The organism is Rhodoblastus acidophilus, assembly GCF_025961575.1.
In the GTDB taxonomy this organism is placed as follows: Bacteria; Pseudomonadota; Alphaproteobacteria; order Rhizobiales; family Beijerinckiaceae; genus Rhodoblastus; species Rhodoblastus acidophilus_C.
Genome location: NZ_JAOQNX010000005.1, coordinates 57,672 through 171,079 on the forward strand (window position 1 = coordinate 57,672; position 113,408 = coordinate 171,079).

The following is a 113,408-nucleotide window of genomic DNA, read 5'->3' on the forward strand; positions in this document are numbered from 1 at the left end:
GCGCGAAGGCATCGGCGCTTTTCTCGACAAGCGTCCGCCGGTTTGGACGGGGACATGAGCGATTTAAAATATCCCGACGCGCTGATCGCGCGCGTCCTGCGTTCCGTCAACACCATCGCTCTGGTGGGCGCCAGCACCAACTGGAACCGGCCCGCTTATTTCGTGATGAAATATATGCAGGGCAAGGGCTACCGGGTCATCCCGGTCAATCCCGGCGCGGCCGGCCAGACCCTGCTCGGCGAAACCGTCCGCGCCAGCCTTTTGGACATTCCCGAACCCGTGGACATGGTGCAAATCTTCCGCCGCTCGGAAGCCGCGCCGCCGATCGTCGACGACGCCATCAAAATCGGCGCCAAGGTGGTGTGGATGCAATTGGGCGTCCGCCACGACGAAGCCGCCGCCAGGGCGCGCGACGCCGGCCTCACCGTGATCATGGACCGCTGCCCGAAAATCGAATTTGGCCGTCTCGGCGGCGAATTGTCCTGGTCGGGCGTCGATTCCGGCATCATTTCCGCCAAGCGCCGCGAGCCGCCCAAGCCGCCGGTCAAGCCGGCGAAGGAGCAACCCAAGCCGGATCGCGCCTTCTGCTTCGAGACCCGCTCGATCCACGCCGGCGCCGCGCCCGATCCGACCACGGGGGCGCGGATTACGCCGATCTACCAGACGGCCTCCTATGTGTTCGAGGATGCGGACCAGGCGGCGTCGCTGTTCAACATGCACACATTCGGCCATGTCTATTCGCGCCTGTCCAACCCGACCGTCGCCGTGCTGGAGGAGCGCGTCGCCAGCCTCGAAGGCGGCCGCGCCGCGGTCGCCGCGGCCAGCGGCCACGCCGCGCAATTCCTCACCTTTTTCACGCTGCTGGAGCCGGGCGACGCATTCATCGCCTCACGCAATCTCTACGGCGGTTCGCTCACCCAGTTCGGCCTGAGTTTTAGAAAGCTCGGCTGGACCTGCACGTTTGTCGATCCCACCGACCCCGAAAATTTCCGCAAGGCGCTCACCGAGCGCACCAAGGCGATCTTTGTCGAAAGCCTCGCCAATCCCGGCGGCATCGTCGTCGATCTCGAAGCGGTGGCGAAGATCGCCCAGGAGGCCGGCATCCCCTTCGTCGTCGACAACACGCTTGCGACACCGTTCCTGTGCCGCCCCTTCGATTGGGGCGCCGACATCGTCTGCCACTCCACCACCAAGTTTTTGGGCGGCCACGGCAATGCGCTCGGCGGCGTGGTGGTGGAATCCGGCAAATTCGACTGGGCGAAATCCGGAAAATTCCCGTCCATGGCGGGGCCGGAGCCGGCCTACCACGGCCTGAATTTCTACGAGACCTTTGGAGATTTCGGCTTCACCACCAAGGCGCGCGCCGTCGCCTTGCGCGATTTCGGCCCGGCGCTGTCGCCGATGAACGCCTTTCTCACCCTGAACGGCATAGAAACCCTGCCGCTGCGCATGGAGTGCCACGTCGCCAACGCGCGCGCCGTCGCCCAATTCTTGGCCGGGCATGAAAAGGTCGCCTGGGTGTCCTACGCCGGCCTGCCAACAAACCCGTTTCACGATCTGGCGCAAAAATATCTGCCGAGGGGGCCGGGCGCGGTGTTCACTTTCGGCGTCAAGGGCGGCTACGAGGCTGGTCTGGCTTTGGTCGAGCGGGTCAACCTGTTCTCGCATCTCGCCAATATCGGCGACACCCGCAGCCTGATCCTGCATCCCGCCAGCACCACGCACCGGCAGTTGACGGATGCGCAGCGCGTGGCGGCCGGGGCGGGACCGGATGTGATCCGGCTGTCGGTGGGCCTCGAAACGGTCGCGGACCTCATCGCCGATCTCGATCAGGCGCTCGGCTGACGCGCGGCGCGTCGCCCTTCCAAGCGTTGGCGAAAGGAAAAATTTACCACCACGGCAATCCCGGAGCTGGATAAAAGCCAGCTGCGACATCACGTCATGGAACGTATGGCGGGGCCATGCATTGCTTCGCCGTGGCGGACCTGCGACCATCAGCCATTGCTGATTGTCACAACGCTCGCCGCGCTGGAAGCTGGGAGAGTGCCTGATGAATGAAATTGCCTTGGAAAAATCGTCTGCGGAGCGCCAGGACTTCCCCCCGCTCACCGATCCCGTGTCGGGCCACCGCACCGACCTCAACACGCCGTCCGGACGGATCGCCCTCTACAGCGCCAGCGCTGACGTCCCCGGCGTTCCCCTGCTTCTGATCCACAGCATCAATGCAACCCCATCGGCTTACGAAGTCAAGCCCTTGTTTGATCACTATACCGGCAAGCGGCCGGTCTATGCCCTCGACCTGCCCGGTTTCGGCCAATCCGACCGCAGCGATCGCGACTACACGATCGCGATCATGACCGGCGCGATCCATGCGGCGGTCGACGAGATCCGCCGCCGCCACGCGGCGCCGGTCGACGCCCTCGCTTTGTCGCTGTCCTGCGAATTCCTCGCCCGCGCCGCCCTGGAGCGGCCGGCGAGTTTTCGCACGCTGGCCTTCATCAGCCCGACCGGTTTCGAACGCGAGGCGCGGGCCGACACCGACGGCGGCACGCGCGGAAAAGCCTGGCTGCGCGCGGCCTTCAAGTTTCCGTTGTGGAGCAAGAGCTTTTTCGAGCTGCTGACCAGCCGCGCCAGCATCAAATATTTCCTGAAGAAGACCTTCGGCTCCGCGGAATTCGACCATGGCATGTGGGATTACGCCTATCTCACCACCCATCAGCCGGGCGCGCGCCACGCGCCCTATGATTTCGTCTCCGGCTATCTGTTCAGCAATGACGCTCTGCTGCTCTACCGGGATCTGACCCATCCCGTCTGGATGGCGCATGGCGTGCGCGGCGATTTCGTCGACTATCGCCACAAGACCTATGTCGAGGGCCGGCCGAACTGGAGTTTTGAAGTGTTTCCCTCCGGCGCCTTCCCGCATTTCGAAATGCTCGGCGCCGTCACCCGCTCCTATGACGCCTTCCTCAAGCCGCATGACGAGGCGGCGGCGCCGGCGGCGCAATAGAGCGGCGCTTACGGCGCAACCGTCTCCGGTTCGGCCGGGGCGAGCGCCGTCAGCGCTTCGCTGATGCGCCACAGGCGCCGGTTCGCTTCGGGATCGCGCGCCTGGGCGGGTGCGGGAATGGTTGTGCGGTCGCCAAAATACTGGCCGCTCACCTCGGCCAGTTCCGGCGCGGTCGCGACATGCAGCACGCGGCGCGCCGCCTGTTCGGGGGACGGGATCGCCCAGCCGAGCAGGCGCGCGACCAGTTTCCAGAACAGGTTTTGCGCGCCGTCGGTCCCGCCCAGGTTCGACTTGAACACGCCGGGAAACACGCAATTGGCGGTCACGCCGCTCCCCTCGAGCCGGCGCGCCAGTTCGAAGGTGAAATGCAGATTGCCGAGCTTGGACTGGCCGTAGGCTTGCATCATGCGGTAGGGCCGCTGCTCCCAGTTCAGATCGGCGAAATCCATCGCCGTGTTCATCCGCGTCCCGACAGTGACGATCCGCGCCGGCGCGCTCGTCCGCAGCAAATCCAGCAGTAGGTTGGTGAGCAGAAACGGGCCGAGATGGTTCACGGCCAGGGCGCGCTCGATGCCGTCGGGACTGAGCCGCCGCTCGGGAAAAGCCGTGCCGGCATTGTTCACCAGCAGATGCAGGCGATCGAATTTTTGCCGCACCTCCTGCGCCAGGGCGCGGATCGCCGACTGGTCGGAAAGATCGGCGACGAACAGATGCAGCTCGTCATTGCCGGTGGCGGCGCGGATGTCGGCGACCGCCGCCTCGCCGCGGATGCGGTCGCGCGCCACCAGGCCGACGCGCAGGCCCTCGGCCGCCAGCGCCATGGCGACGGCTTTGCCCAGGCCGGAATTGGCGCCGGTGACCAGGGCGGTTTTGTTCTGCCATATGCTCATCGTCCCTCCACTGGACCAGGGGTCACCGCATTATGCGGCGTTTTCCCCGATGGCGACAATCGCCGGCCCCGCAAGCCGAAACGCGAGTATGGCCGCAGGGTTTCGCTGTAGCCTGACAGCAGCGCGACGGCTTCGGGAACCGGGCGCCCTCTGGCCGCTTTAAGGAAGCAAATCTCTTCGTGGACGATCGGGAGGAGCGGCCATGGCGAAGGCAAACAAGGCTTTGGTGCTCGGCGCGACGGGCGGCATCGGCGGCGAGACCGCGGCGGCCCTGTTGCGCCGGGGCTGGCGGGTGACGGCGCTGGCGCGCCACCCCCGCCGCGAGGTTGCAGGCGCCGATCCGCTGGCGGCGGCGAGCTGGATCATCGGCGACGCGATGAATGCGCAGGACGTCCGCCGCGCCGCCGAGGGCGCCTCGGTCATCGTCCACGCCGTGAACCCGCCGCGCTTGCGCGACTGGGGCCGGCTGGTCCTGCCCATGCTCGACAACACGCTCGCCGCCGCCGAGGCGGTCGGCGCCCGGATCGTGCTGCCGGGAAATCTTTACAATTACGGTCCCGACGCTTTTCCGGCGCTGCGCGAGGACTCGCCCCAGCACCCGCGCACGGCCAAGGGCCGCATCCGCGCCGAAATGGAGCGCCGGATCGAAGAGGCGACCAAGGGTCGGGCAACCGCTTTGATCGTGCGGTTCGGCGATTTTTTCGGCCCGTCGCCCGGCAACAATTGGTTCAGCCAATCCATGGTCACGCCGGGAACGCGGTTGCGCTCGATCACCTATCCCGGCGACGCCCGCGTCGGCCACAGCTGGGCCTATCTTCCCGACGCCGGCGAAACTTTCGCGCGCCTGCTCGACCGCGCCGGCGAGTTGCCGCCCTTCGCGCGCTTCCATTTCGCCGGTCACTGGGATCCCAACGGCCTGTGGATGGTCCGCGCCATCGCCGAAATGCTGGGCCGCCCGGAGATGAAGGTGAACGCGCTGCCCTGGGGCCGGATCGCCATCGCCGGCCTGTTCCAGCAGACGCCGCGCGAAATGTTCAAGCTGCGCTATCTCTGGCGCACGCCGATCCGGCTCGACAATGCGAAACTGGTCGCCTTCCTGGGACGTGAGCCGCACACCTCGCTTTCGCAAGCCGTCGGCGAAACTTTGAAGGCGCTGAAGATCAGCTGAGCGAATCGGCTATAAAGACCCATGGCCGAGCCTCCTCCGACCATAGGCGCTCTCAAGACATTGGGCGTCACCGGCGTTCTGCCGCTGTGCCGCGACTGCAAGCACGGCGGCGCCGTCGCCTTTGACGCGCTGGGCCTGCCCGACGACACCCCGTTTCCGCACGTTCTTGGATCGCGCCGGTTCCGCTGCCAGAATTGCGGCTCGCGCGATTGTCATGTGACGCCGGACTGGCGGAACTATCGCGCCTCCGGCATGGGCTGACGCAGGAATTCGAGGACTTCAGGGCGAATGCCCTGCCACACGTCGAAAAAATCCGCCCAGGAGTCCTGGCGTTTCGCCGCCGCGCCGATCGTGAAGGCGTTGGCCGTTTTTGCCCGCGCAAACTCCCGCCAGCTGAGCGGCATGGCGACCGGCGCCCCCGGACGCGCGCGCAGCGACCACGGCAGGATGGCGGTGGCCGTGCGGGTGTTGCGCATCCAGTCGATGAAGATTTTGCCCTTGCGCCGCGTCTTCATCATGGTGGCGACGAAGTTTTGGGGTTTTTCGCGCGCCAGGTTTTTGGCCACGGCTTCGGCGAAATCCTGCGCCTCCTCCTGGCTGTTGCTTCCGTTGAGCGGCGCGACGACATGCGCGCCCTTGCCGCCGGACAAAAGCGGCCAGCTTTTCAGACCCGCCGCTTCGAGCACGTCGCGGATCAGCAGCGCGGCGTCGCGCACCGCCGCAAAGTCCAGGGCCTCGTCCGGGTCGAGATCGAAGACGATGCGATCAGGCCTGTCCCAGGCGTCGGCGCGGCACATGCGGCCGTGGATTTCGATGGCGCTGAATTGCGCCGCCGTCGCCAGCCCCTCGGCGGCGTCCAGGGCGAAATAGGTTTCGTCGGCGGTCGGATCGTGGACCGGGACGATGCCGGCGCTCATGCCCTTCAGCGGATGGCGCTGGAAGAATTTTTGCCCCGCGATTCCGTCGGGCGCGCGAACCAGGCTGACGGCGCGTTGCGCCAGATGGGGCGCCATGCGCTCGGCCACAGCGGCGTAATAGGCGGCGACCTCCCCCTTGGTGACGCCACAGTCGGGAAACATGATTTTGTCGGGATGGGTCAGGCGGCTCTTTGTCATTCTTGGCGCGGGCGGCGGCAGGTCGTCGCGCAGCCGCAGCAGCCGCGCCTGCCGCAAAAAACCGTCGCCGGTCCAGCCGCCCAGGCCCACTTCGGCCTCGACCGGCTTTTGCCAAAACACGGCGCGCTTCGGCAATTTATCGGCATTGGCGAGGTTTTTGGGAGCCGGCGCCGGCGCCTGCGCGATTTTCGCGTCGATCTGGCTGCGGAAAAATTTGAAGCCAGTCCCGATCTTGCCGAGATAGACCCAGCCGTTCCCCGCGCGGCGGGCTGCGAGCAGCGCCGCGAAATTCTCGCCTTTCTCTGACGGCGTGTGGCCGAGAATGACCACGTCCTCGGATGCGTGCGCCTTGATCTTCAGCCAGTCGGACGAGCGCCCGGATCGATAGGGGGAATCCGCGCGCTTGGCGACCACGCCCTCGGCGCCCGCCGCCACCGCCAGTTTGAACATTTCGGCGCCGCGCGTGTCGAAAAAATCGCCGAAGCGCAGCCGGCCGCCCTCGGGGAGCAGGTCGCGCAGCAGAGCCTTGCGCTTCACCAGCGGCAGTTTTGTGCAATCCTTTCGGTCGCGTTCCAGCAGATCGAAAGCGACGAAAACGATGTTTTCGCTGCGCCCCGATTCCAGCGCCGCCACCAAAGCAGGAAAGTCGGAGACCCCTTTGTCGTCGAAAACAACCGCCTCTCCGTCGAGCAGGGCGGATGCGCATGGCAGTCGCCGCGCCGCCGCGACCAGTCCGGGAAAGCGCGGGCTCCAGTCCAGACCCGAGCGCGTGTAGACACGCGCCGCGCCGCCGCCCATGGCGATTTGCAGCCGGTAGCCGTCATATTTGAGCTCGTAGAGCCAGCCTTTGTCGGTGGGAACGCTCTTGGCGCTCTCGCACAGATTTGGCGGGCGAAAGGCGGGCGGCTCAGCCTTGACTTTGACCTTTCGGGGCGTGCGTCCGGCCTCGACATCGGCGCGGTCGCGCGCGGAAACGACGGAGGTTTCGAATCGCCGCGCCAGGGAATCGTCCTTTTCCGCAAAGGCGTCGCGGTGTTTGATCAAAAGCCAGTTTTCGTGCTTGCCCTCGTCCTTCAGCCGCACCAGCACCCATTCCCCGGCCATGCGCTCGCCCTGCGCCAAAAACTTGATCTCGCCGTTTTGCAGCGCCTTGGCGGGGTCGCCGTTAAGCGGCTCATAGGTGGTGGATTCCCACAGCAGCACCGTGCCGGCGCCGTAATTTTTCGGCGGAATTGTCCCCTCGAACGCGCCGTAATCGAGCGGATGGTCCTCTGTGCGCACCGCCAGACGCTTGTCCCTGGGATTGGCCGAGGGGCCGCGGGTGACCGCCCAACTCGCCAGCACGCCGTCGATTTCCAGCCGCAGATCGAAATGCTCGCGGCGGGCGAAATGCCGCTGCACCACCAGCCGGCGCCCCGCGGAAACAGCGGCCTTTCCGCTGGGCTCGCGGGTGCGTTGAAAATCCCGCTTCGCCCGATAGGTCGCGAGGGGCTCGCCGCGCCGCGGCATTTTTTACGCCCGTTTGCGCTTGGTCGTCGGCTTGCTCGGCGGTTTTCCCCCTGACGTCCCGTCGGCGCTGCCGGATTTTGCCGGCGCGCGACCGGCGCCGCTCGCCCGTTTCGGCGCCGGCGCGGCGCCGCCCAGCGATTTGCGCAGCGCCTCCATGAAATCAACCACCTTTGGCGTGTCGGCTTCGGCGTTCTCCACCGTCACGGTTTCGCCGGTGCTCATTTTCTGCCGGACGAGGTCGCGCAGGGCCTCGGCGTAATGGTTCTTGAACTTCGACGCGTCGAAATTTTCCGACCTTCGCTCGATCAGCTCCTCCGCCATGGCGACCATATCGGCGCGCGGCGCGGCGTCGCCGATCGCCTCAAAAACCTCGTCGGCATTCTTGATCTGGCTGCGATAGCGCAGCACGTCCAGGACCATGCCCTTGCCCTCGACCGAGGGATAAAGCGCCACAAGATTTTCCTTGCCGCGCAGCGTGAGCTGGCCGATGCCGCATTTGCGCCGGGCGGCCAAGGCGTCGCGAATGGTGTTGTAGCCTTCCTCGGCGACGTCGCCGTCGGGCAGGACATAATAGGGGCGTTCGAAATAAATCGGATCGATCTGGTCGGCGTCGACGAATTGCGTGAGTTCGATCGTGTGTTTCGAGGCGATGCGCAGATTTTCGAGATCGGCGTCCTCCATGAACACGTAATTGCCGGGCTCGAACTCATAGGCCGTGGCGATGTCCTCCTTCTTCACCTCGCCGCGTCCGGGCGCCACCTTCTGATATTTGATGCGCTGCTTGCTCTGCCGGTCGACCTGATGAAAGCGGATGGTCGCGTCGGTCTTTTCCGCCGCGACCAGACGCACGGGTATGGCGACCAGGGCGAGCCGCAGATAGCCTTTCCAGAACGTCCGCACCGATTCCGCCATGATTGATGCTCCTGCGCGGGTCCTGCGCGATTGGGGAGTCTACGCAGGTCCGCATAGCGAGTTCCCGGGGAACCGTTTGCTTTCACGGCGCGTCTAGCGTGACGACCTTTGGGGGCGACATGCTCGACAATCCCGTTTCAAAATATCCGAAGCCGCCGTTTCCGCGCCAGCGGCAGCCCTGGCCGGGGCTGGCGTCGAAAATGACGCCGCGCCCGGATCATGGCGAGGACAGCTATCAAGGCTCTGGGCGCCTCGCCGGCCGAAAAGCCCTGATCACCGGAGGCGATTCCGGCATGGGCCGCGCCGCCGCCATCGCATTCGCCCGCGAAGGCGCGGATGTCGCGATCAATTATTTCCCCAATGAGGAAGACGATGCGCAGGAGGTCATGACCCTGGTCGACCAGGCCGGGCGCAAAGGGGTCGCCTTGCCCGGCGATCTCCGAAGCGAGGAATTTTGCCGGAAGCTGGTTGCGGATGCGGTGGAGGCGCTGGGCGGGCTCGACATTCTCGTCTGCAATGCGGCGCGCCAGCAGGCGCATGACTCCATTCTCGAAATCAGCTCCGAGGATTTCGACGCCACCATCAAGACCAACATCTACGCGCCGTTCTGGCTCATTCGCGCGGCATTGCCGCACATGCCGCCGGGCGCCGCGATCATCGCCACCACCTCGGAGCAGGCGACCGAACCCTCGCCGGATCTCTACGATTACGCGCAGACCAAGGCGGCGACCACCAATTACATCCGCTCGCTGTCGAAACAGCTTGCGGAGCGCGGCATTCGCGTCAATGGCGTGGCGCCCGGTCCGATCTGGACGCCCCTGCAGGTGTCGGGCGGCGCGAGCCAGGAGAAGCTGGAGAAATTCGGCGGCCAGACCGCGCTCAAGCGGCCGGGACAGCCAGCGGAGCTCGCCTCGATCTACGTGCAACTCGCCGCGGACGATGCGAGCTATACGACGGGCCATGTCTATGGCGCCGCCGGCGGCGGAGGCCTGCCGTGAGGACCAGATGAGGATTACGGGCGCAGGCGGCGGGAGGCGGCGATGGCGCGCTCGCCGGTTTCGCGCAAAAGCCTGGCGATCTCGGCCACGCGCTCGGGGTCGTGGCTGAACTTCTGCAACAGATTGGCGGCGCTCACGATCGAAACCGCAAAGTTGCTGAAATCGTGAGCGAGCTTGGCTTCGGGCTTGGGCTGAGCGGCGACCCCGCTCCGGGAGGCCCCGGACGGCTCGACGTTCGAGGCCGCGGGACAGTCCAGGAGGTCATGGCCCTGGTGATCTTGCATCGGCGCATCATGTTGGGATCGGGGCGCCGCGTCAAGTCGCGCCAAATCGTGTTTCGAGGTTATTTTACGCCGACGCCGCACAGAAAGATTGGAAAATGAAGCATTTTGTCTGCCAGAACTGTGGATCTACCGTATTTTTCCGGAATTCGAGCTGCGTATGCTGCGGATCGAAGCTGGGCTATTCGCCGGATCACGAAAACATGTTCGCCGTTCATCCCGTCGACCCCGAGGCGGAGCGTCCGCTATTGCGCGCGGTTGGAGAGAACGCGAACTTTCATTTTTGCGCCAATGCCGCGCAGGGCGTGTGCAACTGGCTGGTCCCCGCCGAGTCCGATCAGACGCTGTGCCGATCGTGCCGTCACAACCATCTGGCTCCCGATCTGTCGATCGCCGGCAATCTCATGCGCTGGCAGCGGGTGGAACAGGCCAAGCAGCACCTGTTCTATTCGCTGATCCGCTGGCGCCTGCCGACGCCCACGCAAGCCGAGGGCGTAGCGGAACCCTTGGTGTTCGACCTCGTCGGCGACGTGCAAACGAGCGAAGGCGTCACGCGCATCTACACCGGCCACGATTCCGGGCTGATCACCATCAACATCGCCGAGGCCGACGACGACGAGCGTGAGCGGCGCCGGCTGGGTCTGGGCGAGCCCTATCGCACGCTGCTCGGCCATTTCCGTCACGAGATCGGCCATTATTATTGGGACATCCTGGTCCGGGACGGAAAAATGCTCGACGAGTTCCGCAACCTGTTCGGCGACGAACGGCTCGATTATGGCGCGGCGCTGCAGCGCTATCACGCCGAAGGCGCGGCCCCGGACTGGCCCGGCGCCTTCATCAGCGCCTATGCGACGGCGCATCCCTGGGAGGATTTCGCCGAAAGCTTCGCCCACCACATCCATATCGTCGACACGCTGGAGACGGCGCATGCGCTGGGTCTTTCCATCGACGCGCGCGCGGTGCGCGATGAATCGCTGAAAACCGACGTCGCCTTCGACGCCTATCACGCCGACACGTTCGATGCGGTGATCGCGGCCTGGACGCCGGTTTCGGTGGCGCTCAACAGCCTGACGCGTTCGCTGGGCCAGCAGGACGCCTATCCCTTCGTGTTGTCGCAGACCATCGTGGCGAAACTCGACTTCATCCACCGTCTCATTCGCGCCCAGCAGGCCGACACCGCGCCGGTCTCCGCCTGAACGCAACAGAACCGGAACAAAGGCCGGCAGGTCCCGTTACTTCCTCAAAAGGGGGACTGCGATGCTTGGGACCATTCTTCTCGTCATTCTCATTCTGATGCTGCTCGGCGCGCTGCCGACCTGGGGCTACAGCTCGGGCTGGGGCTATGGGCCGAGCGGCGGCGTCGGGCTGCTGCTGATCATCGTCGTGGTGCTGCTGGCCACAGGACGCGTGTAGGCGGTTTGCCGGGCGGGGCGAAGGTCTGCTAAACAGTCGCCCCGACAGTTTGGAACCCGGCGATGGAAAGCTTGGCGCGCGTTCACGGCGAAGCCGCGGACATTTCGAAGATGATGCTCGATCTGGGGCGGCGCGCGCGCAAAAGCGCGCGCACGCTGGCGCTGGCGCCGCCGGAGCAGAAGAACCGCGCCCTGACCGCCGCCGCCGATTTTTTGTGCGCGCGCAAGAACGAGCTGATCCAGGCGAATGCGCAAGACATGGCCGCCGCGCGCGGCAAAAATCTTGCGCCCTCGATGCTCGACCGGCTGTTGCTCGACGACAAGCGCATCGAGTCCATGGCGCAGAGCCTCGTCGACATCGCCGCGCTGGCCGATCCGGTCGGCCGCGTGCTCGAAACCTTCGAGCGTCCCAATGGCCTGCGCATCGACCGCGTGGCGACGCCGCTCGGCGTGATCGGCGTGATCTTCGAAAGCCGGCCCAATGTCACCGCCGACGCCGGCGCTTTGTGCCTCAAGGCCGGCAATGCCGCGATTTTACGGGCGGGGTCCGAGAGCTTTCATTCCTCGCGGCTGATCCACGCCTGCCTGGTCGACGGGCTGAAGGCCGCAGGCCTTCCGGAGGATTGCATCGTGCTGGTCCCCACCCGCGACCGCGCGGCGGTGGGGGCGATGCTCGCGGGCTTGAACGGCAATATCGACGTGATCGTGCCCCGCGGCGGCAAGAGCCTGGTGGAGCGGGTGCAAACGGAAGCGCGCGTGCCGGTGTTCGCGCATCTCGAAGGCATCGTGCATCTCTATGTCGATGCGGAGGCCGATCCGGCCAAGGCGGAACGCATCCTGCTCAATTCAAAGCTGCGCCGCACCGGCATATGCGGCGCGACCGAAACCCTGCTCGTCGACCGGGCCGCGGCGGATCGCCTGCTGGCGCCGCTGGTGAAACTCCTGCTCGATGCGGGTTGCGAGGTTCGCGGCGACAAAGCGACTCAGGCGGTGGATGCGCGCGTAAAACCGGCGAGCGAACAGGACTGGTCCACCGAATATCTCGACGCCATCATTTCGGTGAAACTGGTGGACGGGGTGCAGGGCGCGATCGACCATATCGAGACCCATGGCTCGCATCACACCGACGGTATCGTCACGGAAAACCGCGCCATTGCGGAAAAATTCCAGCGCGAGGTCGATTCCGCCATCGTCATCCACAATGCCTCGACCCAGTTCGCCGACGGCGGCGAATTCGGCTTCGGCGCGGAGATCGGCATCGCCACCGGCCGCATGCATGCGCGCGGCCCGGTGGGCGTGGCGCAGCTCACCTCGTTCAAATATGTGGTGCGCGGCGACGGGCAGACCCGGGCGTGATCAAACTGCCGCCGCATGCGCCGGGCATGAGGATCGGCCTGTTCGGCGGGTCCTTCAACCCGCCGCATGAGGGGCACAAGCTGGTGGTTTTGACGGCGCTGCGCCGCGCGGGCCTCGACGCGCTCTGGGTCCTGGTGACGCCCGCCAATCCGCTCAAGGACCCCGCGCAATTGCCGCCGGCGGCCGAGCGCTTCGCCAAGGCCCAAGCGTTCTTTCGAAATCCCCGCGTAAAAGTGACCGACGTGGAGACGCCGCTTCGCGCCCGTTATTCCTGGCAAACCGTGGATTTCCTGACGCGGCGGGCGCCCGGCGTCAAATTCGTTTGGGTGATGGGAGCGGACAATCTCGCGAGCTTTCATCGCTGGCGGCGCTGGCGCGACATCGCCAGAAAAATGCCGATCCTTGTGGTGGACCGGCCCGGTTCGACCCATGGCGCCGCCTTCGGCGTGGTGCCGCTTTGGTACGGGCGCCGGCGGCTCCCCGAGGCGCAGGCGGCGCATCTGTGCGACCGAAGGCCGCCCGCGCTTGTGCTGCTGCACGGACCGCGCTCGCCGCTGTCCTCCACGCAATTGCGGGCGCGGCGACACGTTCCTTGATTTTTTGGCGCGCGTCTGCCTTTTGTACGCTTTTACCATATCCGAGGGCCTGATCCTGATCCGCAAGACGAAATCCGAACCGCAATCGGCCGAGCCCAAGGCGCTCGAACCCGTCGATCCCAATGCTTTGCCGGAGGTGGCGCGCGTCGCGCTGACGGCGATGGAGGATTTGAAGGCCGAAGATGTCGCCGTCATCGATCTTGCGGGAAAAACCTCGATCGCCGACTGGATGGTGATCGGCTCGGGCCGCTCGACCACGCAAGTCGGCGCCATGGCCGACAAGGTGGTCCGGGCGCTGAAGGAAATCGGCGCGCCGACGCCGTCGGTCGAAGGCGTTCCCGCCTGCGACTGGGTGCTGATCGACGCAGGCGACGTGATCGTCCACCTGTTCCGGCCTGAGGTGCGCGCCTTCTACAATCTCGAGAAGATGTGGGGCGTCGACCGGCCGAGCGAGGCGCGCGACAAAAGTTGAAACTGCTCCTCGTCGGCGTCGGGCGGCTCAAGAGCGGGCCCGAGCGCGAGCTGGTCGCGCGCTATGCCGAACGCTGCGCGGCGGGCGGGCGAAAAATCGGCCTGACCGCCTTCGACCTGCGCGAAATCGAGGAATCCCGCGCCCGCCGCCCCGAGGACCGCAAGGCCGAAGAGGCCGCCGCCCTGCGGGCGCTTCTGCCCCCGGGCGGAAAGCTCATTTGTCTCGACGAGCGCGGCAAGACCATGGACAGCGAAGCCTTCGCGGCCAGGATCGGCGACTGGCGCGATGCGTCGGCGCCGGCCTGCGCCGTGGTGATCGGCGGCCCGGACGGCCTCGATCCGGAGTTTCGCGCGCGCGCCGACCTGGTCCTCGCCTTTGGCGCCATGACCTGGCCGCACCAGCTGGTGAGGGCGCTGGCGGCCGAGCAATTGTTTCGCGCCATGACGATTCTGTCGGGACATCCCTATCATCGCGTGTGACGCGCGCGTTGCGAGCGTAGTTCATCGAAATCCAGCAAGGGAAATGCGCGCGGACGGCGCCCGGCGCCATGTATTCCGTGCAATAGACCTGTGAATAACTTCGCGAGGAGTGGCGGCGTTTGGCCGATCACGAAAAGTTGTATGCGTCTTTCCTGGGAATCGTGCAACAAAGCTGTGCCGGGCGCATCGGGCCGAAAAGAAGACCAAGAGCCGCATGATTCACTCAGGACAGATCGAAGCCGACCTTTTTGAACTCGCGCCGTGCGGCCTCGCCGTCGTCGCGCCAAATGGTCAGATCCTTCGCGCCAATCAATTGCTCCGCGAGTGGATCGGCTTCCGAGGCGGCGCGCCGGAAGGACAAAACCTCTCCTCCATGCTGGTCGGCGACGGTTCGTCGTTCTTTGCCTCGCTAATCGACAGCCTGCGGCAGGACGAACCTGCGGAAGAGGTGTTCGCGCTTCTGCAGCGTGGCAATGGCGCGATCCTTCCCGTCTATCTGAATGCGGTCTTGCGCAGGGGGGCGTCCGGCGTCGGGCGCGGGGCGGAGACCGTGCACATCAGTTTCATCAGCGCCTGGCGGCGCACCGAATATGAAGCGGAGCTGCGCCGGGGCAAAAGGGCGGCGGAGCAATTGGCGTCGATCGTGTCCCATTCCTCCGACGCGATCGTCAGCGTCGACCGGGGCGGGCGCATCCTCAACGCCAATTTCGCCTTTTCCGACATTTTCCAGTTCGACCGCGCCGAGGTCCTGGGCGCAAAGCTCTCCGAACTGATCGTTCCCGAACAATATCGCGAACAATTCGAAAAGAAGCTGCGACGCGCGGCGCACCGTCCGATCAAGGGCGAAATTGTCCGCCGCCGCCGCAAGGACGGGATCTTTCTCGATTTCTCCTTGTCGCTCGCGCCGATCCGCGACGAATCCACCGGCGAGACTGTCGCCATTTCGGCGATCTATCGCGATGTCACGGCTTTGACCCGCGCCGCCGAACACATCGAATTCCTGCTGCGCGAGGTCAATCACCGCTCCAAGAACATGCTCGCGGTGGTGCAGGCCGTGGCGCGGCAGACGGCGCGCTTCGCCGACAGTCCGGAGGCCTTCACCGACGGTTTCATGGCGCGCCTCGCCGCCATCGGCGCCAGTCACGACATGCTGGTCTCGCGCGACTGGCGCGGCGTCCAGGTCGAGGAGCTGACGCGCATTCAGTGCTGCGAACTCATCGAATCCGAGGAATCCCGCATCGTCGTCTCCGGCGACCTGATCGAGATCAACCCGCGCGCCGCGGAAAGCTACGGGCTGGCGCTGCACGAACTGGCCACCAACGCAGTCAAATATGGCGCTCTGTCCACGACCGAGGGCTGGGTCGAACTGACATTCGCCCTCGACCCGGAGACGCAAACCTACCGCTTCAGCTGGCGAGAGCAGGGCGGCCCGCCGGTCGAGCCGCCGGAGCGCAACGGTTTTGGCGTCTGCGTCCTCACGCGCACCGCCCCGCAGTCCATCAATGGCGAGAGCCGCCTCGACTTTCCGCAGGAGGGGCTCACCTACACCCTGTCCGCGCCGCTGGCGCAGGTGGCGATGAGCGGTCTGGATTAGCGCCGCTCGAAATCCGACACATTCAACGCCGCGATCGCTCCGGGATCACAGGTTTCGACGCGCAGCTTTCGCGCGCCCGTCCGTTTCTTCACCGCGGGCGCCAGGCGCGGGGAGAGCAGGGGCTGCGCCAGTTCCTGACGCACGGCGGCGATCATGAACAAGCTCGCGAGAACGAGGGGGAGGAAGATGGCCGCGGTGGTCATGGCGTCATTTCCTTAGCTTCAATAAGGGAACATATAAAGAACATACGTCGCTTTGTCAAGGGAAAAGCCGCGCTTTGCCGCGCCGCCCCATTGCTGACGCTTCGCCTGCCTTTAATCTGAGCCCGGCGAATCGGCAGGAGCGGCAATGGCGAAGACAAACGGGCTGACGCGAGCGGGATGGTTCGCCGCACTTGCGTTCGCCTCGCTTTCCGCCATGGCCCAGACCGCGCAGCCCCCCCACCCCACCGGCGCGCCCGCCGCCGCCGAAACGAAGCCCCCCGAAACAAAGCCTCCCGAGCCGAAAGCCATCGAACTCGACCGGCAAAAGGCGCAATTTCAGGGCGTTCAAGACACCCTGGCGCAAACCGAGGCGCAGCGGAAGAAGATCGAGGCGGAAATCGAGTCGCTCCAGAACGATCGCGCCAAGCTGACCGCGGCCGCCATTGACGCGCGCGGCAAGATCGACGAGGCGGAGGCGCAACTGGCGGCCAGCGCCACGCGGCTGGAAACGCTCGCCGGTTCGGAAAACGCCATTCGCAAATCGCTGGACGGGCGGCGCGAGGTGCTCGCCTCCGTGCTCGCCGTCTTGCAGCGCATGGGGCGCAAGCCGCCGCCGGCGCTGCTCACCCAGCCCGAGGACGTGTTGCGGGCGATCCGCGCCTCGATGCTGCTCGGCGCGGTGCTGCCGCAATTGCGCGCCGAAACCGAGGCGCTCGCCAGCGATCTCCAGGATCTCGTCTCGCTTCGGGCGGCCATCGCGCAGGAAAACGCCCGGCAGGCCGAGGAGGCGCAGGCGCGCCGCGACGAGCGCGCCCGTCTCGACGCCTTGGTCGCCGCGCGCCAGCAGGCCATCGGCCAGGCGCAGGACGCGCTCGCCGCCGAACGCAAGCGCGCGCAGGCGCTGGCCGGGCAGGCGGCGAGCCTCAAGGAGCTGATCGCGCGCATGGAGGGCGAACTCGCCGGCGCCCGCGCCGCGGCGGAAAAGGCGCGCCTGGCCGAGGAAGCCCGCGCGCGCCAGGGCGAAAAAGCGGCCGAGGAGGCGCGGCAAAAGTTCGCGGATGCGAAAAAACGCGATCCCGCGCGGCTGACGCCGGCGATCGCCTTCGCCCAGGCCAGGGGGCTCTTGTCGCTGCCGGCCAATGGAACTGTGATCAAGGCTTACGGCGCCGCGAGCGAATTCGGCGGCGCGGAAAAAGGACTTTCGCTGGCCACCCGCCCTCAAGCCATTGTTTCGTCTCCTTGCGATGGCTATATCGCCTTCAGCGGCCCCTGGCGCTCCTACGGTCAACTCTTGATCGTCAACGCGGGCGGCGGCTACTATGTGGTGATGGCCGGCATGGCGCGAGTCGACGTGTCGGTCGGACAATTTGTTCTGGCGGGCGAACCCGTGGGGTCGATGGGCGATGGCGCGGCGCAAACCGCTGCTTCCGCCGCCATTGCCGCGACGCAGCCGGTGCTTTATGTCGAGTTTCGCAAGGATGGGACGGCCATCGATCCGGGGCCATGGTGGACCAAGCCGGATAACATGAGGGTTCGCGGATAATGCGCAAGACATCTCTGGTTCTGCTGGGCGCGATCATCGGCGCATCCGCCGTGGCGATCGGTCCGCGGGTTCCGATGCCCTGGTTCCCGGCGGGCGCCCACGCTTCGCCGTCGGACGTCTATCGCTCGCTCAACCTGTTCGGCGACGTGTTCGAGAAGGTCCGCACCGACTATGTCGAGAAGCCGGACGACAAGAAGATGGTCGAGGCGGCGGTGAGCGGCATGCTCGCCTCGCTCGACCCGCATTCGTCCTATATGGACGCCAAGAGCTTCATGGACATGCAGGTGCAGACCTCCGGAAAGTTCGGCGGTCTCGGCATCGAGGTGATGCAGGAAGACGGCCTGGTCAAGGTGGTCGCCCCCATCGACGACACCCCGGCCGCGCGCGCCGGCATTCTTTCCGGCGATTTCATCACCGCCATCGACGGCGAGCCCGTGCAGGGCATGACCCTCAACCAGGCCGTGGACAAGATGCGCGGCGCGGTGGACACCAATGTCAAGCTGACGCTGGCCCGCGGCGCGGCCAAGGAAAAGATCGACGTCACGCTCACCCGCGCGCTCATCCAGATCAAGTCGGTGCGGTCGCGCGTCGAGGCGCCCGATGTCGGCTATATCCGCCTCACCCAGTTCACCGAACAGACCTATGACGGCCTCAAGGAGGCGATGAAGAAGATCCAGACCGAGATCCCGGCCGACAAGTTCAAGGGCTATATTCTCGATCTGCGCAACAACCCCGGCGGCCTGCTCGACCAGTCGGTGGCCGTGGTCAACGCCTTCATCGACCATGGCGAGATCGTCTCGACGCGCGGCCGCAACGCCGACGAGACCCAGCGCTACAACGCCCGCCCGATCGATCTGTCCAAGGGCAAGCCGGTGATCGTGCTGATCAACGGCGGTTCGGCCTCGGCCTCCGAGATCGTCGCCGGCGCCTTGCAGGACCACAAGCGCGCCACGCTGATCGGCACGCGTTCGTTCGGCAAGGGCTCGGTGCAGACCATCATCCCGCTCGGCCAGAACAATGGCGCGCTGCGGCTGACCACGGCGCGCTACTACACGCCGTCGGGCCGTTCGATCCAGGCCAAGGGCATCGAGCCGGACCTCACCGTGCTCGAGGACGTGCCGGACGAGCTGAAGGGCAAGGACCGCACCGAGGGGGAGGCCTCGCTCAAGGGCCACCTCAAGAACGGCGACCAGGAAGAGCATGGCTCGCAGGCCTATGTGCCGCCGGATGTCGCCAAGGACAAGGCGCTGCACGCGGCGCTCGACCTGCTGCGCGGCGTGAAGACGGCCGAGGTGATCAAGGCCGAGAACGCCAAGGCGGTCGCGGACGCCGCCGCCAAACCGGCGGCCAAGGACGAGACTAAGCCCGCGACCGGCCGTCCCGCGGAAGCGCCGCCCGCGGCGCCGCCGGTGGGGCCGAAGGGCGAACCGGTGTTGAAGCAGGGCCCGACGCCGGTCCCGGAAAAGTAAGGCTTAACGGCCCGTCGTTCGCGGCGGGCCGAATTTTCAGACCGGACATGCTGGACGATCTCGACCGCCCGCTCGGGCTAGAGCGACAAGAGCCAAGAGTTCAGGGCGGTCGCAAGCCGCTGTGGGCCGCGGCGGCCCTTGTCGCGCTGGCTTTGGCCGGCGGGGGCGTCTGGCTTGCCGGGCGCGACGGTCAAGGGCGCGATGGTTTTGGCGGCGAACCGGAGGCGCGCGCGCCGATCCAGCCGCTGCCGCCGGCCCCCGCGGCCCCGCCCGTCGCGCAAGTCCAGGAGCAGCAGCCTGAAGCCGCGCCATCGGGCGCCCGCGTCGATATCGAGAATGGCGTGCGTGTGGTGCGCGGCGGCGGCGCGGCCGGCCCCGCCATCATTCATGTGCCCGACACCGCCGCCTCGCCGCTGCCGCCTGCGCCCGATCCGCGCCTGGTTGAAAAAAGCCGTTTCGGCCTGCTGCCCAAGCGCGGCAAGGACGGCGCGACGCCCGCGCAGGTCTATGCCCGGCCGCAGGCCGCCGTGAAACCCGGCGTTCCCCGGATCGCGCTGATCGTCGGCGGCATGGGGCTGAACGATCTCGCCACGCAATCGGCGATTTCGCGCCTTCCCGCCGCCGTGACCCTGGCTTTCGCGCCTTACGGGACGCGGGTCGAGCATCTCGCCAATTCCGCGCGCGACGCCGGCCATGAAATCCTGCTGCAGGCGCCGATGGAGCCGTTCGACAGCGCGGAATCCCCGGGCCCGCATGTCATCTCCGCCGGCGACGCCTCCAAGGCCGAGGACGAATTGCATTGGCAGATGGGCCGGTTTCCCGGCTATTTCGGCGTGATCAACTATCTCGGCGGCAAGCTGGCCTCCGACCGCGACGCGATTTCGCCGGTGATTTCCGAGATCGGCAAACGGGGGCTGGCCTATATCGACGACGGCTCGGCGCCGAGCAGCGTCGCCGGAGAGGTTGCGGCGCGCGACGGCTTAGGCTTTCTCAAGGTCGATGTCCGCATTGACGATGTCCGTCGTCCCGAAGCCATTGACGCCGCCCTCGTCAAGCTCGAAACTCTTGCGAAGCAGAAAGGGGTGGCCGTCGGATTCGCCTCGGGACTGCCGTCGACCAACGACCGCATCGCCAGCTATCTCGCCGATCTCCGGCGCGCCGGCGTCGTGCTGGTCCCGGTCTCCGCGGCGTTCGACGCCGGCGACAAGAGGTGAGGATGGATGCGCTGACATACCGGCCCTGCGTCGGCATCATGCTGCTGAATGCGGAGGGCCTGGTGTTCGTCGGACGGCGCAAATCGAAGCGCGGGCCTGACGTTCACCCGATGCCATACGAATGGCAGATGCCGCAGGGCGGCATTGACGAGGGCGAGGCGCCCTATGACGCCGCCTTGCGCGAGCTGCGCGAGGAGACCAATGTCCGGAGCGCCCAATTGCTGGCCGAGGCGCCGAACTGGCTGACCTATGACCTGCCGACCGAGATCGGCAAGAAATCCTGGCGCGGCCGGTTTCGCGGCCAGACGCAAAGGTGGTTTGCGCTGCGGTTTACGGGCGAGGACACCGAGATCAACATCGACGCCCCCGACAACGGCCGCCACAAGGCGGAGTTCGACGCCTGGCGCTGGGAGCGCATGGACCGCCTGCCAGAGCTGATCGTGCCGTTTAAGCGCGAGGTCTATGTCCAGGTCTGCGCGCATTTCGCGCATCTGGCGGGGGCTTAAGCCGCGCGCTGCGCGCCGCGGCGCGGATGCCCGGCGCAAGGCCGGGCATGAGCTTCACGCAACCGGCGGTTCGCGCTCTCCCACGGGCTTCTTGTAAGTGAGCACTGGCTTGCGCGCGGCGCCGGTCTCATCGAGGCGGGTGCGCGGCGCATAGTATGGCGCGCCCGTAAACCGCTCGACCTCGCCGTTCTTCACGCTGAAGGCGAGGTCCCGCAGCGTGGCGACGAACATTTCTAAAAACGCGGCGGATTCCGATTCCGTGGGCTCGATCAGCATGGCGCCGTGGACCACCAGCGGGAAATAGACCGTCATCGGGTGAATGCCCTCGTCGATCATCGCCTTGGCGAAATCGAGCACGGTCACCCCGCTGTCCTTCATCCACTGGTCGTCGAACAGGACCTCGTGCATGCACAAGCGTTCGGCGAAGGGCGAGGACATCACGTCCTTGAGGCAGACCCGCAAATAATTCGCCGACAGCACCGCATTCTCCGAGGCCATGGCGAGACCGTCGCCGCCATGCGAGAGAATGTAAGTCAGCGCGCGGACGAACATGCCCATCTGGCCGTGGAAGGCGGCCATGCGGCCAAAGCTCTGCGAACCCTCCTTCTCCTCCACCAGCGCCCAGCTGTCGCCGTCGCGGCGCAGGAACGGGACCGGGGCGAAGGGCGCCAACCGGCTCGACAGTACGACCGGCCCCGCGCCGGGGCCGCCGCCGCCATGCGGCGTCGAAAAGGTCTTGTGCAGGTTGATGTGCATGGCGTCGACGCCGAGATCGCCGGGCCTCACTTTGCCGACGATGGCGTTGAAATTGGCGCCGTCGCAGTAGAAATACGCGCCGGCCTCATGCACCAGACGCGCGATCTCGACAATGTCGCGCTCGAACAGCCCGCAGGTGTTGGGATTGGTGAGCATGATCGCGGCGACGTCGGGGCCGAGCGCGGCGGCGACGGCTTCGGGATGCACCAGCCCGTCGGCGCCCGCCGGGATCGGCCGAACGGAAAAGCCCAGCGCCGCGGCGGTGGCGGGATTGGTGCCGTGAGCGGATTCGGGCGCCAGCACGATTTTTCGCGTCGCCGCCTCGCCCCGCGCGGCAATGGCCGCCTTGATCGCCATCATGCCGCACATTTCGCCATGCGCGCCCGCCTTGGGCGTGAGCGCCACCGCTTCCGTTCCGGTGAGGGTGGTCAGCCAATGCGCCAGCTGCGCCATCAGCTCCAGCGCGCCCTGCACGGTGGAGAGCGGTTGCAGCGGGTGGATGTCGGCAAAGCCCGGCAGCCGCGCCATTTTCTCATTGAGGCGCGGGTTGTGCTTCATCGTGCAGGAGCCGAGCGGATAAAGCCCTGAATCGATAGCGTAATTCTGCTTCGACAGCCGCACGTAATGGCGCAAGGCTTCGGGCTCGGACAGACCCGGTAGCCCCAAAGGCGACTGCCGCTCCAGGCCGCCGAGACGCGGCTTGAAATTTTTGGGCGGGTCGATGTCGACGCCGGAAACATCCTCGCGGCCGTGCTCGAAAATCAGGCCGGTCTCATGGGCGAGACCGTGATGGCCGGAAAAGGTGCGCGGCAGTTTTTTTTCGAAAAAACGCGGCTGCTCGTTCATCGCGCGGCCTCCTCACGCAGCGCCGCGACGAGGGCCGCGCGGTCGTCATCGGTGTTGATCTCGCTGCTGGCGATCAGCAGCAGATTGTCGAGGCCGGCGCCGGGCGAGAGCCGCGATGCCGGCACGCCGGCCAAAATCTTTTGGCCCGCTGCCCGTTCGACGAAATCCGCCGCCGAACCGGGCAGTTCGACGCAGAATTCGTTGAAGAAGCCGCCGTTCAGCAATTTCACGCCCGGAATCGTCTCGATCGCCTCGGCGAGCGCCACGGCATTGGCGTGATTGACCAAAGCCAGTTCCCGCAATCCCTTTTCGCCCAGCAGCGACAGGTGGATCGAAAAAGCCAGAGCGCACAGGCCGGAGTTGGTGCAGATGTTGGACGTCGCTTTTTCCCGGCGGATGTGCTGCTCGCGCGTCGACAGGGTGAGGACGAAACCGCGCCGTCCCTGGCTGTCGAATGTCTGGCCGCACAGGCGGCCGGGCATCTGCCGCACGAATTTTTCGCGGGTCGCGAACAGGCCGAGATAGGGACCGCCGAAATTCAGGCCATTGCCGATCGACTGTCCCTCGGCGACGACAATATCCGCGCCCTGCGCGCCGGGACTTTCGACCAGGCCGAGCGCCAAAACTTCGGTGACGACGGCGACCAGCAACACGCCCTTGGCCTTGCAAGCCTCCGCCAGCGGACGCAGGTCGCGCAAATGTCCAAAGACGTCGGGCGACTGCACCACCACGCAGGACAGGCTGTCGTCGATCTGGGCAATCAAATCCTCACGCGCCAGCGGATCGGGCGGCAGCGCCAAAATTTCGTCATCGGCCATGTCCGACAGCGTGCGCGCGGTCTCGGCGTAATGCGGATGCAGGCCGCCCGACAACAGGGCCTTTCGCCGACGCGTGACGCGATGAGCCATCAAGACCGCTTCGGCGGTCGCCGTGGAGCCGTCATACATGGAGGCGTTGGCGACATCCATGCCGGTGAGCCGCGCCACCTGGGTCTGGAACTCGAACAGGACCTGCAAGGTCCCCTGTGAAATTTCCGGCTGATACGGCGTGTAGGAGGTCAAGAATTCCGAGCGCTGGATCAGATGGTCGACGCTCGCCGGCACATGATGCTTGTAGGCGCCGGCGCCCAGGAAGAAAGGAACGGCGCTTGCGGCGAGATTTTTCGCGGCCAGCGCCTCCATCGCGCGCTCGACCTCCAGCTCGGTCTTTCGACCCGGGAGGTCCAGCGGGTCCTTCAGCAGCTTGTCGGCCGCGTCGGCAAAGAGGTCGTCGATGTGGGCGAGGCCCATGCGCGCCAGCATGTCCTCGCGCTCAGTCGGGCTGAGCGGCAGATAGCGCATGAAGATCCTTACTTGAAATAGGGAGCGAGCAGGGCGTCGAGGTCGCCAGGCGGGATTTCGCCCGGATGCTTGTCGCCATTGATGAAGAAAGTGGGCGTCGCGGTGATGCCGAAATTATTTTGCGCATTGGTGCGCACGGCGTCGATCTTCTTGAACAGGGCTTCGTCGTTCAGGCAGGCCTCGAAAGCGGACTGGCTCATGCCGGTCTGCTTCAAGGTCGCGGCCAGCGCCTCCAGCGGGTTCTTGCCGAAAGCCCAGCCGCGCTGGCTCTGGAACAGCAATTCGACCACGGCTTCGCGCTTGTCGCCGGAGCAGCGCGCCAGCATGGCGGCGGCGGCCGCCAGCGGATCGAGCGGGAATTCGCGCAGCACGAAGCGGACCTTGCCCTTGTCGATATAGTCGGCCTTGAGCTTGGGCAGGGTTTCCAGGGTGAAATTGGCGCAATGCGAACAGGTCATCGAGGCATATTCGATGATCGTCACGGGCGCCTTGGGGTCGCCGAGCCAGAGATCGGGCAGGGCCTGCGGCGCCATCAGCTGATCCACCGGAATTTTTGTCGGGCCGTCGTCCTTCGCCGCAAAAGCGGGCGCAACAGAGAGCGCGGCGGCGACGGCTGCGGTGGCGAGAAACGCGCGGCGGTTCAGGCCGAGGCGAAAAGACGGCATGGGGAAGTCCTGCGAGAAAAAGCGTCGAGACTATATAGACGGGGCGGCCGCCGCGCGAAAGCCCCGGCGCGCCTTCACGCCACGCCGGAGCGCAGGAGGTCGTGGATGTGCAGAATCCCCACGGGCTTGCCGGCGTCGAGGATGAACAGGACGGTGATTTTCCGCCGGTTCATGAATTCCAGCGCGGCGGAGGCGAGCGAGCCCAGCTGCGCGGTGCGCGGCCCGCGGGTCATGATGTCGGACGGCCGCTTGTTCTGCATGTCCGGCCCCCAGTGGCGGCGCAGGTCGCCGTCGGTGATGATGCCGGTCAGCGCGCCGGAGGCGTCGATCAGGCCGACGCAGCCGAACCTTTTGCCGGTCATGGCGAGAATCACCTCGCTCATCGCGGCGGTTTCCGGCAGCAGCGGCATGTCGTCGCCGCCATGCATGAGGTCGTCCACCTTGTGCAGCCGCGCCCCAAGTTTTCCGCCGGGATGAAAAACCCGGAAATCGCGGGCGGTAAAACCGCGATCCTCGATCAGGGCGACGGCCAGCGCGTCGCCGAGCACCAATTGGATGGTGGTCGAGGTGGTCGGCGCGAGTCCGTTCGGACAGGCTTCCTCCACCTGCGGCAGCAGCAGCAGCACATCGGCGGCGCGGCCGAGCGCGCTGTCGCGCTTGGAGGTGCCGGCGATCAGCGGCACCGCGAATCGCTTGGAATATTCGATGAGATCGGCGAGCTCCGCGGTCTCGCCCGACCAGGAAAACGCCAGCAGCACGTCGTCCTGGGTGACCATGCCGAGATCGCCATGGCTGGCTTCCGCCGCATGGAGAAAAAAGGCGGGCGTGCCGGTGGAGGCGAGCGTCGCCGCCACTTTGCGCCCGATATGGCCGGATTTGCCCATGCCGGACACGACCACCCGCCCGCGCGCGTTGCGGATGAGCTCGATCGCCTGCGCCAGCGCCTTGCCCAGCTCGCCGTCGAGCGCCGCGCGCAGCTGCGCCATGCCCTTGGTTTCGATCTCGACGCTCTTCCGCGCGGCTTCCAGTGCGACCCGCATCATGCCATCCTTTGCTCGCGGCGATTGGCGCCCGTCAGGCGAAAGGCCTCGGCCGACAGGCTCAGCTTTCTGTTTTGGCGCGTTTCTTTGCACGCATCCGCTTCGCCGCGAATTCGCTCTAAACCATAGGCTCGAACTCGGCAAATCCACATGACCCATGACGAATGCAACGCCTATTGCGCGCAACTGCCCGCCGCGACCCATGTCGTGCAATGGGGCGGCGCGCAGGTGTGGAAGGTGGGTGGAAAAGTCTTTTGCATCGGCGGCGGCGAGGCGGAAGCGCCGGCCTATTCGTTCAAGGTCAGCGACATCGGCTTCGCCGTCCTGCCGGAAAAGCAAGGCTTCCGGCCCGCGCCCTATCTCGCCTCGCGCGGCCTGAAATGGATACAGGCCGACGGATTCGTCGTCGATGGCGGCGAGTTGCGCGAGCTGATCGCCTGTTCGCACAAACTGGTCGTCGCCGGACTGACGCGCCGGGCGAGACGCGCATTGGGACTGGAGTAAAGGGCGGGCGCCGCGTCAGTTCTTCTTGAAAGTGGTGTCGACGACCTTGTCCAACTCCTTCTGGTGCTTTTCTTCCTGCGCCTTGATTTCGTTGAAATGGTTGGCGAGCGAGGTTTCGCCGCGCGCGGCGGCCTCGGTGGCGAGGCGCGTGTAGAGCTTGATGTCGTCGTCGCCTTCGCCGTCGATCGCCGCCTTCAAATTGTCGCTGTCGTCGCGCACCAGGCCGTAAAGAGCGGACCAGCGCAAGAAATGGCCATATTCGATATTGGCGTTCTTCGCCAGGAGATCGGCGAGTTCCGTCTTCCCCGCCTTGCGGGCGTGTTCGGCGAACAGCTTGTACTTGGCCGAGGCGAAGGCTTCATTGTGCATGGCCTCGCGCAGGGCTTCCCGCCCTTCGGGGCTGAGCTGTTCGGCGCGGGCGGGGCCGCCGGCCAGAGCGGCCGCCAGTCCGGCAACAACGATCCATGTCTTCAAATGGCGCATTGGTCTCTCCCTCGCGTCGGCCGCCGGGGCGATCTTGCTCCTTGCAGCGAACGATGCGGCGCCAGTCTGGCCTGTGCGCGCGAGCTTGACCATGACTCAAGTCATGCGGGGGGCCGCAAGTCACGTCGCCTTTTTGCCTTGACCCGGAGCGCGTTTGTCTTACTGCAAGGCTTGCAAGAGGGAGGCCCGCCCATGGCGTCGGAATGGATCAAGCTGACCGATCGGGACAATGGCGAGCCGATCTTCGTCAATATGGAGAAGGCGCTGACGGTGCAGCGCGGCAACAAATGCTCGTGGATCTGGTTTCCCACCGGCGTCGGCGAGGAGTCCACGCTGGAAGTGGTGGAGACGCCCGAGCAGATTTTTGAGCTGCTGAAGCAGACCCGGCGCCGCTAAAACTTTGCTCTGACGCCGCCGTCCTCGCCAAACACTTGGGAAAAGCGGGAGAGCGCGACCCAGGCGCCGTAGCGTTGCAGCACGTGATAGACGGCGTTCCACGAGGTCGGCTGATCCGGCGGGGCCTTGCCCTGGGCGAGCCAGGCATCGGCGGCTTCGGGCGTCATCACCGGAAAGCGCGGGCGCTTGGGCGCGGACCGTTCGGAAATATCGGCGAGATAGGCCGCCGTGTCGAACCGCAGGATTTGTTGAACCCGCTCCGCCGAAAACAAAATGCCGGAATTGTAGACCAGCGACGCCGTGACGAATTGCTCGTCGAGCGGCAGGCCGGCGAGCGAGGGGCGGTTTTCCGCGCGCAATTTCTGCTCGGCGAGGTCTTTTTCGTAGAAATACATCACCGCCGTGCCGAGCGCCGATTCGGAAAAACTCATGGAATCGCGCTGCACGTCGCCCATGCCGCCGAGTTTCGAGCCGAAGGCGGCGTCGATCCGCTCGACCAGCCCGGGATAGCGCACGAAGCCGATGCGGTAATCGTCGAGGCCGACGCCCTTGACGGGATGGATGTGCTCGATCTCAGAAAAATGCGTCGTCAGCAGCAGCGCGCCGCCCTCGGCGATCTGGGTGACGGCGATTTCCTTGGGCGTCACGCGGATGGAAAGTCCGCGTTCCCCGGCATAGGCGTTGAGAATCGGCGCAACCTTGGCGCTGACCCGCAGAAGTTCCGTCTCATAGGCGGCGGTGGCGCCCTTCTGATCGGAAAAGCCGAAATAGAGTTTTGGCGCCACGCCGGAATTGCGGAATGTCTCGATTCGAAAGGATTCGTAGCGGATCGCGGTGCGCTCCAGCAGGTTCGCGTCGAACGCCACCCCCTCCTGTTTCGACAGGGTTTTGCGGGCGAGATTTTCCGCAAGCGCCCGGCAATAGCCCGGCGTCCACAGAGGATTGATCGTCTTCAACTCGGCCTGGAGCGCGCGCTCGGCGCCCTCCGCCGCGGCGGCGTCGACGGCGACCTGTCTCAGCGCGCCCAAGGCTTCTTCGCAGGGCGCGGCGGAAGCCGCTCCCGCCAGCAGGCAGGCGAGCCCGATCAGGACCGGCTTCAGGCGGATCAATGGCTTGCGCGCGCCCTGGTTTGGGCGGCGGCGGGCTCGCTCGGCGCCGCCATGGCGAAGCCGAAGATTGTGGCCGGAGCGGGCATGTTCTGCGCCACCCGCGTCGGCGCCCGCTGCGGCGCGGCGGCGACCGGGGTCCGGCTCACCGGCTCCGCCGAGTCCGGCTCGACGGCGCGGGCATAGCTGGCGTTCGAGGGCGAGCCGACGATGTGGATGGTCGCGCCTTCCCTTTGCACCAGCGCATAGAGCGTCGCGGCGTTGGCTGGCGAGATGCGCACGCAGCCATGCGAGGCGGGCCGTCCGAGATTGGCGAGATCGTACGTGCCATGGATGGCGAAGCCGCCGTGGAAGAAGATCGAGTGCGGCATCGGCGAATTGTGATATTTTTTCGAGTAATGCATGGTTTGCAGGCTTTGCACGCCATAGGTGCCCTGCGGGGTGACATAGCCGCCGCGCGCCGAGGACACCGGCCAGGAATAGGAGGCGTTCGCGCCATTGACCGTCATGGTCTGCGTCGACAGGTCGACGGTGATCTGCACCCTCGCCTCGCACGCGGCGGGGGCCGCGATCAGCGCCATGGAAAAAGCAACCGCCGCGAAGCCGTGACGCATGGAAGAGCCTCAAATGTTGAAAGAATAGCAGGAGAAGACGCGCGAAACCTTAGCCGTGAGACCCTTAACCAGCCATTTCGTTCCCGCAGCCGGTTGCATTTTTCACCCGGTCTGTGGCGGGCCGGCGACATGCCTCCGTCTTGCGCGCCGGTCGGGATTGCTGTATACGCTCGCTCAGTCAACATCTTCGTCACGGCCTTCGGGCCATGCGGGAGTGGGGCCCTGGCGGGACCCGCTCTTTTTTGTTTTACCCGGCTGGATCACACTTGAACGACACACCCCAGGACAGGACTTTGGACGACACGCCTTCGGACGACCGGCTTTTTGCAGCGCCGCTCGACGAACCCCGCCTCGTCGAGGAGAGCGGGCAGGCCGCCCGCATCGCCCATGTGGCCGATCGCGTGCTGAAGTCCATGGATTTCCGTCTGGTTCGCGTGAAGATCATGGCCAATCCCGGCATGATCGTGCAGATCATGGCCGAGCGTCCCGATGGCACCCTGACCATCGACGAATGCGAGGAAATCCACGACGCGCTGTCGCCGGTGCTCGATATCGAGGACATCGTCTCCGCGGCGCATCGCCTCGAAATTTCCTCCGCCGGCATCGACCGTCCGCTGGTGCGCGTCTCCGACTTCCGCCGTTCCCTGGGCATGGAGGCGCGCGTCGAACTCGCCCGCCCCCACGAGAGCGGCCGGAAACGGTTTCGCGGCTTGATCCAGGACATTGAAGGCGAAGGTAAAGACGCCATATTGACCCTGCGCCGCGACGACGCCGGCCCGGACGAGGAGAAGACGCCGCGCCTGCGCCTGGGCGACCTCGACGAGGCCAAGCTGATCCTCACCGAAGCGCTCATTCGCGACTCTTTGCGCGCCGCCAAGGAGGCGATCAAGGGCGGCGAGGAAGAAGGCGACGACACCTCCCCTGAGGCGCCCGAAAAGCCCGAGCGCGGCCCCGGCCGTTTCTCCGCCAAGGCGCCCAAGGCCAAGCCCAAGCTGCCTGCCGGCATAAGGGCGCAGTTCAAGAAAGGCGGCGGCGCCCCGCGTCGCCCAAAAAATTAAATCCTAGAACGGATTCAACAGGAGATACCCATGGCCGTCAGCGCCAACAGGCTCGAACTCTTGCAGATCGCCGACGCGGTCGCGCGCGACAAGTCGATTGATCGCGGCATCGTGCTCGCCTCGATGGAGGAGGCGATGGCCAAGGCGGCGCGTTCGCGCTACGGCCAGGAGACCGAGATTCGGGTCGAGATCGACCCGCGCACCGGCGAGACGCGCTTTTCGCGGCTGATGCTGGTGGTCGATCAGGTCGAGAACGATTCCACGCAGATTTCCCTGGTCGACGCCCGCAAGCGCAATCCGGCGGCCGAGGTCGGCGACTGGATTTCCGACCGTCTGCCGCCGCTCGACTTTGGCCGCATCGCGGCGCAATCGGCCAAGCAGGTGATTGTGCAGAAGGTGCGCGAGGCCGAGCGCGACCGCCAGTATGACGAATTCAAGGATCGCATCGGCGAGATCATCAATGGCGCGGTGAAGCGCGTCGAATATGGCAATGTGATCGTCGATCTCGGCCGCGCCGAGGCGATCATCCGCCGCGACGAGATGATTCCGCGCGAAATGTTCCGCCCCGGCGACCGCGTCCGCGCCTATGTCTATGACGTGCGCCGCGAGCAGCGCGGCCCGCAGATTTTCCTGTCGCGCACCCATCCGCAGTTCATGGCCAAACTGTTCATGCAGGAAGTGCCGGAAATCTATGATGGCGTGATCGAGGTGAAATCGGTCGCCCGCGACCCCGGCTCCCGCGCCAAGATCGCCGTGACCTCGCGCGATTCCTCCATCGATCCTGTCGGCGCCTGCGTCGGTATGCGCGGCTCGCGCGTGCAGGCCGTGGTCAACGAGCTGCAGGGCGAAAAGATCGACATCATTCCCTGGTCCATCGACGCGGCGACCTTCATCGTCAACGCCTTGCAGCCGGCGGAAGTGGTCAAGGTCGTGCTCGACGAGGATTCCTCGCGCATTGAAGTCGTGGTGCCGGATGACCAATTGTCGCTGGCCATCGGCCGCCGCGGCCAGAACGTGCGTCTCGCCTCGCAGCTGACCGGCTGGGACATCGACATTCTCACCGAGGCCGAAGAATCCGAGCGCCGCCAGAAGGAATTCATCGAGCGCACGCAAATCTTCATGAACGCGCTCGACGTCGACGAAGTGGTCGGCCAGTTGCTCGCCTCCGAAGGTTTTCGGAATGTCGAGGAATTGGCTTATGTCGATCCTTCGGAAGTCGCGAACATCGAAGGTTTTGACGGCGAATTCGCGGAAGAGATTCAAAACCGCGCCCGCGACTATCTCGCCCGGCTCGAAGCCGAGCAGGACGCCCGCCGCAAGGAATTGGGCGTCGCCGACGAATTGCGCGAGATCGAGGGCGTGACCACGGCCATCATGGTCAAGCTGGGCGAGAACGACGTGAAGACGATCGAGGACCTCGCGGGCTGCGCCACCGACGATCTCGTGGGCTGGACGGAAAAGCGCAATGGCGAGACCGTGAAGGAAACCGGTTTCCTCGACGGGCTCGACATCAGCCGCGACGAGGCCGAAGCGATTGTCATGCGGGCGCGCGTCAAGGCCGGCTGGGTCGAGGAAGATGAGCTGAACCAAGTTGAGCTAACGCAAGGCGAAAGCCCGGCGGAAGCGTAAGGGGTAGGGATTGGCGAAGCGGCGCGGCGAAATTTTCGAAGCGGACGACGAGGAGCGCGGGCCGGAACGCACGTGCGCCGTCACGCGCGAGAAGGCAACGCCGGAGGCGATGCTGCGTTTTGTGCTCGGGCCCGACCATCAGGTCACGCCCGACATCAAGCGCAAGCTGCCCGGCCGCGGCGTCTGGGTCGGCCTGTCGCGACAACGCGTCGCACAGGCGGTGAAGAAGCAGGTTTTTTCCCGCGGCCTGAAGGACAAGGCCGTGGCGGCGCCGGATTTGCCGGAGCTGGTGGAGGAGTTGTTGCGGCGCGACGCCTTGCAGGCGCTGTCGCTGGCCAACAAGGCGGGGCTGGTGACCACCGGCTTCGTCAAGGTGGAGAAGGCGATCGAAGCCGGAGACGTCGGCGCGCTCGTTCATGCGCGCGACGGCGCCGCGGACGGCAAGCGCAAGTTGGGCCAGGCCTTGCGCCGGAGATACGGCCCCGAGGGCAAGCCGGAGATCGGCCTGTTCTCGAACGACGAGATCGGCGCGGCGCTTGGCCGCGACCATGTGGTGCACGCCGCGTTGGGAAATGGCGCGGCGACGAAGGTTTTGCTCGCCTCCTGCCGCAGACTTGCGGTATATCGCGGCGACGAAAAAGCGGACGGCCCCGCAGGCGGGGAAATTTTGATGGCGGATGAGACCGACGCCGCCGGGGATATTAGCTCTTGGGACGCACGAACGATATGAACGACACCAACAATTCCGGCGAAAAACCTGCGAGCAAGACGCTGTCGCTGAAGCGCCCGCCCGAACAGGGCACGGTCCGGCAGAGCTTTTCGCACGGCCGGACGAAGACGGTCGTCGTCGAGCACGTGAAGCGCCGCCCGCACGAGGCTCCCAAGGCGCCCGCGCCCGCCGCTCCCGCCGCGCCAACCCCATCGGCCGCTCCTCCCGCCGCTCCGGCCCCCGCCGCGCGCAGCCCGCAAAAGCCGACCTCGCCGCGTCCGCAGACCGGCGTGGTGCTGCGCACCCTCACCGACGACGAGCGCGACGCCCGCGCCCGCGCGCTGACCGACGCGCGCCAGCGCGAGGAGGAGGATCGCCGCCGCCAGGAGGCCGACGCCAAGGCCCGCGCCGAGCGCGAGAGCCGCGAAAAGGCTGAGCGCGAGGCCGCCGAGGCGCGCAAGCGCGAGGAGGAGACCCGTCTCGCCCGCGAGGCCGAGGCCAAGCGCCGCGCCGAGGACGAAGCCCGTCGCCGCCTGCAGCCCGCCGGCGCCCCGGCGCCCGCGCCGCAGCCGGAGAAGGAGCCGACGGTCACCTTCGCCCCGACCAAGGGCAGCCGTCCCCAACAGATCGTGTTCAACACGCCGAAGCCGCCGCCCGCGCCCACGCCGGCGGCGACCCCGGCCGCGCAGCCGGCCGCCGCCTCTGCGGCGCCGGCGCAGACGACCGCCGCCGCTCCGGCGTCGCTGACGCCGCGCCCGCTGCGGCCGATGAGCGCGCCCAAGCTTGCCGTTCCCGCGCCGAAACCGACGCGCGGCGCGGAAAAGCAGCGCGGCCGCCTCACCGTCACCAGCGCCACCGCCAGCGCCGATGGCGAGGAGCGCACACGCTCGGTCGCGGCCTTCCGCCGCCGCACCCAGCGCATGAAGGGCGTGGTGGAGCAGAAAGAGCGCTTGTCCCGAGAAGTCGTCCTGCCGGAAACCATCACCATCCAGGAACTCGCCAACCGCATGTCGGAACGCGGCGTGGATGTGATCAAGCTGCTGATGCGCCAGGGTCAGATGCACAAGATCACCGACGTGATCGACGCTGACACCGCCGAGCTGATCGCCACCGAACTGGGCCACACCGTCAAGCGCGTCGCCGAATCCGACGTGGAAGAGGGCCTGTTCGACATGCCCGACGCCGAGGAGGCGCTGGAGTCGCGTCCGCCGGTCGTCACCATCATGGGCCACGTCGACCACGGCAAGACCTCGCTGCTCGACGCCATTCGCCAGGCCAATGTGGTCTCGGGCGAAGCCGGCGGCATCACCCAGCACATCGGCGCCTATCAGGTGACCTCGCCGCTGGGCGGAAAAATCACCTTCATCGACACCCCCGGCCACGCCGCCTTCACGGCGATGCGCGCCCGCGGCGCCAAGGTCACCGACATTGTCGTGCTGGTCGTGGCGGCCGATGACGGCGTCATGCCGCAGACGGTGGAGGCCATCAGCCACGCGAAGGCGGCGGGCGTGCCGCTGATCGTCGCCATCAACAAGATCGACAAGCCCGACGCCAAGCCGGAGCGCGTGCGCACCGAGCTGCTGCAATATGAGGTGCAGGTCGAAAGCCTCGGCGGCGACACGCTCGAAGTCGAAGTCTCCGCCAAGCAGAAGCTGAATCTCGACAAGCTGCTGGAGGCCATCACCCTCCAGGCCGAAGTTCTGGATCTCAAGGCCAATCCCGAGCGCGCCGCTGAAGGCACGGTCATCGAGGCCCGCCTCGACCGCGGCCGCGGCCCGGTCGCGACGGTTCTCGTGCAACGCGGAACGCTGTCGGTCGGCAACATCATCGTCGCCGGCTCGCAATGGGGCCGCGTGCGCGCGCTGATCGACGACCAGGGGGCGAATTGCGTTCATGCCGGTCCGTCGTTCCCGGCCGAGGTGCTCGGCTTCAACGGCGCCCCGGAAGCGGGCGACCGCGTTGCGGTGGTCGAATCCGAAGCCCGCGCCCGCGAAATCACCGAATATCGCGACCGCCAGAAGCGCGAGCAGGCGGCGGTGCGCGGAACGGGCGCCCGCTCCTCGCTGGTCGACATGATGAGCCAGCTCAAGGCGACCGCCGGCCGCAAGGAAGTGCCGCTGGTCATCAAGGGCGACGTGCAGGGTTCGGTCGAAGCCATTGCGGCGGCGCTGGAGAAACTCGGCACCGACGAAGTCGCGGCGCGCATCCTGCACGCCGGCGTCGGCGGCATCACCGAATCCGACATCACCCTGGCCGAGGCGTCGAACGCCGTGGTCATCGGCTTCAATGTCCGCGCCCACAAGGAGGCCCGCGAGGCCTCCGAGCGGCTCGGCATCGAAATCCGCTACTACAACATCATCTACAACCTCGTGGATGACATCAAGGCGGCGATGTCCGGCCTGCTCGCGCCCACGCTGCGCGAGACCATGCTCGGCAATGCGTCGATCCTGGAAGTGTTCACCATTACCAAGGTCGGCAAGGTCGCGGGCTGCCGCGTCACCGACGGCACGATGGAGCGCGGCCAGCACGTTCGCCTGATCCGCGACAATGTCGTGGTGCACGAAGGCAAGCTCTCGACCCTCAAGCGCTTCAAGGACGAAGTGTCCGTGGTGCAGCCGGGCCAGGAATGCGGCATGGCCTTCGAGAACTACCAGGACATGCGTCCAGGCGATGTGATCGAGTGCTACCGCGTCGAAGAGATCAAGCGCACGCTTTGATGATCGCGCCGTCCCGCAGCGCATGATCCCAAAAGTCATGCGATGAAGAGGGCGGCGCCCCCGCGCAAGCCGGTTGGGCGTTGAATGCACGGCAGCGGCCTTCGCGCGCCGCCGTGCCGCGCCTACGCGCAAAACGGTCGCCGCGCCGCGCGGCCTTTCAATGAGGCGAACAATGTCCAGGGTCCATCAAAAGGGCGGCGAACCGAGCCAGCGCATGCTGCGCGTCGCCGAACTGATCCGCCACGCCGTGGCGCAACTTCTTTCGCGCGGCGAAATCAACGATCCCGATCTCGACGGCATTGTCGTGACCGTGCCTTCGGTCAAGATGAGTCCCGATCTGAAGCTCGCGACCATTTATGTCCTGCCGATGGGCGGCCAGGGCCGCGACACGATCGTCGGCGTGCTCGACCGCCACAAGAAATTTTTGCGGGGCGAGATCGCGCACCAGGTCAATCTCAAATATGCGCCGGACATCCGTTTCCGGGTCGATGAGAGTTTCGACAACGCCGAACGCATCGACGCGCTGCTGCATTCGCCCAAGGTGGCGCAGGATCTGGCGCCCCCCAGAGACGAGGAGGGCGGCGAATGAGCGCGCCGCGTTCGAAGCGCGTCGAGGTCAACGGCTGGGTCATCCTCGACAAGCCGGTCGGCCTGACCTCCACCCAGGCCGTGTCCAAGCTCAAATGGCTGTTCAACGCCAAAAAGGCGGGCCATGCCGGCACGCTGGATCCGCTGGCTTCGGGCATTCTGCCGGTCGCCTTCGGCGAGGCCACCAAGACCGTGCCCTTTGTCCAGGACGGCGAAAAAGCCTATCGGTTCACCGTGCGCTGGGGGATCGAAACCGATTCCGACGACGCCGAGGGCCAGGCGACGCAAACGAGCGACCTGCGGCCCGAGACCGCCGACATCGAACGCCTGCTGCCCGGGTTCACCGGCGAGATCATGCAGGTCCCGCCCGCCTATTCCGCCATCAAAATCAATGGCGAGCGCGCCTATGACCTCGCCCGCGACGGCGAGAAGGTGGATATCGCGCCGCGCCCGGTGACGATCCACAGCCTGCGCCTCGTCGATGGCGACCGCGACCATGCCGTGCTCGAAGCCGAATGCGGCAAGGGGACCTATGTGCGCGCCATCGCCCGCGACCTCGGCCGGGCGCTCGGCTGTTTCGGTCATGTGGTGGCGCTGCGGCGCACCCGCGTCGGCCCCTTCTTCGAAGCCGATTCCGCGCCGCTGGCGTCGCTGCTTGACGCGCCGGAACATGCGCACGAGGACATGCTGTCCGTCGAGGCTGGCCTGTCCGAACTGCCCTGCATCGTCCTCGACCGCAATGGCGCGGCGCGCATTCGCCGGGGCCAATCGGTGATTCTGCGCGGTCGCGACGCGCCTGCGGAGGGGCCGGCCTATGCGGTGTGCTCAGGCGTTCCGGTCGCCTCGGGTCTGGTCGAGGGCGGCGAATTCATGCCGAACAGGGTTTTCAACCTGCCATTCTGACGGCGCGTCTCCCTCTCCCCGCCATGGCGGGGAGAGGGTTGGGGTGAGGGGCAGGGGCGCCATCCTCGACGTCGTCAGGAAAGCCTGTGTTTCGAGGTTTCCTGACGACATTAAAGCCAACGCCCCAGCCCCTCACCCCCCGCCCTCTCCCCGCAAGCGGGGCGAGGGAGTTGATCGCTCACCTTCATACGAAATCCTGTAAACCGCTCCGTTCTGGTCGTCGGACACCAGCAAATCCCCGTCGGGCGTCTGCGCGACATCGACGGGGCGGCCGAGATAGGGGCCGCGTCCGGTGTTCCACCCTTCCGCAAAGGGGATGGAGTTTTCGGCCTTGCCCTCTTTGATCGGCGTGAACATCACCCGCGCGCCCACGGGGACGCTGCGGTCCCAAGACCCGTGCTGCGCGGAAAAAATCCCCCGCCACTGCGCCGGAAATTTGCCGCCGCGATAAAAAATCATGCCGAGGTCGGCGGCATGCGCCACTTCCTCCACTTCCGGAAAGACGACGTCCGGCGGCGGCGTCGAATTCTCCCATTGGCGGGTGCGGATGTGGCCGCCGCCGTACCAGGGAAAGCCGAAGTGTAAGCCCGGTTTCGGCGCCCGGTTGAGTTCGCCCGGCGGAATGTCGTCGCCCATGCTGTCCACCTGGTTGTCGGTGAACCACAGCGCGCCATCGGCGGGGTCGAAGTCGAGGCCGACGCTGTTGCGAATGCCCCGGGCGAAAATCTCCCGCCCGGACCCGTCGGCGTTCATCCGCCAGATCGCGCCCAGACCCCATTTTTCGTGGAACTCTTCGCGCGACGGCTTGGGAACGTTGGTGGGCTGGCCGATGGCGACATAGAGCTTTCCGTCCGGTCCGAACCGGCACACGCGCGCCGCGTGGATGAGGCTCTTTTCGCCGGCCGGTTGCAGGCCGCCCTCCGGAACCACGTCTTGCGGGCGCGTCTCGTCCCACCCTCCCGCGCTGGGCGCGAAACGGCGGATGCGGTTGAATTCGGAGATATATAGCGCGCCGTCCGGGGCGAAGCAGGGACCGTTCGGCGCCTTAAACGTCACGCCGGGCGCGAAGCGACGGGCGTGACCGGCCTCTGGTCCGGACAGCGGAATGCGATAGACGGCGTCGTCCATGGTTCCGACGATCACGTCCCGCCCGTCAGGCGCAACCGCCATGGCGCGGGCGCCGGGCGCCAGCGCGAAGAGTTTGATGCCAAAGCCCGGGGGCAGGGCGATCCGGCCGAGAGTCGCCGCGATGTCTTCCGCCGCCGCGGTCGGACCGGCGGCGAGAACAAAGGCGAGGAAGAGGATTCGCGCCGATGGGGTCATGGAGTCACGAGGCTCGTTCCGGCAGAAGGGAGAAACGCGCTGCGCCACTTTCGCGCAGCAATTGCATGAGAAAAAATTGTGTTTCCCCATGGTAATATGGTTTGCGGCTCTGTTAAACTGCCGTTTCTTTTCCAACCTTTGTTTGACCGTTTCCCCATGGCGGACGTCGACATGCAGATATCGGCAACAGATTCCATCGTCGGTCGACGATTGCGCATCTATCGGGTGGCGAAGGGGTACGACTTGGCGACCCTGAGCGCGGCGCTCAATGTCGATGTCGCAACGCTCGAAAATTATGAGAACGGCCTGGAGCGCATTCCGCCCCGCGCCCTGCGCGCCGCCGCGGACGCGCTCAACGTGTCCCTGCACGCTTTTTTCGATCCGAACCCGGCCAAGATCGTGCGCGACGCCCCGCCGGAACAGCCGGAAGGGCCGGAGGAGGGCGTCGGCGACATTTTCGAGGTGATCGAACTGCTCGAGCATTTTTCCAAGGTCAAGGACAAGACCTTGCGCGCCGAGATCCTGAAATTCGTCGCCTTCCTCGCAGGACCCGCCTGACCCGCCGGATTGACGCGGCCGCCCCCCGTTCCCATGTGAAGCGCAGCCGTCGCGCCGGTTCAAGCCGGATCGAGGCCGCAGTCATATTTCGAATTTTTCCGGGGAGCTCGTGATGTCCGACCTTATCGCCATTGTCTATCCCAAGGAGCAGGACGCCGAAGCGGTGCGCGCCCGCCTGTTCGAAATGCAGAAGGAATATCTGATCGAGATCGGCGACGCCGTCATCGCCGTCAAGGGCGCCGACGGCCACGTGAAATTGAACCAGCTGTTCAGCACCACGGCGGTCGGCGCGGTGTCCGGCGGGTTCTGGGGCATGCTGATCGGCACTCTGTTCCTCATGCCCTTCGCCGGCGCCGCGATCGGCGCGGCCACGGGCGCGCTCGGCGGCTCGCTGTCGGATTTCGGCATCGACGACAAGTTCATGAAGGATCTGGCGGAATCCACGCAGCCGGGCAACGCCGTGCTGTTCGTCCTGATCCGCAAGATGACCGCCGACAAGGTTTTGGACGGCATCAAGGGCATGGGCGGCGTGGTGCTGCGCACCTCGTTCGACCATGAAAAGGAGCAGCAGCTGCGCGACGCCCTGAGCCAGAAGCAGGCCGCGGTTCCGCCCCAGCCGGCGGCGTGACCGATCCTACTTAATAAAGAAAGGCGCCGGGCCGTCTCGAGCCCGGGCCTCAAAAGAAAAACCCGAGCGGCGCGCCGCTCGGGTTCCAAAAATTTACTCGGAGGGGCTGAGCTCCCAGACATCGGGAGAGCGCCACAGGCGCGACTTCAGCAATTCGCGCTCGTAGACGAATTCCTTCGGCAGGCGGTCGAAGAATTTCTCGAAATGCACCTCATGGGCGCGCGCTTCCACCGTGCCGGCGTCGCGATCGACCTTCATCAGCTCGTAGAATTTCTCCGCGGGGAAATCGAGCTTGTTCCAGTCGATGTCTTCGTGGCGCGGCATGAAGCCGAGTGGGCTTTCCACGCCATAGCCGCGGCCATGGGCGCGATCGACCACCCATTTGAGCACGCGCATGTTGTCGCCGAAGCCCGGCCACATGAACTTGCCGTTCTCGTCCTTGCGGAACCAGTTGACGCGATAGATGCGCGGCGGGTTCGACAATTTGCGGCCGATCGACAGCCAATGGTTGAAGTAATCGGCCATGTTGTAGCCGCAGAACGGCAGCATGGCGAAGGGATCGCGGCGCATGGCGGCCTGGTTGACCGCCGCGGCGGTCGCTTCCGAGCCCATGGTGGCCGCGAGATAGACGCCGTGCGACCAGTTGAAGGCCTGGAACACCAGCGGCATGTCCTTGGAGACGCGGCCGCCGAAGATGAAGGCCGAGATCGGCACGCCATCGGGATTTTCCCAGTCCGGGTCGACCGACGGGCACTGCGCCATCGGCGCGGTGAAGCGGGCGTTCGGGTGGGCGGCGAGTTCGCCGGATTCGGGCGTCCAGTCGCGACCCTTCCAGTCGATCAGGTGCTTCGGCTTCTCGTCCGTCAAACCTTCCCACCAGATGTCGCCGTCGTCGGTCAGGCCGACATTGGTGAAGATCGAGTTGGCGCGGCAGGCGGCGATGGCGTTGGCGTTGGTCTTGGCGCCGGTGCCGGGCGCGACGCCGAACAGGCCCGCCTCCGGGTTGATGGCGTAGAGTTTTCCATCCGCGCCGGGCTTGATCCAGGCGATGTCGTCGCCGACCGTCCAGACCTTCCAGCCTTCAAAACCGGCCGGCGGCTGCATCATGGCGAAATTGGTCTTGCCGCAGGCGGAGGGGAAGGCGGCCGCGACATAGGTCTTCTCGCCCTCGGGGTTTTCGACGCCGACGATCAGCATGTGCTCTGCGAGCCAGCCCTCGTCGCGCGCCATCACCGAGGCGATGCGCAGCGCCAGGCATTTTTTGCCCAGCAGCGCGTTGCCGCCGTAGCCCGAGCCGTAGGACCAGATCGCCCGGTCGTCGGGGAAGTGGGCGATGTAGATGTTCTTGGGGTTGCACGGCCAGGCCACGTCCTTCTCGCCGGGGGCGAGCGGCTTGCCGACCGAATGCATGCAGGGGACGAAATCCTCGCGATTGCCGAGCACGTCCAGCACCTTCTGGCCCATGCGGGTCATGATGCGCATGCTGACGGCGACATAGGGGCTGTCGGTGATTTCGACGCCGATCTGGGCGATGTGGCTGCCGAGCGGCCCCATGCTGAACGGCACGATATACATGGTGCGACCCGCCATGCAGCCGTCGTAAAGCGCGGTCAGGGTCGCCTTCATCTCGCGCGGGTCCATCCAATTGTTGGTCGGACCGGCGTCGCCCTTGCTCTTCGAGCAGATGAAGGTGCGGTCCTCGACGCGGGCGACGTCGGCGGGATCGGAGCGGCACAGGTAGCTGTTGGGGCGCAGCTTTTCGTTCAGCTTGGTGAAGGTTCCGGCTTCGACCATCTGCTGGCAGAGGCTGTCATATTCGGCCTGGGACCCGTCGCACCAATGCACGCGCGCGGGCTTGCACAGGGCGACCATTTCGTCGACCCAGGCCAGCAGTTTGGGATTGGACGTGGCCGCTCCCTCAGTAACGATTTTTGTCATGTTCATTGCGCTCGAAGCGCTCCCTCTCAACGGCCGTCTAGACAACCCCGCCAATTGACGCCGGAGTTCTAGCCCAAAATTTTTGCGACCGCGACTGAAAAACCTGTGACAGCGCGCCTGCGGCGCCTTCGTCTTTGGTGGAATTCGCCAGAGCTCGCGGGTCGCCGCAGCCAAACGCGACCGGACGGGCGTTGCGCGCGATTACCAAATTTTCAGGACTCCCCTGCGAGATTTGCAATCTTGAGTTGTGAAAGAGATCGCCATGACCGACCCGCTTTATCGCCTCATCTATCACAGCTCCAGCCGCATGGTGGGGGCGGACGACGATCTTGATGGCGCGCTGCGGGCGATTCTTGCTGCTTCCCGGCGCAACAACCTCGATGTCGGCGTCACCGGCGCCCTGATGTTCACCGCCCGCTGTTTCGTTCAAGTGCTCGAGGGACCGCGCGCCGAAGTCGAGCGTCTGTTCCAGAAGATCAAGCGCGACGAGCGCCATGGCGGCGTGGCTTTGGTGAGCTTCGGTCCGGTTGCAGAGCGCGCCTTCCCTCACTGGTCGATGGCCTTCGTCGGCGGGCCCGCTCTCGAGGCGAGGTTCGAGGCTTTCGCCAGGGAGACCGGCTACGAACCCGCGCGCATGAGCGGCGACTTGACCCTGGGCTTTTTGCAAAGCGTGCTGCGCGCCCGGGAGGGGGATGCGCAGGCGTCCGATGGGCGCCTCGCGGGATAGGCGGCGGCGCCGCTCAGGCGGCGAGCATGGTCTTCAGGAATTTGTCGAGCGCCCGGTTCAACTCCTCATTGCGCTCGGACAGGGTTTTGGCGGCGTCGCGGACATGGGTCGAGGCGTCGCGCGACTGTCGGGCGTGAGCCGTCACCTTGGTGATCGCGGAGGACACCGTTTCGGCCCCGCGCGCCGCAGCCGTCACGTTCACGGCAATGTCGTGCGCCGCCTCGTCCTGCTGCTGGACGGACGAGGCGATCGCGCCGAAGCAGGCGTTGAGATCGTGGATCAGCGCATTGATGCCGCCGATCGCCTGCGAGGATTCCGACGTCGAGTCCTGGATCTCCCGGATCTGGTGCGCGATTTCGCTCGTCGCCCGCGCCGTCTGGGCGGCGAGCGTCTTGACCTCCTGCGCCACGACGGCAAAACCCTTGCCGGCCTCGCCGGCGCGCGCGGCTTCGATCGTCGCGTTCAGCGCCAGCAGATTGGTCTGTTCGGCGATCGAGGTGATCAGCCCGACAATGTCGCCGATCCTTTGGGCGGCCTCCGCGAGTCGTCGCACCTTGGCCGCCGTATCCAGCGCGCTTGCTTCGGAGTCCGACGCCATCCGCGCCGAGCCGGCGACGCTTTGGCCGATTTCGCCGACCGAGGCGCTCAATTCCTCTGCCGCGCTCGCCACGGCGCGCACATTGACCGAGGTTTCGTCGGACGCGCTCGCCACGGCGGCGATCTGGAGCGAGGTCTCGTCGGCCGACCGGGTGACGGTTTCAGCGCAGGCGCGCAACTCCTGCGCCGCGGCGGCGACGCCGGCCATGACGCCGCCAACCGAGGCCTGGAACTCGCCGACGATTTCCGCCATCACCTGCTGGCGATGCGCCGCCCGCTCGCTCTCGGCGCAGGCGTTTTGCGCCCGCAAACCTTCGGCCTCGCGCAATTGATGTTGAAAATGGCGGGTGGTGTCCCAGAGCGCGCCAATCTCGCCGCCGACGGTCCTCTGTTCCGGAATTTCGTCGAGATTTCCCGCCGCCATGTCCTGGAGCGCGCGGGTCACCTGTTGCAGCGGACGCGCGATTTTCGCCGCGCCGAACCACAGGGCCAAAGTCACGGCGAGGCCCAGCGCCGCCAGCGAAGCGGCCACCATGACGATCATGGTCATGCGCGAAAACTGGTCTTTTTCCGTGCGCAGCGTCGCCAATCTGGCGGTCACGGCGTCGATATTGTCGGACATGGTTTTTTGCAGGGCGAGCCGCTGCTCGCGCACCTCCGGCGACTTCAGCCCCCGCATGCCTTCCTCGGCGCCGGCGCTGGCCGCGAGCTCCTGCAACGCCAGCCTTTGCTTGACGAAGCCGGCGACTTCCGTCTTGAAGGCGTCGAACCGGGCGGCTTCCCCGGCGGGAACAAGCCGGCTCCAGGCGTCGACATATCCTTCGAGCGCCTTGATATTGCCGGCCATTTCCTTGCGATAATCGTCGCGTTCGGCCTGGGTGCGGGCGATGATCGCGCCGCGGTTCGATCCCGTCACCGCCGCGATGGCGCGGTTGATCTGTTCGGCGTGGAAGGCGCGCTGGGCGAGGGCGTCGAGTTCGTCGGCATAGGCGTTCTGTTTTTGCAGCGCATAGACGCCCAGGCTGACCGAGGCGGCGATCGCCAGCCCCAACATCAGCACCAGCGCCAGAATCCGGCTCGTGATCGTCATGAAATATCTCGCGCAAGGATTGAGGAAATGCGCAGAACACGCGTAAATTGTATAAACTGTGGAATTGCTTAAGGATCGCCTAATCCCGGGGCGCATGGCGGCCCTGCGCTGTGCGCAGAGCCGTTTGGTCAAGAGCGCGTTCGCTGAAAACGCGCTCTCGGCTTCCGCGCTGACGCTCCTTGGCGTCAGCTTGCTAGGCGGCGTCGACGAGAACGAGCTCGCTGTCCTCCAGCGCCTTGACCGTCAAGGTCTCGACATCGCGGATGGCGGCGCCGTCGCGGGCGTTGACGCGCACGCCCTCGATCTCGACCGCGCCGCGTGCGGGCACGAGATAGGCGTGGCGCTCCCGGCCGAGGGCGTAATCGACCGTTTCGCCCGCCCGCAGCGTCGCGCCGGCGACGCGGGCGTCAGTGCGGATCGGCAGCGCGTCGGCGTCGCCAAAACCGGAGGCGAGCACGATGAAGCGTCCGGCGCGGTCCTGTTTCGGGAAGGGCCGGGCGCCCCAGTGCGGGGCGCCGCCGCTCCGGGTCGGGTGAATCCAGATCTGGAACAGAGTGGTCGGCTCGCGCTCCAGATTGAATTCGGAATGGGCGATGCCCGATCCCGCCGACATGATCTGCACGTCGCCGGCTTCGGTGCGGCCGAGATTGCCCAGGCTGTCGCGATGGGTGATCGCGCCGCTGCGCACATAGGTGACGATTTCCATGTCGCGGTGCGGATGGGTCGGAAAGCCGCCGCCCGGCGCGATCGTGTCGTCGTTCCACACGCGCAGCGCGCCCCAGCCCATCCGCGCGGGGTCGTGATAGTGGGAGAAGGAGAAATGGTGGCGGGCGTCGAGCCAGCCATGGTCGGCGGCGCCGAGCGTATCGAAGGGGCGCAGGTCAATCATCTGGGGACTCCTTTGGGTGGCGGCGTGTTCGTCGCCAGGTTGAGACCTATGTAGGCGCATTGAACTGTTCAGATAAGTCGGATAATTTCAGAGACACTTTTCGAGGAAGCTGAAATGACCGAACGCGGCCTGCCCACTTTCGACCAGCTCCAGATCTTCCTCACCGTGGTCGAGAGCGGCAGCTTCGCCGCCGCCGGCCGCAGGCTCAACCGCGCGACCTCGGTGATCTCCTATGGAATCGACAATCTCGAGGCGCAGCTCGGCGTCACCCTGTTCGAACGCGACGCCACCCGGCGTCCGCGCCTGACCGAGGCCGGCGAGGCGGTGCTGGCGGAGGCGCGCGCCGTTCGCGACGGCGTCGACGGCTTGCGGGCGAAAGTGCGCGGACTGCTCGGCGGCCTCGAGGCGGAGGTGCGCCTCGCCGTGGATGTGATGCTTCCCGCGACCCGGCTCGGCGCGGCGCTGAGGGCGTTTCGCGAGGCCTTTCCCACGGTGTCGCTGCGCCTGTCGGTCGAGGCGCTCGGCGCGGTGAGCGGGCTGGTGCTGGAGCGCCGCGCCATGCTCGGCGTCAGCGGCCCGCTGGCGGTGGAATGCGAAGAGATGGCCCGCATCGCGGCGGGTCGCGTGCGTATGATTCCCGTGGCCGCGCCCGACCATCCCCTGGCGCGCGCGGATGCGCTGGCGCCCGGCGCGGCGCGCGACCACATCCAGCTGGTGTTGAGCGACCGTTCGCCGCTCTCCGAGGGCCGCGATTTCGCCGTGACCAGCCCGCGCACCTGGAGGCTCGCCGATCTCAGCGCCAAGCACGCCCTTCTGCGCGAGGGCATCGGTTGGGGCAATATGCCGGAAGAGATGGTGAAGGGCGATCTCGAAACCGGCGCGCTGATCCGGCTGGCCATGCCGGACGATCCCGTCCATCTCTACCCGCTTTACGCGATCCACCGCCGCGACGCGCCGCCCGGTCCCGCCGCCTCCTGGCTGCTGCGCCGTTTTGTCGAGCAGGGCGACGAAGATTGATTTAAGCTCCGCGCTAAAACAGGGAGGACTCTATGAAATTCAAGGTCGCGCGCACGCTCATCATGTTTGCGGTTCTGGGGGCGAACGGGGTTTTGGCGGAAACCGCAAAGCCGATCCGCATCTGGAACCTCACCGCCAGCACGATCACCGACTTCCGTCTCGCCAAGGCCGGGACCAAGGATTTCGGCCCGAACCTGACGCTCGAAGACCAAGACAAGACCATCGAGGTCGATGAACGGCTGAAACTGCCCAAACTCCAACCCGGCGTCTATGACGCCACTTTGACCTTGAAGGATGGCCGGACCTGCCGTCTGTCGGCCTTGAACATCGAAGCCAGCGCCATCGTCAGCATCGACGAAAAGGACCTTAGCGCCTGCGCCAAATGAAAATGTCGCTTAAGCTCCGGATCGACCTGCTCATCGGCGCGCTGCTGTTTCTCGGCCTCGCCGCCGATGTGGCGCGCATGGTGGTGGGCGCGGGGTCGCGCGTGCGCATCGAGAGCGAAAGCATGACGCGCATCACCCGGGACTTCATCACTTCGAGCCTCGCCAACCTGCCCGACGACGAGACCGCGGAGAAAAAGCTCGGGGCTGTCGCGGCCAATCTGACGGAGTTGCGCCACATCAGGGTGACGTTTTCCTCCGATCCCCGCGCGGCCCTGGCGGCGCGCATGGCGACCCCGGACGCCAGCCGCCTCGCCGCGCCCGAATGGTTTTACGCGCTGGTCGGCGCGAGGCCGAGCGTGGTCGTGCTTCCGGCCATGCGCGACGGCCGGCGCCTCGGCGATTTCGTCATCGCCGGCGATCCCGCCGACGAGGTCAACGAGGTTTGGCAGGACGTCAAGACCCTCGCCCTCACCGGCGGGCTGATCGCGCTCGCCGCCTTGTTCGGCGCGAGCCGGATCGTCGCGCGCACGCTGGCGCCGCTGCAAGCCTATGGCCGGGCGCTCGGCCAGTTGAAGGACGGCGATTATTCCGTCCGCGCGGAAGCGCGGGGATCGCCGGAATTTCTCGACCTCTGCGCCAAGCTCAACGCCTTGGCCGAGGCGCTCGACCGCCTGTCGCGCGACAATCGCGACCTGATCGAACGGCTGATGACGGCGCAGGAGGAGGAGCGCAAAGCCATCGCCCATGAGTTGCACGATGAGATCGGCCCGCATCTGTTCGCCCTGCGCGCCAATGCCGCGCTATTGCGCGCGGCCGTGGACAGGGAGCCGGCGCTCGCGCCCCGCGCCGCCGCGATCTGCGGCCAGGTCGAGGCCTTGCAGGAGACCAACCGCCGCATCCTGCGGCGCCTGCGCCCGCCGGCGCTCGACGATCTCGGCGTCGGGCCGGCGTTGCGCAGCCTCGTCGACGGCTGGCGCGAAACCCAGCCGGAGGTGCGGCTCGCGCTCAATCTGCCCGAGGATTTCGAACTCGCGGATTCCCGGCAAAGGCTTGTTGTCTATCGGCTGGTCCAGGAAGCCCTGACCAATGTCTTCAAACATTCGGGCGCTCGCAATGTCGAAATCGCGGTGTCGCGGGATGATGCGGACACGCTGCGCGTGCGGGTCGAGGATGACGGCGCCGGGCTGGCCGCGGACCGGGCGGAGGGCTTGGGTCTCGCCGGCATGCGCGAGCGCGCGCGCGGCTTGGGCGGCCGCGTCGAGATCGCGCGCGGCGCGCTGGGCGGCTGCCGCGTCGAGGCCTGGATTCCGCAATCCTGCGCTGCGCCGCCAAGGGACAAGCGCCTTGTCGAGAATAGTTGAGGGTTAGCCGGGAGCGGCCAAGCTTAGGAGGCGAATAGAGTTCGGGAAAAATTCCCTAACATTTTGGGATCGTCTCCTAATTTGCATCTTTATTGTAGCGATTTTGCAACAGGGAAAATCAAAACGCTGTCGCGGCAGCGCTTGTTCCCAAAGGATAATTGCCCCACGTCACGATAAGGAATTTAATTCTCTTGTTGCGCTAAATCGCGCAAGGGCGCGCAAAAAATGCGCTCAACGGGGGGAAGTCATGAAGCGTGCAAGTCTTTCGGTCGCGAGCGTTCTCGTCGCCCTGGGCGTCACCGGCGTTCACGCGGAAACCGTGACGCCCTTGCCCGACATCAACGTCACCACGGACACGCCCGCCGCCCCGCGCCCCGCTGCGCCGTCGCCCGTCGCCCCCGTCGTTCGCGCCGCGCCGGTCGCGCCCGCGGCCCCCGTCGTCGCCGCGCCGCCGCCTTCAGCTCCGCGCGTGGAGCCGGTCATCGACAGCCGCCCCTACACCAACACCCATGTCGACGAGGCGCAGATCCAGCGCGCGGGCTCGGCCATGGTCGGCGACGTGCTCGAACGCACCGTCCCCGGCGTCACGCTGCAATCGACCACGGGCAACCCGCTTTCGCCCGACGTCGAATATCGCGGCTTCGTCGCCTCGCCGACGACCGGCACGCCGCAGGGACTCGCGGTCTACCAGAACGGCGTGCGCATCAACGAATCCTTCGGCGACGAGGTGAACTGGGACCTGATCCCGACCCTCGCCATCGCCTCCATGGACCTCGTCTCGAACAATCCCGCCTATGGCCTCAACGCGCTCGGCGGCGCGCTGAACATCAGGATGAAGAACGGTTTTACTTACCAGGGCGGCAAGTTCGACATTTCCGGCGGCTCCTATGGGCGCGTCCAGGCCGGGTTCGACTATGGCCGGCAATTCGGCCAGTTCGCCCTCTATGGCGCGCTCGAATATTTTCACGACGATTCCTACCGCTATTTCAACGGCTCCAGCGCGCGCCGCTTCTACGGCGACCTCGGCTATCGCAATGACGGCCATGAAATCCACCTGAACGTCGGTCTCGCCGGGACCAATCTCGGCTCGGTCTCGACCTCGCCCATCCAGATGGTGGAGCAGAACTGGGCGCAGACCTATACGACGCCGCAGACCACGTCGAACCAGATGGGCATGGTCAATCTCACCGGCCAGTTCACCCTGACTCCGGAATGGACGCTGAACGGCAACGCCTATGTGCGCCGCTTCATCCAGAAACACGTCGACGGCAATCCGACGGAGGCCCAGGCCTGCCCCGACGCCCCCGCCAGTCTCTGCTTCCAGAATGGCGACGGATCCTTTTCGCCCGCCAATGGCTTGAACGGCGCGCAGATCTCGACGAGCAGCGTTCCCAACCCCAACGATCTGCCGCTGGGCCAGATCGACCGCACCGGCGTCATCACCACCAGCCTGGGAACCGCCTTCCAGCTCACCAATTCGGGCGTGCTGTTCGGCTTCAAGAACAATTTCAGCATCGGCGCTTCGTTCGATTACGGCATGAGCTCCTTCTCCAGCTCCTCGGAGCTGGGCGTGGTCAATCCGGACTATGTCGTGAGCGGCGCCGGCGTCTATCTCGGCGATTCCGGCAGCCCCGTCGTCATCGGGCCGACCAGCGTCCACACCATCAACCGCTATTTCGGCGTCAACGCGCTCGACTCCATCGAGGTCAACGACCGGCTGACCCTCACCGGCGGCGCGCGCTTCAACCTCGCCGCGATCTCGCTCTACGATCAGTTGGGCGGCGACGCCAACGGCCAGAATCAATTCACCCACGTCAATCCGCTGGCCGGCTTCACCTACAAGCTGACGCCCGGACTCCAGCTTTACGGCTCCTACGCCATGTCCAACCGCGCGCCGACGCCGCTGGAGCTGGCCTGCGCCGACCCGAACCACCCCTGCCTGCTCGCCAGCGCGCTGATCTCCGATCCGCCCCTGAAACAGGTGGTGGCGCAGACCTTTGAAGCGGGCCTGCGCGGACAGAACGATTTCGGCGATTATGGCGCGCTGTCGTGGAAGCTCGGGGCCTTCCAGACCCGCACCGACAACGACATCTACAATGTCGTCGACACCGCGGTGATCGGCTACGGCTATTTCGCCAATGTCGGCGCGACGCTGCGGCGCGGCGTCGAGACCGTGGTCAACTACAAGATCCAGGACCTGACGCTGCGCGCGTCCTACACCTATCTCTATGCGACCTTCCAAAGCGCGTTCCAGCTCAATTCCTTCGGGCCCTCCTATGCGGCCGACGACGGCGTCGAAAACGTCAAGCCCGGCGACCAGATGCCGATGATCCCGAGCAATCGCGTCAAGCTCGGCGCCGACTGGGACGTGACGCCGAAAGCCCGGATCGGAACCGACCTGCTCTTCGTCGGCCCGCAACGCTATGTCGGCGACGAAGCCAACCAGAATCCGCGCCTCCCCGGCTATTTCACCGTCGGCCTGCACGGCTCCTGGAAGGTGCTCGACAATGTCGAGTTTTACGCGCGCGCCGAGAACGTTCTGGACCGGCGCTACTACCTTTACGGCACCTATTTCGACACGACCCAGCTGTTCCAGGCCTTCACCAATCCGCAAAGCGTGACGCCGGCGCAGCCCCTGTCGATTTATGGCGGCATCCGCGTCACGTTCGACGCGCCCAAAACCGAGGCGGTGGCGGTGGCGGCGAAATATTGACGTTCTGAACGCTTCGCTGCAATCAAGGGAGGTCGCGGCGAGGGGGACTTGAATGGAGGCGTCGTCACCCGGGTCGTCGGGGTTTCAGGCGCATCTCATCGCGGCGGCGATCCGGCGCCGCTGGATCGTGCTGGGCGTGAGCTTTTTGCTGCTGGTGTTCGGCGTCGACGCCCTCACCCGCGCCAAATACGACGTCTTCCCTGAATTCGCGCCGCCGCAGGTCAACATCCAGACCGAAGCGCCGGGTCTGGCGGCGCTGGAGGTCGAGGCGCTGGTCACCCAGCCGCTCGAAAACGCCATAGCCGGCGCCATCGGCGTCAAGACCCTGCGCTCCACCTCGACCCAGGGCCTGTCGGTCGTCACCGTGACCTTCGCCATGGGCAGCGAAGCCCGGCTCAACCGCCAGATCGTCGCCGAGCATGTCGCCAGCGCCGCGCAAAACCTGCCGGCCGGCGTCAAGCCGCCCGTCCTGACGCCGCTGACCTCGTCGAGCAGCACGATCCTGATCGTCGGCCTCACCTCAAAAAGCCGCGATCTCATGGATGTGCGCACGGTCGCCGACAGTCTGGCGCGACCGCGCCTGCTCGCGGTTCCCGGCGTCGCCAAGGTCGCGGTGTTTGGCGGCGAGCTGCGGTCGCTGCAATTCCAGGCCCGGCCCGAAGATTTGATCCGCGCCGGAATTGGCTTGGACGAGGTGGTCGCCGCCGCGCGCGGCGCCATCGGGGCGAAGGGCCTTGGCCTGGTCGAGACGCCCAACCAGCGCCTGCCCCTGCGCGCGGACGCGCCGCCGCTCTCGGCGAAGGCGCTGGGCGAAATCGTGCTGGCGAGCAACGGATCGTCCCGCACCCGCCTTGCGGATGTCGCCGACGTCACCCAGGCGCCGGAGCCGGCCATTGGCGGCGCGTCGGTGATGGGGCGGACCGGCGTCGTGCTGCAGATCTCCGGCCAATATGGCGCCAACACCGTCGAGGTCACCGAATGCGTCGAAGCGGCGCTGGCGGGGCTGCGCCCGACGCTGGAGCGCGAGGGGATCGACCTCGACGCCACCTTGTTCCGCCCCGCCAATTTCGTCGCCGTGACCAAGCAGGGCGTCGGCGACGCGCTGCTGCTCGGCGGCGCGCTGGTGATCGTCGTCCTGTTCCTGTTCCTGTTCGATATCCGAACCGCCGCCATTTCCTCCATCGCCATCCCGCTGTCGCTGCTGGTCGCCGTGCTGGTGCTGGACGCCTGGGGGTTCACGCTCAACGCCATGACGCTGGGCGGGCTCGCCATCGCCATCGGCGAGGTGGTCGATGATGCGGTGATCGATGTCGAGAACATCGTGCGCCGCCTGCGCGAAAACCGCGCAAAGGCCGAGCCGCGGCCTGCGGCGCAGGTCGTGCTCGACGCCTCGCTGGAGGTGCGCGGCGCCGTCGTCCATGCGACCATGATCGTCATGCTGGTGTTCCTGCCGGTGCTCACCCTGCCGGGCGTGGCGGGCAGTTTTTTCCGGCCATTGGCTTTGGCCTATCTGCTGGCGCTGATCGCTTCGCTGGCCACGGCCCTGATCGTCACGCCGGCGCTGTGCATGACGCTTCTGGGCGGCGAGGCGCGCAAAACCTCCAAAACCCCGCCGTTGACGACCGCTCTGCGGCGGCCCTTTGAGGCCGCGCTCAGCATAATCGCGCGGCGCCCGCGGGCAGTGATGGCGACGGTGATCGCGGCGACGCTGGGCGCGCTCACCCTGCCGCCGTTCTTTCAGAACGCGTTTCTGCCCGAGTTCAAGGAGGGCCATTACACCCTGCATATGACCAATGCGCCCGGCAGTTCGATTGCGGAATCCTTGCGCATCGGCGGGCTGGCGACCGACCTTTTGAGCGAACTCAAATGGGTGCGTTCGGTGTCGCAGCGCGTGGGCCGCGCCGAACTCGCCGACGACACCGGCGGGACCAACGCCAGCGAGATCGAGGTCGACCTCAAGCCGGGCCTGAACGGCGCGCAATTGAGCCGCGCCGACCGCGAGGTGCGGAAAAGCATCGAGGAATTTCCCGGCGCGCGGTTTTCATTAAAACCGTTTTTGACCGAGCGGATCGAAGAGGTGGTCGCCGGCAATGGCGCGGCGGTGGCGATCAATGTTTTCGGCGACGATCTCGCCGCGCTCGATCAGACGGCGGCGCAAATTCTTGCCGTTCTGGAGAAGACCAGGGGGAGCCGGGATGCGCGGCTGCGGGCGGCGCCGTCGACGCCTGAGATCTCGATCCGGTTGCGCGACGACGATCTCACCCGCTGGGGGCTGCGGCCGGCGCAGGTGATGGATGTGGTCCGGATCGCCTGCCAGGGCGAGGTCGTGGGCCAGGTTCACGACGGCCCGCGCGCAAAAAATGTGATCGCCACGCTCGCTCCCGGCGCGCGCAATGCGGTGGAGAAAATCGCGGATTTGCCGTTGCGTGCGGGAAACGGCGCCTTTATCGCGCTGCGCGATGTCGCCGATGTCGCGCAGACGACGGGACGCGCCCAGATCGATCATTTGGGCGCGCATCGCATGGTGACGGTGGCGACGGACGTGTCCGAAGCCGATGTCGGCGCCTTTGTCGCCCGGGCGCGCAAAGCCGTCGCCGCCCAGGTGAATCTGCCGCGCGGCGTCTATGTCGAATTCACCGGCGCGGCGGAAGCGGAGGCGCAGACGCGGCGCGACCTGATCCAGCATGCGTTGTTCGCCTTCGCCGGCGTGGTCCTGGTGCTCTCGCTCATCACCAGGAATGCGCGGAACCTCGCGCTGGTGCTGCTGAACCTGCCCTTCGCCCTGATCGGCGGCGTGCTCGCGGTGCAACTCCAGGGCGCTGTGCTGACCATCGGCTCGATGGTCGGCTTTGTCGCTTTGTTCGGCATTTCGCTGCGCAATTCCATCATGATGATTTCGCATTACCATCATCTGGTCACGGTCGAGGGCATGGACTGGAGTCTCGCCACCGCGATCAAGGGGGCCGGCGACCGGCTGATCCCCATTGTCATGACCTCGCTGGTCACCGCGCTCGGCTTGGCGCCGCTGGCGATCGGCGCCGCCGAGCCCGGCCGCGAGGTTCAGGGCCCGATGGCGACGGTCATTCTGGGCGGGCTGATCAGCTCGCTCCTTCTCAACCTGTTTGTGCTGCCGACCTTGGCGCATCGCTTCGGCCGCTTCGGTCGCGCGTGATCACCTGCGAAACAGCGACACCGCCAGGAGAATCGCGAGCAAGGCGCAAAGCCCCTGCCAGAACAGCAGCGGGTTTCGTTCATAGAGCGGCGTCTTCCGCGCCACAGCGGGTCCGCCGCGTCTCGCCCCGTTCTCGATCTCGAAGGCGAATTCGAGCACGTCGGCATGGCGTTTGGCCGGATCGACGGCAATGGCCTTGAAGATCGCGCCTTCCAGCCAGGCGGGCAGATCGGGCCGCTTCGCCGTCAGCGAGGCCGGTTTGCCGAACCGGGGTTTGGTGAACGGCTCGATCTCGCCAAAGGGATAGGCGCGCGTGAACAGGCGATAAACGGTGACGCCGAGCGCGAACAGGTCCGTGGCTTCATCGCCCTGCGCGCCGGCAAAAAATTCCGGCGCCATATAGGAGGGCGTGCCCGGCGCATGGATGTCGGGAAAGTCGTCCAGTTGCGGCAGGCGCGCGACGCCGAGGTCGAGCAGTTTGATGCCGCCGTCCCGCAGCAGCAGGATGTTTTCGGGCTTGATGTCGCGGTGAATGACGCCGGCGCGATGCAGGGTCGCTATCGCGCGCGCCATGCGGGTGGCGAGCAGCGCGCCATCCTCCAGGCTGATCGGCGGCTCGCGCCTGAGCCGGGTTTCGAGCGTCTCGCCCTCATAGAACGGCATCACCGAATATAGCCGCGTCTGGCGCTCGGGCGGCAGTTCGATGGTTTCGGCGATCCAGGGACTGCGCACGCGGCTGGCGACAAAAGCCTCGTTGATGAAGGCGCGTCGGAAAACTTCGTCGTCGGCGACCGCGGGCTTGGGAAATTTTAGCACGACAGTCTGGCTGGTGCGCAAATCTTCGGCGCGCAGCAGACGGGCGTAGCGTCCGTCGGACAGCAGCGCATCGATGCGGAAGGCGTCGACGACCGCGCCGATCTCCGGCAGGACCGAAATGGGGAGAGCGTCAAAAGTCTGAGAAATATCCTCGGCGCTGGCCGGCGGCGCGTCGAGAATGTCGATGACGAGCGCGGTGCAATTGTCGGCGCTTCCGGCCGCCAGCGCCGCGGCGACGAGGTCCTGCGCCGTACGGTCGGGCGCGGCGCGCTGGTCCAGGATTTCGCGTAAGCTCGCGTCGCGCAGGCCGCCATGCACGCCGTCGCTGCACAGCAGATAGCGCTCGTGCGGGCGCAAGGAAAATTTGCGGTGATCGATCGGCAGGTTGTTTTCGACGCCGACGGCGCGGCGCAAAACACTCAGGTCGCCGCGGCCCATCACATGGTCTTCGCTGAGTTGTTCGAGCGCGCTTTCACGCAGTCTGTACAGCCTGGAATCGCCAACATGGACGCAATGGCCATCACGCCCGTCGAGGATGAGCGCGGTAAAAGTGGTGGCCATGCCGGCGCGTTCGGGATCGACGCGGCCTTGCGCCACGATCCAGTCGTTGATGGCGCTGAGCGCGCGGGCGGCGGCCTGTGGCGCGCCGAGCGAGGCGGGCAGGCCGAAGAACCCATCGAAAAAACCGCGCACGCAAAGTTCGGCGGCGTCGCGTCCGCCCTGGCGTCCGCCGACGCCATCGGCCAGCGCGGCGACGGCGGCGCGGCGCGCGTCCACGCGCGGCCGGCCGATCCGGGCGGCGGCATAATCCTGGTTGTCGGCGCGCTTGCCTTTGTCCGAGGCGAAGCCGATCTCGAAGCGCAGGTCGTGGTCGAAACGGGACATGAAGGGCCGGGACGTGGCTCCCTCTCCCCGCTTGAGCGGGGAGAGGGCGGGGGTGAGGGGCAGGGGCGCTAGCCTCGGCGCCCTCAGTCGTGTCGGTCGGGCGATCGGCGTCGTCAAATCCGCGCGCCGGACACCGCGCCCCAGGTGGTGCGCCAGCGGTTCTTGACAAAACTCAGGCCGGCGACGCCGAGCAAAGCGAGAACCGAGAAGAACAGGAAGCCGGCCATGAACCCGCCGGTCATGCCTTTTGACGTCGCCAGCGCCTTGGCGAGGAAGAACCCGCCCAGGCCGCCGGCGAAACCGACCAGACCGGTCATCACGCCGACTTCGTTGCGAAAGCGCTGCGGCAGCAATTGGAACACCGCGCCATTGCCCATGCCCAGGCACAGAGTGCCCACGGAAAACAGGGCGACCGCCAGCCATCCCATGGCGGGAAGCTGCATCAGCGACCAGCCGCCGCTCGCGGGCGCGGGGCCTTCCGGCAGCAGGGCGACGCCGAAATAGCAGGCGGAGACCACCACGAACATGAAGGTCAGCGATTTGATGCCGCCGATGCGGTCGGCGATGGCGCCGCCCACCGGGCGGAAGGTGGAGCCGAAGAACACGATCAGCGACACCATCAGCCCCGCCGCCACCGGAGTGACGTGGAAATGGGCGGTGAAATAGAGCGGCAACGCGGAGGCGAGACCGACAAAACCGCCGAAGGTGATGAAGTAGAAGAACATGAACCAGCGGCTGTCGGAATCCAGCAGCAGTTTGCCATAGGAGGCCAGAGCGATGGGTTTGACCGAGCCGGGCGCGTCCTTGACCGTAAAGATGTAGATGGCGAGGATGATGATCATCGGGATCAGAAGCGCCGCATAAACCCCTTGCCAGCCGAAAACTTCGGCGATCGAGGGCGCGAACAGCGTGTCGAGCACCACGCCCATATTGCCGGCGCCGGCGATGCCCATCACCAGACCCTGCAATTGCGGCGGATACCAGCGGCTGGCCTGCGGCAGCGCGACCGAGAACGAGGCGCCGCCGAGGCCGAGCAGCGCGCCGAAGATCGCCACTTGGCTGGGCGTTCCCAGCCCGAATTTCCAGACATAGAGGCAGGCGACGGTCATGATGATCTGGGCGATCACGCCGGTGATTTTCGATCCGATCGTGTCGGCGAGAATGCCCATGGGAATGCGCAGGATCGCGCCGGACAGCACGGGAATGGCGACCAGGGTCAGCTTCTGCTCGACCGGAATGTTCATTTCCCGGGCGATATAGACCATCAGCGGGCCAAGCGAGACCCAGGCCATAAAGCTGATGTCGAAATAGAGGAAGGCCGAGAGAAGCGTCGGCCAGTGCCCGGCTTTCCGGATGTCGGAGAGTTTCATATGCGCCCTTTCTGCTGTCAGACTGTAGCGGCTTGCGCCGCGGTGTGAAGGAGCCTTTCAATTTCGGGGCGGCAGGAGCCGCACCCTGTTCCCGCGCCGGTCGCGTCGGAAATCTGGGCGACGCTGATCAGCGCCTTGTCGCGGATCGCATCGAGAATGGTGTTCACGCCGACGTTGAGGCAGACGCAGATTTTGCGGCCGGGATCGCGGGCGTCTTTCGGCGGTTGTCCCGCCAGCAAGGCGAGCGGTGCGGCGCCGGCCGCGAATTGTTCCGCAGCCCAGGCGCGGGCGACGGCGACCGGCTGCGCCGCGAGATAGAAGGCCCCGAGAATTTGGTCGTTTTGGGTCGCGACGCAACGGTAGCCGCCGCCGCGCTCGTCGCGGAGCGCGGTGAGTTCGGCGTCTTGCGCTCCCAAAAGTTTTCGCGCGAAATCTTCGGGCTCGGCGAGCGGGGAAAAGCCCGCCAGTTCGATGCGCCAGCCGCCCGCGGTTCGGGCCAGCGCCCAATAGTCCGCATCGATTTTTTCCGACTTTTCGCGCGTCAGCGCGAAGGCGAACCAGAGCGGTGAAACAGCTTCCGCAGCGACCGTCGCCGCCTTGCTTTCCGGCTGTCCGGAAACCGGATCGACCACGGGCGCGACCAGTTTTCCCACACGGGCGTTGGCGGCGAACTGCTCGCTCCAGTGGATCGGGACGAAGATCGAGCCCGGTCGTTGCCGATCGACGATCTGGGCGCGCAACAGCACGTCGCCGCGGGTGTTGCTCAACCGCAGGAGGCCCGCGGGTTCGACGCCGAGCCGCGCGGCGTCAAGAGGGTTGAGTTCGGCAAAGGGCTCGGCGATGTGCTGCGACAGTTTTTCGGCGCCGCCGGTGCGCGTCATCGTGTGCCACTGGTCGCGCAGGCGGCCGGTGTTGAGCACGAAGGGCGCGCCGGCGCTCGGCGCCTCCGCCGGCGCGCGAAACGGCGTGGCGACGAAACGCGCCTTGCGTCCGGGCGTGAAAAATTTTCCGTCGGCAAAAAAACGTTTTGGCGCATCGCTGGGCGTTTCGCCCGCCGGCGCCGGCCATTGGAAGGGCGCGAGGCGGTCGTACTCCGCCGCGGAAATCCAGGCATAAGCTGAAATGTCGAAGTCGCGCGACCCGCCGTTCTTGTCACCGCTGAGCCGCGCATGTTCGGCGAAAATCTGTGCGGGCTTGTCATAGGCGAAGGCGTCGCCAAACCCCATGCACCCAGCGACATCGCAGATGATGCGCCAGTCGGCGCGCGCTTCGCCCGGGGCAGGGCGCAGCGCCCGCTGGCGCGAGATGCGGCGCTCGGAATTGGTGACAACACCGTCTTTTTCGCCCCAGGCCAAAGCGGGGAGCAGCACATGGGCATGGGCGTTGGTGTCGGTGTTTTCGGCGACGTCCGACACCACCACGAACGGGCATTTGGCCAGGGCCTCGCGGATGAAATCGGCATCCGGAAGACTGTCGACCGGATTGGTCGCCATAATCCACAAAGCCTTGATGCGCCCGTCATGAACCGCCTTGAACAGGTCCACGGCCTTGAGGCCCGGCTTGTCCGGAATCGGCGCCGGCGCTTTCCAGAACGTGCTGACCAGCGCGCGATGAGCCGGGTTTTCGAGGTCCATGTGGGCGGCGAGCATATTGGCGAGGCCGCCGACCTCACGCCCGCCCATGGCGTTGGGCTGGCCGGTCACCGAGAACGGCCCGCACCCCGGCTTGCCGATCCGCCCGGTGTAGAGATGGGTGTTGATGATGGCGTTAACCTTGTCAGCGCCGGCCCAGGACTGGTTCACGCCCTGCGAATAGACGGTGACGCAGTTTTCATGCGCGGCGACGAGGTCATAGAAACGGCGCAGATCGTGCGGCGGCACACCGGTCACCTCCGCCACCCGCGAAAGAGTCCAGTTGCGCGCCTCGGCCAAAGCCTCGGCGAGGCCTTCCGTGTGCTGATTGACAAAACGCTTGTTGGCCTTGCGGGCCCGGCGCAGCGCGTCGAGCAAGCCGAGAAACAGGGCGACGTCCGAGCCTGGCGCGAGTTGCAGATTCAGATCGGCGATCTCGCTGGTCGCCGTGCGGCGCGGATCGATGTTGACGACGATCGGCTTTCCGCGACGGTTCTCGCGAGCGGCGGCAAGGCGTTGGAACAGAATGGGATGGCACCAGGCGAGATTGGAGCCGGTGAGCACGACGAGGTCGGCTTGTTCAAGGTCGTCGTAGCAGCCGGGGACGGTGTCGGAGCCGAAAGCGCGCTTGTGCCCGGCGACCGAGGACGACATGCACAGGCGCGAGTTTGTGTCGATGTTGGCGGAGCCGACAAAACCTTTCATCAGCTTGTTGGCGACGTAATAATCTTCCGTCAGCAATTGCCCGGAGACATAGAAGGCGACGGAGTCGGGGCCGTGCGTTTTGATGCTGTCGCGAAATTTTTGCGCCACGAGATCGAGGGCTTCATCCCAGTTGGCGCGGGACCCGTTGATGCGCGGATGCAACAGACGACCGTCGAGGTCCATCACCTGATCGAGCGCGGAGCCCTTCACGCACAGGCGACCGAAATTGGCGGGATGATTTGGGTCGCCCGCCACGGAGATTTGGTCGCCGTCAACGGTCGCCTTCACGCCGCATCCGGTGCCGCAATAGGGGCATGTGGTCTTGATCGTTTCGGACATTCTTTCCACTCGCGAGGGACTTTCTTCTCCCCTTGCGGGAGAAGGTGGCGCCATAGGGTGTCCGCAGGACGCCCGTCTCTCGACGGGCTATGGCGCCGGATGAGGGGGCGCCGCCGCCGCCTCGATTGTTGTTCGCGTGTGACGAACCCCTCATCCGTCTCGACGCTGCGCGCCGAGCCACCTTCTCCCGCAAGGGGAGAAGGAGGGCGCCGTCACTCACGCCGGGGCCAGCACGCCCATGTCGATGTAGATGTGGCCGCGCTCGATTTTCGTCGGGAATTTTTTCGCGCAGCCGTGGTCCGCGCCGGTCGCCTCGCCGTCTTCCAGATTGATGATCCAGTTGTGCAGCGGACACGCCACTTTTCGGCCGTGGACAATGCCCTCGCTCAGCGGCCCGCCCTTGTGCGGACAGCGGTTTTCCAATGCGAAGATTTCGTTGCTGGCGGTGCGGAACACCGCGATCTCGCGGCTTGGGGTGCGCACGGTGCGCGCGCCGCGCAGCGGAACGGCGGAGACGGGACCGACGTCGAACCAAAATTTCTCTTCCATGACAAAATCCTTATTCGGCGGCGACTTTTGCGGTTTTGGCTCCGAGCACGGAGAGCGGCATGAACTCGTGCATGTCCTTGCCGGCGACGCGCTCCGCCCAGGGGTCCTTGCGCGCGGCGCGCTGCGAGATCAGGAAGCGCTCGTACAAAGCTTTGCGCGCGGCGTGGTCCTCAAAGATCAGCTTGCGCAGGCGCTCCAGGCCGAACTTGTCGACCCATTTGAACAGGCGGTCGAGATAGGCGCCTTCCTCGCGATAGGCCTGCAAAATGGCGGCGCAATATTCCAGCGCCTCCTCTTCTTTATCGACATGGCCCAACAGATCGGTGGCGCGCACATGCAGGCCGGCGGCGCCGGAAACGTGAATGTCGAACCCGGAATCGACGCAGATCACGCCAATGTCTTTGACCGTCGCTTCCGCGCAATTGCGTGGGCAGCCGCTGACCGCGAGCTTGACTTTCGCTGGCGTCCACGAGCCGCACATCAGTTTTTCCAGCTTGATGCCGAGCCCGGTGGAATCCTGCGTGCCGAACCGGCACCATTCTTTGCCCACGCAGGTTTTGACGGTGCGCAAGCCCTTGGCGTAGGCGAAGCCCGACACCATGCCCGCCGCATTGAGGGAGGCCCAGACAGCCGGCAAATCCTGCTTCTTCACGCCGAGCAGGTCGATGCGCTGGCCGCCGGTCACCTTCACCGCCGGAATCGCAAAACGGTCGGCGACATCGGCGATGGCGCGCAATTCGTCCGGCGTGGTCATGCCGCCCCACATGCGCGGCACCACGGAATAGGTTCCGTCTTTCTGGATGTTGGCGTGGACGCGCTCGTTGATGAAACGCGCCTGATAATCGTCGCGATATTCGCCCGGCCATTGGGCGACGAGATAATAGTTGAGCGCCGGCTGGCAGGACGGACAGCCGCCGGAGCTTTTCCAGCCGAGTTCCTGCATGACGGCCGGCAGCGATTTAAGCTGCTTGTCGCGGATGAAGCCGCGCACCTCCTCGTGGGTGAGGTCGGTGCATTTGCACATGTGTTTTCGCGACGCGCCCTTGAAGGCCTCGCCGAGCGTGGCGGCGAGCAGGAGCTCCACTTTGCCGGCGCATTGGCCGCAGGAGGCGCTGGCTTTCGTCGCCGCGCGCACTTCGTCGAGCGTCGTCAGTCCCGATTGGATCGCCGAGACAATCGCGCCTTTGTTGACGCCGTTGCAGCCGCAGATTTCCGCATCATCCGGCAAGGCTGCAACGGCCGCCGTAGGGTCCAGCGTGGACCCTCCCTGATAGGCCTGGCCAAAGATCAGCGTGTCGCGAATGGCCGAAACATTCTCGCCTTTCTTCAGCAGATCGAAATACCAGGCGCCGTCGTTGGTGTCGCCGTAGAGCACGGCGCCCACGACCTTTTCGTCGCGCAGGATCACGCGCTTGTAGATGCCGCGCGCGGGGTCGCGCAGCACGACTTCATTGTTGACGTCGTCATCGGAAAAGTCGCCGACCGAAAACAGGTCGATGCCGGTGACCTTCAGCTTTGTCGACGTCGCGGCGGGGGTGAAGCCGGCCGGCTTTTCGCCCGCGAGTTCGGCCGCCAGAATTTTCGCCATGTCGTAGAGCGGCGCGACGAGCCCAAAGGTCTGGCCGCGATGTTCGACGCATTCGCCGACGGCAAAAATGTTCTCGTCCGAGGTGCGCATAAAATCGTCGACGATCACGCCGCGATTTGTTTCCAGGCCGGCGGCCTTGGCCAGCGTCGCGTTCGGGCGGATGCCCACCGCCATCACCACGAGATCGGCCGGCAGCACCCGGCCGTCTTTCAGGCGCACGCCGGTGACGTGGGTCTCGCCCAGAATGGCGTCGGTATTGGCTTCGGTGAACACCTCGATGCCCCGCGCGGCGATGGCGTTCTTGAGCAGATAGCCGGCGCTGGAATCGAGTTGGCGCTCCATCAGATGCGGCATGAGATGGACGACCGAAACCTTCATGCCCTTGAGCGCGAGGCCCGCCGCCGCTTCGAGGCCGAGCAACCCGCCGCCAATGACCACGGCGTGCCCGCCCTTTGCGCAGGCTTCGTGCATCTTTTGCACGTCGTCGAGGTCGCGGAACGAGACCACGCCGGGCAGGTTGGCGCCGGGAACCGGAATGATGAAGGGCATGGAGCCCGTGGCGATCACCAGCCTGTCGTAAGCGACGCTTTCGCCGCTCGCCGTCTCCACGCATTTCTTGGCGCGATCGATGGCGACGACGGCCTCGCCCCGGCGCAGGTCGATGTTTTGCGCCGCATACCAGGCGTCGTCGTGGATGATGATGTCGTCGAATTTTTTCTCGCCGGAGAGGACAGGCGAGAGCATGATGCGGTTGTAGTTGACCCGCGGCTCCGCGCCGAACAGCGTGACGTTCGTCGGCGTGCTGTTGCGGGCGAAAAACTCTTCCAGCAGGCGGCCCGCCGCCATACCGTTGCCGATCACCACCAGCTTTTGCGCATCTGCATCCATCGCGCGGGGGGCGCGCGGGTGCGGCTGCGGAAATTTCTCGATCTGTCCCATAGCGGCGCTCTCGTTGCGAGACGATCCGCGCAAGGGTTCGCTGGCGAAGTTTGGGAAGGAGGACGACCCGCATCGCGGCGCAGCAGCGCCTTGACTTCACGCTGCAAGCCGCCGTTGGCTTGCGCGAACCGATGAACGGGGTCGTCATTGACCTGCAACAATTAAAGCAAGAGCGGCGCCAGTTTGGGTCGATCGGCTGAAGCGCTAGAAAAACCGCGGCTTTGGGCAAGTTTCGCCGTCCAGCCGGTCAGAGGCGCTCTGCTCGTCGCATGGGCGCGCGGCGCCTGTAATCGGCAAATCCTGCCAAAAAATTGAGCGACAACCGCCCTCAATCCGCAGGCGGGGCGAGGAGAGGCAAATCCGCCAAGTCCAGCGGGCCGCCCAGATAATTGCGGCCCAAGATTTTTGGCGCAGGCGGCTCCTGCTCGCTGGTCCAGAACGCCGCGCGCGCCAGCTTCAGGCCGGTCTCATCGAAAGCCGCTTGCCCGGCGAAGGCGAGCAGGGCCAGCAAAAACTCCGCCTGCAGCGCGCTCACTCCGGTCGCCGCCGCATCGAGCCGCAGCCAATCCTTTTCGAGCGCCGGGCGCACCGCCGCTTCGGCAAGGTCGGGCGCAAGCGAGTCCGCGACGATCTGGCGAAACTCCGCGATATTGGCCTCACCCCAAAGCGCGGCGCGGCGGAGCGCCCGCGCCGCCGCCTTGGGAGCGTCCGGCGCCGCTTCCGCCGCGCGTCGCGGAAACGCCAACACTTTTTCCGGGCAATCGCGCATCAGCGCCAGGCAGGGAAACAGGATCTGCGAGGCGCCGCGCTGCTGCGAAAAGGTGTTCCAGGGTTCGCCGACGCAAAAGCCATCGATATAGCCGCCCTCAATGCTTTGCGGGATCAGCGGCGGCGGCGTCACCGTCAGGCTGACCTGATCGCGCGATAGGCCGCCGAGCCGCAGCCACAGCAGCAATTGATAATGATGCATGGACCAGGGGAAGACATGGGCGAAGCGCGGCTTCTTTTCATCCGCGATCAGCGCCGCCAGCTTTTTCGCGGAAGGCGTGGGATCGCCGGCGATTTCTTTCGCCAGGGCCGGCGAAACCGAGATCGCATTGCCGTCGAGGCCCAGAGCCGCGGCGCCGATCATCGGAACATGAAACCCGTCGAGGCCCAGCGCCGAGGCGAGCACGGCGGGCGCCAGCATATGCGCGGCCTCGTAAAAGCCGAAGGCGAGCTTGTCGCGCAGATTGGCCCAGGAGGTTTCGCGATGCAGCGCGAAAACGACGCCTTCCTCGCGGTCGAAATGTTTCGCCGCGGCCACATGGAGCAGCGCGGCGTCGGTGAGCGGCAGATAGCCGATGCGCAAGGTTTTCATTTCAGCAGCTCCGCCGCCGTGAGGATGGAGCGGGCCACGTCCGCGATTTTTTTGCCTTCGTTCATGGCGACCTTGCGCATCATGGCGTAAGCCTGCTCCTCCGGGATTTTCTTCGCCTTCATCAACAGAGCCTTGGCCTGGTCGATGACCTTGCGGTCGGCGAGCTGGGTTTTCGTCGCCGCCAATTCATCGCGCAGCCGCGCAAAAGCGTTGAAGCGCGAGATCGACAGGTCGACGATGGTCTTGACCCGCTCCTTCTTCAGTCCATCGACGACATAGGCGGAGACGCCGGCGTCGATGGCGGCGGTGATCATGGACGCGTCGGAGACGTCGGCGAACATGGCGACCGGGCGGGCGTTGGCGCCGGAGATGCGAATCATTTGCTCCAGCACGTCGCGATTGGGATTCTCCAGATCGATCAGGACGATATCCGGACGGATCGCCCCCAGTCGCGCTTCAAGGTCGAGGAAGGAGTCGAGCACGACCACGTCGGTATGGCCGGCCTCGGTCAAGCCTTCCCGCAAGATGGCGGCGCGCACCGGGTTCGGGTCGGCGATAACAATGCGTAAGTCTCTGTCGGACAAGAACAAATCCCAATCAGGAGCGCGCGCGCTGCGCGCTTCCGTTCGCTTTCATGAACTCGTCGACGCCGCCGACGTCAAGAGAGGACGCGCGCGATTTCGCCGGCGCGCGCGAGGGCCGCTGCGAGGAAGCCTACACCATTAATGAATTGTTAAATGATCGCACGGATAATTTTTAACGAAGCAATGCCGGCTCAAATCTCTTCAATGCGCCCCCTGGGTCGCGACGCGTGCGGGTATTCAGCACTCCTCCAGAAATCACGTCGCGACGCATTGGGCGCTTAACAGCAGTGGGGTGGATATGGCTCGACAAGCAGCTTACGTATCACCGGCCTATGTTCTCGACATCGACGACGATGACTGGCGGATCATTGTTCCGATCTATGGAAAGCTCAATCCCTACAAGCATAGCGTCAGCTTCGGCACGCGCGGCGAAGCGGAGGCCTGGCTCTCGGGCGCCGAGGGCCAGTCGATGATCTCGCAGTTGCAAGCGCGCGCGCCGGCCCGATAGGCCGGAGCCGCGCCGTCAGGCCGTCGCGGGTTTTTTCGCGCGCCAAGCGGCGACGCGCTCCAACACGGCGAAAAACGCCGGGACGAACAAGACCGCGAGGAAGGTCGAGGCGAGCATGCCGCTGACCACGGCGACGCCGATTGAAACGCGCGCGCCCGACCCTGCGCCGGTGGCGAAGACCAGCGGCAGCATGCCGAAAATGAACGCAAACGAGGTCATGAGGATGGGGCGGAAGCGCAGGCGCGCCGCCTCAACCGCAGCCTCGGCGATGGCCAAACCCTTGGCGCGCTTTTCCCGGGCGTATTCCACCACCAGAATGGCGTTTTTCGCCGAGAGCGCGATCAGCAGCACAACGCCGATCTGCGTATACAGATTGTTGGACATGCCGGTCGCCAGCAAAGCCGCGACCGAGCCCAGCAGCGACAGCGGCACGGACAGGATCACCGCCAGCGGTTGCAGCCAGCTCTCATATTGGGAGGAGAGCACGAAATAGACCAGGAGCAGGGCGATGGCGAACACGCCGTAAATCTGGTTGCCGACGATCAGCTCCTGATAGGACATGCCGGTCCAGGCGAACCCCATCGAGGGCGGCAGCGATTTCTGGGCGATTTCGCTCATCAGACTCATGGCTTCGCCCGAGCTGAACCCGGACGCCGGGGCGCCGACGACTGTCGCCGCCGGATAAAGGTTGTAGAGCGTGATCAGCGGCGGCGCCGTTTCATCCTTGAGGCTCGCCATGGCGCCGATCGGGACCATCTGCCCATTGGCCGCCTTGACCTTCAGCTTCAGCACATCGTCCGGCTGCAGCCGGAATGCCGCGTCGGCCTGCACATAGACCTGGAACACATTGTTGAACTTGTTGAACTGGTTGACGTAAGTGGAGCCGAGATAGCTTTCCAGCGCCGAGAACACCTGTCCGACCGTAATGCCCCGCGTCTCCGCCTTGGCGCGGTCCACAACCAGCCGCAAACTCTTCACATTGCCGGTGAAATTGGCGCCGACATGGGAAAGGCCGGACTGTGTCGCCGCGTTCTCGGCGATCTGATCGGCCGCGTTCTGGAGCGCGAGGAAATCGGATTGCCCGTCCTTCGCCTCGACCATCATGGTGAAGCCGCTGCTATTGCCAATGCCCTGGATCGGCGGCGGCAGAAGAATCCGGGAGGTCGCGGTGTCCATGTCCTCCAGGGCGGCGCGCGCTTTCGCCGTGATCGCGCCAATGCTCAAATCCGAGTTCTTGCGCTGGTCCCAGTCCTTCAACACGACATAGAGCATGCCTGCATTGTAGAGCGTGGCGTTGTTGTCGAGCGGTGAAATGCCGGAAACGCCGATCACGCTCTCGACGCCGGGCGTTTTCTCCACCCGCTTGACCGCCTCGGCGACCACCGCCGCGGTGCGTTGGGCCGATGCGGCGTCGGGAAGATTGACGCTGACGATGAAATAACCCTGATCCTCATCGGGCAGGAACCCGGTCGGCACGCGCGCCAGACCGTAGAAGGCAAGGCCGGCCAGCGCGACGCCGACCGTCGCCGTCAGGAGCGCGCGGCCGACCAACAGCCTGACAAGTCCGGCGTAGATGGTTTCCGCCTGCGCATAGACCGCGTTGAACGCGCGATAGACGATATTTCTCTTCTCCGGCGGCGTCGATTTCCGCAGCCACAGCGCGCATTGCGTCGGCTTCAGCGTCAGGGCGTTCACCGCCGAAATCAGCGCCGTGGCGGCGATGACCAGGGCGAATTGCTGATACATCTTGCCGGTCAGGCCCGAGAGCGTCGCCGCCGGGAGAAATACCGCCATCAGCACCAGCGTGATGCCGATGATCGGGCCCAGCAGCTGCGACATGGCTTTGACGGCGGCGTCGCGGCTCGACAGGCCCGCGTCAGTATGGGTGACGACGCCCTCGACGATGACGATGGCGTCGTCGACGACAATGCCGATCGCCAGCACCAGAGCAAAAAGCGTCGTCGTGTTGACGCTGAATCCCATCAGGGCCATGACCGCGAATGCGCCGACAATGGTCACCGGGACGGTGGTCGCGGGCACCAGCATGGCGCGCCAGTCTTGCAGGAACAGCAAGATGACGATCAGCACCAGGCCGGCCGCGATGAACAGGGTTTCATAGACCTCGTCGATCGAGGCGGTGATGAATTTCGTGCTGTCGAATGAAATTTTGTACGCGAGGCCGGGGGGGAAGGATTTGGCCAGCTCCTGCATTTTGGCGTTGACGCTCTCCGCGACCGTCAAAGCGTTGGCGCCTGTGAGCTGCGAGATGGCGATCGCCGCCGAGGGCTTGCCGTCAATGGTCGCGGTCTGGCCATAGGAGGCGGCGCCCAGCTCAACCCGGGCAAGATCGCGCACGCGCACAATCTTGCCGCCGCCCTGGTCGACCGCCTTGACCACGATGGTCTCGAAATCGCCGGGGTCATCGAAACGGCCGGTGACATTCAGCACATATTGGAAATTCGCCATGGCCGGCGCCGGCGGGCCGCCGATCAGGCCGACCGTCACCTGATTGCTCTGCTGCTGGATGGCCGTGATCACGTCACTCGGCGTCAGCCCGTAAGCCTGGAGGCGGTCGGGGTCGAGCCAGATGCGCATGGCGTAGGAGCCCGCGCCCAGCACGGAGACATTGCCGACTCCCGGCACGCGCGCCAATTCGTTCTGAAGATTGATTTTGGCATAGTTGGAAAGGAACAGGTTGTCGTAGCGCCCGTCCGAGGAATAGAGGCTGATGAATTGCAGAATCGAGGTCGATTTCATCTGCACGTTCAACCCTTGGGTCGAGACGGCCGTCGGCAATTGGGCGCTCGCCAGGGCGACGCGGTTCTGCACCAGAACCTGCGCCATATCGGGATCCGTGCCGATGTCGAAGGTCACGGTCAGGCTGTAGCTGCCGTCGCTGGCGCTCATCGACTGCATGTAGAGCATGCCCTTGACGCCATTGACCTGCTGTTCGATCGGCAGGGCGACGCTGTCCATCACGGTGCGCGCGCTGGCGCCGGGATAGCTCGCCGTCACCGAGACGGTGGGCGGAACGACATTCGGATATTGCGAAACCGGTAGGCTGCGCAGCGACAGAGCCCCGAGCAGGACGATGACCAGCGCCAGCGTGTTGGACAGGACCGGCCGTTCAATGAAAAAGCGCGAGAACATGATGTCCGCCTTAAATGCGCGGGACCGGGATCAGGGTTTGGTCGTCTTGCCGCTGTCCGCGCCCTGAAGGGCGGCGGGCGCGGGCTTCGGCCCGCTTGGCGCGGCGGCCATGGCCGCATTTTCCGGCGCGACCTTGTTTCCCGGGATGGCGCGCTGGATCGCGCCGATCACGACCCTGTCGCCGGCCTTAAGCCCGCTGGTGATGACGCGAAGCTGGCCCTCGACCGGGCCGGTCGTCACCTGACGCTGCTCGACGACGTCATCCTTGCCGACCACCATGACATAGCTGCCGGTCTGGTTGGACTGGACGGCGGTGTCATTGACCAGCAGGGCCGCATCGATCTTGCCGACGGGCACGCGCACCCGCACGAACAGTCCCGGGACCAGATCGACATTGGGGTTCTCCAGCACGCCGCGCAATTGCAGCGTGCCCGTGGCGCTTTCGACGTCCGGAGCGATATAGTCGATCTTGCCCTGGCGGCTGAAGGCGAGGTCCGGCCCCAAAGCGATTTCGAAGGGCAGGTCGCGGGCGCCCTCGCGCATATCCTTGAGCGTCTTGCCCTGTTTGGCGAGGGCGTCGCGCATGTCGAGCTGCTGCTTTTCGGAAATGGTGAAGTAAACCAGGATCGGATCGACCTGGAGCACCGTCGCCAGCTTTGTAACCCCGGACGATCCGACCAGCGCGCCGACATCCGCCAGATGCCGCGTCGCAACGCCATCGAACGGCGCCTTCACCGTGGTGTAGGAGAGCGAGGTTTCGGCCGTCTTGAGTTTGGCTTGCGCCATTGCGACATCGGCCGTCGCCGCATCTAGTTTCGTCTTGGTGTCTTCGACCACGCTCTGGCTGGCGAAACTCTTCTGCCCCAGGGTCGATTGACGGCCATATTGACTTTTGGCGTTGGCTTCCGTCGCCTGTGCGCTGGCGAGCGTCGCCTTCTGCAGGTCGACCTGGGCCTGATATTGATCCTTCTCGATCTCGAAAAGAACCTGGCCCTTTTTCACGGGGGCGCCGTCACGATAGCCGATCGACTGCAAAAAACCTTGCACGCGGGCTTCGACGTCGACCATGGCCGAGGGCGCCGTGCTGCCGGTGAACTCCGCATAAAGCGTGACGGGCGCCTGGACGGGAGTGGCGACGGAGATTTTTGCCGGGGGAGGCGCCACATAGGCGTTTTTCCTCTCGCAGCCGCTCAGGAGCGTCGATCCGGCGCAGACGGCGGCGAGAGCAAGTGTCACCGCTCGCCCTGTGAAAAAGCTTTTCATGGAAGGCATTCCCGCGAATCTCTTTTGTAAAAGATTACCTGATCGCGATCGCGGGGTCTCGCTTTATTGTTTCAGATCAGATTTAAGAACGGCGAATCCGTTCCGGCCAGTTGACCTGCCGGCTGAACGGAACAGCCCCCGCAACCGATGCGCTGGCGGGGGCTGATCTTATCGGAATGAAGCCTGCATGACCTTTCAAGCGACGTTCGTCTTCCAGTCGTTGTTTTTCGCCGCCTTACGCTTTGCGTTCCTCAATTCCTTCATCGCTTCTTCAATATGGAGCAGCGCTCGCGCAGGAGCGGAGGCATCGGCCATCTGGCAGAGTTCGGACTTGGCGAAGAAGAGGTTGATTTCGATTAATTCGGCAAGCTTTTCGTCGGTCACGTTCGTCTCCATTTACCGATCTTGGGCTTCACTCTCGAACGCAAAAGGCGTCGGTCTACGCTCCGACAGTTTACCTACCGAAAGTTGCAAAACTCCTACCCGTTGCGCGTGCATTCCACGCCCAAAGCTAGAGTGACGTAGGTAACGTGCATTGCGCTATGTCAATCAAAATTCTGTTTTCATATGAAATTTTCGCAAACTGTCCATGCGCCGTGTGCAACCCTGGCGCAAGGAGCATGTGCATTCACAACCCGTTAATAGGTATACCTTAAACCTCAGGTTGCCGTTGCGGCAACGTTTAGAACACAGGGGCATTCCATGCAAGTCCTCAATCCAATAGACGTGCAACTTGGCAGGTCTCTGCGGAATCGACGTTTCGCGGCTGGCCTGTCTATTCACAACTTTGCCACCGCAATTGGCGTCACAAACGCCCGTCTCCTCGAGTTCGAGAGCGGAGAAGAGCGTATCGAGGCGCGCATCATGGCGAATATTTGCGACGTGTTGGATGCGCGCCCCTCCGCGTTTTTCGCGTGGGTGTCCAACGAATCTCCAAGCGGCCAGCCAAGGCGACAGAAGCTCGACGCAGCATGAAGCAGCCTGGTGAGATCAATCGTGTCAGAGCGAGATCAAGGCTGAGTTGCCTAGCGGGAGATTGAGCGCCGACCTCGCCCTCCGCATCTGGCTGGTCCGTTTCCCCTCTCAGCAGCCACGATTCTGTTTTGGGAGCGCCGCGTCAGCGGCCCCGCCAGATTGACAGGATGATCCACACCCCGCCCAGCACCGCGAACATGAAACCAAACATGGCGAAATAGGACACGTCGACCGGCAACCGCCCGCCGGAGGCGGTCATGGCGATCGACGAGCCCAGGATCAGCGCCGCCGTGACCAGCGCAAGCGCCAGCCGCGCCGCGCCGCGCTCGATCTTGTCGCCGACCTCGTCGAGTTTCTCGATGTCGAGGCGCAGCTTCAGATTGCTGGTTTGCGCCTGCTTCACCAGTTTGCGCAGATCGGCGGGCAGGCCGCTCATCACCTCAATCATGTCGCCCAAACCCTGGCGGCCGCGCCGCGCCAGCGCCTTTGGCGAATAGCGGGCCAGGACCAGGTTCTTCAGGAACGGCGCCGCTGTCGCCATCACGTCGAAATCCGGGTCGAGCTGGCGGCCCATGCCCTCGAGCGAAACGAACGCCTTGGTCAGCAGGGTGAGGTCGGCCGGCAGCGCCAGATTGTGCTCGCGCAGCAGGGCGACGAGATCGTTGATCAATTGCGGCAGGTTGACCGATTTCAGCGGGACGGAATGGACGCTGTCGATCAGCGCATCGACGTCGATCGTCAGCGCTTCCTCGTCCAGAACGTCACGCCGGGTCCATTGCATCAGAATGTCGACGACGCGATCCGGGTTGCGCTCGACAAAGCCCTGAAACAGGTCGACCAGTTCGCGCCGCCGCGCCTCCGAGAGGCGGCCGACCATGCCGAAATCGATGAAGGCGACGCGGTTTTCGGGCAGGAAGAACACATTGCCCTGGTGCGGGTCGGCGTGAAAAAAACCGTCCTCGAACACCATTTTCAGCACCGCCGCGCCGCCGCGGCGGGCGAGCAGTTTCCGGTCGAGGCCGTTGGCGTCGACCGCGGCGAGATCGCGGCCGGGAATGCCGTCGATGAATTGCTGGACGTTGAGCCGTTCCGAGGTCCAGCGCCAATAGACCGTGGGCACGACGATGTCGGGGTCGTTGGCAAAACTTTCGGCGACGCGCTCGGCGCTGCGGCATTCCGCAGCGAGATCGAGTTCGCGGCGCATGGAGCGGGAAAATTGCGCGGCGATTTCGACGGGACGATAGCGGCGCAGCTCCTCAATGCGCGATTCCGCGATCTCGGCCAGCCGCTTCAGCAGGCGCAGGTCGGACTCCACCACCTTTTTCACGCCGGGGCGCCTGATCTTCAGCACCACACGCGCCCCGGTCTTCAGCCGCGCCAGATGCACCTGCGAAATCGAGGCGGCGCCGATCGGCGTGGGGTCCACCTCGTCAAAAACCTCTTCGACCGGCGCGCCCAGATCCTCTTCGAGCTGAAGTCTGAGCGCGTCAAAAGCGATCGGCGGCGCCTGGTCCTGCAGTTTGGCGAGTTCGTCGATATAGTCCTGCGGCAGCAGGTCGATGCGCGTCGCCAGGATCTGCCCGAGCTTCACAAAACTCGGCCCCATGTCCTCGAGCAGGCGGCGGATGCGCTGCGGCGGCTCGAGCCGCGCCAGCTCCTCCGCCTCGCTCCAGTGCAGCAGGCGTCCCGCATTTTCCAGCGCCCGTCCCAGGCCGAGGCGGCGCGCGAGATCGCCGAAGCCGTAGCGCACCAGCAGCGCGGTGAGGTCCTGCACCCGTCCCAGGTCTTGCGCGGCGCCGAGAACATCGAGGAGCATCGGGCCTCCTCAGCGCCGGCTAGAAGTAAAAACCGTGCGATCCCGCCACTGCGCCGAGCACGGTGAGGGCGGCGAGCGCGAGCAGGACGACATGCGCGCGGATGACGCGCCGCAGCGCGCCCGCCGGGTCTTTTCGGGCGAAGGCGTCGAGTTCTCGATGAAACACGGGTTCGACAACAAACACCATCGTCATGAAGACCGCCCATAGCGCCGCCATGGCCGCCATCCACCAGAAATGGGGATCAAGGAATCTTTCCCACACATCCATGCGATATGTCATCCATAAACCCGCCGCGCCGGCGAGCGGGATGGAGACGCGGACCTGTGCGGCGAAGCGGCGCTCGACCCATTCGAACAGTTTTAGCGCCTCGACCGCGGGGCGCGACGACGCGAGCGGCAGGACGACGAGCGTCACGAAACCGACGCCGCCGATCCAGTGGACGACGGCGAGCACATGGAGCGCGCGCGCGATCAGGAGATCATCGAGCATGGACGCGTTTTAGTCGAAGGGCGAACGCGTCGCAACCGAGCCCGCCTGCTCGCGCTCATCCCGCTCGTGCGATGACCGCGCCCTGAATCGTCCTCGACGTCCGGCGGCGCGGCGAAAAGGCCGCGACAAGCCTCTCGAAATCCGCCGCCGGCAAAGGCCGCCCGAACAGATAGCCCTGGTAGCTCAACTGCCCGTACCGGGCCAGGAAATCATATTGCTCCTCGGTTTCGACGCCTTCGGCGACGACCGAGAGGTCGAGAATGTGGCCCAGGGCGATGATCGTTTGCGCGATCGCGGCGTCATTGGCGTCGACCAGCACATCCTGGACGAAGCTGATGTCGATCTTGATCTGGTCGAGGGGCAGGCGCTTCAGATAGGCCAGCGAGGAAAAGCCGGTGCCGAAATCGTCGAGCGAGAAGCTGACGCCGATGGCTTTCAGCTTTTCCATTTTCGCGATGACGTCGCCGATATTCTTGATCAGCGTGCTTTCCGTGAGTTCCAGCTTCAGGCGATGCGGATTCGCGCCGGTTTCCTCCAGAATCCGGATCACCTGTTCGGCGAAATTTTTGTGGCGCATCTGGATGGCGCTGACATTCACCGCAATGGTCAGATGCGCCGTCGCCGGATCTTCCGCCCAGCGGGCCAATTGGCGGCAGGCGATTTCCAGCACCAGGGCGCCCAGCGACAGGATCAGCCCGGCGCTTTCCGCCACCGGAATGAACTCGGCCGGAGGCACCATGCCGCGTTGCGGATGGACCCAGCGCACCAGCGCCTCCGCGCCCACCAGTTTGCCCTGGTGGTCGACCTGGGGCTGGTAATACAGCAGGATGCGATCCGCTTTCTTCATGTCTTCGCGCAGGTCCGCCTCGAGCGCGGCCTTGGCGGAAATCATGGTCTGCATGAAGGGATCGAAAAAGCGCAGGCCGTTCCGGCCGCCCGCCTTGGCGTCATACATGGCGAGATCGGCGCGTTTCAACAGGTCGTCGATTGAGGGATTCTCGGGTTCGAGGAAGGCGACGCCGATGCTCAGCGTGCAGGAATAATCATAGCCCTTGAGATCGTAATCCAGGGAAAAGGCGCGCAGGATGCGTTCTCCGACGGCCTCGGCGCGCATCGCCGCGATTTTGACGTTCCGCGTGCCGAGATCGCCGAGCAGGACCACGAATTCGTCGCCGCCCAGGCGGGCGACCATGTCGCCGCGGTCGACGCAGCCCTTCAGGCGCTCGGCGACCTGGGTCAGCAGCAGGTCGCCCATGTCGTGGCCGAGCGTGTCGTTCAGCGTCTTGAAATTGTCGAGATCGATGAACATCAGGGCGCCGAAGGCTTTGTGCCGCGCATTGGCGGCCTGCGCCTCTCGGATGCGCTCGATCAGCAGGCATCGATTGGGCAGGCCGGTGATCTGGTCGTAGAACGCCAGTCCGTGGATCTTCTCTTCGTGGAGCCGCGCCGCCGTCTTGCGCATCAGGTCGAAACCGAGCGCCAGCGCGAACAGCAGCACGGAAAACAGCCCCATGCAGAAGGCGGTGAGCGGCGACAGGCCGCGGCCGTACAGCTCTTCCTCGCTCGCCAGCCGCAGGATGGAGAGATCCGCGCCCTTGACCGGGGCGCGCAGGGCGAAATAGCCCTTGAGCTCGGGAAATTCCGCCGCGGACAGCGGCAGGATGCGGCCCGCCGGCAGGCTCGCCAGCTCCCGGTCCAGCGCGGTCGCCGAGGCGGGTTTCGGCTCCGTCGGAAACAGCACGGCGCCGTCATTGTCCAGCAGAAATTCGCGCGGCCGCCAGAGCTCCTTGGACACCATCAGCGGCGCGAGCAGGTCGAGGCCGATGACCGCCTCCACCGCGCCCCGGACCTCGTCCTTGTAGATCACGGGGGCGCGGACCATGATGAGGCGGCGTCTCGCGTCGATCGCGATGTCCGGCTCGGAGACCTCCGCCGCCGGGTTCGCCTGCGGGGCGGCGGCGCCCAGCTTGACCTGCGGGACGCCGTCGCGGTCGAAGAAGGTCAGGCCCTCGTAGATGCGCTGGTCCTGGAGCCTGTCCTTGTCCATGACCTCCTTGAAAGTGTGCTCGATGGCCGCGAGGCTGGCGAAAAGCCCGTATTTGACGGACATGCCGAGGTCGCGGTTGCCGAAATAATCCGCAATCGCTTCGCCGCCTGCGAGTCGGGCGACATCCTGGCGGCGCTCCCTGATGAAATCGCCGATCGCGGCGCTGCGGGCGTCGCTGGCCGCGATCAGGCGCGCGTCGGCGTTGTCGCGCAATTCGACGTGCGAGGCATAGAGATTGTAGGTCATGACCACCATGGACAGCGAAAATATGCCGGCGGCGATCAGGAGCCAGTGGTTCGCGAACTGCCGGAACAGGTCGCGCGGGGCGGAGCTCATCAGTGCGTCTTTGCGAAGAATTGCGGGAAATACAGGCGAATGCCGGGGTAATATTTGTCGACGAGGCGGTCGTAGTCGCCGGAGGCCTTGATCTCCCGCAGATAGGCGTTGAAGGCGTCGCGCAGCTCCGGCGCGTCCTTGGGAAAGGCGGTCGCCAGCGTCTGTGGCTCGGAGATCGGTCCCAGCACCTTGATCTGGCCCGCCCATTTGCGCAGGTCGAGAATTGCGTCGGGCACGTCGAGCAGCGCCAGTTGCGCGTCGCCATTGAGCAGCGCCGGGACCATTTCATTGAGGTTGGCGCTCTTGGTGTATTTCTTCAGGTCGACGCCGACGCCGGTCAATCCGTAGTTCGCGGGATCGAGGCAGGTGCGCTCCATGACCAGCAGGCTTCGGGCGCCGATCAATTGCCTGGTTTCGCGGATGTCGTCGGCGAGAGACGCGCCGTCCTTGATCGGCTGGAGATCGGATTCGGCGGGCGCGATCAGGAGGACCTGCGAGGGAAAGGTCGGCTCCGAAAACAGCAGGATCGATTCGCGCCAGGGCAGCAAGGTGAAGCCGGTGGAAATCACGTCGCCCTTGACGGGAAAATCGCCGGTCAGCGTGACCTCGCCATTCCCACGCGACACGTCCTTGCCGAGCAGGTCGCGGATCACATTGTAGAAATCCGAATAGACCAGCTTGTAGGAGACGCCGAGCTTGTTGGCGAAGCCCTGCATGATCTCGACGTCGAAGCCGTCGCCCGTTCCGGTGACGAAATTTGCGTAGCGGATGCCGATATGGCGCAATTCGCCCTTTGCCTTGATGTCGGCGAGATCGGCCGCCGAGACGGCGGTGCAGGCCAGCATGGCGGCGAGGGCGACGCCAAGGCGGCGGCCAGGCAAGCGCTTCCAGAACATGGCGACGACCCTCTCGGAAAATGCATCGGGAAAATTCATTCAGGCGATTTGCTGGTCTCTTGCCGCAGCGCAATTCGCGTTTGAACGACGCCGCCGGACTCTGCTTACGAAGATCAAACAACCGAAACGTTATGACCCACACTCAAATTTATGGACAATTTGAACGATTGGCGTGATCAGTTCGGGGTCAGGGACATGCGCTGGCGAGGAGATGGCTTTTCGCGTGGTGCGGAACGTCATTTTCGGGCTTTGCGCGAGAAAACAGCGCCGCGAATTGCGCGAACGGCTCGGCCGGCATGGCGCGGGCGAACAAATAGCCCTGGTAGACGCGACAGCCCCGGTCCGCCAGAAAGGCGCGCTGCTCCTCGGTCTCCACGCCCTCGGCGATGACCGAGAGCCCGAGCGTCTCGCCGAGCGCAATGATCGTCTCGGCGATGGCGGCGTCGTTGGGGTCGGAGATGACGTCCCTGACAAAGCTCTTGTCGATCTTGAGCTGGTCGATGGGAAGCCGCTTCAGATAGGACAGCGACGAATATCCGGTGCCGAAATCGTCGAGCGAAAAGCGGATGCCGAGATCGCGCAGCACGCTCATCTTGGCGATGACCTCTTCGATCCTGGAGATTTCAAAACTTTCGGTGACCTCCAGCTTGAGGAGGCGCGGATCGGCGCCGGTTCGCTCCACCGCTGTTCTGACGCGTTCGACAAAGCCGTGATGATGCAGCTGCACGCCGCTGACGTTGACCGCAAGCGTCAAATGCGCCAGCGCCGGAGACTTCGCCCATTCGACCAGCTGGCGGCAGGCGGATTCGAGCACGGCGTCTCCGAGCGGGATCATCAGCCCCGAGTTTTCGGCGACCTCGACGACCTCGACCGGCGAGGGCGCGTCGCGATCCGCGCGCGGCCAACGCAACAACGCCTCCGCGCCGACGAGCCGTCCCTCGTCGTCGACCTGCGGCTGGTAATGGAGGAGGATGTTGTTCCGGGCGATGTCCTCCCTGAGCGCCGCTTCGATGGCGGCGCGCGCCTCGATCAGCTTCTGCATCGCCGGGTCGAAGAAGCGCACGGCGTTGCGTCCCGACGTCTTCGCGTCATACATGGCCATATCCGCCCATTTGAGCAGATCGTCCATGCTTTGCCCGTCGTCGTGGAACAGGGCGACGCCAATGCTCGCCGTGCAGCGGAAGCTGTGACCGTCGAGATTTTGCGGTTCGGCAAGGCTGGCGATGATGGTCTCGGCGATCGCTTCCGCCTGAAGCGCCGCGCCGGCGATGTCGGATGCGCCCAGATCGGTCAGGAGCACCACGAATTCGTCGCCGCCGAAACGCGAGACGGTGTCGCCATCGCTCACGCAACGGAGCAGGCGCGCCGCCGATTGTTTCAGCAGCAGGTCGCCCTTGTGGTGGCCGAGCGTGTCGTTCAGCCTCTTGAACTGGTCGAGGTCGACGAACAGAAGCGCCGCATGGGTCCTCAGGTCCCGGCACTGCGCCATGGCCTGGCGCGCGCGCTCGACCAGGATGGTTCGATTGGGCAGGCCGGTCAGCTGGTCATAGAACGCCAGCGACCGGATTTTCGCCTCGGCTTCCTTTCGTTCGGACAGGTCGTAATAGGTCTTGACGTAATGCGAGTGGCCGCCGGTCTCGTCCTGCACGGCCGAAACCGTCAACCATCGCGGGATCGCCCCGCCGCTTCTCGTTCGCAGCCAGACTTCGCCTTGCCATCGGCCCGAGAACTCGCACGCCTCGATAATTTCCGCGTAAAGGCTCGTGGTGTCGCTTTGCGAATTGAACGAAGCGGTCGATTGGCCGACGAGATCGTCGGGGGCATAGCCGGTCAACTCGCTGAAGGTCCTGTTGGCCCTGAGAATCCTGTGACGGGCGTCGGTGACGACCATGCCCTCCTGCGACTCGAAGGCCGTTGCGGCGATGCGAAGATCCGAATTGGTTTCCTTGAGGGCGCGGGTCTTGCGGCGCAAATCTTCTTCCAGCGCCTTGCGCAACGCGATTTCTTCGGAAAGGGCGGTGTTGTGTTGCGACAATTCGTGACGGCGGCGATCGGATTCAGCGAAATCGCTTTTCAATTGCGCGGCGCGCCGGCGCTGTCGCTCAAAGCCGATCGCCATCAGGAACAAGGCGGCGGCAAAGGCGGCGAGATAGAGCGCATAGGCCGGGGGCGCGCCGCCGCCATAGGCCGCCGCCGCCGAGGTGAGCGTCACCAGCGACAGGGGCGCGCCGTTGATCGGCGTCCGCAGCGCCAGCATGTCCTCGACAGACTTGCGGTCGGAGACAGCGGGCGTGAGCCGGTTCGCGGGCAGTTCCGCCAGGGACCTTTCGACAAGTTCGAAATTCGCCTTCGCCTCGCGCGGCGACAGCGCGTGGCCGCCGTCTCCGATCAGCAGGAATTCGTGATAGCCGCCCGCGCTGTCCTCCGCTTCGATCAGCAGTTTTGAGAGAACTTTCAGGTCGGCCGTTGTCGTGATCGCGCCGACGAGAGTGTTCTTAAAGAAAACCGGCGCCACGACCTCGATGGTCCAGTTCCGCGCGTTGATCTGCGGCCTCTGGACGGTCTGGGGGATCTCGACGATCTCGGGCGTCGCGCCATCGCCGACAGAGGCGACGAAAGCCCCGTCGATCCTGGCGAAGCCGATGTGGCGGAGGAAGGCGTCGCCGCGCAAGGAGATGCGCTCGATGGTCTTCTGGAAGCGCTGTTCGATGAAGCTGACGTTGGCGTTCAAACCGTAGCGCGGCGACATGCCCAGCGCTTCATTGGTGAGGTAGTCTTCGATCTCGTCGCTGCGGGCAAGCTGCGTCGCGAGCTTTTCCTGCTCGAACAGGAAATCCTCGACGACGGCGGCGCGGCGCGCGCTGTCGGCGAGCAGGCGCGCGTCGGTGGCGGCGCGCAACTGGACCTGGGTCGAATAGAGCGTCCAGGCCAGAACCAGAACGAACAGCAGAAACCCGCTCGCCATCGCCAGCGGCCAGTGCAGGAGCAGGCTCTGCCGGTTCGGGATCAAGCGCTCACACCTCCGAGACAAGGAAGCGTGATCGTCGGAGGAGGCTCACCCTGAAAGTCGCAGCACATTCATTCAATCCACCAGGACCGGCAATGCATTCAGATTCATTTGCGCGCGCAGACTCGCGCCATCCGCCAGCGTTCTTTTGGCGAGCGCTGTCGCCAAAATACTCCTGGCTGCACTGCAACTTTAGATGGAAAGAATTACGGAATGGTTGTGAGGCGGTGAGATGCGCCGTCCTATCGCCAGTCCAGCGCCTGACGGGCCATGTCCGCCTTGCGCGCGATCATTTTTTCCGCGAGCGCCGCGCCGCCGCCATGCGCGGCGACCAGCCGGACGATCGCGGCGTTGGGAATGCGCGTCACCAAGGCGACGGCTTCGCGGAGCTCGGTGGGGCTCATGTCGCCGAACAGTTTTTTGGCGTGCGGATTGTCCGGGTCGGCGCGCAGGGTTTCGAGTTCCGGCGTGGCGGGGCCGAACGCCTTGCCCTTGGGATCGCCTTGCGCCCGGAAGGCGAGGGCGCCGCCGACGTCGAGCGTGATCGTCACGCCCGCCGCCACGCCCTGGTTGTCGCCCAGGAATCCGGCGGCGTCCCAGTTGGCGGTCCAGGCGTGGACGCCGAACCAGCGCCGCGCCTGCCTGCGCTCGTCGGCGTCGAGTTCGGCGATGGTTTTTTTCTCGAGATCGACGAATTCGGTGGCGACCTCGCAAGGGTCGGCTGATCGCAGATAGGTCAGCGTCGGCGCGCCCGCGAGCTGGTAGAATTTCGCCGCCAGAACTTCGTTGCGCGCATGCGCCGGCGATTCCAGCGTCTTGACGTAGAAACGCCGGCCCTCGGCGTCGGCGAAGACGCCGCCGGGATTGCTGCCGAGCCGTCCCCCCACCTTTTGCAGGCGCGCGGCGTCGATCGAGTCGATGTCGACCAGCGGCGCCGTCCGGCGCACCAGCGCCAGTTGCGCCGGGGTTTCGATGGCGCCTTTTCGCGCGCTGCGAATTTCCTTGATCGCCTGTTTCGGCTCCATGCCAAGTTCGACCAGCAGCCGCGCCGCGATCATGCCGGCGCGGCCGAGCCCCCCCTTGCAATGCAGGACGACATCGCCGCCGTCGCGCAACAAAGCGCGGATGTCGCGGCCGTGGCTGCGCCAGGCCCATTCAAAGGCGGCGTCGGGGGTGGAAAAATCGGGGATCGGCAGATGTTTCCAGTCGAGACCTTTTTCGAGGACCTCGGCGCCGAGATTGGGGACTTTGAGCGACAGGAGTTCGGCCGGCTCGACCAGGGTCACGACCATTCGCGCGCCGGATGCGGCGATGACGTCGAGATCGGCGCCGAGGTCGCGCGCCCATGCGCCGGAATGCGCGGCGCGGTCGTGCTTGCCGGGACAGAAGGTGACGCCGATGCGCCCCAGCTCCGGCCCGGCGCGCACATGGGCGATTTGCAGCGGATGGGTCTGGCTGGTGCGCGGCTTGGTCACGGAGGCGGTCTCGAAAAATTCCGGAGCGACCCTATCGCAGCCTTGGGCTCAGCGCCAACCTTGGGAAAAAGATCGCCCCGCGCGAGGCGGGGCGATCGGAGGTCAGCGCTGCAAAAATGCGTCACCACATGTTCCAGGCGTAAAGCATCAGCGTGTTGTTGTCGCTGGCCTTACGGCCGAAGCCGTCGATATTGGTCGTGCCGCCGTCGAACCGGTTGTAGATGGTATAGGACGCGCCGATGCGGGTGTTGTACCAGGGCCAGATTTTTGGGCCGCCGCGCATGAACGGCAGATAGGACACGTCGAAAATCCAGCCGGCCGAATTGGGCGAGAAGTTCACGTTATTGTTGAAGGCGATCGCGTCTGGGCTTCCCGTATACTGGAAATAGGCGATTTCGAACGCATATTTGTGGTCATAGACATATTCGGTGCTCAGCTGCAGCGCGCGCAGGTAATTGGTCTGGTTGGCCGTGAAGCCGGCGGCGAGGCTGGCGTCGAGATTCTGGCGCTCGAAAATATAGTTGGCGCGCAGGGTCACGGCATGCTCGTCGGTGAGCCACTGGTACTGCGAATCGAAGCCGAGGTCGGTCACCTTGTCCGTGCCGAAGCCGAACACGCGGTTGGGCAGGATGTTGGCCGACATGCCGTAAGTGCCGATCATGAAAGCGTGCTCGCCCCAGACCGGCTCCGCGGCGAGGCGCCAATAGGGCGCGAGGCCGCTGATCGTATAGCCGAGGGAGGGCGGGGATTCGCCCATGGTGGTCTGCACGCGCGGCGGCGGCGAGCCATAGGCGCTGACTTCGCCGTAAAACGTGTTGTTGACGAAGACGTAAGCGCCGGCGCCCAAAGCCTGGACCGGCCCCATGCTCTCGATCATGGTTGCGGCCGCGGGGGTGGGGGCGAAGGCGGAGGTGAGGAAGGGATAGGCCCAGACCGGCGTGGTGTTCCAGGGGTCCTGCATGGTCGGGCGGTTATTGGCGGTGATGCCCCAGAGCACATCCGTATTGTCGAGGGTGAACTGGCCGGTGTAGCGGACGTCGGCATTGTCCATGCCGAAGTTGCGGGTGAAGCCGTTGCTGTAGCTGAACTGGATGAAGGCGCCGAGGTTTCCGTAGATCTGGCCGCCGTAATAGATGCTGAGCTGCTGGGCGAGGTCGCCGTAATTGTTCGTGCCATTGTAGCCGCCGGCCTGGCCGCCGGTGACGATGTTGCTGGGATCGGTCGGCGGCGCGTAGAGGCTCCCGGGCGGCCCGTTATAGCCGCTGTTCAGATGGGTGAAGGTCGCCTGCCACATGAAGGCGATCGGCAGCGGCGGATCGAGCAGGGCGTTTTCCGTTCCGCTCGCGCCATAGGGGCCGCCGCCGCGCGAAATATAGCCGTTCAGCTTGAAGCGCCGTCCGAACGGGGTGAGCTGCAGGAAGGCCGTGTGGCAGGTCGAGCAGGTTTGGCCGGTCTGGCGGGCGAAGGAGGGCAGGGCGTCCGCCTTCTCGACCCCGCCGAGGGAAACGACGAGGGCGAGCGGCGCGGCCAGCGCTGCGGCGCTGCGGAGCTTGGCGATTGCGACCTTCGAGACCATCCGATCCTTCCCCCTCGATCTCACCTGCGGCGATGGTTTCGCCGTCTCTGTCCCGAATGCGGCGGGACCTCCGCAGTCACGCTCATGCCCCTGGGTCATTCGACATAGCTCAGATAGGACGCGAGCGCGTCGATCTCTTGGGGCGAAAGGAATTTCGCCACTTTCGGCATGGGATGCGCCGCCTGGCGATAGCCCTCGTTCCACTGGTCGAGCTGCCGCTTGACGTAGATGTAGGAGAGGCCGCCGAGCCGGGGGATATGGCGCACGCCTTCCGCGTTCGGCCCGTGGCAGACGACGCAGGCGACGACGTTCTGGCTGGGAATCCCGTTCTCGAAAATGTCCCGTCCGGTCGCGACCAGGGCCTTGTCGCCGTCGTCGGCGGGGCGGGGCGCCTGAGCGGCGAAATATTGGGAGAAGCCGGTGATCAGATCGGGAGTCAGATTGGCCGAGGCGTTGTGCATGTATTTGCGCGCATAGGGATTGTCGCGCACATGGGCCATGAAGGACTTGAGCTGGTTTTCGATATATTGCGGCCTCTGTCCGGCGATGCGCGGCGCGACCATGAAACCCTGGCCGGAGACGCCGTGGCAGAAGGTGCAGTTGCGGATGGGCAGATCGTCCTCCGCGCGCAGCGGGCCGGTCGAAGCCAGCGTGATCGCCAGGGCCGCAAGATGAAGAGCGAATCGGTTCATGATCCAAGGTCTCGCGCTTGAACGGTCAATTCCGAAGTGTCAGAGGAACCGGCTCACTTGAGCGAGCTGACATAGGCGGCGACGGCGGAAATCTGCGCCGGGCTCAGGTTGCGCGCCACCGGCGCCATGATCCCTGAGGAATCCTCGCCGCGCTGTCCGCGCTCCCGGCCGAAATTGGTCAGGGTCTTGGTCACGTACCAGTAGAGCTGTCCGGCGAGCCGCGGAATCTGCCGGGTTCCGCGCGCGTCCGGACCATGGCAGACGGCGCAGGCGGGAATATTGGCGTCGGGAAGCCCCGTTTCGAAAATGCGCTTGCCCAAGGCGGCGCCCTCGGTCGGCCCGCCGCCATGGGGCGGCGCGTTCAGGCCGCGAAGATAGTCCGCGAGCGGGCGGATCATGCCTGGGCTGACGGCGGTCACCACATTCTGCATGATCGGGTTCACGCGGCGGCCTTCCTTGAAGGCGTGCAACTGGTTCTCAATGTATTGCGGCTGCTGTCCGGCGAGGCGCGGCATGGTGAAATAGCCGCGAAAGCCCTGTCCGGAGGCCCCGTGGCAGATCAGGCAATATTCGGCTTTGCTTTCAATGGATTGTCGGGAGATGGGTCCCTTGCCCGCGTCGGCCGCCTGGCCGACGCCGCACAGCGCGAGCGTGAAGGCGGCGGATTGCACGCCCAATTTGAACCCGTTGGCCCTCATACCGCGCCCCCCGCGCATTTATGGATTGTGATTTCGGTTGTTTTTGCTGGTCCGCCAGCTGGCGTATTCTTGTTTTTCTCGATCGGACGCAAAGGAAGCAAATACGAACCATAACCTGAGCGATTCGTAAACGGCGTCGCGGCCGATGACAACTGGCAGGTGGTGTATTGGCGCGCGCTTTTTACTATTTTGATCGATGCGTTGCAAATATGCACCATGAGTCAAGTGTTTAAACTCTTTCCTGGCGTCTGAAGTCTGAGGGGAATACGGGGTGTGTTTTGTTCAAGCCCTTGTTGTGGAAATAAAATTTTTTGGCATTCACTTGAGGAAGATGGTTTTTTGCGCTGCAGCATGTCTATTTTGGCGCTTGTTCCTCTTGGTCGCCTCGTCTTGCCAAGCTGACGGCGGCGCTGTTACAAATCGCTCGGTTGTTGTCGCGATTCCTCAAAAGGAATGCGGCGGCGCCCAACAAGCCTGAAAACGCAAAGCGCCCTTCGGTCGACAGTCAATCGGGCGTCCGGTCACAGAACAATCAGCCAGGCTTTGCGTCACAGGCAAGCTTCCGCAGGGGAATCGAGCCGTCATTTCACCGATGGCGCCAATGCGCAGGTTCGTTTTCCTTTGGTGCGAAGAAAGTCGTTCGGGGGGAGAGATGGGAGTCTTCGGTCGCGGGTCGCTGTCTTTGGCGGCTTCTTTCATTGTTCTTTTCGGCGTGGGCGCGGTCCGCGCCGAGAACGGCAAGCCCGCGGCGGTGTCTCCGCAGGCGGTTCAGGCCAAAACCGCCTTCTGCAAGACCTGTCACGGACAGTCCGGGCAGGGTTTTCTTGGCGTCGAAGCTATTCCGCGGCTCGCGGGACAACAGCCCGAGTATATCGCCTATGAACTGACCGCGCTGAAGGAGCATCGCCGCATCGACCCGTTCATGAGCGGGGTCGCCGGCGGCCTGTCGCCGGAGATGATCCAGGCGCTGAGCACGCAGTTCAAGGATTTCAATCCGCCGCCGGCTTCGCCGGGGCCGCAGGCGCTGGTCGCCGAGGGCAAGAAAATCTATGAGGAAGGCGTTCCCAGCGCCGAGGTCCCGCCCTGTTCCGCCTGCCACGGCGAAGACGCCAAGGGCGCCGGCGAGTTTCCGCGCCTTGCCGGCCAGCTTCAGGAATATATGGTCCGCGAACTCGAGGAATGGGACGCCATTCGCGGGCTGGACGCGAAAAATCCCGACAATGCCGCGATCATGTCGCCGATCACCCACAAGCTCACCAAGGACCAGAAGAACGCCGTCGCCGCCTATCTCAGCAATCTCAAATAGGACCGGCGCCGATTCCCGCATGCGCGGGTTCGATAGCCGCCATGCGCAGGCGGCGGGCGAATGTTGCACTGCATCAATTTGGATGCGCCGCGCTTCAGCTAAGCTTTCCGAATCATGGGAAGGCGTGCGCGCTTCCGCTCGTCAGCGTGGAGCGAAGGCGCGCGACGGCGGAGGCTTTCATGAACAGCATCCATCCATCCAAAGGCGATCCATCCAAGGGCGTTTCGCGCCGTCTGCTGCTCACCGGCGGCGTGGCCGCGGGTTCCGCCGGTCTGCTCGCAGCGACCGGCGCCCAGGCGCAGGTCAAGGTTCCCAAATCCGCCGTGCGCTTCAGTTCGGCGGCCACGATCGCCGGCCACACCTGCGGCGGCTGCAAATCGTTTCAGGCGCCGTCCGCTTGCCTGTTCGTCGAGGGCAAGACCTCCCCGGACTGCTCCTGCTGGATCTGGCGCGGCAAGACCGCCTGAGACTCCCTCGCTTCTGCACTCGCGGGTTTTTGCGGACGCTGGTTTCTTGCGGCGCCGGCCGCGGTCTGTGGCCGGCGCTCTTGTTCGGGGAAGCCGACGCTTATCTGGAGCCGTCTTCCTTGAACGAGCTTTCATAGGCCCAGATGTCGTCCCGGTCCTTTTCGTTGGGCAGACCGGGGAAGGTCATCTTGGTGCCGGGAATCTTCTTCTGCGGCGCCGCGATATACTCCTTGAAGGTCGCCTCGTCCCAGGTGATCCCCGAATTCTTGTTGGCGTCGGAATAATTGAAGCCCGGATATGTGCCGGCCTTGCGGCCCTTGATGCCGTTCAGCACGGGGCCGACGGCGTTCTTGGCGTCGGGGCCGATGTTGTGGCAGGCGTGGCACTTCTGGAAAATCTTGGCGCCCGCTTCCGGGTCGCCGGGATCGCCGACGCCCGCCCAGGCGGCGCTGGCGAACAGTCCAAACGCGGCAAAAGCCGCAATCGAGTCGAGTCTCATTGTTGATTCCATCCCTTTATTGGTGTTTATTTGGTTGCTTTGCTTGGAATACAGCTTGGCTTCCAATGAAAAGCTAAAGCGCGGGCTTTGTTAAAGCAATCTGGCGCGCGCGACGGAATCGACGATTCAGCTTTTTTTATTTGCCGTTCATGAAAGCTTGATTCACTTGGATTCGAGCGAGTCCAGGGTCGAGAGTTGCTGCGTAATGGCCGCATTCAATCTTGAATTCTTGGGTATTTCGCTGGCGAGCGCCGTCCAGATCGCCCGCGCCCGCGCCGTGTCGCCGTCCTGGGCCGCGCCCAATCCGATGTAAAAGCGCGCTTCCGCAAGATTCGGGTTCAGGGCCAGGGCCCGCTCGAAATGTTCATTGGCCTCGAGCGTGACCATTCCCTCGCGCGCGTCGATCATGGCCTCGCCGATCGCTTCATGGCGCTGCGCCGTTTCGCCGAGCAGGCGCAAGGCTTCCGTCCGCGCGCGAACTGCGTCGTCCCACCGGTTCAAGTTTTGGTAGAGCGGGGCGAGCTGCTCATAGGCCTGGCCATCCTCGGGGCGCGCGGCCAGATGTTTTTCGAGCCGCGCGACCGCTTGCGCGGGCGCTTCCGTCGGCTGCGCCGGATTCAGGCGCGCGAACAGCGGTTGGTCCGGCAGGGCGGGGTTTCCGACATGGGCGTAGAGGCCGAACGCGACGGCGGGAATGGCGAGAGCGGCGAGACAGGCGGCGGCCCAGCGGGCGCCCTTGGACGGCGTCGGCGCCGGGGCGTCGCCTTCGCCCGCGAGCAGGCGGCGCGCGGCCAGCGTGCGCGCCGCTTCGGCGCCGCCGGGATCGATCAGGCCGCGCCGCAGATCCGCGTCGAGTTCGGCGATCTGCGCGCGGAAAAAGGCGACCTCCGCCTCGCGCTCGCGGCTGGGGCGGGCGGCGCGCGCCAGCGGCCAGAGCGCGCTCAGCATGGCGAGGCCGGTCAAGAGTCCGAGGATGATCCAGATCATCGCCGGAACTTAGCTTTTCCAGCCTCCCCCCGGAAGAGCAACCTTTTCCGCAACGAGAGGCGGCGTCAGGGCTGGTCGACGCGCGCGTCCTCGGCGAAAAAAATCTCCTCGTCCTGGGAGGGCGGCGGGGCCTGCGCCGGAGCGCGGCCGAGGAAGCGCGCGAGATCGTCGAGCGGGATGTTTCGCGTGACGTCCGTGACATCCACCAGGACCGCGTCAGGCGTGCGCCGCGCCAGCTGGCCGATGAATTCGGCGAGGCTCGCGACCTCCTGCGCGCTGCGGTCGAGCTCCTGCAGATCGGCGCAATGCGCCATGGCGGCGGGGCCGGCGAGCCGCATGAGCGCGCTCATCGCGCTCTCGACGCGCGTCAGCCGCGCGCAGGTCAGGCCCAGCGCCTCGGCGGCGCGCTCCAGCGCGTTCGCCAGATCGGTCTCGATGTCGGGGCCCGGCTTCATGCGAACAGCGCCAGATTGGCGAAGGGAAGGCCGAGCGGTCCGATCGTGGCGGCCTCGGCGGCGAGCTTCGATTCCGGCGCGACATAGATTTGCCGCGCCCGGCCCGAGGCCGGCCAGAATTGCACGCGCCGCGCCCGTTCGCCGCCCAGATCCTCGGCGACCACTTTGATGCCCTCGCGGCGCAGATAATCTCTGGCGAATGCGGCATTGGCCGCGCCAATGGCGCCGAGCCCGCGCAGGATGTGGCCGCCGCCGAACAGCTTGGCCTGCATTCGGTCGCGGTGGCCGCCGATCTTGATCAGGTCGTCGATCAGAACCTCCATCAGATAGACGCCGAAACGGTCGGACTCGCGCCGCTGGACAGCAGCGGTTTCTCCGGGAAGGAGAAAATGATTCATGCCGCCGGCGCCGGCCGCGGGATCGTGCAGGCAGACCGCCACGCACGAGCCGAGCACGGTGGAAAACACCGTCCCGGCGTCACAGCTGACGGCGTGGTCGCCCTGGACGAGCGCGATCGTGTTCAGCGGCGCGGGCGTCATTGCAGCCGTCCGACCACGGCCTCGATGGCCTTGCGCACGGCGTCGACGGTGAAGGGCTTGGCGACGTAATTGTTGAGCTGCAGCGCCTTGCCGCGCTCCACCAGGGTCTTGTCGGGGCTGCCGGTGACCAGGATGAAGCCGATGCGGGCGGTCGCCGGCGTCTCGCGCAGCTTTTTCAGCAGCGCCAGCCCGTCCATGCCCGGCATGTTCATGTCGGAGATCACCAGATGGGTCGGCTTGGCCAGAATGTCGGTATAGGCCTGCGTCCCGTTCTTCGCCTGGGCGATGCGGGTGATGCCGATCTGTTCGAGCGCGTCGACGATCAGCGCGCGGCTGACGGCGGTGTCGTCCACCACGGTGACTTCGAGTCTTTCAGCAAGGGAACCCATTTCAGCGCCTCTCCAGATTGGTCAAATCCACAATGCGCCGTCCGATCTCCTCGAGCGGCGCCTCAATCTCCACGGCGCCGCATAATTTCGCGGCCCGGGGCATTCCGTAGATCATGCTGGTCGCCTCATCCTGGCCGAGCGTGCGCGCGCCGGCCTCGCGCATCGCCAGCAGGCCCGCCGCGCCGTCGCCGCCCATGCCGGTGAGGATCGCGCCGACCGCCCGGGCGCCGAAATGCTCGGCCATCGAGGCGAACAGCACGTCGACGGAGGGGCGGAAGCCGCCGACGCGCGCGCCCGGGCGCAGCCGGCAATGCGGGTTTGCGGCGTCGACCGCCTCGATATGGACGCCGCCGGGGGCGACCAGGATGCGGCCGGGACTGAGGGGCGCGCCGTCCTCGGCCTCCATCACCTCGGCCTCGGTGGCGCCGTTGAGGCGGCGGGCGAAGGATCTGGTGAAATTCGCCGGCATGTGCACGGCGATCAGCGCCGGCGGGCCGTTGCGCGGAAAGCTCGGGACCAGGGCGAGCAGCGCTTCGACGCAGCCGGTCGAGGCGCCGATGCCGACGATCTTGCCGTTCCAGCGAAAGCCGGAGGCCGCCGCCGCGGCGGGGCGGATGCGGTCGCCGATCCGGGCCGAGGCCGCCGCGACCACCTGGGAGGGCAGGCAGTCGAAGGCGCCCGGATTTTCGAGACTCGGCTTGGCGACGCAACTCACCGCGCCCAGCTCCATCGCCGCGAGCGTCGCCTCGGCGCCGCGCGCGGTTTGCGCGGAGACCATCACCACCGGCATGGGGCGCAGCCGCATCACCTTGTCGAGAAAATTCAGGCCGTTCATTCCCGGCATTTCGACGTCGAGCGTCATCACGTCGGGATTGAGCGCCTTGATCGCCTCGCGCGCCTCGAGCGGGTTCGACGCCGCGCCCACGACCTCGATGCCTTGCGCGCGCGAAAGGGTGGAGGCGATCATGCCGCGCATGGTCGCGGAATCATCGACGATGAGGACGCGCACGGATTTCATGGCGCGTCTCCGGAGGGTTCGGCGTTGCGGCGATAGGCGGTGACGCCGGCGCTGCTCAAGCGCGCGCTCGCGGGGCCGTCGACGCGCTCGGAATGGCCGATGTAGAGCCAGCCGCCGGGCGAGAGTTTGTCGGCAAATTTTTCCCACAGCGCGCCTTGCGTGGCGTCGTCGAAATAGATTGCGACATTGCGGCAGAAGATCACGTCGAAGGGGCCGCGCATCGGCCAGTCGCCGTTGAGATTCAGCCGGCGGAACGCCACCATTTTGCGCAATTCGTCGCCGGCGCGCCGCTGCGCGCCCTCTCTCAGGAAGAAACGCTGCAAAGCGGGCGCGGCGATGTCCTCGGCCAGCGCGGCCTCGGCATAGATTCCGTCGCGGCCGCGCGCGACCATGCGCGGGTCGATGTCGGTCGCCAGCACCTTGACGTCGAGATCGGCGGCGCGCGGGTCCTGCTCCAGAATGGTCAAAGCGATCGAATAGGGCTCCTCGCCGCTGGAGCAGCCGGCCGACCACAGGCGCACGCGCCCGCCGCGCCGCGCTTGCGCGAGCAGGTTCGGCAGGACGCGGCTCGACAAATGCTCGAAATGATGCCGCTCGCGGAAGAAGCGGGTGACATTGGTGGTGAGCGCCGACAGCATTTCCGCGCGTTCGTCCTCGTCCTCGCGCAGCAGCGCGCAATAATCCGCAAAACTTTCGAGGTTCAGCGCCCGCAGCCGCTTGATCAGCCGCGAATAGACCAGGCTCGCCTTGCTGTCGGTGAGATGGATGCGGGCGTCGGCGTAGAGCATGGCGGCGATGTCGCGAAAATCCTCCCGCGTGAGCGGATAGTCGCCGTCGAACAGACTGTCTTGGCGCAGGGCGCTCAAGCGGCTTCTCCCAGGGCTGGCGGCGCCAGATGGTCGAGGCGGATCAGGCCGATCATGCGGTCGTCGAAGGCGAATACGCCCTGCACGTAGAGTTTGACCGCCTCGGAGGCGACATCGGGGATGGGCTGGATGGTTTCGAGCGGCTGCGACAGGATGTCGGAGACGGCGTCCACCAGCAGGCCGACCAGGCGTCCGCCAATCTGCACCACGATCACCACCCGGCGCGCCGTGAGTTCGATCGGCGCGAAGCCCAGCCGCTCCGCGAGATCGATGATGGGCAGCACCGCGCCGCGCAGATTGATCACGCCGCGCACGAAAGAGGGGGCGTGGGGCAGGGCGGTCGCCGGAGTCCAGCCGCGAATCTCGCGCACCGCCATAATGTCGATGGCGAAATCCATCGCGTCCAGGCGGAGGACGATGAATTCCCTTGAGGCGCCGGCGGACGCGTCGGTGATCGGCATGGGTCAGCTCACTGCGGCGAGAGGCGGTTGCGAACAGGCGGCGGCGCCGGCGACGAAACGGTCGACGTCGAGGATCAGCGCGACGCGGCCGTCGCCGAGAATGGTGGCGGCGGCGACGCCTTGAACCTGCTGGTAATTGGTCTCCAGGCTCTTGATCACCACCTGGCGCTGGTCGAGGATGGAATCGACCATCAGCGCGCAGCGGGCGCCGCCGTCGCCTTCGACGATGATCACCACGCCGGATTGCGGATCGGCCGGCGTGAAGCGAAATCCCATTTCACGGCCAATGTCGATCAGCGGGACGAAGGCGCCGCGGTCGGCGAGCACGCGCTGGTCGACGCCGAGCCGGTGCACGTCCTTGGCCTTGGGGCGCAGCGTCTCGACAATGGTGGTCAGCGGCGTCACCAGCGTCTGGTCCGCGACCTTGACCACCATGCCGTCGAGCACCGCGAGCGTCAGCGGCAGGCTCAAGGAGAAAGTGGCGCCGAGGCCCGGCCGCGATGACACGGAAATGCGCCCGCCCAGCGACTGGATCGAGCTTTTGACCACATCCATGCCGACGCCGCGACCCGAAATGTCGGAGACGGCGGCGGCCGTCGAAAAGCCGGGCAGGAACAGCAGATTGTCGATCTCGGCGTTGGAAAGCTGGGCGTCCGGCGCGATCAGGTCCTGTTCAATCGCCTTGGCCTTGACCCGGGCGCGGTCGATGCCCTTGCCGTCGTCGCTGACGTCGATGACGATGCGGCCCGAGCGATGCGCGGCGGACAGCCGCACCTCGCCATGCTCCGGCTTGCCGGCGGCGGCCCGGTCCCCCGGCGTCTCCAGCCCATGGTCGACGGCGTTGCGCACCAGATGGGTCAAGGGGTCCGCGAGCTTTTCGAACACGGTGCGGTCCACTTCGGTCGCCTCGCCCTCGGTCTTCAGCCGCACCATCTTGCCCGTGGCGTCCGCGACCTCGCGCACGATGCGGGTCATGCGCTGGAACAAAGGTTTTACCGGTTGCGCGCGGATCGCCATAATGCCGTCCTGAATTTCGCGCGTGAGCTGCTCCAGCGCGCTCAGGTCGTCGAAGGCTTTTGACGCGCGCGGCAGGCCGGCCTCGACAATGCTCTGCGACAGCATGGCCTGGTTGATCACCAGTTCGCCCACCAGATTGGCGAGCCGGTCGACGCGCTCCAGATCGACGCGGATCGTTTGCGACACCGGCGCTTCCGTGCGCGAAATTTCGGGCTTGCGCGCCGGCGCCCGAGCGGAGGCCTCGGGCGCCGGCGGCGCGTCGATCGCGGGGAGATCGATCGACAATGGGGTGAAAGCGAACGGGTCGGCGTTTTGGGTCTCGGCTTCCGGCGTCTCGGATTCCGGCGTCTCGGATTCCGGCGCCGCCGCGAGCGGCGCGATGCGCAAGTCGCAATCGTCGACGACGAAGTCGAAGGCCTCCTCCACGCGTTCGCGCGGCGCGCTCGTGGTGAGGTCGATGGTCCAGGCGAGATAGGCGCCGCCGGGATCGAAGGCGTCGAGCAGCGGCAGGGCGCTGGCGTCGCAGGCGACGTCGAGGTCGCCGAGTTCGGCGAGTTCGCGCAGGATGCGCGCGGGCTCGTTGCCGCGCCGGTAGAGGTCGGCGGTCGGACGGAAAAAAATGCGCCAGCCCGGCGCGGGCGGGCCGAGATCGTCCAGGCAAAGCGTCAGCGGCTGGAAGGCGAAGGCGTCGGCCTCCTGGGTCGCCGGTTCGCTCGGCGCCTCCGCCAGACCGGCGAGCGCGCCGCGCAGCGTTTCGAGCCGCTCGTCCTCGACCGTCGCGTCGCCGCGCGCCTCGCGCACCAGATCGGCGAGCAGGTCGGCCGAGCGCAGCATGGTTTTCATCACCGCCGGGGACGCCTCCAGAGCGCCATTGCGCAGGCCGTCGAGCGCGGTTTCGAACACATGGGCGAAGCGCACGAGGCGCTCGTATTTGAACGCGCCCGCGCCGCCCTTGATCGAATGGACCGCGCGGAACACGGCGTTGACGGTTTCGGAATCGGCCTCGCCGATCTCGAGCGCCAGCAGCCCGGTTTCGGTTTCGTTGAGCTGCTCCTCGCATTCCTGGAAGAATGTCTGGCGGATCGTCTCCATCGGGTCCACGCGCGCGCTCCGGTCTCATGAGGTTTGGCTAGGCCGCGACGCGGCGCACCACGCTGACGAGTTTTTCCGCGTTGAACGGCTTGACGATCCAGCCGGTGGCGCCGGCTTGTCGCGCGCGCTCCTTCTTGTCCGGCGCGCTCTCGGTGGTGAGCACCAGAATGGGGATGCGGCGGAACACGGGATCCTGGCGCACGGCTTCGATGAACCCGAAGCCGTCGAGCCGGGGCATGTTGATGTCGGTGATGACGATGTCGGGTTTTTCCGCGCGCAGCACTTCGAGCCCGTGGGCGCCGTCCGTCGCCTGCACCACCTGGTAGCCGGCTTCCGACAAAGCGAGGTTCAGCATGTCGCGCATCGTGCGCGAATCGTCCACGGTCAGGATCGTCATGCTCATGGTCTTCATGCTCATGGCGCCTCTCCAAATTCCTGGACGGGATCGACGCCCATGGCGCGGATCTGGTCGCGCGCCTCCGGGCTGACATTGATGAACGTGAGGGCGACGGAATCGGCGCGCCAGCTGCGCGCCGCCGACAGCAGGGTTTGCAGGCCCTGGGCGCCGATCCGGCGCAGCGGCGCCGCATCGAGCGTCAGCGGGGCGTAGCGCAGGTCGCAAAGCGCGTTGGCGAGATGGACCGCGGCGTCGGCGTCGAGCGCGGGCGGCAGAGCGAGCATGGGGGGCGTTTCGGTGGTCACGGCTCAGAACTCCCGCCAGTCCTGATCGTCGTCCTCGACAAGCCGACGCGAGGCGCCGACCGCGGCTTTCAGCAGCGCGCGCTGGGCGCGGGCGGGCGGGGGCGCAGAGGTGCGGAAGGCGTGGGGCGCCGTCTTCTCCAGCTCGCGGCGCAGCCGTTCCGGGGCGCGGCGCCGCGCGCCTTCTTGCGCGTGAAAAATCCGGAATTCGGAAATCATCGTCGCCAGACGGTCGGTCTCCTGGGCGAGCGACTGGCTCGCCGCCGTCGCCTCCTCCGACATGGCGGCGTTTTGCTGGGTGACCTGGTCCATCTGGTTGACGGCGGTGTTGACCTGTTGCAGGCCGGTCGCCTGTTCCTCGGCGCTGGCGGCGATGTCGGTGATGACGCCGGCGATTTCGCCGACCCGGCCCTCGATCTGCGACAAAGCCTTGCCGGTCTCGGCGACCAGCGACACGCCTTCGCTGACCTGGGCGCCGGAGGTGGAGATCAAATCCTTGATCTCCTTGGCGGCCTCGGCCGAACGCTGCGCCAGGGCGCGCACTTCCGAGGCGACGACGGCGAAACCGCGCCCGGCGTCGCCGGCGCGCGCCGCCTCGACCCCGGCGTTCAGCGCCAGAAGGTTTGTCTGGAAGGCGATCTCGTCGATCACGCCGATGATCTGGCTGATCTGGCGCGAGGATTTCTCGATCTTGCTCATGGCGTCCACCGCCTTGCGCACGATGGCGCCGCCGTGCTCGGCGTCGACCCGGGCGCCGGCCACGGATTCGCGGGCGATGCGGGCGCCGGCGGCGGTCTTGTTCACCGTGGCGGTGATCTGGTCGAGCGCGGCGGCGGTCTCCTCAAGGCTCGCCGCCTGCTGCTCGGTGCGCCGCGACAAATCGTTGGAGGCGATGGCGATTTCCTCGGAGCCGGAATGCACCGCATCGGTGGAGGCGCGCACCGCCTCGAAGGCCGCCGCGAGCTGTTCCACCGCCTCGTTGAAATCGGCCTGGACCTGGGCGTAGGCCTCCGGCAGGCGCTCGGTGATGTGATAGGTGAGGTCCTTTTCCGCCAGTTTCGCCAGTCCGGCGCCGATGGTGCGCGCCACCGTGGAGCGTTCGCCAGCGAGCGCCTCGGCCTCGGCGGCCTTGCGCGCCGCCTCGGCCTGCGCCTTGATCTCGCTCTCGCGCGCGGCCGCCTCCGCCTCCTGGCGCTTGCGCGCCTCCTCGGCCGCCTCGATATAGATCGAAATCGACAGGTCCATGTCGAGATAGACGCCCTTGAGCATCGCGCTCAGCGACGCGCCCACCTCGTCCGCCTTGGGGCCGCCCAGGGCGAATTTCGGCCAGAGCTCCTTGACCACGGCCGTGACCAGGCGCTCGGTGATCAGGGCGTAGCCGCCAATGTACCAGCGCGGCTCCAGGCCGATGCGCGCGTGAATCTCGCCGATGCGGCGCACCTTGTCGTAATAGGTCTGATCGAACTGGCCGGAGCTGATCGCGCCCCAATGGCCGGCCTGCCGGGACTTGGCGCTGGCGATGCCGCTCTCGCTGGAAAAGAATTTTCGCGTTTCCGGGGTCGCGCGCACCTGCTCGTAGAAGGCGTCGAGCGCGCCGGGCAGCTCGCGTTCGATCAGGGGCTTGATCTTGCGCACGGCCGCGCTGGCGCCCGCATCCATCTGCATGAACCGCAATCTGTCGTTCAAGGCGTCCGCGTGGTGGTTCATGGCGGCCGCATGTGTGGGCTGGTTCATGTCCGAGGTCTCGAGGCGCGCGTGCGGCGGAGGCCAGGGCGGGGGCGCTGGCCTTGGGAGTCGGGAATTTCGGGACATGCCGCTGCGGCGGCGGGACCGGACGGCTTCATGCCTCGTGACGTCGCCGGAAGCGCGCCTGTGCCGATCGCCTGCATTGATACAGATCAAAACTTGCGCCGCTATTAATGGCGTCGCAAAAACTGGAGCTGCGGAGGCGCGAATCGGGCGCGAAAGCCGGTCTCAGGCGTCGAGGGGAATGGCGATGCGCAGCGCGCCCCAGTGCTGGCCGCGAATGGCGATCGGCATGGAAATGTCCTTCATCATCTCGATTGCGCCGTCGCCGAGGTCGCGCGGGTAGGATTGCACCAGCGCCTCCTGGAGATTGCGCGCCGCCGCGAGGCCGGCGCGGTCGTCGAAAATCCGGCGGTTGCGCGCGTGGCGCGCGTTCCACACGGGATCGTCGCCCTGGGGCTGCGACCACTTCTTGTTGTGGACCGGGACGTAGCCGTTGCGGTCGGTGGCGATGCAGAAGGCCAGCCGCGGCTCCTCCGCGAGCCCGCCCTCCAGGATCGGCGGCAGGATGCGTTCGAGCAGCTCCAGCGACGGGGTCGCGACCTGTTCGGGATTGGCGCCCGGCAGGGGGACGTATTCGGTGCTGAACAGGTCTTCGAGCGAAATCTCGCCGCGCGCCACCGCCTGCTCCATGGCGTCGCGCACCTGGTCGCGGCGCCGGGCCGCCAGCGCCCGCAGTGGCGCGTCCGTCTCGATCGCGCGGGCGACCAGCGCCGCGAGCGCCTCGCGCTGGGCGTTCGACAGCGCGACGAATTCGATGTGCAGCACGTCGGGATCGCGCCCGCGGGTCTTGCCCTGGGTCGCGCCGAGTCCGGGAATGTCGAGGATGGCGTCGGAGTCCTCGTCGAGTCCGTGCCCGGCGATCCACAGGGAGCAGCCGCCTTCGGAAATCTCGAGCGTCGAGACGTCGCGGCGCAGGCCGCCGCATTCGACGCTGACGCGCAGCTTGACGGGAACGCGCGGGTGGCGGCGCGTGTCCACCCCCAGGAAGCCGCGCACCGTGATGGTGAGGCGGTTGGTGAGGCCGCGCAGCAGGCCCGCCACCTTGGCGCCGAAATCCTGCACATTCCCGGCTATGGCCTCGATTTCGATGACGCCGGCGGTGAACATGCGCGCGCTGCGGCTGAGATCATTGGCGTTGGTCGCCGCCGTCCGGGCGTTGACGGCGATTTCGTCGAGCTGGGCCACCTGATGGGCCGCGTGGCTGGCGACGCCGCGCGCCATGCCGTCCATGTCGCCGATCATCTCGCCCACCCGCGCCAGCGCCGCCGAGGTGGCGTCCGTCGCCGTGACGATTTCGGCGATCTGCTCGGAAATGTCCTTGGCCGCGACGGCGGTGCGCTGGGACAATTGCTTGACCTCCGCCGCCACCACGGCGAAGCCGCGCCCGGCCTCGCCGGCGCGCGACGCCTCGATGGCCGCGTTCAGCGCCAGCAGATTGGTTTGCGCGGAAATGGCGCCGATCAGCCTGACGATTTCCGCCACTCTGTTCGCCGTTTCCGTCAGCCGCGCCATGCGCCGCGCCGCCTCCTCGGAGACGGCCACCGCTTCGCTCGCCCGGCGCGAGGTCTCTTCGGCCTGGTCGCCGACCTCGCGGCTGCTGCCCTGCACGTCCTCGATCGCCGAAGCCACCGACTTGATCTCGTCGCGGTTGCTGCGCGAATTGCCTTCCATCATTTCGAAGCCGCGCCGCAGCTCCTCGACCGAGCGCGACAATTCCCCGACGATCTCGGTGAGGTCGCCGGCGCGCGATTTCGCGGTGTGATGCGCGACGCGCACCTCCTCCTCCACCGACTTGACCATGTGCTGGGCGCTCTGCTCCACCATCTGGTCCTCGGCGTTCTCGACGAAGGCGGCGAGCGCCAGCTCCATGTCGGCGAACAGGGCGCGCGCCAGCGCGCTCAGGGTGGCGCTGGATTCGCCCGCGGCGCGCTCCACCAGCGCTTCGAAGAAGAACAGATAGCTTTGCAGGTAGAACCGGGCGGAAACCCCGGCCTTGGCGTGGGCCTCGCCGATCCGGCGCGCCCGCGCCGCATAGGCCTCGCCGCCTTGTGCGGTCAGGAGGTCGCGCCAGCGCTCGACCTGCGCCTGCTTCAGCGCCGCCGCATCGCCGCGCGTCAGCAGCGCCAGCTCCGGGTCCGTCGCGAATTTTTCGTGATAGGCCTCCACCACCGCGCCCAATTGGGGAATCAGGCGCGCGGCCACTCGTTCGAGCGACGCGGCGCCGAGGTTTCCGACGCTGGAGGCCTTGCCCGCGGCGCGCAGGCGAGAAAAGGACGGCATGGCGAGCCCGAATTAAGGAAACCCGCCGACGAAACCATCGCAGACTGGCGCGAACCTTGTCGGGGCCTAAAGGGCGGGCGTGGACAGGGCGACGACAGCCGGGTGGCGCTGGGCGAGGCGGCGCTGCGCGGCGGCGACGCGGGCCAGCGCCTCGATATCCACAGATTTGTCGACGAAAATATAGTGGAGGTCGGCGAAAACGTCGGGTTCGGGCGGCTGGTGCGAATAGAGGATGACCTCGGCGCCGCGCGCCGACAGCGAGCGCACCAGATGCGCCGCATCCTGCTCGCCAGCGAAATCGACCACGGCGACGGAGACCTGATGCATGTCGAGCAGGCGGGAGGCCATGGCGGCGTTGCTGACGATCTGGATGTCGGCGATGCCGCGATGGCGCAAGGCCCGGGCGACCGACCGCGAAATCTCAGAATCCCTCTCGCAAAGCAACGTGCACATGGTTTGTTCGCCCTGGCCGATAGGATTTCCTATGACGCAACTGTAAAAATTGGATGTCAGTTTTGTTGTCAGCGCATGCTACCACATGTTCGGGAAAGCGAGAGTCCTTTTTTGCGACGCACAATCAAAGAGAAAGCCTTGCTCTTGCATTGCCTTCTCGCCTCGCGCATCGTTCCGCTGGTAAGGGGACGGGAGGCAAATCATGTCGGACGAAGGGCTCGAAGACCTCGCAACCCGCGCAGGCGTCTCAATTTTTTGGCGTGACCAGAGCGGCGCCGACCGTCGCGTTTCCGCCGAGAGTCTGCGCGCCATTCTCGCCGCTTTGGGGCTGCCCGCGTCAAATCAAAGTGACTTGCGGCATTCCCTGAACCGGCTCGCGGATGAAGGCGCGAAACGCGACGTTTTCGCCGTGCGCGTCGGGGAAAAAATCCCGCTGCCGCTCGCGGGCGCGGCGCCGGTCGAGGCGACGCTCGAGGACGGAACGCGCCGCGTGATCGCGCCGGTCGAGACGGACTCAGGTCTCGCCCTTCCAGGCTTCGACACGCCCGGCTACCATCGCCTGCATCTGCCCGGCGGCGAGCGCCTGATCGCCGTCGCGCCGGAGCGTTGCACGACTTTTTCTGACCTGAGCGGCGGCGCGTCCGGCTGGGGGCTCGCGGCGCAGGTCTATTCGCTGCGCGCCGAGCATGATTGCGGCATCGGCGATTTCGCCGGCGTCGCCGCGCTGGCGGGCTCGGCGGCGCGGCTCGGCGCCGATTTCCTGGCGATTTCTCCGGTTCACGCGCTGTTCGGCGCGACGCCCGACCATTACAGCCCCTATTCGCCCTCGACGCGGCTGTTTTACAATCCGCTTTGCGCCAACCCGTCGCTGGTTTTTTCCAAGACCTTGATCGGGCGCGCGGTCCAGGCCGCCGGTCTGGGGGCGCGCGTGAAAGCGCTGTCGGAGGCGGCGCAGATCGATTGGCCGGCGGGCCATGCGGCCAAGCGCGCGCTGTTTCGCGCCCTGTTCGACCTGCTGCCGCAGGCGAGCGAGAAAATTCGCGCGGATTTCCGCGCCTTTCGCGACGGCGCCTCCGACCTGTTGAAGGATTTCGCGCTGTTCGAGGTTTTGCACGGCCTCCAGTCCGGCGCCGATCCGGCGCTGTGGAGCTGGCGGCGCTGGCCCAAGTGGTTTGGGCCGCGCGAGGCGAAAAAGAACGCCGCCGTCGATCCGCTCGACATCGAGTTCCAGATTTTCCTGCAATGGCTGGTCAGCCGCAGCTATGGCGCGGCGCAGCGCGCCTGCCGCGACGCCGGCATGCGCGCCGGGCTGATCGCCGACCTCGCCATCGGCATCGACCCCAGCGGCGCCCACGCCTGGGCGCGTCCCGACGAGGTTTTGCAGGGACTGACCATCGGGGCGCCGCCGGATTATTATTCCGCGGAGGGGCAGAACTGGGGGCTGACCGGCTTTTCGCCGCGTGGGCTCGCGGCGAAGAATTTCGCGCCCTTCATCGAGACTTTGCGCGCCAATCTCCGCCATTCCGGGGGGCTGCGCATCGACCATGTCATGGGCCTGAGCCGGCTGTGGCTCATTCCCGAGGGCGGCGGCGCGCTCGACGGCGCCTATGTCGATTATCCCGCCAAAACCCTTTACCGGCTGGCGGCGCTGGAATCCTGGCGCCATGGCGCGCTGGTGATCGGCGAGGATCTGGGCACCCTGCCGATGGGCTACCAGGACCATCTCGCGGCGCAGGGGGTGGCGGGGATGCGCGTGTTGCGCTTCGAGCGCGACGCCAATGGCTTCAGGCCGCCCGAAAGCTGGTCGCCGCAGGCGGCGGCGCTGACCTCGACCCATGACATGATTTCCACCGCCGGCTGGTGGAAGGGCGCCGACATCGAGGGCGAGGCGGATCGGCAAAAGCTCGAGGACATTCGCGCCTGGGATCGCGGCCTGCTCTGGTGGGCGTTCCAGCAGGCCGGCGTCGCGCCCGCGGGCGAGCGCCCCGCGCCGGACGACGCCGAACCGGTGGTGGACGCCGCGCTGTGCTTTGTCGCCAAAACGCCCTGCGTGTTGAAGCTGATCGCTCTGGAGGACGCGCTCGCCAGCGACGTTCAGCCCAATGTTCCCGGCACCACCGTGGAAAAGCCGAACTGGCGGCACCGGTTCGTCACGCCGGCCGGCGACCTGCTCGACGAGGCCGCGCGCGCCCGGCTGGCGCGCCTCGGTCCGCCGCGCGCTTCTCCAGAGAAACCATAGGGTTTCCCCCTCGGATTCCATGGGTTTCCCTGGGGAATGCGGGGCGCGGCGCCGGGAGGCGCCCAATAATGTGACATTTAAGCAACGTGGCTGAGCCAACTCACCCATTGCGGTGAAAACTGGTCAAAAACTAGGCAAATGCCCAAGTCTTGACCTTGAGAGCTTGGCGGTTGCGGGGGCATGTTCGCTTCACCGAGTTTTTCCAAATCGGAGAAGAATATGAACAAGATCTCCATCGCCGCCGCTGTGCTGGCGATTTCCGCCGGATCGGCCTTCGCCGGCGACCTGCCGAGCAGCAAGTCTGCCCCGATCGCTCCGGTCGTCACCGTCAGCCCCTGGGACTTCGACATCGGCGCCACCCTGACCTCGGACTACCTGTTCCGCGGCCTCACGCAGTCCAACCACCAGCCGTCCCTGTGGGGCCGCGCTGAACTGCGCTACAACGTCAACCCGAACTGGCAGTTCTACATCGGAACGTCGGCCGAATCGATCAAGTTCACCAACAATGCCTTCCCGGTCGGCTCGCCGGCGGTTGAGATCGACGGCTCCGGCGGCGTCCGCGGCACGTTCGACAAGTTCGCCTTCGACTTCGGCGCGATCGGCTACGGCTATCCCGACTCGCCCACCGGCACCCAGACCATTCTGCTTGGCCCGACGCTGACCCCGACCACCATCGGTCTGTCCCCGCGCAACCCGACCTTCTTCGAACTCTACTTCAAGCCCACCTATACGGTGAACGACTGGCTGACCGTCGGCCTGAACGAGTTCTACACCCCCAGCTATCTGAACACCGGCGCCTACGGCAACTACCTGTCGGGCACCGTCAAGCTCTCCGGCCAAGGCGATCTCTCCGCCTTCGCCGTGTCGGGTGAGTTCGGCCGCCAGTGGCTCGGCACCGTCGACAACGTGTACAGCGGCAACAATCCCGCCAACTACACCTATATCGGCTACGCCAACGGCCAGCTGCCCAGCTACAACTACTGGAACGCCGGCGTGTCCTACACCTGGAAGTTCGCCACGCTCGACCTGCGTTACTACGGCACCTCGCTGAGCCCGTCGCAGGCCTACATTCTCACCGGCATCCCGAACGCGAGCTACGTGGCCGGCGGCAGCACGGTCTACACCCAGACCTCCGCCTATGCCAACCAGCGCTTCGTCGCGACCCTCTCCTTCGACCTGACCTCGAAGGACCTCAAGTAATCCGGGTTCCCGTCGGCGCGAAAAGCCGGCGGTTCTCTCCCCGAGACCTTTACGCCCGGTCGCGAGACCGGGCGTTTCTTTTGGCTTGGCTTCGTTTGGCGGGGGAACGCAAACAGCTGGCGGGATGCGCGAGCGCTGTTTTCGGTCATCGCGCCTTGCGGCGCCGCGTGGATGGCCGGGACGACGCCCGGCCATGACGACACAGAGTGGCGTGGCAAAAGGGACAGGCTTGTCTTGGCCGTGGTGAAGCGCCGCCGGCGCGTCACCCTTCGAGTTCGGAATCCCAATACAAAAAGTCGTGCCAGGTCTTGTGCAGCTCGCTGTTCGCCTGGGGCAGGCGGCGGGCGATCATGTCGAGCTGGAACGGGCTCGGCTCGAACGGCGCGCGCCGCAGCTTCAGGCCCGCCTGGCGCGCGGTCATGTCGGCTTTCAGCAGGTTGTCGCGCTGGCAGCAGGTGACGATATTGGTCCAGCTCGTCTGTCCGCCCTTTGATCGCGGAGTCACGTGGTCGAAGGTCAGGTCCTTGGCCAGCCCCTTCTGGCCGCAATATTGGCAGGTGAACTCGTCGCGCAGAAACACGTGGTAGCGGGTGAAGGCGATGCTCTTGCGCCGGTGATAGTTTTTCAGCGCCACAACCGAGGGCACTTCATAGGACTTGTCGGCGGAATGCACGCGCACGTCATCGTAATGGGCGATCGGATAGACGCGGCCCTTCAGCAGCGCGACCAGCGCGTCCTGCCAGCTCCAGATCGACAAGGGCGCCCAGCTCACCGGCTGCATGTCGGCGTTGAGGACGAGCGTGCGGAGATTGGCGACGTTCACCGCGCCCTCCTTCTCTTGGAAAGCGCGCAAAGCTTGGAAAGCGCGGACAGTTTGGCTGGTGGCGGCGTCTCCGCATCGATCCCGGGGGAAGAATGCAGAAACCCGACGCTCATTCCGCCCTCGGAGTCCGATGCGGCGGAAGGGTGTGCGGCAGCGGCGCGAGGGACAGTTCGAGGAACGGCGCGACCTGGGTCGCGTCCCTGGAACACTCGCACATGGGCATGTCGTCAAACATGATGCGCCGCCTCAGTATACCGAACCGGGACAAGAGTCCACCGGTCGATTCCCTGCGGCAATAGTCTACAAGGCGGGTGACGCCTTTGTGAAGACCGCGTTAAGATTTTGTTGATTCATCTCAATGCGGCTGATCCGCACAGTCCCTTTGGGAGCGCGGTTTCACCGCGTCGGGATCGGCGCGCCGCTGCGGTAATCGTAAAAACCGCGCTGCGTCTTGCGGCCGAGCCAGCCGGCCTCGACATATTTCACCAGCAGCGGGCAGGGGCGGTATTTGGAATCCGCCAGCCCCTCATGCAGCACCTGCATCACCGACAGACAGGTGTCCAGGCCGATGAAATCGGCGAGCTGCAGCGGTCCCATGGGATGGTTGGCGCCGAGCCGCATGGCGGTGTCGATGGCGTCGACCGAGCCCACGCCTTCGTAAAGCGTGTAAATCGCCTCGTTGATCATCGGCAGCAGGATGCGGTTGACGATGAAGGCCGGGAAATCTTCGGAGACCGTGACCGTCTTGTGCAGCTTCTCGATGAAAACCTTGGCCGCGGAAAAAGTCTCGTCCTCGGTGGCGATGCCCCGGATCAGTTCGACGAGCTGCATACGCGGCACCGGATTCATGAAATGAATGCCGATGAACCGTCCGGGACGGTCGGTGCTCGCGGCGAGCCGCGTGATCGAAATCGACGAAGTGTTGGTGGCGACGATGGCGTCCGGCTTCAGATGGCCGCGCAGATTGGTGAAGACGCTGCGCTTGATCTCCTCGTTCTCGGAGGCCGCCTCCATGACGAGGTCGGCGTCGCCGAGCGCCGCGAAATTCGCCGCGGGCTTGACCAGCGCCAGCGCCGCATCCTTTTCCGCCGCGCTCATGCCGCCGCGTTCGACCACGCGGGCGAGATTGGCGCCGATCCGCGCGATCCCGGCTTCGATTCTTTCAGGAGAAATGTCGTTGAGGAGAACTGCGAAACCTGCGGACGCGCTGACTTGGGCGATGCCGCAGCCCATTTGTCCCGCGCCGACGACGCCGATTTTGCGAATCTCGAAGCTCATGTGCATTCCCGGGGCTGAAACCGGCGGCGATCATAGGGCCTAATCGCCGCCAGTCCATAGGTCTAGAGCATGATCCCATAAAGTCTAGGACCCGAAGTCATGCTCCCGGCGCAGAGCGCTCAGCGGCCGATCTTGGCCAACTCGTCGTTCAGTTCGGGCAGGGCCTGGTAAAGGTCCGCGACAAGGCCGTAATCGGCGACCTGGAAGATCGGCGCTTCCTCGTCCTTGTTGATCGCCACGATCACCTTGGAATCCTTCATGCCCGCCAGATGCTGGATGGCGCCGGAAATGCCCACGGCGATGTAGAGCTCGGGCGCGACCACTTTGCCGGTCTGGCCGACCTGCCAGTCGTTGGGGGCGTAGCCCGCATCGACCGCGGCGCGCGAGGCGCCCATGGCTGCGCCGAGCTTGTCGGCGACCGGCTCGATATAGGTCTTGAAATTTTCCGCATTGGCCATGGCGCGGCCGCCGGAAATGATGATTTTCGCCGAGGTCAGCTCCGGACGGTCGGAGACCGCCAAAGCCTCGCTCTTGAAGCTCGACAGGCCGGAGTCCGCCGGGGTCGTCACCGCCTCGATCGGCGCCGAACCGCCTTCGCCGGCCGCCGCGAAGGTGGAGGTGCGCACCGTGATCACCTTTTTCGCGTCGGTCGCCTGCACCGTCTGGATGGCGTTGCCGGCGTAGATCGGGCGCTCGAACGTGTCGGGCGACACGACTTTCGAGATTTCCGACACCTGCGCCACGTCGAGCAAAGCGGCGACGCGCGGCAGCACGTTCTTGCCGTTCGAGGTCGCGGGGGCGACGATGGCGTCATAAGAGCCGGCGAGCGACACGATCAGGTCGGCCGTGACTTCGGCGATCTGATGCTTGAAGGCGTCGCCCGAGGCCGTGAGCACCTTTTCCACGCCCGCGAGTTTCGACGCGGCCTGCGCGGCCTCGTCCGAGCCGCAGGCGACCAGGATGTGCACCGGCGCGCCGAGCGCGGCGGCGGCGGTGAGCGCCTTGGCGGTGGCGTCGTTCAGCTTGCCGCCATGCACTTCAGCAAGGAGAAGAGTCGTCATCAGATCACCCCGGCTTCGTCTTTGAGTTTGCTCACCAGTTCGGCCACCGAGGCCACTTTCACGCCCGCCTTGCGCGACGCCGGTTCGGTCGTCTTCAGAACTTTCAGACGCGGCGCGGTGTCCACGCCATAGTCGGCGGGGGTCTTTTCGGCGATCGGCTTCTTCTTCGCCTTCATGATGTTGGGCAGCGAGGCGTAGCGCGGCTCGTTGAGGCGCAGGTCGGTGGTCACCACCGCCGGGGTCTTGACCGTCACGGTCTGCAGGCCGCCGTCAACCTCGCGGGTGACGTCGACGGTTCCGTCGGCGACTTCCACCTTGGAGGCGAAGGTGCCCTGGCCCCAGCCGAGCAGCGCCGCCAGCATCTGGCCGGTCTGGTTGCTGTCGTCGTCGATCGCCTGCTTGCCCAGGATGATCAGTCCGGGCTGCTCTTCCTGCGCCACGGCTTTCAAAATCTTGGCGACGGCGAGCGGCTCGACCGTGTCGTCGGTCTTGACCAGAATGCCGCGGTCCGCGCCCATGGCGAGGCCGGTGCGCAGGGTTTCGGTCGCCTGCTGCGGGCCGATGGAGACGACCACGACTTCCGTCGCCTTGCCGGCTTCCTTCAGGCGCAGCGCCTCTTCCACGGCGATTTCGTCGAAGGGATTCATCGACATCTTCACATTGGCGAGTTCGACGCCCGAGCCGTCCGCCTTGACGCGGATCTTCACATTGTAATCGACGACCCGCTTCACGGGCACGAGAAGTTTCATCGCTTTCCAGCCTCCCAAGGAGAATTGGTTTAGGTGTGATCTAATTGTCCGTCAACTTCTGTTAGTCGGGCGGCAAAACTTAGTCAATTGCGGCGCGGGGTGGAAAAAAGTCCCGACCCGCCCGATCCGGCGCCTGCGCGGAAAAGGGCTGGGAAATTGGGGCCTTCGCGATGGCGCGGGTCTTTTCGGCAAAATCGCGCAGCGGTCTTGCGGAAAAACCGGATCGTCGTTGGCGCCGGGGCGCCAGCGCCGCTCGCGCGGGGGTGGAGCGGCGCCGCTGTGATGGGGGGAAATCGCTTGACCATGCTTTCGACGCGCGCCCCTTGAGGAAAAACCCCTCATCCGTCTCGCCGCCTGACGGCGGCGAGCCACCTTCTCCCGCAAGGGGAGAAGGAGGGGCGCTGGCGGGTTTTCAAGAGATAACTCAGTTGGGGCGAATCAGGCGCTCCAGATAATCCAGCTCTTCCTGGGCGCGGCTGGGGTCTGAGAGACGTTTGCGCAATTCGTCCAAAATCCGCCGCGCCTTCTGCGCCGCCGTGGCCTTGACGCCGTCGCTGCGCTGGGCGTTGTCGAACGGGCCCTCGCCGTTCTTGTCGCGCCCGCCGCGTTTTTCCCCTCCGGCCTCCTGACCCTCGCCGTCCTTGCCCTTGGCCATTTCGCCGGCGCTCTTGCCCATCTGGTCGAGCGCGCGCTGCTGCTCGGACATGGCTTGCGCCTCGTCGCCCTGCTTCAGGGCGTTTTCCGCGTCCTTCATCGCTTCCTCGGCCTGTTTCAGGCCTTCCGCCGCCTTCTCGTCCATGCCGGGCGCGTTCTTTCGCAGCGCGTCGAGCTTTTCGCGCAATTTGCTTTGGCGCTGCTCCAGCGAACTCTCGCCGGGCTTGTCGCTCTCGCCTTTCCCCTTGCCGGATTTCTGACTTTCGCCCTGCTGGTCCTGCTCGCGGCCCTGCGCGCCCGGCGCGCCTTTGCGGCGCTCCTGTTCGGCGGTTTCGTCGCGCAATTGCTGCTGCTCGCGCATCATCTTGTCGAGGTCGCGCCGGGACTGGCGGTCGCGCGATTTCTGCGAGGGACCGCCCTGCGCATTCTGCAGGTTTTCCAGCATGGATTGCATCTGGTCGAGCAGGGCCTGGGCGGTCTCCATGTCGCCCTCTTCCATGGCCTTCTTCATCTGCTCCAGGAGCTTTTGGAAATCCTCGGGCGAGACCGCCTTGCCCTCGCCGGTCTGGCTCTCGCCTTGCCGCTGCTGGCCCTTTTTCGCCATTTCCTGGAGAAAATTCTCCATGGCCTTCTGCATGTCCTTGGTGAGGCGGTCGATTTCCTCTTTGGAGGCGCCGTTCTTCATCGCCTCGCGCAGCGCCTTTTCCGCCGCGCGCAGGTCGCGCTCGGCCTGGGACATATCCCCTTCCTCGATCTGCAGGGCCATGGCCCAGAGATAATCGGCGACCTCCCTTAAATCGTCGTCGTTCTGGGCGTGGCGCAGGCTGAGAATGGCCTGGCGCAGGCCGAGATGGACCGAAAGCTTGGGGGTGAAAAGTTCGGGGGCGATGTCCAGCGCCTCCAGAGCCGAATTCACCTGGCCCCGGCGCTCCGCGTCGAGCGCGAGAATGCGGCGCTGCTCGACCAGGGCCTGGGCCAGCGGGTCCCTAAACGTCTTCTGCGGCAGGGCGAAAGGCCCGACGCGGGCCTCGCCCTCCTGTCCGGCCTCGTCATGGACGCTCAGGCGCAAGTCCATGGGGCGGCCGGCATAGGGGCTGTCGCTCCAGTCCAGCGTGGCGCGCGCCTCGCCGAGGCCGCCCGGCGCCGCCGGCAGCTCCAGCGCCGCCTCGGGCGGGGCGAACAGCGCGCGGCCGCTGTCCTCGGTCGGCTTCGCCGCGATTTTGGCGTCACGGGCGCCGTAATCGTCGTCGATGCGATAGGTGAGGGTGAACGACCCCCGCGCGTTGGCTTTGGGCTCGCCGACCAGCGCGATTTTGGGGGGCTGGTCGGGCTCGGCGTGGAGAACAAAATTTCCGCGCGCCGCGCCGGACAGGATGAGATGGGCGTCGCGGCGGAGGACAAAGTGTTTTTCGCCGGTTTTTTCGGGGGCGGGTTCGAGGCCCTCCGAGGCGTTGATCCCGAGCGCGGCGATGTTTCCGGCCCGCGCCACGATCAGCGCGCCGACCGGGGCCGAAATGCTTTGCTCCTCGTTCTGGTTGAGGGTCAGGACGATGGGCGGCTTGCCGGTGTAGCGCGGCGGGTCGATCCAGACGTCGACGCGAGTCGAATTTTCCGATGCGAGCGTGCGCCAATCGAAGGCGGCGGCGAGGCGGATGTATTTTTCCGGGCCGGCGACAAAGGCGGTGGCGCATAGCGCCAGGATCGCCAGCGCGCCCCAGGCGCGCGGGTCCTGGGCGGCGAGGCGCGGCGCGGGAAGGGGCGCGCTCAGTTTTCCCACGTTTTTCCGCATGCGGCGCAGATGCGCGGCCCACAGCAGGTTTGTCGGCGCCTGATCGGGATTGGCGAGCGCGTCGGCGAGGGCGGCGGCGGGATTGTCCTCGCGGCCCTGGTCGAGTTTTGCGCGGGCGCTTGCGCGGCTCACCCAACGCAGGTGGCGCAGGCGGGACAGGGCGAGCAGCAGCAGGACGGCGAGCGCGCCGGCGCCGGCGATGCGGCCGGCTGGCGTCGCCGCCAGCCAGATGCCGGTCCAGGACAAAGCGGCAAAACCGATCAGCACCGCCAAAGCGGGGGCGAGCAGCAGGATGAGCTGTTCGAGGAACAGGGCGAGCTGGGTGAGGAGAGTGAGCAGGCCAAGCCGCTTTCGTGCGGCGCGCAACTCTTCCATTCTGTCTCCGTTGCTGGCCCTGGCGACTGGCCGACCGCGTGGACCGCCCTCGTCCTTCGAGACGCCCGCTGGCGCGGGCTCCTCAGGATGAGGGCTATTGCGAGGCGGACGGCCCGCTGATCATAGCAACCAGTTGGGAACGCGGTCGAGTCCGATCAAGTCCTCGTAGCGCAGGCGCGGACGGATCAGGGCGTGTTTGTCGCCGTCCACCAGCACTTCCGGGATCAGCAGCCGGCTGTTGTAGGTGCAGGCCTGCGCCGCGCCATAGGCGCCCGCCGACATCACCGCCAGCAGATCGCCCGGCTGCGGTTCCGGCAGCGTCCGGTTTTTGGCCAGATAATCGCCGGTTTCGCAGACGGGGCCGACGAGGTCGGCCTTGATCTCCGCCGTTCCCGCGGCGGGTTGCGCCACCGGGAAAATGTCGTGGTGGGCTTCGTAGAGCGTGGGGCGCACCAGATCGTTCATCGCCGCGTCGACGATGACGAAATTCTTGCCGGCGCCGCGCTTCACATAAATCACCTTGGTGACCAGCACCCCGGCATTGCCGACGATCAGCCGGCCCGGCTCGAACACGGTCTTCACGCCCAAAGGTTTGATGTGGCGGCGCACGATCGCGGCGTAGAGATCGGGATGGTAGCTTTCCGGATTGTCCTGCTCGGAATAGGGAATGCCGAGGCCGCCGCCGAGATCGACATGGGCGATGTCATGGCCGCGCCGCCGCAATTCGCCGACGAAGCCGGCGAGCAGAGCAAAGGCGTTGTCGAAGGGCGCGAGATCGGTGATCTGCGAGCCAATATGCATGTCCACGCCGGAAATTTTGACGCCGGGCAGTTTGGCGGCGCGGTCGTAAACGTCGGCGGCGACCGAAATCGGCACGCCGAACTTGTTTTCCGACTTGCCGGTCGAAATTTTCGCGTGAGTCTTGGCGTCGACGTCGGGGTTGACGCGGATGGAAATCGGGGCGGTTTGCCCGCGCGACGAAGCGATCTGGGAGATGCGCTCCAGCTCCGGTTCGGATTCGACATTGAAGCAGAAAATGCCGAGGTCCAGCGCCAAAGCGATCTCGCGATCGGTCTTGCCGACGCCGGAAAAGGTGATCTTTCCGCCCTTCACTCCGGCGGCTTGCGCGCGCAAAAGCTCGCCTTCGGAGACGACGTCCATGCCGGCGCCCATTCCCGCCAGCAATTTGAGGATCGCCTGGTTGGAATTGGCCTTCATCGCATAGCAGACGAGGGCGTCGAGGTCGGCGACGGCCTTTGAAAACACCGAAAAATGCCGGCGGATGGTCGCGGCGCTGTAGAGATAGAACGGGGTTTCGACCTCGCGCGCCAGATCGGGCAGGGCATGGCCTTCGGCGTGGAGGACGCCGTTTTCATAAGCGAAATGACGCATGGATCTTACAGCAGGAAGTCGAAGGGCGTGGGTTGCTTGCTGGCGCCGGCTTTCAGCGCGGGATCGCTGACGCCGCGCGGCAGTTTTTCCGGAGAATTCGACGGCAGGGCGGCGGTGGAGGGCGCCTCGGGATAGCCTTTTCGCCCGCAGCCCTCGAGCGCGAGCGCGCCCGTGAGCAGGGAGGCGGCGGTGAGCAGGCGAAGCAGTCGAGCCAAGGTCCAAACCTTTCCAATTGCGCGAACTATAGGCGCGAACAGGTCGCGCCTCCAACTATTTCTTGGCGAGCTTCTGCTTCCAGCCGCGCGCCTGCTCGATGACGTTTTGCGGCGCCGTGCCGCCATAGGACAGACGGCTGCGCACCGATTTCTCTACACCAAGCACGTCAAAAATCTCTGACGTGATCGCGGGCTCGACACCCTGCAGTTCGGCGAGCGTCAGTTGTTCCAGTTCTTTGCCGGCGTCGCTCGCCAGCGCGACGATGCGGCCGGTGACGTGATGGGCCTGGCGGAACGGCAGGTTGAGCGCGCGGACGAGCCAATCGGCCAAATCGGTGGCGGTGGAATAGCCGGAGCCGGCCGCCGCCTTCATCTTTTCCAGCTTCGGCGTCATGTCGCGGACCATGCCGGCCATGGCGGCGATGCACAGGGACAGGCTTTGCAGGGAGTCGAAACAGCCTTCCTTGTCCTCCTGCATGTCCTTGGAATAGGCGAGCGGCAGGCCCTTCATCACGATCAGCAAGCCGGCGAGGTCGCCGATGACGCGGCCCGACTTGCCGCGCACCAGTTCGGCGGCGTCGGGATTGCGCTTTTGCGGCATGATCGACGAGCCCGTCGTGAACTTGTCGGACAAAGCGATGAAACCGAACTGCGGCGTGGTCCACAGCACGATTTCCTCGGCGAAGCGCGACAGATGCGTGGCGGTAATCGCCGCGGCCGACAGGGTTTCCAGGACGAAATCGCGATCCGAGACGCTGTCGAGCGAATTGGCGGTGGGGCGGTCGAAGCCCAGGGTTTTGGCGGTGGCGAAACGGTCGATGGGGAACGACGTGCCGGCCAAGGCGGCGGCGCCGAGCGGGCATTCGTTCAGTCTCTTGCGCGCGTCGGCGAAACGGCCGCGGTCGCGCGACATCATTTCGACATAGGCGAGCAGGTGGTGGCCGAAAGTGACGGGTTGCGCCGATTGCAGATGCGTAAAGCCGGGCATGACGGCTTCGGCATAGGTTTCCGCCTTGTCGACCAGCGCGGCCTGCAGGTCGGCGAGCTGGGCGTCCAATTCGTCAATGGTGTCGCGCACCCACAGCTTGAAATCGACGGCGACCTGGTCGTTGCGCGAGCGCGCCGTGTGCAGGCGTCCGGCGGTCGGACCGATCTTTTCGGCGAGGCGCGATTCGACATTCATGTGAATGTCTTCCAGCGCCCTGGAGAAGGTGAAGGCGCCGGACTCGATTTCGGCGGCGACCTCGTCTAGACCCTTCGAAATCGCTTCGGCGTCGGCGGCGCTGACGATGCCCTGCTTCGCCAGCATGGCGACATGGGCCTTCGAGCCGGCAATGTCTTGTTTCGCCAAGCGATAGTCGAAACCGATGGAGGCGTTGATTTCTTCCATGATGGCGTCGGGACCGCTGGCGAACCGGCCGCCCCACATCTGATTGCTCATGACTTTCTCCAGAAGACCGTAGCCGAGGCCCTCATGACTGACCCTGACGAACCGCAAGAGCCGGTGCGCGCCACGCCCGAACAAATGCGCCAGATCGCGCGCAAACTCATCCTGCCGCACGCGATCTTCGTCCCCACGGCCATGGCCGCGTGTGTTTGGTTCGTCCTATACGTGTTGGGCGGGGAGGGCAAGAAAGCGGAAGCGGCGCAATGCGAGGCGTCGCGGGCCGTGGCCGCGCGGATCGCGCCTTTGGCCAAGGGGGATTTTGCCGCGCTTGCGGTGCGGCCCGAGCCGAAGCCCATGCCGGAGCTTTCGTTTGTCGGGCCGAACGGGGCGACCACGCTGGCGGCTTTTCGCGGCAAGCCCATGGTGCTGAACGCCTGGGCGACGTGGTGCGTGCCGTGCCGCGAGGAAATGCCGGCGCTGGACCGGTTGCAGGGCGCGGCTGAGGGCGTCGTCGTGGTGGCGCTCAATGTCGATACGGCGAAAAAGGAGCGGGCGAAGGCGTTTTTGGGCGAGATCGGCGTGAAGAATTTGGGGTTTTATCAGGACGCGGATGGCGCGAGCTTTGAGGCGCTGCGTCGGGCCGGGAAGGTTTTGGGGCTGCCGACCACGTTTGTCGTTGGGCCCGATGGCTGCGAGATCGCGGCGCTGGCGGGGCCGGCGAAATGGGATGGGGAGGAGGCCAAGGCGCTGGTGGGGGCGCTCAAGTAAGGTCGCTGCTTGTTATCCGGAATTTTGTAGCTACATTGGAGCTACGGAGGATAAGTCATGGCTGCAACGGATATTGTTCGCGCGCGCATCGACCACGCGACCAAGGAGCGCGCCGCCGAAGCCCTGGCGGAAATGGGTTTGTCTATTTCGGACGCGATCCGGTTGCTGATGATGCGGATCGCCGACGAGCGGCGCTTGCCGTTTGAAGTCAAAGCGCCCAATGCGGCGACGCGCAGGGCCATGGCGGAGCTCGAGAGCGGGAAGGGCCATAGGTCCGAAAACGCCGAAGCTCTTTTCAAAGACCTTGGCATTTGAGCGGTGCTGACGCCCGTCTGGGCCGCCCGTTTCCGCCGCGACGTGAAATGGGCGGAAAAACGCGGCAAGGATATGGTCAAACTTAAGGACGCATTGATCCTATTGATTGAACAGCAGCCTTTGCCGCCGAGTTACGCCGATCATCCCCTGAAGGGCGATTGGAAGGGCTACCGGGATATTCATCTGGAGCCGGACTGGCTCTTGCTCTACCGCGTCGAAGGCTCCGAACTGCACCTCGCCAGGACAGGAAGCCATTCCGACCTGTTCAAGGAGTGAGGACGGCGTGAGCCCTGCGGCGACGCCGCAAAATTCACACGGGGGCGACCATATATTTTGCGGTCGGGCCGTAGGACGCGAGTTTTGCCGCGAGACTGGGTTCGTGGACGGTGGAAAATCCGAACCGGGACCAGAGGCTGTCGGTCCCGTAGACTGAAATCAGCGCGAGGTTTTCCAGGTTTTCTTGCGTGGCAATGGTCCGGAGCTGTGCGGCGAGATGTTTGGCCGCCGACTGGCCTCGGCCGCTTGGCCTTATCGCAGCGTCGTGGAGATAGAGGCAGTGCGCCGGCTCGGGTAGAGCGTTCAGGAACGCGTCCAGCGGCGGAACCGAATTCAGCAGCCAGGGATGAGAGATCGCGTAGCCGACCGCGCCGCCGTCGCTGTCCAGGATGAGGCAGCCCTTGGGAAAGAGGCGGAATTTTTCGGCGAATACCTCTGGCCGCTCCGGCAAGGAGGTGTGAATTTCCGTCGCGATTTCATTGACCTTTTGCAGGTCGCTTTCGGCCATCGGCCGCCAAAAAACTTTGTTTTGATGCACGATGATCGCGGGGAGGCCCCCTCATCCGTCTCGCGGCCTGCGGCCGCGAGCCACCTTCTCCCGCAAGGGGAGAAGGGTGCGCGTCAGCCGCGTCGCTTTGCTTTACGCCTGGGCGGCGTCCTTGACCGGCACGCCGGCGGTCTTGAAGGCGCTGACCAGCTCGCCCGACTGGAACATTTCGCGGACGATGTCGCAGCCGCCGATGAACTCGCCCTTGATGTAAAGCTGCGGAATCGTCGGCCAGTTCGAGAACGCCTTGATCCCCTCGCGGACTTCCATGTCTTCCAGAACGTTCACGCCCTTGTACGGGACTTCGAGATGGCCAAGAATCTTGGCGACCTGGCCGGAGAAGCCGCATTGCGGGAAGTTCGGCGTGCCCTTCATGAACAGCACGACATCGTTGGATTCGATGTCCTGTTTGATACGGTCGAGAGTCTGCTGGTTCGACATGTCAAGAATCCTTTCAACGGAGGTCAAGGCTCCGTCGATCTGAGAAGTAAGCGCGTTCGGCCCGGGCTTCAAGCCGTTTCGGGCGGCGCCGTCTCCAGCGCCAGCGCGTGCAAGGCGCCGCCGACATGGCCCTTCAGCGCGGCGTAAACCAGCTGGTGCTGCTTGACGCGGCTCAGGCCGCGAAAGGCTTCAGAGACCACCTGGGCGCGGTAATGGTCGCCGTCGTTGACCAGCGCCGTGATGTAGACTTCGGCGTCGGGCAGGGCTTCCTTGATCATCTGTTCGATGACGTGGGGTTCCATAGGCATGGGCGTTCCTCAGGCTTTGCCGCCGGACATATAGGCCGGCATCCAGGATTCGTGGGCTTCTAGCAAGTCCCGCACCAGAACGGGTTTGTCCGCGCCGAGTTTTAGAACATCGCCGCCGGTCTCGCCGATGATCGCCGCAGGGACGCCCGCCGTTTTCGCCGCCGCGAGCAATGCATCCGCCTTGGCCGCCGGGACGGCCAGCAGATAACGGCCCTGGTCCTCGCCGAACCAATTTTGCGGCGCGTCGCCGCCGGGGGCGGAGACGGTCGCGCCGATTTTGCCGGCCATGGCGCTTTCCGCCACCGCGACCGCGAGGCCGCCGTCCGAAAGATCGTGCACCGAGGAAACATCGCCACGCGAAATCAGGTCGCGGACAAAATCGCCGTTGCGCTTTTCCGCCGCGAGATCGACCGGCGGCGGGGCGCCTTCTTCGCGGCCGAAAATTTCGCGGAGGTAGATGGATTGGCCAAGCCAGCCCTCGCCTTCGCCGATGAGGACCAGTTTTTCGCCGGGGTTTTTGAAAGCGACTCCGACCGCCTTGGTCACGTCGGCGACCAGGCCGACGCCGCCGATCGCCGGGGTCGGCAGAATGCCCTTGCCCTGCGTCTCATTGTAGAGCGAGACGTTGCCGGAGACGATGGGATAGTCCAGAGCGCGACAGGCTTCGCCGATGCCCTGCAGACAGCCGACGAACTGGCCCATGATTTCGGGTTTTTCCGGATTGCCGAAATTGAGATTGTCGGTGAGGGCGAGGGGTTTGCCGCCGACCGCGGTGATGTTGCGCCAGCTTTCCGCCACCGCCTGTTTGCCGCCCTCGACCGGGTCGGCATAGCAATAGCGTGCGGTGACGTCGGTGGTGAGGGCGAGGCCCTTGGGGCCGTCGTCGATGCGCACGACCGCGGAATCGCCGCCGGGGGCGACGATGGTGTTGCCGAGAATCAAATGGTCATATTGCTCCCAGACCCAGCGCTTTGACGCCATGTCGGGGCAGGAGACCAGCTTTTTCAGCGCTTCGCCGATGGTGAGCGGCGCCGGCAGGGCGGCCGAATCGAGCTTTTGCGGTTTTTGCGTGGGCACATGGG

Annotated in this window: 102 protein-coding genes and 2 pseudogenes (2 of these 104 cut by a window edge); 43 read left to right on the top strand and 61 right to left on the bottom strand. The window is 65.5% G+C overall.

Annotated elements, in window-relative coordinates; translation table 11 throughout:
* The 4 genes and pseudogenes from M2320_RS04800 to M2320_RS04815 form a co-directional block, all read left to right on the top strand.
* Positions 1-58: the end of an enoyl-CoA hydratase gene (locus M2320_RS04800; RefSeq protein ID WP_264596294.1), read on the top strand. It extends 728 nt beyond the left edge of the window; the window shows 58 of its 786 coding nt (coding positions 729-786); its start codon lies off the left edge, out of view; it ends in the stop codon at positions 56-58.
* Positions 55-444: pseudogene (locus tag M2320_RS04805) on the top strand (CoA-binding protein); the annotation flags it as partial. The gene M2320_RS04800 and the pseudogene M2320_RS04805, both read left to right, overlap by 4 nt.
* Before the next feature lie 144 nt (positions 445-588).
* Positions 589-1,845: pseudogene (locus tag M2320_RS04810) on the top strand (O-acetylhomoserine aminocarboxypropyltransferase); the annotation flags it as partial.
* Between the two features lie 205 nt (positions 1,846-2,050).
* Positions 2,051-3,007 carry an alpha/beta fold hydrolase gene (locus M2320_RS04815; protein WP_264596295.1) on the top strand — a complete coding sequence of 319 codons (957 nt, stop codon included), beginning with the start codon at positions 2,051-2,053 and terminating at the stop codon, positions 3,005-3,007.
* Between the two features lie 8 nt (positions 3,008-3,015).
* Here M2320_RS04815 and M2320_RS04820 read toward each other — a convergent pair whose 3' ends face one another.
* On the bottom strand, positions 3,016-3,897 hold the full coding sequence (locus M2320_RS04820) for an SDR family oxidoreductase (protein WP_264596296.1): 882 nt from the start codon (positions 3,895-3,897) through the stop codon (positions 3,016-3,018).
* A gap of 202 nt (positions 3,898-4,099) precedes the next feature.
* Here M2320_RS04820 and M2320_RS04825 point away from each other — a divergent pair, with 202 nt between their 5' ends.
* Positions 4,100-5,065, top strand: a complete 966-nt coding sequence (locus M2320_RS04825) for an NAD(P)H-binding protein (protein ID WP_184429466.1) — start codon at positions 4,100-4,102, stop codon at positions 5,063-5,065.
* A 21-nt stretch (positions 5,066-5,086) separates the two neighbouring features.
* Positions 5,087-5,326, top strand: coding sequence for a hypothetical protein (locus tag M2320_RS04830; protein ID WP_264596297.1), 240 nt, complete (start codon positions 5,087-5,089; stop codon positions 5,324-5,326).
* On the opposite strand, the gene ligD is transcribed toward M2320_RS04830, so the two are convergent.
* The gene (gene ligD, locus M2320_RS04835) at positions 5,302-7,689 is read right to left on the bottom strand and encodes a DNA ligase D (RefSeq protein ID WP_264596298.1); all 2,388 of its coding nucleotides are present in this window, start codon (positions 7,687-7,689) and stop codon (positions 5,302-5,304) included. The two genes, M2320_RS04830 and ligD, sit on opposite strands and share 25 nt — an antisense overlap.
* 3 nt (positions 7,690-7,692) lie before the next feature.
* Positions 7,693-8,601, bottom strand: coding sequence for a Ku protein (locus M2320_RS04840; RefSeq protein ID WP_264596299.1), 909 nt, complete (start codon positions 8,599-8,601; stop codon positions 7,693-7,695).
* Positions 8,602-8,720: 119 nt separating this feature from the next.
* Between M2320_RS04840 and M2320_RS04845 the strand changes: the two genes are divergently transcribed.
* Positions 8,721-9,599, top strand: coding sequence for an SDR family oxidoreductase (locus M2320_RS04845; protein ID WP_264596386.1), 879 nt, complete (start codon positions 8,721-8,723; stop codon positions 9,597-9,599).
* Between the two features lie 14 nt (positions 9,600-9,613).
* Here M2320_RS04845 and M2320_RS04850 read toward each other — a convergent pair whose 3' ends face one another.
* Positions 9,614-9,883 (bottom strand): hypothetical protein, encoded by a 270-nt coding sequence (locus M2320_RS04850; RefSeq protein ID WP_264596300.1) that lies wholly within the window; start codon positions 9,881-9,883, stop codon positions 9,614-9,616.
* Between the two features lie 95 nt (positions 9,884-9,978).
* Here M2320_RS04850 and M2320_RS04855 point away from each other — a divergent pair, with 95 nt between their 5' ends.
* The 7 genes from M2320_RS04855 (at position 9,979) to M2320_RS04885 (ending at position 15,789) form a co-directional block, all read left to right on the top strand.
* The gene (locus M2320_RS04855) at positions 9,979-11,076 is read left to right on the top strand and encodes a zinc-binding metallopeptidase family protein (RefSeq protein WP_264596301.1); all 1,098 of its coding nucleotides are present in this window, start codon (positions 9,979-9,981) and stop codon (positions 11,074-11,076) included.
* Between the two features lie 61 nt (positions 11,077-11,137).
* Positions 11,138-11,293, top strand: a complete 156-nt coding sequence (locus tag M2320_RS04860; RefSeq protein WP_184429460.1) for a DUF3309 family protein — start codon at positions 11,138-11,140, stop codon at positions 11,291-11,293.
* Positions 11,294-11,355: 62 nt separating this feature from the next.
* A complete protein-coding gene (locus M2320_RS04865) occupies positions 11,356-12,648 on the top strand; it encodes a glutamate-5-semialdehyde dehydrogenase (protein WP_264596302.1) in 1,293 nt (430 codons plus the stop codon).
* Positions 12,645-13,244: a nicotinate-nucleotide adenylyltransferase gene (locus tag M2320_RS04870; RefSeq protein ID WP_264596303.1), complete on the top strand. Its 600-nt coding sequence runs from the start codon at positions 12,645-12,647 to the stop codon at positions 13,242-13,244. The genes M2320_RS04865 and M2320_RS04870 overlap by 4 nt, the downstream gene beginning before the upstream one ends.
* A gap of 127 nt (positions 13,245-13,371) precedes the next feature.
* Entirely contained in the window at positions 13,372-13,716 is a 345-nt protein-coding gene (gene rsfS / locus M2320_RS04875; RefSeq protein WP_264596387.1) for a ribosome silencing factor, read from the top strand.
* Positions 13,713-14,195 carry a 23S rRNA (pseudouridine(1915)-N(3))-methyltransferase RlmH gene (gene rlmH / locus M2320_RS04880; protein ID WP_264596304.1) on the top strand — a complete coding sequence of 161 codons (483 nt, stop codon included), beginning with the start codon at positions 13,713-13,715 and terminating at the stop codon, positions 14,193-14,195. The genes rsfS and rlmH overlap by 4 nt, the downstream gene beginning before the upstream one ends.
* Positions 14,196-14,409: 214 nt before the next feature.
* Positions 14,410-15,789 (top strand): sensor histidine kinase, encoded by a 1,380-nt coding sequence (locus M2320_RS04885; RefSeq protein WP_264596305.1) that lies wholly within the window; start codon positions 14,410-14,412, stop codon positions 15,787-15,789.
* Here the strand turns inward: M2320_RS04885 and M2320_RS04890 are convergent.
* Complete coding sequence (locus M2320_RS04890; RefSeq protein WP_264596306.1) at positions 15,786-15,992, bottom strand: hypothetical protein; 207 nt, start codon at positions 15,990-15,992, stop codon at positions 15,786-15,788. The genes M2320_RS04885 and M2320_RS04890 overlap by 4 nt on opposite strands.
* Before the next feature lie 145 nt (positions 15,993-16,137).
* Between M2320_RS04890 and M2320_RS04895 the strand changes: the two genes are divergently transcribed.
* The 4 genes from M2320_RS04895 to M2320_RS04910 are packed head-to-tail and all read left to right on the top strand — an operon-like array spanning position 16,138 to position 20,724.
* The gene (locus tag M2320_RS04895) at positions 16,138-17,535 is read left to right on the top strand and encodes a murein hydrolase activator EnvC family protein (RefSeq protein WP_264596307.1); all 1,398 of its coding nucleotides are present in this window, start codon (positions 16,138-16,140) and stop codon (positions 17,533-17,535) included.
* Entirely contained in the window at positions 17,532-19,004 is a 1,473-nt protein-coding gene (locus M2320_RS04900; protein WP_264596388.1) for a S41 family peptidase, read from the top strand. The genes M2320_RS04895 and M2320_RS04900 overlap by 4 nt, the downstream gene beginning before the upstream one ends.
* A gap of 47 nt (positions 19,005-19,051) precedes the next feature.
* Positions 19,052-20,218, top strand: a complete 1,167-nt coding sequence (locus M2320_RS04905; RefSeq protein ID WP_264596308.1) for a divergent polysaccharide deacetylase family protein — start codon at positions 19,052-19,054, stop codon at positions 20,216-20,218.
* A gap of 2 nt (positions 20,219-20,220) precedes the next feature.
* A complete protein-coding gene (locus M2320_RS04910; RefSeq protein ID WP_264596309.1) occupies positions 20,221-20,724 on the top strand; it encodes an RNA pyrophosphohydrolase in 504 nt (167 codons plus the stop codon).
* 54 nt (positions 20,725-20,778) lie between these two features.
* Here M2320_RS04910 and gcvPB read toward each other — a convergent pair whose 3' ends face one another.
* From gcvPB to M2320_RS04930, 4 genes are all read right to left on the bottom strand, one after another.
* Positions 20,779-22,326 (bottom strand): aminomethyl-transferring glycine dehydrogenase subunit GcvPB, encoded by a 1,548-nt coding sequence (gcvPB, locus tag M2320_RS04915; protein WP_264596310.1) that lies wholly within the window; start codon positions 22,324-22,326, stop codon positions 20,779-20,781.
* Positions 22,323-23,666, bottom strand: coding sequence for an aminomethyl-transferring glycine dehydrogenase subunit GcvPA (gene gcvPA, locus M2320_RS04920; RefSeq protein ID WP_264596311.1), 1,344 nt, complete (start codon positions 23,664-23,666; stop codon positions 22,323-22,325). Before gcvPA ends, gcvPB begins: the two co-directional genes overlap by 4 nt.
* 8 nt (positions 23,667-23,674) lie before the next feature.
* The gene (locus tag M2320_RS04925; RefSeq protein WP_264596312.1) at positions 23,675-24,331 is read right to left on the bottom strand and encodes a DsbA family protein; all 657 of its coding nucleotides are present in this window, start codon (positions 24,329-24,331) and stop codon (positions 23,675-23,677) included.
* A gap of 74 nt (positions 24,332-24,405) precedes the next feature.
* Entirely contained in the window at positions 24,406-25,371 is a 966-nt protein-coding gene (locus tag M2320_RS04930) for a KpsF/GutQ family sugar-phosphate isomerase (protein ID WP_264596313.1), read from the bottom strand.
* Between the two features lie 150 nt (positions 25,372-25,521).
* Between M2320_RS04930 and M2320_RS04935 the strand changes: the two genes are divergently transcribed.
* Entirely contained in the window at positions 25,522-25,875 is a 354-nt protein-coding gene (locus tag M2320_RS04935; RefSeq protein ID WP_184429449.1) for an MmcQ/YjbR family DNA-binding protein, read from the top strand.
* Between the two features lie 15 nt (positions 25,876-25,890).
* On the opposite strand, the gene M2320_RS04940 is transcribed toward M2320_RS04935, so the two are convergent.
* On the bottom strand, positions 25,891-26,358 hold the full coding sequence (locus tag M2320_RS04940) for a ferritin family protein (RefSeq protein ID WP_264596314.1): 468 nt from the start codon (positions 26,356-26,358) through the stop codon (positions 25,891-25,893).
* A gap of 192 nt (positions 26,359-26,550) precedes the next feature.
* Between M2320_RS04940 and M2320_RS04945 the strand changes: the two genes are divergently transcribed.
* The gene (locus M2320_RS04945) at positions 26,551-26,754 is read left to right on the top strand and encodes a hypothetical protein (RefSeq protein ID WP_184429447.1); all 204 of its coding nucleotides are present in this window, start codon (positions 26,551-26,553) and stop codon (positions 26,752-26,754) included.
* Here the strand turns inward: M2320_RS04945 and M2320_RS04950 are convergent.
* Together M2320_RS04950 and M2320_RS04955 are read right to left on the bottom strand one after the other, a co-directional pair.
* On the bottom strand, positions 26,751-27,863 hold the full coding sequence (locus tag M2320_RS04950; protein WP_264596315.1) for a hypothetical protein: 1,113 nt from the start codon (positions 27,861-27,863) through the stop codon (positions 26,751-26,753). The genes M2320_RS04945 and M2320_RS04950 overlap by 4 nt on opposite strands.
* Entirely contained in the window at positions 27,860-28,474 is a 615-nt protein-coding gene (locus M2320_RS04955) for a L,D-transpeptidase (RefSeq protein WP_264596316.1), read from the bottom strand. Before M2320_RS04955 ends, M2320_RS04950 begins: the two co-directional genes overlap by 4 nt.
* 266 nt (positions 28,475-28,740) lie before the next feature.
* Between M2320_RS04955 and rimP the strand changes: the two genes are divergently transcribed.
* From rimP to truB, 6 genes are all read left to right on the top strand, one after another.
* Positions 28,741-29,532 (top strand): ribosome maturation factor RimP, encoded by a 792-nt coding sequence (gene rimP, locus M2320_RS04960; RefSeq protein WP_264596317.1) that lies wholly within the window; start codon positions 28,741-28,743, stop codon positions 29,530-29,532.
* Between the two features lie 30 nt (positions 29,533-29,562).
* The gene (nusA, locus tag M2320_RS04965) at positions 29,563-31,161 is read left to right on the top strand and encodes a transcription termination factor NusA (RefSeq protein ID WP_184429443.1); all 1,599 of its coding nucleotides are present in this window, start codon (positions 29,563-29,565) and stop codon (positions 31,159-31,161) included.
* Between the two features lie 10 nt (positions 31,162-31,171).
* Positions 31,172-31,891 carry an RNA-binding protein gene (locus tag M2320_RS04970; protein WP_264596318.1) on the top strand — a complete coding sequence of 240 codons (720 nt, stop codon included), beginning with the start codon at positions 31,172-31,174 and terminating at the stop codon, positions 31,889-31,891.
* Positions 31,888-34,587, top strand: a complete 2,700-nt coding sequence (gene infB / locus M2320_RS04975) for a translation initiation factor IF-2 (RefSeq protein ID WP_264596389.1) — start codon at positions 31,888-31,890, stop codon at positions 34,585-34,587. Before M2320_RS04970 ends, infB begins: the two co-directional genes overlap by 4 nt.
* A 172-nt stretch (positions 34,588-34,759) precedes the next feature.
* Entirely contained in the window at positions 34,760-35,176 is a 417-nt protein-coding gene (gene rbfA / locus M2320_RS04980) for a 30S ribosome-binding factor RbfA (RefSeq protein WP_184429440.1), read from the top strand.
* Positions 35,173-36,078: a tRNA pseudouridine(55) synthase TruB gene (gene truB / locus M2320_RS04985; protein ID WP_184429439.1), complete on the top strand. Its 906-nt coding sequence runs from the start codon at positions 35,173-35,175 to the stop codon at positions 36,076-36,078. The genes rbfA and truB overlap by 4 nt, the downstream gene beginning before the upstream one ends.
* 132 nt (positions 36,079-36,210) lie before the next feature.
* Here truB and M2320_RS04990 read toward each other — a convergent pair whose 3' ends face one another.
* A complete protein-coding gene (locus tag M2320_RS04990; RefSeq protein WP_264596319.1) occupies positions 36,211-37,401 on the bottom strand; it encodes a PQQ-dependent sugar dehydrogenase in 1,191 nt (396 codons plus the stop codon).
* 171 nt (positions 37,402-37,572) lie between these two features.
* Between M2320_RS04990 and M2320_RS04995 the strand changes: the two genes are divergently transcribed.
* Positions 37,573-37,959 carry a helix-turn-helix domain-containing protein gene (locus M2320_RS04995; protein WP_264596320.1) on the top strand — a complete coding sequence of 129 codons (387 nt, stop codon included), beginning with the start codon at positions 37,573-37,575 and terminating at the stop codon, positions 37,957-37,959.
* A 112-nt stretch (positions 37,960-38,071) separates the two neighbouring features.
* Positions 38,072-38,587, top strand: a complete 516-nt coding sequence (locus M2320_RS05000) for a DUF1269 domain-containing protein (RefSeq protein WP_264596321.1) — start codon at positions 38,072-38,074, stop codon at positions 38,585-38,587.
* 93 nt (positions 38,588-38,680) lie between these two features.
* Here the strand turns inward: M2320_RS05000 and M2320_RS05005 are convergent, their stop codons facing one another.
* Complete coding sequence (locus tag M2320_RS05005) at positions 38,681-40,525, bottom strand: phosphoenolpyruvate carboxykinase (GTP) (RefSeq protein WP_210304557.1); 1,845 nt, start codon at positions 40,523-40,525, stop codon at positions 38,681-38,683.
* 262 nt (positions 40,526-40,787) lie between these two features.
* Between M2320_RS05005 and M2320_RS05010 the strand changes: the two genes are divergently transcribed.
* Positions 40,788-41,252, top strand: a complete 465-nt coding sequence (locus tag M2320_RS05010) for a BLUF domain-containing protein (RefSeq protein WP_264596322.1) — start codon at positions 40,788-40,790, stop codon at positions 41,250-41,252.
* Positions 41,253-41,265: 13 nt separating this feature from the next.
* Here M2320_RS05010 and M2320_RS05015 read toward each other — a convergent pair whose 3' ends face one another.
* Complete coding sequence (locus tag M2320_RS05015) at positions 41,266-42,939, bottom strand: methyl-accepting chemotaxis protein (protein WP_264596323.1); 1,674 nt, start codon at positions 42,937-42,939, stop codon at positions 41,266-41,268.
* 193 nt (positions 42,940-43,132) lie between these two features.
* Positions 43,133-43,828 (bottom strand): pirin family protein, encoded by a 696-nt coding sequence (locus M2320_RS05020; RefSeq protein WP_264596324.1) that lies wholly within the window; start codon positions 43,826-43,828, stop codon positions 43,133-43,135.
* A gap of 114 nt (positions 43,829-43,942) precedes the next feature.
* On the opposite strand from M2320_RS05020, the gene M2320_RS05025 reads away from it, so the two are divergent.
* The 5 genes from M2320_RS05025 (at position 43,943) to M2320_RS05045 (ending at position 52,477) form a co-directional block, all read left to right on the top strand.
* The gene (locus tag M2320_RS05025; RefSeq protein WP_264596325.1) at positions 43,943-44,845 is read left to right on the top strand and encodes a LysR family transcriptional regulator; all 903 of its coding nucleotides are present in this window, start codon (positions 43,943-43,945) and stop codon (positions 44,843-44,845) included.
* 32 nt (positions 44,846-44,877) lie between these two features.
* Entirely contained in the window at positions 44,878-45,231 is a 354-nt protein-coding gene (locus M2320_RS05030) for a hypothetical protein (protein WP_264596326.1), read from the top strand.
* Positions 45,232-45,233: 2 nt separating this feature from the next.
* Entirely contained in the window at positions 45,234-46,592 is a 1,359-nt protein-coding gene (locus tag M2320_RS05035) for an ATP-binding protein (RefSeq protein ID WP_264596327.1), read from the top strand.
* Between the two features lie 247 nt (positions 46,593-46,839).
* The gene (locus M2320_RS05040) at positions 46,840-49,305 is read left to right on the top strand and encodes a TonB-dependent receptor (RefSeq protein WP_264596328.1); all 2,466 of its coding nucleotides are present in this window, start codon (positions 46,840-46,842) and stop codon (positions 49,303-49,305) included.
* A 52-nt stretch (positions 49,306-49,357) separates the two neighbouring features.
* On the top strand, positions 49,358-52,477 hold the full coding sequence (locus M2320_RS05045) for an efflux RND transporter permease subunit (RefSeq protein ID WP_264596329.1): 3,120 nt from the start codon (positions 49,358-49,360) through the stop codon (positions 52,475-52,477).
* Here M2320_RS05045 and M2320_RS05050 read toward each other — a convergent pair whose 3' ends face one another.
* From M2320_RS05050 to M2320_RS05080, 7 genes are all read right to left on the bottom strand, one after another.
* Positions 52,478-54,178: a bifunctional protein-serine/threonine kinase/phosphatase gene (locus tag M2320_RS05050; protein ID WP_264596330.1), complete on the bottom strand. Its 1,701-nt coding sequence runs from the start codon at positions 54,176-54,178 to the stop codon at positions 52,478-52,480. It lies immediately after the preceding gene.
* A gap of 113 nt (positions 54,179-54,291) precedes the next feature.
* Positions 54,292-55,548: an MFS transporter gene (locus M2320_RS05055; protein ID WP_264596331.1), complete on the bottom strand. Its 1,257-nt coding sequence runs from the start codon at positions 55,546-55,548 to the stop codon at positions 54,292-54,294.
* Between the two features lie 17 nt (positions 55,549-55,565).
* Entirely contained in the window at positions 55,566-58,223 is a 2,658-nt protein-coding gene (locus tag M2320_RS05060; RefSeq protein WP_264596332.1) for a nitrate reductase, read from the bottom strand.
* A gap of 216 nt (positions 58,224-58,439) precedes the next feature.
* Entirely contained in the window at positions 58,440-58,772 is a 333-nt protein-coding gene (nirD, locus tag M2320_RS05065; protein WP_184429423.1) for a nitrite reductase small subunit NirD, read from the bottom strand.
* Between the two features lie 10 nt (positions 58,773-58,782).
* Positions 58,783-61,248, bottom strand: coding sequence for a nitrite reductase large subunit NirB (nirB, locus tag M2320_RS05070; RefSeq protein ID WP_264596390.1), 2,466 nt, complete (start codon positions 61,246-61,248; stop codon positions 58,783-58,785).
* 379 nt (positions 61,249-61,627) lie between these two features.
* The gene (locus M2320_RS05075; protein WP_264596333.1) at positions 61,628-62,659 is read right to left on the bottom strand and encodes an ABC transporter substrate-binding protein; all 1,032 of its coding nucleotides are present in this window, start codon (positions 62,657-62,659) and stop codon (positions 61,628-61,630) included.
* The gene (locus M2320_RS05080; protein ID WP_264596334.1) at positions 62,656-63,243 is read right to left on the bottom strand and encodes an ANTAR domain-containing response regulator; all 588 of its coding nucleotides are present in this window, start codon (positions 63,241-63,243) and stop codon (positions 62,656-62,658) included. Before M2320_RS05080 ends, M2320_RS05075 begins: the two co-directional genes overlap by 4 nt.
* Positions 63,244-63,541: 298 nt before the next feature.
* Here M2320_RS05080 and M2320_RS05085 point away from each other — a divergent pair, with 298 nt between their 5' ends.
* Complete coding sequence (locus tag M2320_RS05085) at positions 63,542-63,751, top strand: hypothetical protein (protein ID WP_184429420.1); 210 nt, start codon at positions 63,542-63,544, stop codon at positions 63,749-63,751.
* Between the two features lie 15 nt (positions 63,752-63,766).
* On the opposite strand, the gene M2320_RS05090 is transcribed toward M2320_RS05085, so the two are convergent.
* The 3 genes from M2320_RS05090 to M2320_RS05100 form a co-directional block, all read right to left on the bottom strand.
* The gene (locus M2320_RS05090) at positions 63,767-66,901 is read right to left on the bottom strand and encodes an efflux RND transporter permease subunit (RefSeq protein ID WP_264596335.1); all 3,135 of its coding nucleotides are present in this window, start codon (positions 66,899-66,901) and stop codon (positions 63,767-63,769) included.
* A gap of 30 nt (positions 66,902-66,931) precedes the next feature.
* Positions 66,932-68,164 (bottom strand): efflux RND transporter periplasmic adaptor subunit, encoded by a 1,233-nt coding sequence (locus tag M2320_RS05095; protein WP_264596336.1) that lies wholly within the window; start codon positions 68,162-68,164, stop codon positions 66,932-66,934.
* A 195-nt stretch (positions 68,165-68,359) separates the two neighbouring features.
* Positions 68,360-68,548 (bottom strand): hypothetical protein, encoded by a 189-nt coding sequence (locus M2320_RS05100; RefSeq protein ID WP_264596337.1) that lies wholly within the window; start codon positions 68,546-68,548, stop codon positions 68,360-68,362.
* A 318-nt stretch (positions 68,549-68,866) separates the two neighbouring features.
* Between M2320_RS05100 and M2320_RS05105 the strand changes: the two genes are divergently transcribed.
* The gene (locus tag M2320_RS05105) at positions 68,867-69,139 is read left to right on the top strand and encodes a helix-turn-helix domain-containing protein (RefSeq protein ID WP_264596338.1); all 273 of its coding nucleotides are present in this window, start codon (positions 68,867-68,869) and stop codon (positions 69,137-69,139) included.
* Positions 69,140-69,281: 142 nt separating this feature from the next.
* On the opposite strand, the gene M2320_RS05110 is transcribed toward M2320_RS05105, so the two are convergent.
* The 9 genes from M2320_RS05110 to M2320_RS05150 form a co-directional block, all read right to left on the bottom strand.
* Positions 69,282-70,955, bottom strand: coding sequence for an ABC1 kinase family protein (locus M2320_RS05110; protein WP_264596339.1), 1,674 nt, complete (start codon positions 70,953-70,955; stop codon positions 69,282-69,284).
* 19 nt (positions 70,956-70,974) lie between these two features.
* Positions 70,975-71,445 carry a hypothetical protein gene (locus tag M2320_RS05115; protein WP_264596340.1) on the bottom strand — a complete coding sequence of 157 codons (471 nt, stop codon included), beginning with the start codon at positions 71,443-71,445 and terminating at the stop codon, positions 70,975-70,977.
* 55 nt (positions 71,446-71,500) lie between these two features.
* Positions 71,501-73,828, bottom strand: coding sequence for a putative bifunctional diguanylate cyclase/phosphodiesterase (locus M2320_RS05120; protein WP_264596341.1), 2,328 nt, complete (start codon positions 73,826-73,828; stop codon positions 71,501-71,503).
* Positions 73,828-74,724: a transporter substrate-binding domain-containing protein gene (locus M2320_RS05125; protein ID WP_264596342.1), complete on the bottom strand. Its 897-nt coding sequence runs from the start codon at positions 74,722-74,724 to the stop codon at positions 73,828-73,830. Before M2320_RS05125 ends, M2320_RS05120 begins: the two co-directional genes overlap by 1 nt.
* A 187-nt stretch (positions 74,725-74,911) precedes the next feature.
* Positions 74,912-77,734 (bottom strand): bifunctional diguanylate cyclase/phosphodiesterase, encoded by a 2,823-nt coding sequence (locus M2320_RS05130; RefSeq protein ID WP_264596343.1) that lies wholly within the window; start codon positions 77,732-77,734, stop codon positions 74,912-74,914.
* Positions 77,735-77,973: 239 nt separating this feature from the next.
* A complete protein-coding gene (locus M2320_RS05135; protein WP_264596344.1) occupies positions 77,974-79,206 on the bottom strand; it encodes a cyclin-dependent kinase inhibitor 3 family protein in 1,233 nt (410 codons plus the stop codon).
* A gap of 121 nt (positions 79,207-79,327) precedes the next feature.
* The gene (locus M2320_RS05140; RefSeq protein WP_264596345.1) at positions 79,328-80,782 is read right to left on the bottom strand and encodes a hypothetical protein; all 1,455 of its coding nucleotides are present in this window, start codon (positions 80,780-80,782) and stop codon (positions 79,328-79,330) included.
* A 95-nt stretch (positions 80,783-80,877) separates the two neighbouring features.
* Positions 80,878-81,474 carry a c-type cytochrome gene (locus tag M2320_RS05145; RefSeq protein ID WP_264596346.1) on the bottom strand — a complete coding sequence of 199 codons (597 nt, stop codon included), beginning with the start codon at positions 81,472-81,474 and terminating at the stop codon, positions 80,878-80,880.
* Positions 81,475-81,527: 53 nt separating this feature from the next.
* On the bottom strand, positions 81,528-82,172 hold the full coding sequence (locus tag M2320_RS05150; protein WP_264596347.1) for a c-type cytochrome: 645 nt from the start codon (positions 82,170-82,172) through the stop codon (positions 81,528-81,530).
* A gap of 652 nt (positions 82,173-82,824) precedes the next feature.
* On the opposite strand from M2320_RS05150, the gene M2320_RS05155 reads away from it, so the two are divergent.
* Positions 82,825-83,478: a c-type cytochrome gene (locus tag M2320_RS05155; protein WP_264596348.1), complete on the top strand. Its 654-nt coding sequence runs from the start codon at positions 82,825-82,827 to the stop codon at positions 83,476-83,478.
* Positions 83,479-83,657: 179 nt separating this feature from the next.
* Entirely contained in the window at positions 83,658-83,945 is a 288-nt protein-coding gene (locus tag M2320_RS05160) for a high potential iron sulfur protein (protein WP_264596349.1), read from the top strand.
* 100 nt (positions 83,946-84,045) lie between these two features.
* Here M2320_RS05160 and M2320_RS05165 read toward each other — a convergent pair whose 3' ends face one another.
* The 14 genes from M2320_RS05165 to M2320_RS05230 form a co-directional block, all read right to left on the bottom strand.
* Complete coding sequence (locus tag M2320_RS05165; RefSeq protein ID WP_264596350.1) at positions 84,046-84,444, bottom strand: c-type cytochrome; 399 nt, start codon at positions 84,442-84,444, stop codon at positions 84,046-84,048.
* A gap of 162 nt (positions 84,445-84,606) precedes the next feature.
* Complete coding sequence (gene ccmI / locus M2320_RS05170; RefSeq protein WP_264596351.1) at positions 84,607-85,431, bottom strand: c-type cytochrome biogenesis protein CcmI; 825 nt, start codon at positions 85,429-85,431, stop codon at positions 84,607-84,609.
* Positions 85,432-85,496: 65 nt separating this feature from the next.
* Positions 85,497-85,886: a hypothetical protein gene (locus M2320_RS05175; RefSeq protein ID WP_264596352.1), complete on the bottom strand. Its 390-nt coding sequence runs from the start codon at positions 85,884-85,886 to the stop codon at positions 85,497-85,499.
* Positions 85,883-86,425, bottom strand: coding sequence for a chemotaxis protein CheD (locus M2320_RS05180; RefSeq protein WP_264596353.1), 543 nt, complete (start codon positions 86,423-86,425; stop codon positions 85,883-85,885). The genes M2320_RS05175 and M2320_RS05180 overlap by 4 nt, the downstream gene beginning before the upstream one ends.
* On the bottom strand, positions 86,422-86,814 hold the full coding sequence (locus M2320_RS05185; protein ID WP_184429673.1) for a response regulator: 393 nt from the start codon (positions 86,812-86,814) through the stop codon (positions 86,422-86,424). The genes M2320_RS05180 and M2320_RS05185 overlap by 4 nt, the downstream gene beginning before the upstream one ends.
* Position 86,815: 1 nt before the next feature.
* The gene (locus tag M2320_RS05190; protein WP_264596354.1) at positions 86,816-87,832 is read right to left on the bottom strand and encodes a protein-glutamate methylesterase/protein-glutamine glutaminase; all 1,017 of its coding nucleotides are present in this window, start codon (positions 87,830-87,832) and stop codon (positions 86,816-86,818) included.
* Positions 87,829-88,698, bottom strand: a complete 870-nt coding sequence (locus M2320_RS05195) for a CheR family methyltransferase (protein WP_264596355.1) — start codon at positions 88,696-88,698, stop codon at positions 87,829-87,831. Before M2320_RS05195 ends, M2320_RS05190 begins: the two co-directional genes overlap by 4 nt.
* On the bottom strand, positions 88,695-89,159 hold the full coding sequence (locus M2320_RS05200) for a chemotaxis protein CheW (protein WP_184429675.1): 465 nt from the start codon (positions 89,157-89,159) through the stop codon (positions 88,695-88,697). Before M2320_RS05200 ends, M2320_RS05195 begins: the two co-directional genes overlap by 4 nt.
* A gap of 3 nt (positions 89,160-89,162) precedes the next feature.
* Positions 89,163-91,268, bottom strand: a complete 2,106-nt coding sequence (locus M2320_RS05205) for a chemotaxis protein CheA (protein ID WP_264596391.1) — start codon at positions 91,266-91,268, stop codon at positions 89,163-89,165.
* Between the two features lie 37 nt (positions 91,269-91,305).
* Positions 91,306-91,671, bottom strand: a complete 366-nt coding sequence (locus M2320_RS05210; RefSeq protein WP_264596392.1) for a response regulator — start codon at positions 91,669-91,671, stop codon at positions 91,306-91,308.
* An 11-nt stretch (positions 91,672-91,682) separates the two neighbouring features.
* The gene (locus tag M2320_RS05215; RefSeq protein WP_264596356.1) at positions 91,683-91,970 is read right to left on the bottom strand and encodes an STAS domain-containing protein; all 288 of its coding nucleotides are present in this window, start codon (positions 91,968-91,970) and stop codon (positions 91,683-91,685) included.
* Positions 91,971-91,973: 3 nt separating this feature from the next.
* Positions 91,974-93,701 carry a methyl-accepting chemotaxis protein gene (locus M2320_RS05220; protein ID WP_264596357.1) on the bottom strand — a complete coding sequence of 576 codons (1,728 nt, stop codon included), beginning with the start codon at positions 93,699-93,701 and terminating at the stop codon, positions 91,974-91,976.
* A gap of 240 nt (positions 93,702-93,941) precedes the next feature.
* Positions 93,942-96,056 carry a methyl-accepting chemotaxis protein gene (locus M2320_RS05225; RefSeq protein ID WP_264596358.1) on the bottom strand — a complete coding sequence of 705 codons (2,115 nt, stop codon included), beginning with the start codon at positions 96,054-96,056 and terminating at the stop codon, positions 93,942-93,944.
* 66 nt (positions 96,057-96,122) lie between these two features.
* Positions 96,123-96,509, bottom strand: a complete 387-nt coding sequence (locus tag M2320_RS05230) for a hypothetical protein (protein WP_264596359.1) — start codon at positions 96,507-96,509, stop codon at positions 96,123-96,125.
* Between the two features lie 202 nt (positions 96,510-96,711).
* Here M2320_RS05230 and malQ point away from each other — a divergent pair, with 202 nt between their 5' ends.
* Entirely contained in the window at positions 96,712-98,748 is a 2,037-nt protein-coding gene (gene malQ, locus M2320_RS05235) for a 4-alpha-glucanotransferase (protein ID WP_264596360.1), read from the top strand.
* Positions 98,749-98,967: 219 nt separating this feature from the next.
* The gene (locus M2320_RS05240) at positions 98,968-99,948 is read left to right on the top strand and encodes a TorF family putative porin (protein WP_264596361.1); all 981 of its coding nucleotides are present in this window, start codon (positions 98,968-98,970) and stop codon (positions 99,946-99,948) included.
* Between the two features lie 262 nt (positions 99,949-100,210).
* On the opposite strand, the gene M2320_RS05245 is transcribed toward M2320_RS05240, so the two are convergent.
* The 8 genes from M2320_RS05245 to argH form a co-directional block, all read right to left on the bottom strand.
* Positions 100,211-100,729, bottom strand: a complete 519-nt coding sequence (locus M2320_RS05245) for an HNH endonuclease (protein ID WP_184429732.1) — start codon at positions 100,727-100,729, stop codon at positions 100,211-100,213.
* A 438-nt stretch (positions 100,730-101,167) separates the two neighbouring features.
* Positions 101,168-102,049: a 3-hydroxybutyryl-CoA dehydrogenase gene (locus tag M2320_RS05250; RefSeq protein ID WP_184429683.1), complete on the bottom strand. Its 882-nt coding sequence runs from the start codon at positions 102,047-102,049 to the stop codon at positions 101,168-101,170.
* A 119-nt stretch (positions 102,050-102,168) separates the two neighbouring features.
* Positions 102,169-103,110 carry an electron transfer flavoprotein subunit alpha/FixB family protein gene (locus tag M2320_RS05255; RefSeq protein WP_264596362.1) on the bottom strand — a complete coding sequence of 314 codons (942 nt, stop codon included), beginning with the start codon at positions 103,108-103,110 and terminating at the stop codon, positions 102,169-102,171.
* The gene (locus M2320_RS05260) at positions 103,110-103,859 is read right to left on the bottom strand and encodes an electron transfer flavoprotein subunit beta/FixA family protein (RefSeq protein WP_264596363.1); all 750 of its coding nucleotides are present in this window, start codon (positions 103,857-103,859) and stop codon (positions 103,110-103,112) included. Before M2320_RS05260 ends, M2320_RS05255 begins: the two co-directional genes overlap by 1 nt.
* Positions 103,860-104,283: 424 nt before the next feature.
* The gene (locus M2320_RS05265; RefSeq protein ID WP_264596364.1) at positions 104,284-106,677 is read right to left on the bottom strand and encodes a TIGR02302 family protein; all 2,394 of its coding nucleotides are present in this window, start codon (positions 106,675-106,677) and stop codon (positions 104,284-104,286) included.
* Between the two features lie 120 nt (positions 106,678-106,797).
* Entirely contained in the window at positions 106,798-108,069 is a 1,272-nt protein-coding gene (gene lysA / locus M2320_RS05270) for a diaminopimelate decarboxylase (protein ID WP_264596365.1), read from the bottom strand.
* A 5-nt stretch (positions 108,070-108,074) separates the two neighbouring features.
* Positions 108,075-108,284 carry a hypothetical protein gene (locus tag M2320_RS05275; protein ID WP_184429688.1) on the bottom strand — a complete coding sequence of 70 codons (210 nt, stop codon included), beginning with the start codon at positions 108,282-108,284 and terminating at the stop codon, positions 108,075-108,077.
* 55 nt (positions 108,285-108,339) lie between these two features.
* A complete protein-coding gene (argH, locus tag M2320_RS05280; RefSeq protein ID WP_264596366.1) occupies positions 108,340-109,725 on the bottom strand; it encodes an argininosuccinate lyase in 1,386 nt (461 codons plus the stop codon).
* A 33-nt stretch (positions 109,726-109,758) separates the two neighbouring features.
* Here argH and M2320_RS05285 point away from each other — a divergent pair, with 33 nt between their 5' ends.
* Genes M2320_RS05285 through M2320_RS05295 form a run of 3 tightly spaced genes read left to right on the top strand, consistent with a single transcriptional unit; the run spans position 109,759 to position 111,030 of the window.
* On the top strand, positions 109,759-110,439 hold the full coding sequence (locus M2320_RS05285) for a TlpA family protein disulfide reductase (protein ID WP_264596367.1): 681 nt from the start codon (positions 109,759-109,761) through the stop codon (positions 110,437-110,439).
* Between the two features lie 57 nt (positions 110,440-110,496).
* Complete coding sequence (locus M2320_RS05290) at positions 110,497-110,754, top strand: type II toxin-antitoxin system RelB/DinJ family antitoxin (protein ID WP_264596368.1); 258 nt, start codon at positions 110,497-110,499, stop codon at positions 110,752-110,754.
* Positions 110,755-110,757: 3 nt separating this feature from the next.
* Positions 110,758-111,030 (top strand): type II toxin-antitoxin system YafQ family toxin, encoded by a 273-nt coding sequence (locus M2320_RS05295; protein ID WP_264596369.1) that lies wholly within the window; start codon positions 110,758-110,760, stop codon positions 111,028-111,030.
* A gap of 34 nt (positions 111,031-111,064) precedes the next feature.
* Here the strand turns inward: M2320_RS05295 and M2320_RS05300 are convergent, their stop codons facing one another.
* The 4 genes from M2320_RS05300 to purL form a co-directional block, all read right to left on the bottom strand.
* A complete protein-coding gene (locus tag M2320_RS05300) occupies positions 111,065-111,538 on the bottom strand; it encodes a GNAT family N-acetyltransferase (protein ID WP_264596370.1) in 474 nt (157 codons plus the stop codon).
* 132 nt (positions 111,539-111,670) lie between these two features.
* On the bottom strand, positions 111,671-112,018 hold the full coding sequence (grxD, locus tag M2320_RS05305) for a Grx4 family monothiol glutaredoxin (protein WP_184429694.1): 348 nt from the start codon (positions 112,016-112,018) through the stop codon (positions 111,671-111,673).
* Between the two features lie 68 nt (positions 112,019-112,086).
* The gene (locus M2320_RS05310; protein WP_184429695.1) at positions 112,087-112,326 is read right to left on the bottom strand and encodes a BolA family protein; all 240 of its coding nucleotides are present in this window, start codon (positions 112,324-112,326) and stop codon (positions 112,087-112,089) included.
* Positions 112,327-112,335: 9 nt separating this feature from the next.
* On the bottom strand, positions 112,336-113,408 hold the final stretch of the coding sequence (gene purL / locus M2320_RS05315; protein WP_264596371.1) for a phosphoribosylformylglycinamidine synthase subunit PurL. It continues 1,144 nt past the right edge of the window; only the last 1,073 of its 2,217 coding nucleotides appear in the window; its start codon lies beyond the right edge, outside the window; the stop codon is at positions 112,336-112,338.

What these genes read in the sequence shown, in the direction of transcription:
- M2320_RS04855 (WP_264596301.1), top strand. Translation starts at nt 9,979, where the DNA reads ATGAAGCATTTTGTCTGCCAGAACTGTGGATCTACCGTATTTTTCCGG.
- M2320_RS05150 (WP_264596347.1), bottom strand. Translation starts at nt 82,172, where the DNA reads ATGAGGGCCAACGGGTTCAAATTGGGCGTGCAATCCGCCGCCTTCACG.
- ligD (WP_264596298.1), bottom strand. Translation starts at nt 7,689, where the DNA reads ATGCCGCGGCGCGGCGAGCCCCTCGCGACCTATCGGGCGAAGCGGGAT.
- M2320_RS05000 (WP_264596321.1), top strand. Translation starts at nt 38,072, where the DNA reads ATGTCCGACCTTATCGCCATTGTCTATCCCAAGGAGCAGGACGCCGAA.
- M2320_RS05240 (WP_264596361.1), top strand. Translation starts at nt 98,968, where the DNA reads ATGAACAAGATCTCCATCGCCGCCGCTGTGCTGGCGATTTCCGCCGGA.
- M2320_RS05120 (WP_264596341.1), bottom strand. Translation starts at nt 73,828, where the DNA reads ATGAGCTCCGCCCCGCGCGACCTGTTCCGGCAGTTCGCGAACCACTGG.
- M2320_RS04860 (WP_184429460.1), top strand. Translation starts at nt 11,138, where the DNA reads ATGCTTGGGACCATTCTTCTCGTCATTCTCATTCTGATGCTGCTCGGC.
- M2320_RS04945 (WP_184429447.1), top strand. Translation starts at nt 26,551, where the DNA reads ATGGCGTCGGAATGGATCAAGCTGACCGATCGGGACAATGGCGAGCCG.
- M2320_RS05095 (WP_264596336.1), bottom strand. Translation starts at nt 68,164, where the DNA reads ATGAAAAGCTTTTTCACAGGGCGAGCGGTGACACTTGCTCTCGCCGCC.
- M2320_RS04820 (WP_264596296.1), bottom strand. Translation starts at nt 3,897, where the DNA reads ATGAGCATATGGCAGAACAAAACCGCCCTGGTCACCGGCGCCAATTCC.
- M2320_RS05205 (WP_264596391.1), bottom strand. Translation starts at nt 91,268, where the DNA reads ATGGAGACGATCCGCCAGACATTCTTCCAGGAATGCGAGGAGCAGCTC.
- M2320_RS05255 (WP_264596362.1), bottom strand. Translation starts at nt 103,110, where the DNA reads ATGACGACTCTTCTCCTTGCTGAAGTGCATGGCGGCAAGCTGAACGAC.
- M2320_RS04940 (WP_264596314.1), bottom strand. Translation starts at nt 26,358, where the DNA reads ATGCGCCATTTGAAGACATGGATCGTTGTTGCCGGACTGGCGGCCGCT.
- M2320_RS05090 (WP_264596335.1), bottom strand. Translation starts at nt 66,901, where the DNA reads ATGTTCTCGCGCTTTTTCATTGAACGGCCGGTCCTGTCCAACACGCTG.
- nusA (WP_184429443.1), top strand. Translation starts at nt 29,563, where the DNA reads ATGGCCGTCAGCGCCAACAGGCTCGAACTCTTGCAGATCGCCGACGCG.
- M2320_RS05160 (WP_264596349.1), top strand. Translation starts at nt 83,658, where the DNA reads ATGAACAGCATCCATCCATCCAAAGGCGATCCATCCAAGGGCGTTTCG.
- M2320_RS05190 (WP_264596354.1), bottom strand. Translation starts at nt 87,832, where the DNA reads ATGAAATCCGTGCGCGTCCTCATCGTCGATGATTCCGCGACCATGCGC.
- M2320_RS05165 (WP_264596350.1), bottom strand. Translation starts at nt 84,444, where the DNA reads ATGAGACTCGACTCGATTGCGGCTTTTGCCGCGTTTGGACTGTTCGCC.
- M2320_RS05030 (WP_264596326.1), top strand. Translation starts at nt 44,878, where the DNA reads ATGAAATTCAAGGTCGCGCGCACGCTCATCATGTTTGCGGTTCTGGGG.
- M2320_RS04885 (WP_264596305.1), top strand. Translation starts at nt 14,410, where the DNA reads ATGATTCACTCAGGACAGATCGAAGCCGACCTTTTTGAACTCGCGCCG.
- M2320_RS04930 (WP_264596313.1), bottom strand. Translation starts at nt 25,371, where the DNA reads ATGCGGGTCGCACTGGAAGCCGCGCGGAAGAGCGTCGAGATCGAAACC.
- gcvPA (WP_264596311.1), bottom strand. Translation starts at nt 23,666, where the DNA reads ATGCGCTATCTGCCGCTCAGCCCGACTGAGCGCGAGGACATGCTGGCG.
- M2320_RS05245 (WP_184429732.1), bottom strand. Translation starts at nt 100,729, where the DNA reads ATGCAGCCGGTGAGCTGGGCGCCCTTGTCGATCTGGAGCTGGCAGGAC.
- M2320_RS05200 (WP_184429675.1), bottom strand. Translation starts at nt 89,159, where the DNA reads ATGCCGATCACCGACGCGTCCGCCGGCGCCTCAAGGGAATTCATCGTC.
- M2320_RS05265 (WP_264596364.1), bottom strand. Translation starts at nt 106,677, where the DNA reads ATGGAAGAGTTGCGCGCCGCACGAAAGCGGCTTGGCCTGCTCACTCTC.
- M2320_RS04825 (WP_184429466.1), top strand. Translation starts at nt 4,100, where the DNA reads ATGGCGAAGGCAAACAAGGCTTTGGTGCTCGGCGCGACGGGCGGCATC.
- M2320_RS05050 (WP_264596330.1), bottom strand. Translation starts at nt 54,178, where the DNA reads ATGTCCCGTTTCGACCACGACCTGCGCTTCGAGATCGGCTTCGCCTCG.
- M2320_RS05015 (WP_264596323.1), bottom strand. Translation starts at nt 42,939, where the DNA reads ATGACGATCACGAGCCGGATTCTGGCGCTGGTGCTGATGTTGGGGCTG.
- M2320_RS05040 (WP_264596328.1), top strand. Translation starts at nt 46,840, where the DNA reads ATGAAGCGTGCAAGTCTTTCGGTCGCGAGCGTTCTCGTCGCCCTGGGC.
- M2320_RS05045 (WP_264596329.1), top strand. Translation starts at nt 49,358, where the DNA reads ATGGAGGCGTCGTCACCCGGGTCGTCGGGGTTTCAGGCGCATCTCATC.
- M2320_RS04990 (WP_264596319.1), bottom strand. Translation starts at nt 37,401, where the DNA reads ATGACCCCATCGGCGCGAATCCTCTTCCTCGCCTTTGTTCTCGCCGCC.
- M2320_RS05145 (WP_264596346.1), bottom strand. Translation starts at nt 81,474, where the DNA reads ATGAACCGATTCGCTCTTCATCTTGCGGCCCTGGCGATCACGCTGGCT.
- M2320_RS04910 (WP_264596309.1), top strand. Translation starts at nt 20,221, where the DNA reads ATGGATGCGCTGACATACCGGCCCTGCGTCGGCATCATGCTGCTGAAT.
- M2320_RS05105 (WP_264596338.1), top strand. Translation starts at nt 68,867, where the DNA reads ATGCAAGTCCTCAATCCAATAGACGTGCAACTTGGCAGGTCTCTGCGG.
- M2320_RS04895 (WP_264596307.1), top strand. Translation starts at nt 16,138, where the DNA reads ATGGCGAAGACAAACGGGCTGACGCGAGCGGGATGGTTCGCCGCACTT.
- gcvPB (WP_264596310.1), bottom strand. Translation starts at nt 22,326, where the DNA reads ATGAACGAGCAGCCGCGTTTTTTCGAAAAAAAACTGCCGCGCACCTTT.
- M2320_RS04845 (WP_264596386.1), top strand. Translation starts at nt 8,721, where the DNA reads ATGCTCGACAATCCCGTTTCAAAATATCCGAAGCCGCCGTTTCCGCGC.
- argH (WP_264596366.1), bottom strand. Translation starts at nt 109,725, where the DNA reads ATGAGCAATCAGATGTGGGGCGGCCGGTTCGCCAGCGGTCCCGACGCC.
- M2320_RS05005 (WP_210304557.1), bottom strand. Translation starts at nt 40,525, where the DNA reads ATGACAAAAATCGTTACTGAGGGAGCGGCCACGTCCAATCCCAAACTG.
- M2320_RS04935 (WP_184429449.1), top strand. Translation starts at nt 25,522, where the DNA reads ATGACCCATGACGAATGCAACGCCTATTGCGCGCAACTGCCCGCCGCG.
- M2320_RS05285 (WP_264596367.1), top strand. Translation starts at nt 109,759, where the DNA reads ATGACTGACCCTGACGAACCGCAAGAGCCGGTGCGCGCCACGCCCGAA.
- M2320_RS04955 (WP_264596316.1), bottom strand. Translation starts at nt 28,474, where the DNA reads ATGCGTCACGGCTTCGCGGCGGTTGCTTTTTCCATGGCGCTGATCGCG.
- M2320_RS04850 (WP_264596300.1), bottom strand. Translation starts at nt 9,883, where the DNA reads ATGCAAGATCACCAGGGCCATGACCTCCTGGACTGTCCCGCGGCCTCG.
- M2320_RS05115 (WP_264596340.1), bottom strand. Translation starts at nt 71,445, where the DNA reads ATGCTCGATGATCTCCTGATCGCGCGCGCGCTCCATGTGCTCGCCGTC.
- M2320_RS05210 (WP_264596392.1), bottom strand. Translation starts at nt 91,671, where the DNA reads ATGAGCATGACGATCCTGACCGTGGACGATTCGCGCACGATGCGCGAC.
- M2320_RS05220 (WP_264596357.1), bottom strand. Translation starts at nt 93,701, where the DNA reads ATGAACCAGCCCACACATGCGGCCGCCATGAACCACCACGCGGACGCC.
- grxD (WP_184429694.1), bottom strand. Translation starts at nt 112,018, where the DNA reads ATGTCGAACCAGCAGACTCTCGACCGTATCAAACAGGACATCGAATCC.
- infB (WP_264596389.1), top strand. Translation starts at nt 31,888, where the DNA reads ATGAACGACACCAACAATTCCGGCGAAAAACCTGCGAGCAAGACGCTG.
- M2320_RS05025 (WP_264596325.1), top strand. Translation starts at nt 43,943, where the DNA reads ATGACCGAACGCGGCCTGCCCACTTTCGACCAGCTCCAGATCTTCCTC.
- M2320_RS05155 (WP_264596348.1), top strand. Translation starts at nt 82,825, where the DNA reads ATGGGAGTCTTCGGTCGCGGGTCGCTGTCTTTGGCGGCTTCTTTCATT.
- M2320_RS04840 (WP_264596299.1), bottom strand. Translation starts at nt 8,601, where the DNA reads ATGGCGGAATCGGTGCGGACGTTCTGGAAAGGCTATCTGCGGCTCGCC.
- M2320_RS04815 (WP_264596295.1), top strand. Translation starts at nt 2,051, where the DNA reads ATGAATGAAATTGCCTTGGAAAAATCGTCTGCGGAGCGCCAGGACTTC.
- M2320_RS05020 (WP_264596324.1), bottom strand. Translation starts at nt 43,828, where the DNA reads ATGATTGACCTGCGCCCCTTCGATACGCTCGGCGCCGCCGACCATGGC.
- M2320_RS04925 (WP_264596312.1), bottom strand. Translation starts at nt 24,331, where the DNA reads ATGCCGTCTTTTCGCCTCGGCCTGAACCGCCGCGCGTTTCTCGCCACC.
- M2320_RS05180 (WP_264596353.1), bottom strand. Translation starts at nt 86,425, where the DNA reads ATGACGCCCGCGCCGCTGAACACGATCGCGCTCGTCCAGGGCGACCAC.
- M2320_RS05075 (WP_264596333.1), bottom strand. Translation starts at nt 62,659, where the DNA reads ATGAAAACCTTGCGCATCGGCTATCTGCCGCTCACCGACGCCGCGCTG.
- M2320_RS04905 (WP_264596308.1), top strand. Translation starts at nt 19,052, where the DNA reads ATGCTGGACGATCTCGACCGCCCGCTCGGGCTAGAGCGACAAGAGCCA.
- M2320_RS04830 (WP_264596297.1), top strand. Translation starts at nt 5,087, where the DNA reads ATGGCCGAGCCTCCTCCGACCATAGGCGCTCTCAAGACATTGGGCGTC.
- M2320_RS05250 (WP_184429683.1), bottom strand. Translation starts at nt 102,049, where the DNA reads ATGAGCTTCGAGATTCGCAAAATCGGCGTCGTCGGCGCGGGACAAATG.
- M2320_RS05055 (WP_264596331.1), bottom strand. Translation starts at nt 55,548, where the DNA reads ATGAAACTCTCCGACATCCGGAAAGCCGGGCACTGGCCGACGCTTCTC.
- M2320_RS05290 (WP_264596368.1), top strand. Translation starts at nt 110,497, where the DNA reads ATGGCTGCAACGGATATTGTTCGCGCGCGCATCGACCACGCGACCAAG.
- M2320_RS05125 (WP_264596342.1), bottom strand. Translation starts at nt 74,724, where the DNA reads ATGTTCTGGAAGCGCTTGCCTGGCCGCCGCCTTGGCGTCGCCCTCGCC.
- nirB (WP_264596390.1), bottom strand. Translation starts at nt 61,248, where the DNA reads ATGGATGCAGATGCGCAAAAGCTGGTGGTGATCGGCAACGGTATGGCG.
- rbfA (WP_184429440.1), top strand. Translation starts at nt 34,760, where the DNA reads ATGTCCAGGGTCCATCAAAAGGGCGGCGAACCGAGCCAGCGCATGCTG.
- M2320_RS04995 (WP_264596320.1), top strand. Translation starts at nt 37,573, where the DNA reads ATGCAGATATCGGCAACAGATTCCATCGTCGGTCGACGATTGCGCATC.
- malQ (WP_264596360.1), top strand. Translation starts at nt 96,712, where the DNA reads ATGTCGGACGAAGGGCTCGAAGACCTCGCAACCCGCGCAGGCGTCTCA.
- M2320_RS05110 (WP_264596339.1), bottom strand. Translation starts at nt 70,955, where the DNA reads ATGCTCCTCGATGTTCTCGGCGCCGCGCAAGACCTGGGACGGGTGCAG.
- M2320_RS05310 (WP_184429695.1), bottom strand. Translation starts at nt 112,326, where the DNA reads ATGCCTATGGAACCCCACGTCATCGAACAGATGATCAAGGAAGCCCTG.
- M2320_RS04865 (WP_264596302.1), top strand. Translation starts at nt 11,356, where the DNA reads ATGGAAAGCTTGGCGCGCGTTCACGGCGAAGCCGCGGACATTTCGAAG.
- ccmI (WP_264596351.1), bottom strand. Translation starts at nt 85,431, where the DNA reads ATGATCTGGATCATCCTCGGACTCTTGACCGGCCTCGCCATGCTGAGC.
- M2320_RS04890 (WP_264596306.1), bottom strand. Translation starts at nt 15,992, where the DNA reads ATGACCACCGCGGCCATCTTCCTCCCCCTCGTTCTCGCGAGCTTGTTC.
- M2320_RS05225 (WP_264596358.1), bottom strand. Translation starts at nt 96,056, where the DNA reads ATGCCGTCCTTTTCTCGCCTGCGCGCCGCGGGCAAGGCCTCCAGCGTC.
- M2320_RS05300 (WP_264596370.1), bottom strand. Translation starts at nt 111,538, where the DNA reads ATGGCCGAAAGCGACCTGCAAAAGGTCAATGAAATCGCGACGGAAATT.
- M2320_RS05035 (WP_264596327.1), top strand. Translation starts at nt 45,234, where the DNA reads ATGTCGCTTAAGCTCCGGATCGACCTGCTCATCGGCGCGCTGCTGTTT.
- M2320_RS05140 (WP_264596345.1), bottom strand. Translation starts at nt 80,782, where the DNA reads ATGGTCTCGAAGGTCGCAATCGCCAAGCTCCGCAGCGCCGCAGCGCTG.
- lysA (WP_264596365.1), bottom strand. Translation starts at nt 108,069, where the DNA reads ATGCGTCATTTCGCTTATGAAAACGGCGTCCTCCACGCCGAAGGCCAT.
- M2320_RS05085 (WP_184429420.1), top strand. Translation starts at nt 63,542, where the DNA reads ATGGCTCGACAAGCAGCTTACGTATCACCGGCCTATGTTCTCGACATC.
- nirD (WP_184429423.1), bottom strand. Translation starts at nt 58,772, where the DNA reads ATGGAAGAGAAATTTTGGTTCGACGTCGGTCCCGTCTCCGCCGTTCCG.
- M2320_RS05185 (WP_184429673.1), bottom strand. Translation starts at nt 86,814, where the DNA reads ATGGGTTCCCTTGCTGAAAGACTCGAAGTCACCGTGGTGGACGACACC.
- M2320_RS05010 (WP_264596322.1), top strand. Translation starts at nt 40,788, where the DNA reads ATGACCGACCCGCTTTATCGCCTCATCTATCACAGCTCCAGCCGCATG.
- M2320_RS05260 (WP_264596363.1), bottom strand. Translation starts at nt 103,859, where the DNA reads ATGAAACTTCTCGTGCCCGTGAAGCGGGTCGTCGATTACAATGTGAAG.
- M2320_RS05060 (WP_264596332.1), bottom strand. Translation starts at nt 58,223, where the DNA reads ATGTCCGAAACGATCAAGACCACATGCCCCTATTGCGGCACCGGATGC.
- M2320_RS05175 (WP_264596352.1), bottom strand. Translation starts at nt 85,886, where the DNA reads ATGAAGCCGGGCCCCGACATCGAGACCGATCTGGCGAACGCGCTGGAG.
- M2320_RS05230 (WP_264596359.1), bottom strand. Translation starts at nt 96,509, where the DNA reads ATGTGCACGTTGCTTTGCGAGAGGGATTCTGAGATTTCGCGGTCGGTC.
- truB (WP_184429439.1), top strand. Translation starts at nt 35,173, where the DNA reads ATGAGCGCGCCGCGTTCGAAGCGCGTCGAGGTCAACGGCTGGGTCATC.